At 67.9% G+C, this 115,343-nt stretch carries 78 protein-coding genes, 2 tRNA genes, 1 other RNA gene and 1 pseudogene (2 of these 82 cut by a window edge); 33 read left to right on the top strand and 49 right to left on the bottom strand.

Annotation, left to right across the window (positions count from 1 at the left end; translation table 11 throughout):
* From RPIT_RS01420 to ssd, 10 genes are all read right to left on the bottom strand, one after another.
* Positions 1-834, bottom strand: partial view of a DUF7059 domain-containing protein gene (locus RPIT_RS01420; protein ID WP_077339842.1) — the 5' portion only. Its footprint begins 636 nt before the window's first position; only the first 834 of its 1,470 coding nucleotides appear in the window; the start codon lies at positions 832-834; its stop codon lies off the left edge, out of view.
* Positions 835-973: 139 nt separating this feature from the next.
* Positions 974-2,023 (bottom strand): L-glyceraldehyde 3-phosphate reductase, encoded by a 1,050-nt coding sequence (gene mgrA, locus RPIT_RS01415; RefSeq protein ID WP_077339840.1) that lies wholly within the window; start codon positions 2,021-2,023, stop codon positions 974-976.
* 61 nt (positions 2,024-2,084) lie between these two features.
* On the bottom strand, positions 2,085-2,450 hold the full coding sequence (locus RPIT_RS01410) for a hypothetical protein (protein ID WP_077339838.1): 366 nt from the start codon (positions 2,448-2,450) through the stop codon (positions 2,085-2,087).
* Positions 2,447-2,770, bottom strand: coding sequence for a TadE family type IV pilus minor pilin (locus tag RPIT_RS01405; RefSeq protein ID WP_143028268.1), 324 nt, complete (start codon positions 2,768-2,770; stop codon positions 2,447-2,449). The genes RPIT_RS01410 and RPIT_RS01405 overlap by 4 nt, the downstream gene beginning before the upstream one ends.
* A gap of 29 nt (positions 2,771-2,799) precedes the next feature.
* Complete coding sequence (locus RPIT_RS01400) at positions 2,800-3,024, bottom strand: DUF4244 domain-containing protein (protein ID WP_077339834.1); 225 nt, start codon at positions 3,022-3,024, stop codon at positions 2,800-2,802.
* Positions 3,025-3,497: 473 nt separating this feature from the next.
* Complete coding sequence (locus RPIT_RS01395) at positions 3,498-5,765, bottom strand: DEAD/DEAH box helicase (RefSeq protein ID WP_077339832.1); 2,268 nt, start codon at positions 5,763-5,765, stop codon at positions 3,498-3,500.
* Positions 5,766-5,826: 61 nt separating this feature from the next.
* Entirely contained in the window at positions 5,827-6,414 is a 588-nt protein-coding gene (locus RPIT_RS01390) for a type II secretion system F family protein (protein WP_143028267.1), read from the bottom strand.
* Positions 6,415-6,545: 131 nt separating this feature from the next.
* Positions 6,546-7,193 (bottom strand): type II secretion system F family protein, encoded by a 648-nt coding sequence (locus tag RPIT_RS01385; protein WP_143028266.1) that lies wholly within the window; start codon positions 7,191-7,193, stop codon positions 6,546-6,548.
* A gap of 197 nt (positions 7,194-7,390) precedes the next feature.
* Entirely contained in the window at positions 7,391-8,536 is a 1,146-nt protein-coding gene (locus RPIT_RS01380; protein WP_077339826.1) for a TadA family conjugal transfer-associated ATPase, read from the bottom strand.
* Positions 8,529-9,542 (bottom strand): septum site-determining protein Ssd, encoded by a 1,014-nt coding sequence (ssd, locus tag RPIT_RS01375; RefSeq protein ID WP_162274461.1) that lies wholly within the window; start codon positions 9,540-9,542, stop codon positions 8,529-8,531. Before ssd ends, RPIT_RS01380 begins: the two co-directional genes overlap by 8 nt.
* Positions 9,543-9,681: 139 nt before the next feature.
* On the opposite strand from ssd, the gene RPIT_RS01370 reads away from it, so the two are divergent.
* From RPIT_RS01370 to RPIT_RS01345, 7 genes are read left to right on the top strand one after another with little or no spacing between them, the layout of a single operon-like run.
* The gene (locus RPIT_RS01370; RefSeq protein ID WP_077339822.1) at positions 9,682-10,425 is read left to right on the top strand and encodes a class I SAM-dependent methyltransferase; all 744 of its coding nucleotides are present in this window, start codon (positions 9,682-9,684) and stop codon (positions 10,423-10,425) included.
* Between the two features lie 60 nt (positions 10,426-10,485).
* Positions 10,486-10,980 (top strand): phage holin family protein, encoded by a 495-nt coding sequence (locus tag RPIT_RS01365; protein ID WP_077339820.1) that lies wholly within the window; start codon positions 10,486-10,488, stop codon positions 10,978-10,980.
* A gap of 44 nt (positions 10,981-11,024) precedes the next feature.
* Positions 11,025-11,186, top strand: a complete 162-nt coding sequence (locus RPIT_RS15305; protein WP_093664981.1) for a DUF4177 domain-containing protein — start codon at positions 11,025-11,027, stop codon at positions 11,184-11,186.
* On the top strand, positions 11,186-11,653 hold the full coding sequence (locus RPIT_RS01360) for a RidA family protein (RefSeq protein ID WP_077339818.1): 468 nt from the start codon (positions 11,186-11,188) through the stop codon (positions 11,651-11,653). Before RPIT_RS15305 ends, RPIT_RS01360 begins: the two co-directional genes overlap by 1 nt.
* A complete protein-coding gene (nth, locus tag RPIT_RS01355) occupies positions 11,640-12,311 on the top strand; it encodes an endonuclease III (RefSeq protein WP_077339816.1) in 672 nt (223 codons plus the stop codon). Before RPIT_RS01360 ends, nth begins: the two co-directional genes overlap by 14 nt.
* A gap of 33 nt (positions 12,312-12,344) precedes the next feature.
* Positions 12,345-12,950, top strand: a complete 606-nt coding sequence (locus RPIT_RS01350) for a TlpA family protein disulfide reductase (RefSeq protein WP_077339814.1) — start codon at positions 12,345-12,347, stop codon at positions 12,948-12,950.
* Positions 12,947-13,582 carry an NUDIX hydrolase gene (locus RPIT_RS01345; RefSeq protein WP_226996306.1) on the top strand — a complete coding sequence of 212 codons (636 nt, stop codon included), beginning with the start codon at positions 12,947-12,949 and terminating at the stop codon, positions 13,580-13,582. Before RPIT_RS01350 ends, RPIT_RS01345 begins: the two co-directional genes overlap by 4 nt.
* Positions 13,583-13,947: 365 nt before the next feature.
* Here RPIT_RS01345 and RPIT_RS01340 read toward each other — a convergent pair whose 3' ends face one another.
* Entirely contained in the window at positions 13,948-14,259 is a 312-nt protein-coding gene (locus tag RPIT_RS01340; protein WP_077339812.1) for a WhiB family transcriptional regulator, read from the bottom strand.
* Between the two features lie 145 nt (positions 14,260-14,404).
* Here RPIT_RS01340 and RPIT_RS01335 point away from each other — a divergent pair, with 145 nt between their 5' ends.
* The 3 genes from RPIT_RS01335 (at position 14,405) to RPIT_RS01325 (ending at position 17,879) form a co-directional block, all read left to right on the top strand.
* Positions 14,405-16,837 carry a transglycosylase domain-containing protein gene (locus RPIT_RS01335; protein ID WP_077339810.1) on the top strand — a complete coding sequence of 811 codons (2,433 nt, stop codon included), beginning with the start codon at positions 14,405-14,407 and terminating at the stop codon, positions 16,835-16,837.
* Positions 16,837-17,742 carry a metallophosphoesterase gene (locus RPIT_RS01330; RefSeq protein WP_077339808.1) on the top strand — a complete coding sequence of 302 codons (906 nt, stop codon included), beginning with the start codon at positions 16,837-16,839 and terminating at the stop codon, positions 17,740-17,742. The genes RPIT_RS01335 and RPIT_RS01330 overlap by 1 nt, the downstream gene beginning before the upstream one ends.
* A gap of 63 nt (positions 17,743-17,805) precedes the next feature.
* A tRNA-Pro gene (locus RPIT_RS01325) sits at positions 17,806-17,879 on the top strand.
* A 796-nt stretch (positions 17,880-18,675) separates the two neighbouring features.
* Here the strand turns inward: RPIT_RS01325 and RPIT_RS14830 are convergent.
* Positions 18,676-19,362 (bottom strand): hypothetical protein, encoded by a 687-nt coding sequence (locus RPIT_RS14830; protein ID WP_157633318.1) that lies wholly within the window; start codon positions 19,360-19,362, stop codon positions 18,676-18,678.
* The gene (locus tag RPIT_RS14825; protein WP_143028265.1) at positions 19,362-19,991 is read right to left on the bottom strand and encodes a BAR domain-containing protein; all 630 of its coding nucleotides are present in this window, start codon (positions 19,989-19,991) and stop codon (positions 19,362-19,364) included. Before RPIT_RS14825 ends, RPIT_RS14830 begins: the two co-directional genes overlap by 1 nt.
* A 128-nt stretch (positions 19,992-20,119) precedes the next feature.
* On the opposite strand from RPIT_RS14825, the gene RPIT_RS01305 reads away from it, so the two are divergent.
* Positions 20,120-22,015 carry a phosphoenolpyruvate carboxykinase (GTP) gene (locus tag RPIT_RS01305; protein ID WP_077339800.1) on the top strand — a complete coding sequence of 632 codons (1,896 nt, stop codon included), beginning with the start codon at positions 20,120-20,122 and terminating at the stop codon, positions 22,013-22,015.
* A 53-nt stretch (positions 22,016-22,068) separates the two neighbouring features.
* Here RPIT_RS01305 and RPIT_RS01300 read toward each other — a convergent pair whose 3' ends face one another.
* From RPIT_RS01300 to RPIT_RS01260, 11 genes and pseudogenes are all read right to left on the bottom strand, one after another.
* The gene (locus tag RPIT_RS01300; RefSeq protein WP_162274460.1) at positions 22,069-26,202 is read right to left on the bottom strand and encodes a LamG-like jellyroll fold domain-containing protein; all 4,134 of its coding nucleotides are present in this window, start codon (positions 26,200-26,202) and stop codon (positions 22,069-22,071) included.
* A 107-nt stretch (positions 26,203-26,309) separates the two neighbouring features.
* Positions 26,310-30,233: an alpha-L-arabinofuranosidase C-terminal domain-containing protein gene (locus RPIT_RS01295; protein WP_162274459.1), complete on the bottom strand. Its 3,924-nt coding sequence runs from the start codon at positions 30,231-30,233 to the stop codon at positions 26,310-26,312.
* Positions 30,200-32,185: an immunoglobulin-like domain-containing protein gene (locus RPIT_RS01290; protein WP_077339794.1), complete on the bottom strand. Its 1,986-nt coding sequence runs from the start codon at positions 32,183-32,185 to the stop codon at positions 30,200-30,202. Before RPIT_RS01290 ends, RPIT_RS01295 begins: the two co-directional genes overlap by 34 nt.
* Before the next feature lie 218 nt (positions 32,186-32,403).
* Entirely contained in the window at positions 32,404-32,589 is a 186-nt protein-coding gene (locus RPIT_RS15520) for a hypothetical protein (protein ID WP_226996426.1), read from the bottom strand.
* A gap of 59 nt (positions 32,590-32,648) precedes the next feature.
* Positions 32,649-32,822: pseudogene (locus tag RPIT_RS16070) on the bottom strand (ABC transporter permease subunit); the annotation flags it as partial.
* Between the two features lie 32 nt (positions 32,823-32,854).
* Positions 32,855-33,406, bottom strand: coding sequence for an ABC transporter permease subunit (locus tag RPIT_RS15510; protein WP_226996305.1), 552 nt, complete (start codon positions 33,404-33,406; stop codon positions 32,855-32,857).
* The gene (locus RPIT_RS01280) at positions 33,406-34,530 is read right to left on the bottom strand and encodes an ABC transporter permease (protein WP_226996304.1); all 1,125 of its coding nucleotides are present in this window, start codon (positions 34,528-34,530) and stop codon (positions 33,406-33,408) included. The genes RPIT_RS15510 and RPIT_RS01280 overlap by 1 nt, the downstream gene beginning before the upstream one ends.
* Positions 34,527-36,071 carry a sugar ABC transporter ATP-binding protein gene (locus tag RPIT_RS01275; protein WP_077339792.1) on the bottom strand — a complete coding sequence of 515 codons (1,545 nt, stop codon included), beginning with the start codon at positions 36,069-36,071 and terminating at the stop codon, positions 34,527-34,529. Before RPIT_RS01275 ends, RPIT_RS01280 begins: the two co-directional genes overlap by 4 nt.
* Positions 36,072-36,147: 76 nt before the next feature.
* Complete coding sequence (locus RPIT_RS01270) at positions 36,148-37,173, bottom strand: ABC transporter substrate-binding protein (protein WP_077339790.1); 1,026 nt, start codon at positions 37,171-37,173, stop codon at positions 36,148-36,150.
* Between the two features lie 235 nt (positions 37,174-37,408).
* Positions 37,409-38,686, bottom strand: coding sequence for a thymidine phosphorylase (locus RPIT_RS01265; protein ID WP_077339788.1), 1,278 nt, complete (start codon positions 38,684-38,686; stop codon positions 37,409-37,411).
* Positions 38,687-38,739: 53 nt separating this feature from the next.
* Positions 38,740-39,504, bottom strand: a complete 765-nt coding sequence (locus tag RPIT_RS01260) for a phosphatase PAP2 family protein (protein ID WP_162274458.1) — start codon at positions 39,502-39,504, stop codon at positions 38,740-38,742.
* A gap of 101 nt (positions 39,505-39,605) precedes the next feature.
* Between RPIT_RS01260 and RPIT_RS01255 the strand changes: the two genes are divergently transcribed.
* Positions 39,606-40,025 carry a glutaredoxin domain-containing protein gene (locus RPIT_RS01255; RefSeq protein ID WP_077339784.1) on the top strand — a complete coding sequence of 140 codons (420 nt, stop codon included), beginning with the start codon at positions 39,606-39,608 and terminating at the stop codon, positions 40,023-40,025.
* A gap of 18 nt (positions 40,026-40,043) precedes the next feature.
* Positions 40,044-41,252, top strand: coding sequence for an MFS transporter (locus RPIT_RS01250; protein WP_077339782.1), 1,209 nt, complete (start codon positions 40,044-40,046; stop codon positions 41,250-41,252).
* A 29-nt stretch (positions 41,253-41,281) separates the two neighbouring features.
* Here the strand turns inward: RPIT_RS01250 and RPIT_RS01245 are convergent, their stop codons facing one another.
* A complete protein-coding gene (locus RPIT_RS01245; protein ID WP_077339780.1) occupies positions 41,282-41,551 on the bottom strand; it encodes an HPr family phosphocarrier protein in 270 nt (89 codons plus the stop codon).
* A gap of 213 nt (positions 41,552-41,764) precedes the next feature.
* Between RPIT_RS01245 and RPIT_RS01240 the strand changes: the two genes are divergently transcribed.
* The 3 genes from RPIT_RS01240 (at position 41,765) to RPIT_RS01230 (ending at position 45,506) form a co-directional block, all read left to right on the top strand.
* On the top strand, positions 41,765-42,568 hold the full coding sequence (locus RPIT_RS01240) for an HAD-IIA family hydrolase (RefSeq protein ID WP_077339778.1): 804 nt from the start codon (positions 41,765-41,767) through the stop codon (positions 42,566-42,568).
* Between the two features lie 27 nt (positions 42,569-42,595).
* The gene (locus tag RPIT_RS01235; protein ID WP_077339776.1) at positions 42,596-43,618 is read left to right on the top strand and encodes a Gfo/Idh/MocA family protein; all 1,023 of its coding nucleotides are present in this window, start codon (positions 42,596-42,598) and stop codon (positions 43,616-43,618) included.
* A 610-nt stretch (positions 43,619-44,228) separates the two neighbouring features.
* Positions 44,229-45,506: an IS110 family RNA-guided transposase gene (locus tag RPIT_RS01230; RefSeq protein WP_077339774.1), complete on the top strand. Its 1,278-nt coding sequence runs from the start codon at positions 44,229-44,231 to the stop codon at positions 45,504-45,506.
* 254 nt (positions 45,507-45,760) lie between these two features.
* On the opposite strand, the gene RPIT_RS01225 is transcribed toward RPIT_RS01230, so the two are convergent.
* From RPIT_RS01225 to pdxS, 7 genes are all read right to left on the bottom strand, one after another.
* A complete protein-coding gene (locus RPIT_RS01225) occupies positions 45,761-47,482 on the bottom strand; it encodes an NAD-dependent malic enzyme (RefSeq protein WP_077339772.1) in 1,722 nt (573 codons plus the stop codon).
* A gap of 82 nt (positions 47,483-47,564) precedes the next feature.
* Positions 47,565-47,948: an ABC transporter permease gene (locus RPIT_RS15505; RefSeq protein WP_237267838.1), complete on the bottom strand. Its 384-nt coding sequence runs from the start codon at positions 47,946-47,948 to the stop codon at positions 47,565-47,567.
* Between the two features lie 41 nt (positions 47,949-47,989).
* A complete protein-coding gene (locus tag RPIT_RS15500; protein WP_226996303.1) occupies positions 47,990-48,385 on the bottom strand; it encodes an ABC-2 transporter permease in 396 nt (131 codons plus the stop codon).
* Entirely contained in the window at positions 48,382-49,206 is an 825-nt protein-coding gene (locus RPIT_RS01215) for an ABC transporter permease (protein WP_077339770.1), read from the bottom strand. Before RPIT_RS01215 ends, RPIT_RS15500 begins: the two co-directional genes overlap by 4 nt.
* A complete protein-coding gene (locus tag RPIT_RS01210; RefSeq protein WP_077339768.1) occupies positions 49,203-50,129 on the bottom strand; it encodes an ABC transporter ATP-binding protein in 927 nt (308 codons plus the stop codon). The genes RPIT_RS01215 and RPIT_RS01210 overlap by 4 nt, the downstream gene beginning before the upstream one ends.
* A gap of 31 nt (positions 50,130-50,160) precedes the next feature.
* Positions 50,161-50,742, bottom strand: coding sequence for a pyridoxal 5'-phosphate synthase glutaminase subunit PdxT (pdxT, locus tag RPIT_RS01205; protein ID WP_077339766.1), 582 nt, complete (start codon positions 50,740-50,742; stop codon positions 50,161-50,163).
* Positions 50,736-51,575, bottom strand: coding sequence for a pyridoxal 5'-phosphate synthase lyase subunit PdxS (pdxS, locus tag RPIT_RS01200; RefSeq protein WP_077344153.1), 840 nt, complete (start codon positions 51,573-51,575; stop codon positions 50,736-50,738). Before pdxS ends, pdxT begins: the two co-directional genes overlap by 7 nt.
* 139 nt (positions 51,576-51,714) lie before the next feature.
* Here pdxS and pdxR point away from each other — a divergent pair, with 139 nt between their 5' ends.
* Positions 51,715-53,133, top strand: coding sequence for a MocR-like pyridoxine biosynthesis transcription factor PdxR (gene pdxR, locus RPIT_RS01195; RefSeq protein ID WP_077339764.1), 1,419 nt, complete (start codon positions 51,715-51,717; stop codon positions 53,131-53,133).
* A gap of 273 nt (positions 53,134-53,406) precedes the next feature.
* On the opposite strand, the gene RPIT_RS01190 is transcribed toward pdxR, so the two are convergent.
* From RPIT_RS01190 to ffs, 5 genes are all read right to left on the bottom strand, one after another.
* Complete coding sequence (locus RPIT_RS01190) at positions 53,407-53,829, bottom strand: alkaline phosphatase PhoX (RefSeq protein WP_218121594.1); 423 nt, start codon at positions 53,827-53,829, stop codon at positions 53,407-53,409.
* A gap of 129 nt (positions 53,830-53,958) precedes the next feature.
* Entirely contained in the window at positions 53,959-54,573 is a 615-nt protein-coding gene (recR, locus tag RPIT_RS01185; RefSeq protein ID WP_077339762.1) for a recombination mediator RecR, read from the bottom strand.
* Position 54,574: 1 nt separating this feature from the next.
* Positions 54,575-54,889 (bottom strand): YbaB/EbfC family nucleoid-associated protein, encoded by a 315-nt coding sequence (locus RPIT_RS01180; protein ID WP_077339760.1) that lies wholly within the window; start codon positions 54,887-54,889, stop codon positions 54,575-54,577.
* A gap of 84 nt (positions 54,890-54,973) precedes the next feature.
* Entirely contained in the window at positions 54,974-57,208 is a 2,235-nt protein-coding gene (locus RPIT_RS01175) for a DNA polymerase III subunit gamma and tau (RefSeq protein WP_077344152.1), read from the bottom strand.
* Positions 57,209-57,365: 157 nt separating this feature from the next.
* Positions 57,366-57,462, bottom strand: an RNA gene (gene ffs, locus RPIT_RS01170) — signal recognition particle sRNA small type.
* Between the two features lie 107 nt (positions 57,463-57,569).
* On the opposite strand from ffs, the gene RPIT_RS01165 reads away from it, so the two are divergent.
* Positions 57,570-58,535 (top strand): asparaginase, encoded by a 966-nt coding sequence (locus tag RPIT_RS01165; RefSeq protein ID WP_077344151.1) that lies wholly within the window; start codon positions 57,570-57,572, stop codon positions 58,533-58,535.
* An 18-nt stretch (positions 58,536-58,553) separates the two neighbouring features.
* Here the strand turns inward: RPIT_RS01165 and RPIT_RS01160 are convergent, their stop codons facing one another.
* Together RPIT_RS01160 and RPIT_RS01155 are read right to left on the bottom strand one after the other, a co-directional pair.
* Positions 58,554-58,748, bottom strand: a complete 195-nt coding sequence (locus RPIT_RS01160) for a hypothetical protein (protein ID WP_077344150.1) — start codon at positions 58,746-58,748, stop codon at positions 58,554-58,556.
* 5 nt (positions 58,749-58,753) lie between these two features.
* Positions 58,754-60,211, bottom strand: a complete 1,458-nt coding sequence (locus tag RPIT_RS01155) for an NAD(P)/FAD-dependent oxidoreductase (RefSeq protein WP_077339758.1) — start codon at positions 60,209-60,211, stop codon at positions 58,754-58,756.
* 246 nt (positions 60,212-60,457) lie between these two features.
* Here RPIT_RS01155 and RPIT_RS15495 point away from each other — a divergent pair, with 246 nt between their 5' ends.
* Together RPIT_RS15495 and RPIT_RS01140 are read left to right on the top strand one after the other, a co-directional pair.
* Positions 60,458-61,609, top strand: coding sequence for a L,D-transpeptidase (locus tag RPIT_RS15495; RefSeq protein WP_226996301.1), 1,152 nt, complete (start codon positions 60,458-60,460; stop codon positions 61,607-61,609).
* Positions 61,610-61,696: 87 nt separating this feature from the next.
* Positions 61,697-61,784, top strand: a tRNA-Ser gene (locus RPIT_RS01140).
* Positions 61,785-62,014: 230 nt separating this feature from the next.
* Here the strand turns inward: RPIT_RS01140 and RPIT_RS16065 are convergent.
* Positions 62,015-62,272, bottom strand: coding sequence for a helix-turn-helix domain-containing protein (locus tag RPIT_RS16065; RefSeq protein ID WP_077339756.1), 258 nt, complete (start codon positions 62,270-62,272; stop codon positions 62,015-62,017).
* Positions 62,273-62,339: 67 nt separating this feature from the next.
* Positions 62,340-63,218 carry a M78 family metallopeptidase domain-containing protein gene (locus tag RPIT_RS01130; protein ID WP_077339754.1) on the bottom strand — a complete coding sequence of 293 codons (879 nt, stop codon included), beginning with the start codon at positions 63,216-63,218 and terminating at the stop codon, positions 62,340-62,342.
* 357 nt (positions 63,219-63,575) lie between these two features.
* On the opposite strand from RPIT_RS01130, the gene RPIT_RS01125 reads away from it, so the two are divergent.
* The 6 genes from RPIT_RS01125 to RPIT_RS01105 all read left to right on the top strand — a co-directional run bounded on the left by RPIT_RS01125 (position 63,576) and on the right by RPIT_RS01105 (position 69,846).
* A complete protein-coding gene (locus RPIT_RS01125; RefSeq protein WP_077339752.1) occupies positions 63,576-63,965 on the top strand; it encodes a helix-turn-helix domain-containing protein in 390 nt (129 codons plus the stop codon).
* Between the two features lie 405 nt (positions 63,966-64,370).
* Complete coding sequence (locus RPIT_RS14820) at positions 64,371-64,592, top strand: hypothetical protein (protein WP_143028242.1); 222 nt, start codon at positions 64,371-64,373, stop codon at positions 64,590-64,592.
* 1,229 nt (positions 64,593-65,821) lie between these two features.
* Positions 65,822-66,985 carry a hypothetical protein gene (locus RPIT_RS14815; protein ID WP_143028241.1) on the top strand — a complete coding sequence of 388 codons (1,164 nt, stop codon included), beginning with the start codon at positions 65,822-65,824 and terminating at the stop codon, positions 66,983-66,985.
* A gap of 34 nt (positions 66,986-67,019) precedes the next feature.
* Entirely contained in the window at positions 67,020-67,685 is a 666-nt protein-coding gene (locus tag RPIT_RS01115) for an FRG domain-containing protein (protein WP_077339748.1), read from the top strand.
* The gene (locus RPIT_RS14810) at positions 67,685-69,295 is read left to right on the top strand and encodes a P-loop ATPase, Sll1717 family (RefSeq protein ID WP_143028240.1); all 1,611 of its coding nucleotides are present in this window, start codon (positions 67,685-67,687) and stop codon (positions 69,293-69,295) included. Before RPIT_RS01115 ends, RPIT_RS14810 begins: the two co-directional genes overlap by 1 nt.
* A gap of 224 nt (positions 69,296-69,519) precedes the next feature.
* Complete coding sequence (locus tag RPIT_RS01105; protein ID WP_143028239.1) at positions 69,520-69,846, top strand: hypothetical protein; 327 nt, start codon at positions 69,520-69,522, stop codon at positions 69,844-69,846.
* A 357-nt stretch (positions 69,847-70,203) separates the two neighbouring features.
* Here RPIT_RS01105 and RPIT_RS01100 read toward each other — a convergent pair whose 3' ends face one another.
* Entirely contained in the window at positions 70,204-71,592 is a 1,389-nt protein-coding gene (locus RPIT_RS01100) for a site-specific integrase (RefSeq protein WP_143028238.1), read from the bottom strand.
* Between the two features lie 490 nt (positions 71,593-72,082).
* Here RPIT_RS01100 and glpA point away from each other — a divergent pair, with 490 nt between their 5' ends.
* The 7 genes from glpA to RPIT_RS01065 all read left to right on the top strand — a co-directional run bounded on the left by glpA (position 72,083) and on the right by RPIT_RS01065 (position 79,332).
* Positions 72,083-73,660, top strand: a complete 1,578-nt coding sequence (gene glpA / locus RPIT_RS01095; RefSeq protein ID WP_077339740.1) for an anaerobic glycerol-3-phosphate dehydrogenase subunit GlpA — start codon at positions 72,083-72,085, stop codon at positions 73,658-73,660.
* Positions 73,657-74,901, top strand: coding sequence for a glycerol-3-phosphate dehydrogenase subunit GlpB (gene glpB / locus RPIT_RS01090; protein ID WP_077339738.1), 1,245 nt, complete (start codon positions 73,657-73,659; stop codon positions 74,899-74,901). Before glpA ends, glpB begins: the two co-directional genes overlap by 4 nt.
* On the top strand, positions 74,898-76,157 hold the full coding sequence (locus RPIT_RS01085) for an anaerobic glycerol-3-phosphate dehydrogenase subunit C (protein WP_077339736.1): 1,260 nt from the start codon (positions 74,898-74,900) through the stop codon (positions 76,155-76,157). The genes glpB and RPIT_RS01085 overlap by 4 nt, the downstream gene beginning before the upstream one ends.
* A gap of 4 nt (positions 76,158-76,161) precedes the next feature.
* Entirely contained in the window at positions 76,162-76,953 is a 792-nt protein-coding gene (locus RPIT_RS01080; RefSeq protein ID WP_077339734.1) for an HAD-IIA family hydrolase, read from the top strand.
* Between the two features lie 105 nt (positions 76,954-77,058).
* Positions 77,059-77,466, top strand: a complete 408-nt coding sequence (locus RPIT_RS01075) for a DoxX family protein (RefSeq protein ID WP_218121602.1) — start codon at positions 77,059-77,061, stop codon at positions 77,464-77,466.
* Positions 77,467-77,507: 41 nt separating this feature from the next.
* The gene (locus RPIT_RS01070; RefSeq protein ID WP_077339730.1) at positions 77,508-78,008 is read left to right on the top strand and encodes a DUF427 domain-containing protein; all 501 of its coding nucleotides are present in this window, start codon (positions 77,508-77,510) and stop codon (positions 78,006-78,008) included.
* A 175-nt stretch (positions 78,009-78,183) separates the two neighbouring features.
* Complete coding sequence (locus tag RPIT_RS01065; protein ID WP_077339728.1) at positions 78,184-79,332, top strand: DUF7485 domain-containing protein; 1,149 nt, start codon at positions 78,184-78,186, stop codon at positions 79,330-79,332.
* Between the two features lie 515 nt (positions 79,333-79,847).
* Here the strand turns inward: RPIT_RS01065 and RPIT_RS01060 are convergent.
* The 7 genes from RPIT_RS01060 to RPIT_RS01030 form a co-directional block, all read right to left on the bottom strand.
* A complete protein-coding gene (locus RPIT_RS01060) occupies positions 79,848-81,146 on the bottom strand; it encodes a right-handed parallel beta-helix repeat-containing protein (RefSeq protein ID WP_077339726.1) in 1,299 nt (432 codons plus the stop codon).
* Between the two features lie 39 nt (positions 81,147-81,185).
* Positions 81,186-82,196: a LacI family DNA-binding transcriptional regulator gene (locus RPIT_RS01055; RefSeq protein WP_162274457.1), complete on the bottom strand. Its 1,011-nt coding sequence runs from the start codon at positions 82,194-82,196 to the stop codon at positions 81,186-81,188.
* Positions 82,193-85,177, bottom strand: a complete 2,985-nt coding sequence (locus RPIT_RS01050) for a glycoside hydrolase family 2 TIM barrel-domain containing protein (RefSeq protein ID WP_077339722.1) — start codon at positions 85,175-85,177, stop codon at positions 82,193-82,195. The genes RPIT_RS01055 and RPIT_RS01050 overlap by 4 nt, the downstream gene beginning before the upstream one ends.
* An 18-nt stretch (positions 85,178-85,195) precedes the next feature.
* On the bottom strand, positions 85,196-86,083 hold the full coding sequence (locus RPIT_RS01045; RefSeq protein WP_077339720.1) for a carbohydrate ABC transporter permease: 888 nt from the start codon (positions 86,081-86,083) through the stop codon (positions 85,196-85,198).
* Positions 86,083-86,991: a carbohydrate ABC transporter permease gene (locus RPIT_RS01040; RefSeq protein WP_077339718.1), complete on the bottom strand. Its 909-nt coding sequence runs from the start codon at positions 86,989-86,991 to the stop codon at positions 86,083-86,085. Before RPIT_RS01040 ends, RPIT_RS01045 begins: the two co-directional genes overlap by 1 nt.
* Positions 86,992-86,999: 8 nt before the next feature.
* Positions 87,000-88,274: an ABC transporter substrate-binding protein gene (locus tag RPIT_RS01035; protein ID WP_077339716.1), complete on the bottom strand. Its 1,275-nt coding sequence runs from the start codon at positions 88,272-88,274 to the stop codon at positions 87,000-87,002.
* A gap of 328 nt (positions 88,275-88,602) precedes the next feature.
* Positions 88,603-115,343: the 3' portion of a hypothetical protein gene (locus RPIT_RS01030; protein WP_077339714.1), read on the bottom strand. Its footprint extends 10,342 nt past the window's final position; the window shows 26,741 of its 37,083 coding nt (coding positions 10,343-37,083); its start codon lies off the right edge, out of view; the stop codon is at positions 88,603-88,605.

Raw genomic sequence — 115,343 nt, 5'->3', positions numbered from 1 at the left:
GAGGACAGCCCAGTTCGTGAGGAGCTGCAGGCTTCCGCCGGGGTTGAGGTGATTCCCGGCCCCTCGGACGAGACGTTCGACGAGCGAGTCGCCCTCGAAATTGGCCTCGCGGTACGCCAAGGTCTCGGCCTCGGCCCGAGGTGGGCTCATGACGAAGGGAGGGTTGGACACGATGAGGTCGTAGCGTTCCCCCGCCACCGGTTCATAGAGCGACCCGAGCCGCAGATCGACGTCAACCTGATTGAGGTCGGCCGTCAGCGCGGCGAGGTCGAGCGCACGTCCATTGACATCGGTGGCGACGACGCGTCCGCAGTGGCGCGACAGGTGCAGCGACTGGACGCCGCAGCCGGTGCCCAGATCAAGCGCCGAGGAGACCTCGCTCCGCATGGTGATCTGGGCCAGTGTCGACGACGCCGGGGACACGCCCAGGACATAGTCGGGGCGCGTCGGCTCCATGGAGTGGTCGAGCCCGGGCGTCGGGTCGGCGACCACCCAGCCGGTCGCGCCGTCGTCGGGCGACCCGTAGGGGCGGATATCGACAAGGGCTCGCACCTCGACGCCGACGTCCAGGTATCCGGCCCGTCCGAGCTGCCCGAGGTCGAGGACCTCGCGAAGCTGATCCGCCGGCACCTTCTGCTGCAGGATGAACAGCCGGATCAGGCTGGCGAGCGGATCGGTGGCGCCGTTCAACGCCACGTCGGCCGGCACGGTGCAGTTACGTCGGAGCCCGTCCTGCCCGGCTTCGCCGATGCGCTCCAGCACCCCTTCCACCGTGAATCCTGCGCCGTCCAGGTGGTTGCGTAGCTGGATCGCGTCGACATCTGTGACATGCATGGGGCGAGTCTAGGGAACCACTTCCCTAGGGAACCGCGGATCCAGGCCGGTCGCGGTGAGGCCGTGCCGGGCGCGATGAGTTACTGAAAAGCTGACGACCCCGCCAGGCATGCCTGGCGGGGTCCGAAAGGGGTGGATGTCAGCTGACGGAGTCAGTGGCCCCCTGCCAGAGGTTGACCCCCTCGACGCCGCCGTGCTCGTCGATCCGCGAAAGCTCATCGTCGGTGAAGTCGAGGTTGTCGAGCGCGCCGAGGTTGTCGTCGAGTTGCTTGACGGAGGAGGCTCCGAGGAGGACCGAGGTGACTGAAAGCCCGCCCTGGTCGCGCAGAGCCCATGCGATCGCCATCTGCGCCAAGGACTGGCCCCGCTGCCCGGCGATGTCGTTGAGCGCCCGCAGATGCGCGATGTTCTCATCGCTCAGCAGATCAGCGTCCAGAGACTTCCCCTGGGCGGCCCGCGAGTTCTCCGGGACACCGTCGAGGTACTTGCTTGTCAGCATCCCCTGGGCGAGCGGCGAGAAGGCGATGATGCCCATGCCTGCCTGCTCGCAGGCCTGCAACACGTTGGGCTCGCCGTCCTCGATCCAGCGGTTGAGGACCGAGTAGGAGGGTTGATGGATCACGAGCGGAGTCCCGAGATCGCGGGCGATCTTCTGCGCCTGCAGCGTCAGCGTCGCAGAGTAGGACGAGATGCCGGCGTAGAGCGCCTTCCCCGATCGGACAGCCTGGTCGAGGGCCGCCATGGTCTCTTCGATGGGCGTGTCGGGATCAGGGCGGTGGTGGTAGAAGATGTCGACGTAGTCGAGCCCCATCCTCTGCAGAGAGTCGTCGAGGGAACTCAGCAGGTATTTCCGGGAACCCCCGAACCCGTACGGACCTGGCCACATGTCCCATCCGGCCTTCGACGAGATGACGAGCTCGTTGCGGTACGGCCTGAAGTCGTCGGCGAAGATCCTGCCGAAGTTGGTCTCCGTGGAGCCGTAGGGCGGACCGTAGTTGTTGGCGAGGTCAAAGTGCGTCACTCCCCGGTCGAAGGCGTGGCGCAGGATCTCGCGCTGGTTTTGGATCGAGAAGTCATCTCCGAAGTTGTGCCAGAGCCCCAGTGAGATGGCCGGAAGCTTCAGGCCTGAAGTGCCGAGTCGGCGGTAGGGCATGGATTCGTAGCGATCTTCCGCAGCGATGTAGGTCATAGAGCCAGCCTATTGCGCACCGGAGGGGGTGGCGTCGGGAACGGTATCTTCCACGACGGCGTTACGCGGTCCCCACCGTCCCGGCGGCCGCTACGCGGAGAACTCGCCTCGGCGCGCCGGGAAATGCTCCTTCGAGTTCAGCGGCAACCGTCACCTCGACCACCACGTGCGAGCCACCTCCCCTGACGACGCAGGCGTGAACGGGAAAGCCGTTGCGCCCCGCCGTCGCGGCGGCGGCGCGGCAGGCGTCCTCCCCGGTCACCGCGGCACTCGCGCCGGCCAGTGCCGCCAGTTCGGCCACCTGGTCAGCACTGCGCACCGCGCCGAACCAGCTGATCACCAGGACCCCGGAGAGGAGCACGGTTGCGATCACGGTGAGCATCGCAGCGAGGAGCACCGAACCCGCGCTCCCCCGCTCCCCTCTCATGGGGGACTGATCCCCGGCTCGTACGCCGCCCAGGCGTCGGCGCTGAGCGTCACCGTACCGATGAGGGGGAGCTCCCGGTCCACCGAGACCACGACCCCCACACCCTCCGAGCCCCACTCCCACTCGATCGACGAGCCGGACGGCGCCCTCTCCGTGGCCGCACTGACCTGCGCCTCGTCCCCACGGGCGGCCTGGCGAGCCAGCTGGGCGCTGGACTCCGCGCAGGCCGCCTGGGCGACCCCGAGCAGTGAGATTCCCACCAGGACCACGGTCACCACCATCGCCAACGTGATGCCGACGGCGAGTTCAATGGTGACCATCCCCCGCTCCCGGGGCCGACCTGCCATGGTCAGCCGTTGCCCTTCACCATGCGAGCGAAGATGCTGATGACGTTGTTGAAGAGCGTCTCGAAGAGCCGGTTGTCGTTGAAGATGCGAAGGAGAAGCAGCGCTGCGGTGGCGGCGCCCAGGAGTCCGATGGCGTACTCGACGGTGGTTAGGCCCCGCTGCGCCAGCAGCCTGGTGCTCAGTTGGGCGGCCCGGGCGCGGTGGGCGAGGGGAACGAGGTGGTGCATGACTATTCCTTTCGGCGGGCCGGCTGCCTGTCAGCCGACGCACCGGCATTAATCGCCACGGCAGTGCCGCATTTCCCGGCGCCCGGTTCGGGTGTGGACAACCCCGCATCCCCCTCGCCGGGGTCGCGTCCTGAACCGATCAGCTTGGGAGAAAACGAGCCCCGTCGAGGGGCCAACGCCAACAGGCCGACCTGAACGCCAACGGGGAGCGCCAACGCCAACCGGCATCGGGCGATGCCCGCGAGTCTCAGCTTCGCCCGTGAGATATCGCGGGCGAAGCTGAGGGTCGTCGGCGTTTGGCCTTGTCCGTTGGTGTTTCCACCTCTGGCGTTGGCGTTCCCACCTCTCTGTTGGCGTCCGCGTCCCCTGGGTTGGCGTCTAGGAGGCCCGCGTTGGCGTTCAGTCCTGCCGGTTGGCGTTTTCGGCCCCACGCTGGCGTTCAGGTCAGCCGGCTGGCGACGGTGGCCCCAGCGTCAGCGCAGTCCCAACGGATCGTCGAGCAGCAGCCCCAGCAACTCCGCGGCGGATGTCTTGCTGAGCACCTGGTTGGCGTTGCCGCACTTCGGGGAGACGACGCAGGAGGGGCACCCGTCGCTGCAGGTGCAGGTGGTCAGGCGCTCGAGGGTGGCGTGGAGCCAGTGGTCGGCCACCTCCCAGCCTCGCAACGCGAAGCCCGCTCCCCCGGCCATGCCGTCGTGGACGAAGATTGTGGCCAGCCCCGTGTCGGGGTGGAGCGCCGTCGAAACACCGCCGATGTCCCATCGGTCGCAGGGCGCGAAGGCCGGGAGCAGACCGATGGCCGTGTGCTCGGCCGCGTGCACCGCGGCGCCCATCTCCAATTCCCCCCACCCCAGCCGGCGGGCCAGGTGAGCCGGCACCGTCCACCACACGGCCTGCGTGACCATCCGGTGCCGCGGCATGTCCAGGGACGTCGTGTCCCACACCTCGTGGGTGACCTCGTCTCGCCGTAGATATCCCAGCACCTGGGAGTCCAGACGGACATCGCCGTGGCACACCTCGGTGATGCCCAGCTGCTTTCGGCCGCGTTCCTGCACGATCTCGATGTCGAAGGAGGACTGGGGCTGGGTGTAGAACCGCGGACGGTCCTTCACCACGAACGCCTGTCGTTCCTCCCGGTCCAACTCCGTCACCAGGTACGAGTCGCCCTGGTGCAGGTAGACGGCGCCCGGATGCACGGTACGGTCCACCGCCCCGGCATCGACCACCCCAACCACCCGCCCCGTGTCGCGCTCGATGATGTCGAAGGGGTGCTCCTCCATCGCGCGGAGCGAGATGAAGTCGACGGCGCGGTCCGGGCGGGTCCAGTAGTAACGTCCGCCCCTGTTGCGCAGCACGCCCTGCGCGGCGAGTGCCTCCGCAATCGCGGCGGCCTGCGGGCCGAACCACTGGTCATCGTCCGGCCGCAGGGGAAGTTCCTGGGCTGCCGCTGCGAGGTGCGGACCCAGCACGCGCGGGTTCTCGGGATGGAGGACGGCCCTTTCGACGGGGGCGTCGAACAGCAGTTCCGGGTGGTCGAGAAGATACGCGTCCAGCGGGTTCTCGCGCGCCAGCAGCACCACCAGCGCGTCACGGCCGCGGCGCCCAGCCCTACCCGCCTGTTGCCAGAACGAGGAAAGCTTGCCCGGATATCCCGAGACGAGCACAGCATCCATGCCGGCGACGTCGACGCCGAGTTCGAGGGCGTTGGTGCTGGCCAGACCCCGCAACTCGCCGGAGTGGAGAGCAGCCTCCAACTCCCGGCGGTCGTGAGCGAGGTAGCCGCCTCGGTACGACGCGATCCGGGACGGTTCGGTCGCGATCTCCTGCGCCGCGATCGACACCAGCTCCGCACCCTGCCGCGAGGGAACGAAAGCGATCGTCTGCGCCCGCTGGTCGGCCAACCGCGCCAGCAGCAGCGCGGTGTCAGAGCGGAGGCTGGAACCGGGCCGCCATAGCGCGACCGTCCTCCGCCCCGACGGCGCGGTGTCCCGCGCGATCACCTCGACGTCGGGAGCGCCGATGAGCGAGCCGCCGAACTCTGCTGCGTTGGGAGCGGTCGCCGATGACAACGCGAAGACCGGTTGGGCTCCGTAGTGTGCAGCTACCCGTCTGAGCCTCCGCAGGACCTGGGCGACGTGAGCCCCGAACACGCCCTGGTATCTGTGCGCCTCGTCGACGACGACGTAGCGCAGCGATCCGAGGAAGCCCGCCCATCGCTGATGGTTGGGCAGCACCGAATAGTGGAGCATGTCTGGATTGGTCAGTACGTAGCTCGCGTGCTCCCGCGCGAACCTCCGCTCGGCGTCGTCGGAGTCGCCGTCGAGCGTGGTGATGCGCCAGCCACGGGGACCCAGCGCAGCCGACGCCCGCCCCTGATCGTGAGCGAGTGCCTTGGTGGGGGCGATGTAGAGAGCGGTGTGCCGCGGCGTGGTGAGGCGCGCCCTGAGTGAGTCGGTCGACACGCCCAGAACGCCCTCCGCCGTCGCCGCGATGATGGGCAGCAGATATCCCAAGGTCTTTCCCGACCCGGTCGGGGTACAGATGATCGCGTGGTCTCCGCGGAAGAGCACGTCCGCGAACTCGCGTTGATGGCTCCAGGGGGCGGCGATCCCGGCGTCGGCACAGCGCCCAGCCGCCTCGGCGGACAGCCACGAGGGCCAGTGCGAGGGCTCCCCGGTCGTGGGCTTCCGCACGGACGTCGCGGTCACCTCGTCACTCGACAGGAGCCAATCAAATTGCACCCCTCCACTGTGCCACCCAGCACTGACAGCCCCGCGCCCTAACCCCTGGACGCCTACCCTCCTAGAACAGCTTCGTCATCAAGCCCGCCACGATCGGCACGACGCCGACGAGCACGAACGCCGGCAGGAAACACACCATCAACGGCACCGCCGACCGCACCCCGACCGTCCGAGCCTTCTTCGTCGCTTCGTCGCGCAGCTCCCTCCTCGCATCGTCCGCATGCATCCTCAGGACAGCTACGAGCGCCGTGCCCGATCGCTCCGACCGCACGATGTCTGCGGCCGCCCTGCCCCACACCGGATCATCACGCAGGCTCCCCCATGCCTCGGCCCCGGCACGCCCCAGCGCGAGGTGCGAGGCGACCCCCTGCAAGGTCAGCCGTGTCTCCTCCGGCGATACCGCCGCCACTGTCTCTGTGGCTGCAGTGACCGGTAATCCCGCTTCGAGGCACACGGCCAGGAAGTCAAGCGCATCGGGCAGCTCGCTGTGGCGGCGCCCCGTCGGCCTGGGTGATCGCCACAGCGACACACCACCGAACACGAGGGGCACCGAGAACACTCCGAGCAGCACTCCCACGGCTCCGCCCGCGCCGCCAGCCACTGCGAGCCCAGCGAGAACCGCGAGCGCCATCCGGTCTCGCAGGCGCATCCCGCCCGGTCTGTCGCGGAGCCAGCCAGGCGGGTGCCGCACGGGACGGCTGGCGATTCTTGAGATCCGAGCGCCAGGGTCGGGGATCGTGAGCCACGCCCCGAGTGCGGCGCAGAGAACCACGAGTGCCGTCACGGTGACGTCCGTGCTGTCGCCAACCTGTCAATCCACACCACACCCCCGGCGGTCAGCACCACTCCAGCCAGGATCAGCCACTGGCCCAACTCGTGGTGGAGCAGGAACCCCAGCGGGTCCCCTCCGCCCAGGACGCCGAGCGCGAGAGCGAGGAACGGCAGCGCCGCCATGATCCTCCCGCTGGTCCTTGCAGCAGCGAGCTCCGTTTCGAGAAGCGCCTCCAAATGCCGACGATGCCTGAGGTTCTCCGCCACCGTCGCCAGCACCGCCGCGATGGGCGCCCCACTGCGTTCGCTCACCCGCCAGGCCGCCGCCATCAGCCCCATTCCGTCTCGACCCGGCGACCGGGAGGATCTGGCCAGCTCCGAGGCGACGTCGGAGCCCAGTTTGCTCGCCGCGGCAGCCCGGGCCAGAGACGGGCACTCCGTTGCAGCCTCCGCGAGAGCCACCGTGGGGATCTGTCCTGCCCGCAGCAGAGAGGCAAGGAGCCGCGCGGCGTGAGCGGTCTGCTCGGCCGCCTGCTTGGCCCGGCGTCGGCGCACGGCGCTGATGGCGATCCATCCCATGCTGCCTCCGGCGACCCCAGCGGCGGCCACCCAGCCGAGAGCCTCCACGCCTGCGACAGCCGCTGCAATCACCATCATGAGGGGAATCACCCAGACGGCGCGGTGGGGCTCCGCGAGGAAACTCCGGGTGCTTTCCGCGCCGCCCGCGCCTCCGTCCAACCTGCCGGTACTCGGCGCCGAGTCCGTCAACCCCACGCTACCGAGTCGCCCTTCGGGGCGGCGGGCGCTGGACCATGACAACAGGGCTGCACCTGTCACCGCGGCAACAAGCGTGCTCAACACGACTCCACCAGCCGTCGCAGGGCCTCCGCCGCGGGTCCCCAGGTCGGCTCCGTCCCTTCGAGCACCACGGCCGTCTCGACCTCGACCAGTCCGTCCGCACCCCGGCGGAACACACCGATCTGCTGCACCTTGCGGCGCCCGGCGTGGTCGCGTCGCAGATGGATCACGACCCGGAGCGCGGCCGCAATCTGGGCGTGGCAGGCCTCCCTGCCGAGCCCTCCCAACGAGGCCAACGCCTCGAGCCGGGCGGGCACGTCCACAACCGAGTTGGCATGGATGGTGCCGCAGCCTCCCTCGTGACCAGTGTTGAGCGCCGTGAGAAGGTCAATGACCTCCGCACCTCGCGCCTCTCCCAGAACGACCCTGTCAGGTCTCATCCGAAGCGCCTGCCTCACGAGCGTGGTCAGGGTGATGGCTCCCGCACCCTCCGAGTTCGGTGGTCGTCCCTCCAGTCGGACGCAGTGCGGATGGGCAGGCTCCAGTTCCCGGGCGTCCTCGACCAGCACGATTCGCTCCGCGGCGGGAACGAGCCCGAGCAGTGCGGCCAGCAGGGTCGTCTTCCCGGAACCGGTACCCCCGGAGATGAGGAAGGGCACCCGGCGGGCGACGATCGATGCCAGCAAACCTGCCCCCTCAGTCCCCACCGATCCCGCCGCCACCAGGTCGTCCAATGTGAATCCCCGGGCGGCTGGGACACGCAGCGACACGCAGGTGCCGGGTGACGCCACCGGCGCCAGTACCGCATGGACGCGGACCCCACCCGGCAGTCTGCCGTCGACAAATGGGGAGGCATCGTCCAGCCGTCGCCCCGCGGCCGCAGCCAGCCTGATCGCGAGCCGGCGCACCTGCTCGTCGTCGACGAATCCCACCGAGGTCTTCTCAAGTCCGACGCCGCGGTCGACGAACACGTCGTCGGGCCCGTTGACCACCACGTCCGAGACTCCAGGGTCCCGGAGAAGCGAGTCGAGCGGCCCCGCTCCGGTGCTGTGGCGACGCAGCTCATCGAGGAGTTCCCGGACGCGCGCGTCGGAGACAGCCGCACCCAGAGTCCGCAGCGCCGCCGCCACGTCACGTGGCGTGAAGGGTCGGCCCAGCGCCGCCAGGTTCGCCTGAAGGGCCTCGAGGTCAGGATCAGTCATCGGTGATGCCCTTCAACAGCACGGTCAGCTCCTTCCGGTAGCGCCTCGCCGGGGCACTTGTCGGAGGCAAGCCCAGCTCCGCGAGCTTAGGCAGTGAGTTGTGCTGGCCGACCACACCCTTCACTGGTACGCCCAGAGCGCGGCTCACAACCCCCGGCGCGAGGGCGCGTCCGGGTCCCCGCCGCACGATCAGTCCCGACGGGGACAAGCCGGTCTGGCTGGCGAGCATTCGGGCAGCGGCCACGGACCGGACATCCCCGCCGACCATGAGCAACACGTGATCACACTCAACGGGAGGCGCTTCGTTGCCTGAATCGATCACGACGAGCTGCACCGCCCTGGTCAGCGAGGTCGCCACCGCGGCGACGGCGCCGCTGCTCGGCTGCTGGGGGTCGTCACGGCTGCTGGCCAGGACCCCGACGCCATCGACGGTGGGCAACGAGCCGAGGACGTCGCCCAACTCTCCCTGCGCCCCCGACAGATCCGACCATCTGACCCCCGCCGCCGTCTCAGCACCGAAGACGAGGTCGAGCCCACCACTGCACCGGGCCAGGTCCACCGCTGCGGCGGCCCGACCGCCGGCTGCAGCGATCAGGGCGAGGCCGGCCGTCACGGTGCTGACCCCGAGCCCCCCGGACGCGCCCACCAGGCCGAGCACCAGAGCACCTCGAACCGCCGGGCGCGCCGCTGACACCAGCGCGTCCGCGAGCCGGCCACTCCGGTCGGGGAGCGGAAGGACGGGAAGTGAGAGTTCGGCCGAACAGCGGGCGAGTTCAGCCACGGATGTGCCAACGAGAAATGCCCGCCCGGGGGGCACCGAACTCCATCTGGAGGCGACCTCCACCGAGACGAGGCGCAACGACGAGCTCTTCCACCCGCTACGCACCGTCGAGGAGTCGCCAGCCACGCAGAGGGGGACCTCAAGCGCCGCTGCTATCACCTCGACCGCCTCGATCACCGCTGGATCCCTGGCGCACAAGAGCACCCGCGCGTTGATGTCGTCCATGCCCGCATTAGCGGTCCGCAGACCCCTGATTTGCCGATCCTCTTCGGGGCTGTGGATAACGTCCCTGCGGAGCCGTGCACCTGCGCGAACGCGGTCGCGGCTAGGCTGAGGGCCCACCACGATTTGCAGAGAGGACCTCATGAGCCGCAACGCGCTGCCCGCCGAAGCCCTCGATTGGCTCACAGTGTGGCATGGCGCCCGCATGCTGGCGCTGGTCGGTGACACTGCGCTGCCGAGGCGGCTGAGCGCCGCGGGCCATACCGTCGTGGCGATCACCGACGACGCGGCGACGGCGGCCAAGCTGAGCCACGTGGATCGCGTCACGCCGCTCCTGGCGCGTCCCGAGGCGGTGCCGACGGACCCGATCCAGTTCGAGGTCGTCTACTGCCATCAACGGCTCCATCACTACGATCTCGACGCCGCCCTCCCCCAGCTCGCCCGTGTGCTGCGCCCCGGCGGCTGCCTCAGCGCCTCGTACCTCATTCGGGATGACTCGGTTCCCTGGGTGCGCCGCCTGGCGGCCCTGCTCCGTCGCTTCGACCCGATGGCGATGAAGGGCGACTACGGCCACGAGAGCCTCAAGGCTCTCGACAACTCGAAGTACTTCCCCGAGGTCGACCAGCGCGCGTTCCGGGTCTGGCAGACCGTCACCCGGGACGACCTCGCCGCACTCGTCAGGGCGCAGCCCCTGGCCCGCAACCTCGACGAGAAGCAGCTCGCGCAACTGCTGGGCCAGGTGGGAGAGCTCTACGACGGCGCCGTCCGCCCGGGAGAGAGTCTGCGGTTGCCATTCCAGTTGCTGTGCTGGCGTGCCTGGGTCAGCCACGAGGAGTTGACGGGCCCAGTGCACTTTCCCGACAGCGGGCTCAACATCCCGCTCTGAGCCGAGTCTCGACGCTCGCCGCCGCCAGCGTCTAGGCTGGCACATACCGAAAGGAACACCATGCCAATTGAGCCACGCCACACACTGGTTGACATCAAGGACGCCATCTCCGAGTTCGTCTCGAAGGAGTCGGAGCTCGCAGCGGCCGAAATCAAGCCCGCAGCCAAAGCCGCCGGCATCGGATCGGGCCTGTTCGCCGGGGCTGCGGTCTTCTTGTTCCATGTCGTCTGGATGCTCGTCATCATCATTGCCCTGGCAGTCGGGTTGCTTCTGAACGCCCTGACGTCGCTGCAGCCTTGGACGGCGATCACCCTGGGCTTCGTCGCGAGCATGCTGTTCAGCCTCATCGTCGCCGTCGTCCTGTTCATCATGGGCAAGGGCAAGTTCAAGCAGGTGAAGAAGCCCGACGCGACGATCGCGGAAGCAAAGGCGACGATCGACGCCGTCACGAACGCCGTCGCAGCGCGCAAGCCCCACGCGGAGGTGGTGGTGCGCGCCGACGACCTCCCGCAGTTCCGCGACGCCGATCTGCACAACACCTTCGGGCGCCCGTAGACCTCCCAGTGGCCGATGTTGGCGCCAACTGGCAGGCTTGACCCATGATCAAGTGGGAGTACTTCGTCGCGCCGATCCTGTCGCACGTGGCGCAGCAGATTCTGAACAACTTCGGCTCGGAGGGTTGGGAGCTCGTGCAGCTGGCCCCCGGCCCCAACCCCGACACCCTGGTGGGCTACTTCAAGCGTCCCATCCCCGGAGAGTGATGACGGTCTCCGCACGCCTCGCTGAGTTGGGGCTGCAGCTGCCGCCGGTCGCGAGGCCGGTCGCGGCCTACGTTCCGGCCGCCCGCGTCGGGAGTCAGATCTGGACCTCGGGGCAGTTACCCACCGTCGACGGCGCACTGGTCGCCACCGGCAAGCTCGGCGAGGCACTTTCCGTCGACGACGGCGTCGACGCGGCTCGGACAGCCACGCTCAATGCGCTGGCCGCCGTCTCGGATGTGGCGGGGGGCATCGATCGGATCCGAAGCATCGTCAAGGTGGTCGTCTACGTCGCGAGCGACAGCGGATTCACGCAGCAGCCCGCCGTCGCGAACGGGGCGTCAAACCTCCTGGGCGATCTGTTCGGGCCGAGCGGCGCGCACGTGCGCAGCGCGGTGGGGGTCTCGGTGCTTCCGCTCGACGCGCCCGTCGAGATCGAGCTGATCGTGGAAGCGGATGAGCTCGGCTGAGGCCATCCACGAGGGGCTGGCCGCCGCTTACCCTGACGCACGCTGCGAACTGGACTTCCGCAGCCCGTTCGAACTCCTCGTCGCGACTGTCCTGTCGGCGCAGTCGACCGACCGCCGGGTGAACTCCGTCACGCCCGCACTCTTCGCCCGCTACCCGACACCTCTCGCGCTCGCCGAGGCCGAGCAGGCTGCGGTCGAGGAGCTGATCGGCCCCGTGGGCTTCTACCGCACCAAAGCGACCGCCATCATCGGCCTCAGCCGGCGCATCGTCGACGATTTCGACGGCGAGGTGCCCGCCAACCTGGACGACCTGGTGACGCTCCCAGGGGTTGGCCGCAAGACGGCGAACGTTGTGCTGGGAAACGCGTTCGACGTCCCCGGCTTGACGCCCGACACGCATTTCATCCGACTCGCCAACCGCTTCGGCTGGGTGGACAGCACCAAGCCCGACGACGTCGAGCGCGCCGTCGCTGCCCTTTTCCCACCCGAGGACTGGGTCATGGTGTCACACCGCCTGATCTGGCACGGCCGCAGGTGCTGCCACGCCCGGCGTCCTGCGTGCGGCGCGTGTCCGGTCCGAGACCTGTGTCCGAGCAGCCACCTCGGCGAGCAGGACCCGGCAAAGGCCGCAGCGCTGATCCGCGAGCCGAGAGGCTGAGCCCGAAGATCGGGGCGGGTACGCTGACTCGCGATGATTCGACGAGTTGCCTTGGCCGCTGCCGTCGCCGCGTCCGTCCTGGCCGCGGCGTGTTCGCCGACGCCCGATCCAGGTGCCTCGAGCCCACCCACCTCCAGCGATGCGGCCGACCTCGCGTCGCTCCGAGTTCAGTACGGCCTCCCGGAGTGCCCTGACACCGATCCGGCCGCCGACGCCATTTCCGGAGGCCTCCCGGCCACTGCACTGGCTTGCCTCGGCACCGACCAGGAGGTCAACCTTGCGGGGCTTCCACGGGAACCAACCATCGTCAACCTCTGGGCCCAGTGGTGCGCTCCGTGCCGCGAGGAGGCCCCCTTCCTGCGCGAGGGACTGGCTGAGCTCGACGGGGTGAACTTCGTCGGGGTCAACTACAACGACCCGAAGCTGGACTGGGCGGTCGAGTTCGCCGGGCTGGTGGGCTGGATCTACCCGCACGTCATCGACCAGGACAAGACGCTTCAGTCCCAACTCCGCGTGCCGGGCCTGCCCACCACCTACTTCGTCAGCGAGGACGGCAGCATCGCCGGGGTTCATGCCGGCCCGTTCGAGTCCACGGCGCAGCTGCGCGAGCTCGCCTCCGAGTATCTGGGGGTGGAGTGAGGCATCCCGACACCTTTGCCCGGCTGAGCGCTGCGCTCGTCGCCGGGCCGGTCACGCGGCAGATTGGGATCGATCGCCGGCCCAAGGGAGAGCGGTCCGCGGCGGTCCTGATGCTCTTCACCGACGAGCCCGACCCATCGCTCACGTTCGTGACCCGGGCGGAAACCATGCGTCGGCATGCGGGCCAGATCGCGCTGCCCGGCGGGGCGGCCGACGACACCGATCCCTCGCTGCAGTTCACTGCGCTGCGCGAGGCGAACGAGGAGATCGGCCTGGCCAGCGAACACGTGACGATCCTCGGTGAACTTCCGGCCCTCTGGGTGCCAGCGTCACGCTACGACGTCACCACCGTCGTTGCGGTGTGGCCCGGCGGTCACCCGCTCGAGGCCGTGGATCCGGCCGAGACGGGCGCCGTGCACTCCTACCGGGTGTCCGAGCTCGCCGCCCCGGACGCCCGCGTGATGGGCCGCCACCCCCTCGGGTTCGAGGGCCCCGCGTTCGTGCTGGGAGAGCAGTTCATCTGGGGCCTCACGGGTCACCTCGTCGACTGGGGACTCGATCTCGGCGGCTGGGCCACTGACTGGGACCGGTTCCGGGTCGTAGACGTCCCCGCCCGCTTCCTCCGCGACTGACGGCCTTCGAGCCGTCCCTGCGGCACGCTCTGACGCCAACGCCGCGCACCCCGACGCCAACGGCCAGGGCCTAACGCCAACGAGCAGCCGACGTCGCCCGCGGGACTCAGCGACGCCCCTGATATCTCGCGGGCGTCCCTGGAGGTCGTCGGCGTGTGGGGATGACCGTTGGCGTTTCGGTCTGTCTGTTGGCGTCTGCGCGCCCCTCAGCGTTCTACTGCTGAGTCTCACGGCTCAGCCAGCCACAGACCGTTCGACGGGCTACCTGACTCGACCACTGGTGTCGGGTCAAGTGGGACATTTCATCGAGGGAAAGAAAGAGGCGCGCGGGACTCCGCGCGCCTCGAGCCTCGTCGTCGGTCCGGTCAGTGCCTCCCCGCCGGAAGGACTGCGATGGACGCGTCCCCCTCGTCGTTGTAATTGATGAGTACGTCGTGCCATGACGTGATGTCTGGCCGTGAGCGGAGCAGCGCCCGACGCTCGCGTTCGGTCATGCCTCCCCACACGCCCCACTCGATGCGGTTGTCCAGCGCCTCGGCCAGACATTCGGATCGGACGGGGCACCCGGCGCAGACCGAGCGTGCTCGTTTCTGGTCCTTGCCCTCAGGAAATAATGCGTCCGCCATGTCGCGGCACTTCGCTCGCAGCGTCCATTCGCTCACCTCGGCGAGTGACATTTGCTGCCCTCCTTTGCGCAGTGTTTGTCAGGTGTCCATGACGCTAGCGCATAGGTCGACCATTGCAACAGGGGGTCTGCCCTAAGAAATTCTTCAGATTAACTGAACGGCGGGGTTTTAGGGCTCGTCACGTAGGATTGGCGACATGAAGTCTGTCTCCCTCAGCTCCAAGACTTACTCCCTGTTGATGTTCTTGGCTGTCAGCCTGCTGTCGGGGCTCCTGCTCTCAGGCCTCGCGGTGCCGTTCGCTGCGCTCGCGGGGGGCGGCGCGAAGCTCGCGGCCGACTCGCTCGAGCAACTGCCGACCGAGCTGGAAACCCCACCCCAGTCGGAGCGCTCGCGGATCCTGATGGCCAATGGCGAGGTGCTCGCCACGTTCTACGACGAGAACCGCATCTACGTCCCTTTGTCTGAGATCGCACCCGTCATGCAGGATGCGCAGATCGCCATCGAGGACCACCGCTTCTACGAGCACGGAGCCATCGACTTCAAGGGCTTTGTGAGGGCTTTCTTCAAGACCATCTCGGGGGACACGCAGGGCGCCTCGAGCCTCACTCAGCAGTACGTGAAGCTCGTTCGCCAGGACATCGCGATCGCGGCGGGCGACAAGGAGGCCGCCCGAGCCGCCACCGAGGTCACGATCGAGCGCAAGATCATCGAGGCCCGGTACGCCATGGCGCTGGAAGAGCGCCTGACCAAGGACGAGATCCTCGAGCGCTACCTGAACATCGCGTACTACGGCGACGGCGCCTACGGCGTCGAGGCCGCCGCCCAGCACTACTTCGGCACGTCGGCGAAGGAACTCACCCTCGATCAGGCGGCCATGCTCGCCGGCCTCGTTCAGAACCCGGTCGCCACGAACCCCGTCAAGCGCACGGATCAGGCGATCAACCGTCGCAACGTGGTGATCAACCGGATGGCCGAGCTCGGCATCATCAGCCAAGAGGTCGCGGACGAGACAAAGCAGATCCCGTTCGATCAGTCGAAGGTCGTCAACATGCCCAACGGCTGTATCGCCTCCGAGTATCCGTTCCTGTGCGACTACGTGAGGCTCACCCTCCTGTCGGACAAGATGCCGAGCATGGGGGCGACGGTCGAGGAGCGCGAGAACCTGCTCAACCGGGGCGGCCTGACTATCACCACTCTCATCAACTCGGAGGCACAGGCCGCTGCTGAGGCGGCCGTCGCCAACCAGGTGGCCCCCACCGACCAGGTGCTGGGCGCCGTCACAATGCTGCAGCCGAAGACCGGCCTCATCGTCGCCATGGCGCAGTCCCGCCCGGTCATGGGCACCGACGCCACCGCCGGGGAGACCTGGTACAACTACAACGTCGAGCGCTCGATGGGTGGAGCCGAGGGTTACCAGGCCGGCTCGACCTTCAAGACTTTCGCCCTGGCTGCGGCACTCGATGTGGGGATGACCCCCGACAAGGAGTACGACGCCCCCTCCAGCATCGATCTCACCGGTGAAACCTTCCGCAACTGTGAGGGGACCTTCCCCCTCTACGGCGAGTGGAAACTCGGCAACCAGGGCAACCGCGGCTACGGGCGCATCGACATGCGCGAAGCCACCGAGAATTCGGTAAACACCTACTTCGGTCAGCTGATCCAGGACGCAGGCGTCTGTGCCACGGTGCAGATGGCGGCCAAGGCGGGCGTCAAGATGGCGACGGGCCAGGATCTGGTGGAGACGTACTCCAGCATCCCCTCCTTCGTCATCGGCACCGCCGAGGTGACCCCGCTGTCGCTGGCGGAGGCGTACGCGACGTTCGCCAACCGTGGCATCCATTGCGACCCGATCATCCTTCAGGGCGTTCAGACGAAGGACGGCGCCGAACTCGAGGTCCCCTCGGCCAACTGTCAGCAGGTTATTCGTCCCGAGATTGCCGACGGCGTCAACTACCTCCTCCAGGGTGTGGCCGAGAACGGCACGGGTCGCCCGGCCGCTCTCCGCGATGGTCGTCCCCAGGCGGGCAAGACCGGCACCATCGACAACTACGAGGCGCTCTGGTACGCCGGATACACGCCGGAGATGGCCGGAGTGGCGATGCTCGCCGCGGACAAGACCCACCCGTTCTGGGAAGGAAAGTTCCCCCGCTCCCTGCGTCGACTGACACTGCCGAGCGGTTACCGGATTGAGGGATCGGGTGGCGGCGATGCCGGCTTGATGTGGCGCGGAGCGATGAGCGCCGCCGTGGCGGACCTCCCCAGGACTGAGTTCATCGAGCCCACCGACGAAATCCTGGAAGGCGTCGAGGTCCCCGTGCCGAGCGTGCGGGGGATGGGCTACAACGAGGCCAAGGAGGTTCTCGAGGCAGCCGGCTTCACCACCGAACGGGTGCGTGTTCACTCAAACCGTCGCCGCGGCACCTTCCTCGGCATCACGCCGAGCGACATGGCGGTGAAGTTCTCCACGATCAGGATGCGCGTGTCCCTGGGCCCCGCCCCGAAACCGAAGCCGAAGCCTGAACCCAAGCCTGAGCCGGCACCCGCGCCCCCGCCCGCAGAGCCGGCTCCGCCGGCGCCTCCCGCCGATCCGCCAGCAGACCCGCCCGCTGAGGAAGAGTCCGACGACTGATGCTCGGGACCATCGCTAAGGGAGCGGCGACGGCGGCAGTGGCGGCGTCCGCCGGCTTCGGCTGGGGACTCGTCGAGGCGAACCTCTTCACCGTCCGGCGCTTGGAGGCCCCCCTCCTTCCGCCGGGTGGGCAGCCGCTGAAGGTGCTCCACGTTTCCGACGTGCATCTGATGGCGGACCAGGAGGCGAAGCTCAGCTTCGTCTCGTCCCTGGCGGAGTTGGGCCCGGACCTCGTCATCAACACAGGTGACAACATCTCCGAAGCCCGGTCGGTCGAGGTGCTGGCCGATGCCTGGTCCGACTTGTTGCGGGTGCCGGGCGCGTTCGTGTTCGGCTCCAATGACTACTACTCGCCGATTATGCGCAACCCGCTGTCGTACCTCGTCCACGGCAAGTCAACCGGCGGCGGTAAGCGCGAACCGGATCTTCCCTGGCGGGAACTGAGGGACCGCTTCTCCGAGCACGGGTGGGTGGACCTGACTCATCGTCGCGAGACGTTGAACGTGAACGGGTACCGCATCGCGCTCCGTGGGACTGACGACGCCCATCTCGGCAGGGACCGCTACGAGGATGTCGCTGGACCCGCTGATGATGCTGCGGACCTCAACGTTGGCGTCACGCACGCCCCTTATCTCCGCCTGCTCGACGCGATGACGAGCGACGGCATGGACCTGATCTTCGCCGGCCACACGCACGGCGGTCAGGTCTGTGTCCCCGGCTACGGGGCGCTCATCACGAACTGCGATCTCGACACCCGCCGCGTCAAGGGTCTCTCGACGCACACCGTCGGTAGTCACACCGCGCACCTGCACGTCTCCGCAGGTGTGGGAACCTCGCCCGCGGCTCCCTACCGCTTCGCGTGCCGACCAGAGGTGACGCTGCTGACGCTGGTCCCGTCCAGCTGAGCCGCACCGGTTTCGCGGTTTGCCTCCGCGTCGGCTAACATTTCCGTTGGCCCACAGGGCCATCGGGGTGTGGCGCAGCTTGGTAGCGCGCGTCGTTCGGGACGACGAGGCCGCAGGTTCAAATCCTGTCACCCCGACGAAGTCCGAGAGAAGTGAGCAAGCTCCCTTCCTCGGACTTGTTGTTTTTCTGGGGAATGGGAGCTTGTTCACTTCCGAGGACGAGGAAGGGGTTGGAGGGACGTAGTCCCGGAACACCCCGACGAAGTCCGAGAGAAGTGAGCAAGCTCCCTTCCTCGGACTTGTTGTTTTTCTGGGGACTGGGAGCTTGTTCACTTCCGAGGACGAGGAAGGGGTTGGAGGGACGTAGTCCCGGAACACCCCGACGCAGGTCGAGAGAAATGGGCAAGCGCTCATCGCTCTCGACTTTCTGCTTTCCAGGGACTGGGCGCTTGTCCATTTCCGAGGCCAAGGAAGGGGTTGGAGGGACGTAGTCCCGGAACACCCCGACGCAGACCGAGAGGGTCGACGCCGCGGACCGGCCGGCGCCAACCGACAACACCGAACGCCAATCGAGATTGCACCTCGCCCGCCAGACTCAGCGACGCCAGCGAAATCTCGCGGGCGTCGCTGTGTCTCGGCGGCGTTCGGCCTTGTCTGTCGGCGTTTGCTGCTCGTGGTTGGCGTTTCCCTCCCCCGGTTGGCGTTTCCCTCGCGCGGTTGGCGTTTCCCTCGCGCGGTTGGCGTCTCCCGCTAACCACTGGCGTTGGCTCACAGCGGTTGGCGTCTACCAGCTCAAACCCCAGGAACCACAGGAAGCAGTGAACCGGGCGGCGGATAGGCTGGCGCTGTGCCGGCGGCGGTGGCTGGTTGGGGGGAGCCGCCATTTCGGGATGAGATGAGGCTTGGCTACCGAGCCGCGGGGCGACCGAGGGTTCAGTACTCCCGGTCGCCCGTCTCATGTCCGCACCGGATTCCCAAGCCCTCGGGGATTCCGGCCTCACGCAGGGCGGAGCACTCCGGCATCGCCTGCATCGCGAGTGCCACACCCCACACGCCGCCCACCTCGGCGTAGAGCGTGGCACTGCCCCCACAGCTGCCGTTCTCCGAGCCATAGACGTAGCCCGCGGGATGCACCGACGTGACCGTCATAGCGGACAGCAAGCACCCGGCGGAATCCTCATCCGCGAAGCGGGCGACGACGTAGTCCGCGAACCCCGACGGTGCACCTTCGATCCCGCCGACGTCCCCCGCGGAGAGCAGATCCGCGTCGAAGCTCCGCCAACCCGACGGCACCGCGGGATCAGGTGCTACCGCGGTTGTACTGGGTGCCGGATTGGGGACGGGTGGCGCACTGGGCGAGACGGCCGTCGTAGCCGGCGCGCTGGTCGACGGTCGCGCCGGGCTCTCATCGGTCTCGGTCGGCTCGGGCACTGCGGGCTCCGGCACGGGCGTGGCTGACGCTCGGCCCGGCGTGGGACTCGACGTCGGAGGGACGGACGGCTGGAAGAGAGATGTGCTGGGTGCAGGCTCGGGAGTGACTGGCTCCGCGCTCGGAGCGGGTGCCACCGCACACCCGGTGAGCACCAACCCGGCCAGCACTGCGGCGGTGCCCGGACGCATCAGTAGTCCTTGGCTGCGCCCGAGTCGTCCATGCAGCGCAGACCCTCCGCGCCGGTCGGGATGCCGTTCAACTCAAGGTCGCGGCAGGGCATCACGTCCTGGAAAGCGACGATGTAGTGCCAGGCACCCTCGGTAATGCCCCAGACGGTCTGCGCAGAGCCGCAGGTGCCCGCCTCGGAGCCGAAGACGAATCCGTCGCGATGCACGGTCTTGACCTCCACCTCGGTCATCGTGCAGCCCGCCTCGTCCTCAACGCCGAGCCGCTGACCCAGGAACGCTCTGAACGACTCGGGTAACAGCGATGCCCCAGCGACTGCTGCGGCGTCCGAGTAGGTCTCGCCGACCGTCGTCCACGGCCCGCCCTGGGGGGTGGGCTGCGGCACGGGGCTCAGCGAGCCCGTCGGGGCCAACTCCCCCGAGGGCTCCACGGTGGAGGGGTCCACCGTTTCGCTCGGGGCGGGGACGGCGCTGGTCGACGGTGCCGCGGCGCTCGAGGGAGCGGGTTCCACGGGCGCACTGGACGGCGCGGCGACGCTGGCGGGGGGCGTCGGGGTCACCTCGGGCCCCGGACTGCAGGCAGCCACCAGTGCTAGAACGGGAAGGACAGCGGCGAGGGTCACAGTGCGCACGCTCGGAGAGTATCAGCCGTCCACGGACACGCCCGTGATTAACATCCATGACATTTCTTGGATATGGTGCTAATGGAAACGCTCAACGGAGATGCGTGATTCCAGGCAGTGTCGCAACGAGGAGACCCATGTCAATCGCCACCGAAGTCCGCCGCAAGTCCAGGACGGATATTCCCGCAACCGGTCAAGAACCCAAGCACGCCAAGCTGCTGGCGTGGCTCGACGAAGTAGTTGAGCTGACGCAGCCCGACGCCATCCACTACTGCGACGGCTCCGACGCCGAGTGGGACCAGCTCGTCGACCATCTGGTCGAGAAGGGCACCGTCGTCCGGCTGAACGACGAGAGGAAGCCCAACTCCATCTACACCCGCACGGATCCAGACGACGTCGCGCGCGTCGAGGACCAGACCTTCATCTGCTCGAACGACGAGCGGAACGCCGGGCCCACCAACAACTGGATGAACCCCGACGAGATGAAGCGCATCATGCGCGGGCTCTACGACGGGTGTATGCGCGGGCGCACGATGTACGTGATGCCGTTCTGCATGGGGCATCTCGACGCGGCCGACCCGAAGTTCGGGGTGGAGGTCTCCGATTCCGCCTACGTCGTCTTGTCGATGCGCATCATGACCCGGATGGGTGCCGAGACCATGGCGCGGATGGAGGAGACCGAGGCCGACTTCGTGCCGTGTCTGCACTCCGTCGGCATGCCGCTGGACGAGGGCCAGGAGGACGTGCCGTGGCCCTGCAGCGAGGAGAAGTACATCGTGCACTTCACCGACGAGCGGATGATCTGGTCGTACGGGTCGGGCTACGGCGGCAACTCGCTGCTCGGGAAGAAGTGCTATGCGCTGCGCATCGCGTCGGTGATGGCGCGCGACGAGGGCTGGCTGGCCGAGCACATGCTCATCCTCAAGCTGACCTCCCCCGAGGGCCGCGCCTACCACGTCGCCGCGGCCTTCCCCTCGGCGTGCGGCAAGACCAACCTGGCGATGCTCGACCCAACCGTCGCCGGGTGGACGGTCGAGACGCTGGGCGACGACATCGCCTGGCTGCGCTTCGGGGAGGACGGCCGTCTCTACGCCACGAACCCCGAGACCGGATTCTTCGGAGTTGCGCCCGGCACCGGCCACGACACCAACCCGAACGCGATGAAGTCGCTCGAGGCGGGCAACTCGATCTTCACCAACGTCGGCCTCACCCCAGACGGCGACGTCTGGTGGGAGGGGATGACCAAGGAGAAGCCGGAGACCCTCACCGACTGGAAGGGTCGCGAATGGCACGGGTCGACCGGCCCGGTCGGTGGCCGTCCCGACGAGAAGGCCGCCCACCCCAACAGCCGCTTCTGCACTCCCATCGAGCAGTGCCCGATCCTGAGCGACGAGTACCACAACCCCGAGGGCGTGCCGCTCGACGCGATCATCTTCGGCGGGCGTCGGGAGAACACGATCCCGCTTGTGACCCAGTCCCGCGACTGGCAGCACGGCGTCTTCATGGGCGCCACCTGCTCGTCGGAGACCACGGCCGCGGCGTCGGGAGCCGTCGGCGTGCTGCGCCGCGACCCGATGGCGATGCTGCCGTTCATCGGCTACCACGTGGCCGACTACATCCAACACTGGATCGATCTCGGCAAGAACGCTGACCCCGAGAAGCTGCCGAAGATCTTCTACGTCAACTGGTTCCGCCGCGACGCCGAGCACCGGTTCATGTGGCCCGGCTTCGGCGAGAACTCGCGCGTGCTGAAGTGGATCGCGGAGCGTGTCGACGGGAAGGTGGACGCCGTGGAGACGCCGATCGGCTACCTGCCCACCGACGACGGGCTCGACGTCGAGGGTCTGGACATCGACCCCGACGACCTCCACGATGTGGTCACGTTCCAGCCGCAGGAGTGGGCCGACGAGGCCCCCCGCATCGGCCGCTGGTTCGATCAGTTCGGCTGGCGCCTGCCGCGGGAGATGGTCGACGAGCTGCGCCGCCTGGAGACGGCGGTGGGTCGACGTCCGAGTCAGGATTTCCGACGCTGACGTGAAGAGCGGGCCCGGGGATCTCTCCCCGGGCCCGCTTTCCAAGTCGTTCGCTATCCGGTGGCGCGGAAGCGGACGATGTTGTTGAACACCCAGCCCTCCTTGACGCTGTGGACCCAACGCCCGTCGGAGGCAAGCGTCGAACCCACATAGCTGGTCCAGATGTAGGAGCGGCACCCGTTCTGACCGGTGGCCGGGGTGTCGCACTCCGTCCTCCACGAACGTCCCTGCGAGGTCCACTCCCCCGGCACGCCCAAGGGGTTGGCCGACCACTGTTCGCGGGTCATCCGCGGCAGGTAGGTGAGGTTGTTGAAGTGCCATCCGGTGACTTGGACGAAGCGCCCGTCGACGCGGTGCACGGTCGTCGACCAGATCTCAGTCCGGCAGCGAGTCGTCTGCGAATACGGTTCGCACTCGGTGTACCACATGCGACCGTTGACGTTGTGGAACCCGGGGGTCGAGTAGACGTCCACGTGGAGGGGCGGCTCCGGGGTGGGTGTGGGGGACGGTGTGGGCGTCGGAGTCGGGGTCGGGCTGGCGTCGACGGAGACCATCTCTTCCCACACCTCGGAGACGACTCCGTTGCTGCCGGTGGCACGCCACTGAACGAGGTAGGAGCCCTCCGCCAACTCGACGGGACCCGAGTAGGTTTCCCATTCGCCTCCCGGGAGCCGGTACTCGACCGTCGTCCCGTCGGCCTGACCGCTGAGCGTGAGCGTTGCCGGGTCACTTTCGGTCGCCTGGGTGATCGTGGCGGTCACCGTGCCTCCGATGTAGATCTCCTGCTCCTGCTCCACAAGCGTGGCCACCTCCGGCGCGCTGAGCGCACGGTCATAGACCCGGAAGTCGTCGACGAGCCCCGTGAAGTAGGGGTCGGCGGCGTACATGGAACGACCGATGTAACCACTGATGAGATCGGTGGGGTCGTCGATGTCGGCGGGGGTGGTCTCGGTGGCGACGGAACCGACCAGGGCGCCGTCGACGTAGTAGGACAGCTGTCCGCCGCCCAACGAGACCGCGACGTGGTGCCATTGATTCGACGACAGGTCGGCTGACGCCGTCGCCCGCTCCTCGGCGCGCCACTCGTTGAGCGTCACGCCGGCCGCTGATCCGCCTGACCAGTGGCTGGCAGCGTGGAACAGGTGGCGGAGTTGCCCCGAGCCGAGGGTGAAGGTCCACGGATCGGTGCTGCCACCTGCCCAGTTGAGGTACGTGGTCACGGTGAGGGCATCGGAGCCGAGCAGGCCCGCAGGCAGCGTGACGTAGTTTCTCGTCGTGCCGCTGAGAGACAGCGCCTCACCGTTGACGCCCGGCACGCGGGGTGCACCGGCGGTGACGGCGCCGTCGTTGTCGTGGCCCGAGACGTCGTCGATGACCGATTCGTCGTCACCCTCGAACTCGTAGCGCAGCACGAGCCCATCGGTGATGTCGGTGGCGACGACGACCGTGACGTCGGCCGACACCGGACCGTCAGCGCCTGCAACGCTCGCCGTCACCGTGGTGGTGCCGACAGTCAGTGCCGTGATGGTGCCGTCGGCCGCCACCCGGGCGATCCTGGGGTCGGCCGAGGTCCAGGTCACCGTGGTGTCCGCCGTGGTGGCGGGCAGGATGGAGACGGACACCGTCCGGGTGTTGCCGGGCTTGACGATGACGCTGGCCGGATCGACGGTGAGCGACTCGGCCTTGACCGGTCCCGTCTGCACGGTGATGGCGGCCGTCGCCCGCAGCCCGGGCGCGATGGGCACGCGACCTTCGACGGTGAACGAGCCCGCTGCGGCGTAGCTGGCGGCGGGGACGGGATCCCACGTCACCGCGGCCATCCCGCTGGAGCCGTCGGCGTACTGGACGGACACGACGCCGGGAAGGATCGGAGCCTGCCCGACCTGCACCGTCTGGGCGAAAGGCTCGATTTCCACGACGGCGGCGTCGGGCTGGTGGTGCTCCAGCACCCTGCTCCACTCCTCCTGGGTGATGGGCAGCACCGTGCCGTGGCGTGGCCGAGACGGCATGTCGTAGCTGTCCGGGATGGTCCATTCGGTGCGGTCACCGTCGAGGTTCGTGGTCTCGAAGGGCACGTAGCCGCGTCCGCCGAACTCGTCGATGAACATGTACCACTTGTCGGCCTCGTTGTCCTTGAAGATCGTGGGCCCTTCACCGGCGTTGATCTGCCCCTGGCCGATGCATTCGTCGATGAAGGTCCAGTCGGTGGAGCGGAGCTCGGTGCTCGACTCTCCGACGATGTACTTGCCGCACGGATTCTCGGCGTTCCTGCCGCGCTCGTCCTTGGTGAAGCGGTAGTAGGTGTCACCCTCCTTGATGACGGTGGAATCGATGACGGAGTAGCCGGGATCTATCCACACCTGGGCGGGGGTGAACGTGTGGAAGTCGCGCGTGGTGGCGTACATCATGCGGTTGTAGGTGTTGCCGGTGTGGTCCGGGTCGTCCTCGGCGTAGAGCTTCGACGCCCAGAAGACGACGTACGCGCCGATGGACTCGTCGTAGAAGGCCTCCGGCGCCCAGGTGTTGCCGGCGGTGTCCGGGGACACCTGCACGAGGCGCTGATCGGTCCAGTTCACGAGGTCTGTCGACTCCCACACCATGATCGACTTGGAGCCGCTGCGCTGGGCGGCGTCCCAGCCTCGCCCGTCGTAGATCCTCAGGTCCGTGGCGATCTGGTAAAACTTGTCGCCCTCGGGGCTGCGGATGATGAAGGGGTCGCGCAGGCCCTCTTCACCCAGGGTGGATGTGAGAACCGGCTGGTTGTCGGCCAGGTCCATGTAGTGGAGCGGATCGTTGCCCTCGGACAGACCGAAGTAGATCTGCTCTCCGTTGGCAGTGCCCTCCCCCACGAAGTAGGTGAAAAGGTACCCCTCGTAGTCCAGCGGTGCCGCAGCAGCGGGCACGGAGATCACGAACTCCTTGGTGGCAGTGGCTCCGTTGACGGTCGCCGTGGCGGTCAGGACGACCGACGCGTCGTCGGCGCCTCGGGTGACCTCGCCGGTGTCGCTGACGACGGCGGGCGCGGAGCTGGACCAGCTGATGGGCGTGTCTTCGGCCCCCGCGATCGTGGGGAGCGTCAGGTTACCGCGGGCATCATCGGCGTTGTGGACGACGATGTCGGCCAGCGCGCGTTGGGCCCTCTCCTGCGCCGAGAGTTGCGGCAGGACCGTCACTGCGAACGCCTTCGTGGCTGACACTCCGTCTCGTCCGACGAGGGTGGCGGTCAGGGAAACGCTGGCAGGCACTTCCGCCGGGGGTGTGACCTCGCCGCTTTCGGAGACCACAGCAGGGTCGGACGACGACCAGCTGATGGAGGCACCGAATTGCCCCTTCTGCGGGAGGGTGAGATCAGAATCGATCTGTGAGGTGTCGCCCAGGTTCAGGGCGGCGACGTCGGCGTCGAGCGAATCCCGCGCGTTGAACGCGTTGATCTCCCCGACCTCGGACGCGGTCAGTGCCCGCGTGTAGAGGCGGAAGTCGCGCAGCCGCCCCTTGAACATCACGTCGTTGATGTAGGCCGAGCGGGCCAGGGCGTTGTAGTTCGTCTCGCCCGCCGGATCGAGGCCGATGTCGCTGGGCAGGAGCGTGGCGTCGGACCTCCGGCCCACCTCCTCCCCGTCGAGGTACAGCACGATCGTGGGGCCGTCGAATGTGAACGTCACGTTGTGCCACTCGGCGCGGGGCAGAGACCCGGCCCGCCGTGCGTCCTGCTCCCGTTCCCAGCGCTGGTCGGAGATGCGGGCCTTCAGGAGGTTGGCCGAGTCGGATGCGAACAGGTAGCCGTGCTGATCGCTCTGCGCCGCTCCGGGGTCGATCCGGTTGCCGAGGTTGTAGAAGAAGTAGTTGGAGTTGGCGCTGAGCGTGGGGTCCACGAGCACCTCCACCGACACCGAAACCGCGGAGAGCCCCGTGATGAGGTCGTCGGGCATCGTGACGTAGTTGGTGCCGGTGAACCGCAGCCCAGCGTCGCCTTCAGCCGCGCCTCCGCCGACGAGCGTGCCGTGGCGGTCGTTTCCGGATGCGTCGGTGACGACGGTGCCGGTGTCCGTTTGGAGCGGGTAGTGCAGCGCCAGGCCGTCGGTCGGCGGTGCGGCCGTGGCCTGCTGGCCGGGCGACACGGCCATGGCCAGCCCTAACGCCGCCGACAGCAGCACGGCGGCCGCCCTGCGCGTTCTCGTGATGGTCATCGGTAGTTCTCCTCGTTGAGTGATCGATGGTCTTGTCTGTGGGGGAAGGCCCCGACCGCCGAGACGGCCGGGGCCTCCGTGTCCGCGAAGTCCGCGGGTCTGATCCGTTACTTCCTGAACCGGACGATGTTGTTGAACACCCATTCCAGGCTGCTGGAGTACGACCAGGTGCCGTCCCCGTTGGCCGTGGCGCTCACCACGTTCGTCCGGATGAACGACCGACAGCCGTTCTGGCCCGTCTGCGGGGTGTCGCACTCGGTGCGCCAGGCCCGACCGTTGGAGGTCCACTCCCCCTCGATGGCCAGGGGGTTGGCCCGCCACTGGTAACGGGTCATCATCGGCAGGTAGGTCAGGTTGTTGAAGTGCCAGCCCGTCTTGCGGAGGTACTTCCCGTTCTCCTGGACTACCACGGTCGCCCAGATGGAGGTACGGCACCGGATGGTCTGTGAGTAAGGCTCGCAGGACGTCATCCACTCGCGTCCGTTGACGACGTGGTAGCCGGGCTTCTCGTACGGGATCTGCAGCGACGGCAGCGGCGGTACGGTCGGCGTCGGGGTCGGCGTCGGCGTCGGGGTCGGCGTCGGCGTGGGGGTCGGCGTCGGTGTCGGCGTCGGCGTGGGGGTCGGCGTCGGGGTGACCTCCTCACCCGTTGAGATGCGGATGAACGTGATGGAGTGAGCGGGGAAGTCGTAACCGAAGCTCCGCTCAGATCCCGCCTGTCCCTGCAGTGACGCCAGGACCTCGGCCCCGGACTTCTCGACCGGCACCGTCCCTTCAGGGTTGGCCTTGGTGTTCATCGCATCGCGCGGGCCGGACATCTCAGTGATTGCCACCTGCGTCACCGGGTCGACGTCCGAGAGGTTGATCTCGGTGCGCGCCACGTTGCCGTAGGGATTGACCACCTTGACGATCAGATCACCGGTGTCGGCGTCCCGCGTCACCACCTGGTACAGCGGCTCGGCGGTCGGCTGGGTGTAGGTCATCTGCAGCTCGTCGTCGAGGTAGAGCTTGATGGTGCGTCCCTGCACCTCCACCTTGACCTGGTAGGTCTGCCCCGTGGTCACGGCCATGTCGGGGGCGGCGAGCACCTCGGACGCACCTCCCCCACTGGCCCGCTGGAGCACGGACCGGGAGTTGTTCCAGCCTCCGATGTTCCACCAGTAGTAGTCGTTCGGGCCACCGGCCGCGAAGCCGATGAGGAATCCCTCAGCCCCGCTGTCCTTGACGGCGTCGAGTTCGAGCGTGTAGTTCGACCAGTCCTTCCCGTACGCGTCGGTGATGATCGCACGCGCGTCGGTCGTCGACGTCGAGGTCTGGCTGTACGCGCCGTCGGTGACGGCCCACGTGCCACGCTCGGCCTGCCACTGGGAGTCGTCCTCGAAGGAGTCCTCGAACAGCACAGAGCCGTCGGTGTTGCTGGTGACCGTGACGTTGTCGTAGGTGGCGGCCGTGTTCCACGTGGAGAGGAAGATGCCCCCGTCCACGTTGCCCTGGGCACTCGGCGGGTTGGTCAACGTGCTCGGCACCACGTGGGTGCCGACGTTGTTCATGAACAGCTTCTGCACGTAGTAGTTGACCGAGCCCCAGGACTCGTCGTTGTCGAACCACATCATGTCCGGCGACCACTGGACCGCCGACTCATTGGCGAACATCGGTGCGTAGCTGGCCAGCTTCACAATGTCCGAGTTGCGCTCGAGATGGGTCATGTAGGCGGCCTCGGCCAGCCCGTTGAAGAACGTGTTGCCACGCGAGGCGTACTCGCCGAGGAACACGGACGGGCCGCTGCGGTCGTAGGAGTCGTAGCGCTGAGTGTTCTCCAGGAACCACTGGGGGTCCATGTAGTAGTGCTCGTCGACCATGTCGACGTCCTGGGCCCGGTTGAAGTCCCAGAGCGTGTCGAACCGCGCGCCGGACGCCGCAGGGCCGGAGTTGGAGATGATCTGGATCTCCGGGTACTCGGCGGCGATCGCGTCGCGGAACTTCGGGAAGTTGGCCTCGAACGTCGTCGTGTTCTCCTCGTTGCCCAGGCCGATCCACTTGAGCTCGAACGGCTCCGGGTGGCCGAGTTCGGCGCGGACCGCGCCCCACTCGGTCGTCTCGTCACCGTTGGCGAACTCGATGAGGTCGAGGGTGTCCTGGACCCACCGGTCGATGAGCTCGGGGTCACGCATCTCCGGGATGGTGCTGCCACACCCGTTGGCGCCGACCGAGACCACGGGCAACGGTTCCGCCCCCAGATCCTCGGCCCACAGGAAGTACTCGAGATAGCCCAGACCGTAGGTCTGGTTGTAACCCCAGAAGTTCTTGTTCGTGGGACGCTCCTCGACGGCGCCGATCGTTTCCTTCCACTGGTAGGTGCGCTGACGGTCGACGAAGCCGGACTCCTCGTAGGTGCGGAAGGTGCCGACGTTCGTCACGCAGCCCCCCGGGAAACGGAGGAACTGCGGATCGAGGTCCTCGACCAACTCGGCGAGGTCCTTGCGAAGCACCGATGGCCCGTTGACTGGGCCGACCCAGGTGTCCTGCGGGAAGAGCGAGACCATGTCGACGTTCACGACGCCGGCCTTCCCCGTCGTCAGAGCCAGTCTGGCCGCGTCGGTGGTGGCGTTGGAGGTCAGAGCGACCTCGTACTGGTGCCACGCGTCATCGCCGGTGACCGCGATGGGCGCGGACGCGTACGTCGTCGTCCCAGCGGGGTCGGTGAGCGCAACCCTGAGGTCCTGGGCGACGGCCGTGCGGACCCAGACCGAGAAGTCGTAGCTCTCGCCCGATTCCAGCGCGATGCCGTTGTTCCAGCTGGTGTTTCGGACGCCGGCGCCGGCCGCCGCCGCGTCGATCTCGAGCCAGTACCGGTTGAGCTTGTGGAGCCACCCGGTGGTCCCGGTCTTCACCGTCGACGTTCCGGAGCCGAGGTCCTGCCAGGCGGTCTTGCCGTTGTAGTTGGCGTTGTCGACGTTGTTGAACTCGAACGAGCGGTTGCGGATGAGTTCGGCGTAGATGCCGCCGTCGGCACCGAAGTTGATGTCCTCGTAGAAGATGCCGTAGAGGGTGTCGCTCATCTCCATGCCGGGGTCTCCGGCGTCGATGTCGAGCGTGTGGTCGCTGAAGGTCATGGGCGAGATCTGGAGGCGGGCGGCGTCAGCCTCCGCCCCCAGGGTGAGCTCTCCCTGGGCGCCGATGGTCGCGTAGCGGGGGGTCGCCTCGCTCGTGCGGATCAGCACCTTGCCGCCGCCAGCGTCCACCAGATGGAGGGTCGCCGGGGTGGCGTCCTCGGCTCCGAGTGTCAGGCGGCCGTCGGTGATCACGACGGGGCGCTCAGAAATGCGGTCGAAGAGCTGGATCGGCCGGTCCTGCGGATGCGAGCCCGTGAGTGCCACGGCCTCCAGCGCGATGGTCTCGCCCGTCTGTGCCTCCATGGTCAACGCGGTACCCGCCTTGTGGAGCACCGTCTCGTCCCCGACCAGGGTGAACGTGCCCGTGGGCACGATCTCCTCGGGCGTGGAGCTCTCGAGCGCGAAGTAGTCGAACGTCACCTCGTGGGAAGGTGCCGCCCCGGCCGCGAAGGCGTAGAGCCCCACCTGCGTCGTCGGGAAGGTGACGTCCATCGTGGACGCAGTCACCCATTGGGTGCCGTCCCAGTAGCTGGCAGTCACGGTGTTTCCGGCGCGCTGCAGCCGCAGCCACTCGCCGGTGGAGTCGGGCCGGGAGACGGTGGTGGACGCGTACGAGGCGTTCGTCTCCACGGCGCTCTCGATGACCCGCGGTCCACCCGCTGCGAAGTCGACGTAGGTCTGGCCGGTGCGCACGTAGTTGTCGTGGTCCTGCCAGGCGATGATGCCCGCGGCGTGGTGGTTGGCGGTGATCGTGGCGTTCAGCCGGGTGTAGGCGGTGAAGTCACCGGCAGGCACGTCGACCATGAAGATGTTCTCGTAGTCGTTGACCGTCTGCCAGGTGTCTCCGCCCAGCGTGTGGACGGTGAGCGATCCCGGGTTCTCGGTCAGCTGGTACTGGGCGGGGGTGTCGCGGACCACGGTCCAGCGATCCCGAGCTCGGCGCCCTCGAACGAGTCGAGCCAGGCGCTCTCGGGGATCGTGGGGCCCCCGTCGGAGACGACTGTGACGGTCACGGAGTCGGTGCCGTTGCCGTCGGCGGTGGTGCCGGTGATGGTGGCGGACCCGGGACCAGCGGCGCGGACGAGGCCGGTCGCGTCGACCGCCGCGACGTCGGGATCGGAGCTGGTCCAGACGACGGCACGACCGGTGGCGTTCAGCGGGGTGACCGACGCGCGCAACTGCTGCGTGCGCCCGACGACGAGCTCGACGGAGGCGGGCTCGACCGACAGGTTCTCGACCGGAACCGCATCCTCCTGGACGGTGACGTCGGCCCTGGCGGTCACCGGCCCGCCGGCGGCGAGGACGCCGGAGACCTGGAAGGTACCGAGCGTGTCCAGCTGAGCTGGATCGACGTCGTCCCACGTGACCGCGACCTGCTGCGTGCTGCCGTCGCCCATGACGGCCGCAACTGCGTCGGGCAGTTGCAGCGCGTCGCCCTTCTGCACCGTGAGCGCCACTGGGGCGGACGAGGCGAGCCAGCGGTCGGGCTGGTAGGCCTCGTACAGAGCCTCGAGTTCGGTCTCGGTGATGCCGATGATGCTGCCGTGGCGCGCCGGCGGGAGGTCCGCGTCGAGGACTGCCGTCCACTCGGCGGCGGGCAGATTGTCGGTCTCGAAGAGCATGTAGCCCTGGCCGCCGTGGTAGGACGGCTGGTCGACGAGGAGGTACCAGTGGTCGGGGTCGTCATTGGAGGGGAACAGTGAGGGCCCCTCGCCCTGCGTGAAGGTGCCTCCCCAGGGGTTCGGCTGTCCCTGTCCCAGGCGCTCCTGGGTCGTGGTCCACGAGGTCGAGCGGAGCTCGTCGGACTCGTCCTGGCGCACGCTCATGTAGCCCTCATCCTTGATGATGCGGTAGTACGTGCCGTCGTACTCGCCGACGCTGGCGTCGATCATGCCGAGCCCTGCGCCCTTGCGCTCGTCCACCCAGACCTGCGGCTCGGTGAAGTGTACGAAGTCGCGGGTGGTGGCGTAGAACATCCGCTGGTAGGTGTCGCGGATGTTGCGTCCGTCCACCTCTGTGGTGGGGTAGATGGCCGAGGCCCAGTAGACGACGTACTCGCCGGCGGCCTCGTCGTAGTAGGCCTCGGGGGCCCAGGAGTTACCCGCGAAGTCGCTGGAGACCTTGACGAGCCGGGGTTCGGACCAGTCGACGAGGTTGTCCGATTCCCAGATGACGAGGTGCTTCGACCCCCGCTGCTGCGCCTGGGCGAAGTTGAACTGGTCGTAGTTGTCGTGCATGTTGAGGTCGGTCCCGATCATCCAGAACCGGTCCCCCTCGGCGCTACGGATGATGAACGGGTCGCGCACTCCCTCCTCGCCGACGGTCGATTCGAGGACGGATTCGCCGTCGTTCAGCACTTCCCAGGACTTGACGCTGTCGCCGTGGCTGGCAGCGAAGTAGATCTCCTCGAAGGTGGTGTCGGTCTCTCCCCTGAAGTACGGGAAGAAGTACGCGGTCTTCTCCTCCGCCACCGGCAGTGGCGTCACGGTCACGACGAGGTCCTCAGCCGCCGTCGCGCCGTCGGTGGTGGCGGTGACGGTCAACGTGACCGTTGCGGCGGGAGCCCCGGCCGGAGGTCGGGTGACGACGCCGTCGGTCGAGATGACGTCCGGAGCATCGCTACTCCACGACAGCGTCGAGCCCTGGTCACCGAGGGTCGGGAGGTGGACGTTACCCCGGATGTCGTCTGCGTTCGTGATCGAGACCGCCGCGACGTCTGCGGCCGCGATCTCCGCTGCGGTGGCGGCCGCAGAGAACTGGGTGGGCGTCACGCCGAAGAGGAGTCCGGCGATGACGAGGACTGTGAGGACGAGCCGTTTGGCGTGCGCCGCTCGATCTAACTGGGGTTGCAGGGCTGTTCTGGATGACACGTGATTGCACCTTCGCCTGTGAAGTTGACTGGGACGGGCGGACGCTTGCCGACGGTGGCAGCGGCCAGGAGTAGCTCGCACACGGAACGTTCATGTGAGCGTTCACATTTCTGATAGTGATCCTAACCCGACAAAACCTTGAGCTACAAGGGGTTGTGCAGGATTACCCCCAAAGGGAGATTGGGGAAGGTGGCCCCGGCTTCACCGCCGGGGCCGCGTCATCGCTCTTGTCGGCGGGAAAGCAGCCGCTGAAGGATGACGAAGATAAGGAGGAGTGCGCCGATGACGATCTTGGTCCACCACGACGAGAGCGTGCCTTCGTAGGTGATGATCGTCTGGATGAGGCCGAGCACCAGGACGCCGATGAAGGAGCCGAGCACGTAGCCGGAGCCCCCGAGAAGCAACGTCCCCCGATGACGACGGCGGCGATGGCGTCGAGTTCCATACCGACGCCGGTGAGCGCGTAGCCCGACCTCGAGAACATGGCGAACAGGACACCGCCCAGACCCGCGCACGTGCCACTGATGACGTAGCCCAGCACCTTGGTCCGGGCCACGGGGAGGCCCATCATGAGGGCCGACTGCTCGCCGCCACCGATCGCGTAGACGGTCCGCCCGAGGCGCGTGTAGTGGAGCACGTAGAAGGCCCCCGCCAGAAGCACCAGCGCGATCAGGACCGCGCCCGTGAGGCGGAATCCCCCGACCCGATCGGCACGTTGATGCCGGCCAGAGCCACGAAGCTCGGGTCGTTGATCGGGATGGATTCGGGAGCGATGACGAAGCAGAGCCCGCGCGCGAGGAACATTCCCGCCAGCGTGGCGATGAACGGTTGGATCTTGAAGTAGTGGATGAACAGGCCGTGCAGCAGCCCGATCGCCGTACCCGTGAGGATCGCCAGCGGGAGGACGATCCAGATGGGGAACCCGTCTCGGAGGAGGGACGCCGTGACGATGGCCCCCAGCGCCAGCACGGCCCCGACGGAGAGGTCGATCCCGCCCATGAGGATGACGAAGGTCATGCCCACCGCGAGCGCGATCAGGAACGAGTTGTTGATCAGCAGATTCGCCATCGTGCGCACGGTGAGGAAGTTGTCGTAACGCATCCCCCCGATGATGAGCATGAGGGCCAACACGACGAAGGTTCCGACGACGGGCAGCTGTGCTGCGGTGACGGGGAACCGGCGATGCGTGCGGGTGGCAGCGGGCGTGGTCGTCGTCGACATCACTCGGCCGCCTTTCCCTGCGCGGCGCGTCGACGCCCCATGGATTCGAGTTTCTCGCGGGCGACCGGCGACTGCAGCAGCGTCACGAGGATGACCACCACCGCCTTGAACAGCGGCGTGATGAGGGGCGAGATCCCGAGCATCGTGACGGTGAGCGTCAGCGTCGTGATGATGAACACCCCGACGGCGGTGCCGCTGAGCGAGAACTTGCCGCCGGCCAGCGAGGTGCCGCCGATGACGACGGCGAGGATCGCGTCGAGCTCGATGAAGAGGCCCGCGTTGTTCGCGTCGGCCGCCATGACGTTGGCCGACAGCAGCAGCCCCGCGATGCCGGCGAAGAGGCCGGCGACGATGTAGACGGTCCAGGTGATCACCCGGGCCCGGACGCCGGCGAGCCGGGCGGCTGCGGGGTTGATGCCGACGGCCTCGATCAGCATGCCGAGCGCGCCCTTGCGGCAGAGCAGCATGACGATGGTGAACATGGCCGCCGCGATCCAGAAGGGCACCGGCAGGCCGAGTACCCAGCCGGAGCCGAGCCACTTGTAGGGTCCGCTGTTGACGGTTGTGATGAAGCCGCCCGTGATGAGCATCGCGATTCCCCGGCCGGCCATCATGAGGATCAGCGTGGCGATGATCGGCTGGATACCGAGGACCGCCACCATGAAGCCATTCCAGGCCCCCAACGCCAGGCAGACGCCTAGCGCGACGGCGACTGCCACCAGCACAGTGAACGGGGAGTCCGGGTTGGCCGAGCTCTGGATGTAGCTGAGCGACAGAGCCCCCGAGATCGCCACGACCGCGCCGACCGACAGGTCGATGCCTCTGGTCGCGATGACTAGGGTCATCCCCAGCGCCACCAGCAGGAGGGGCGAGGAGTTGCGCAGGATGTCGATCGGTGAGCCGAACAGATGGCCGTCGCGGATCGTCACCGCGAGGAACGACGGGCGGTAGATCGTGTTGGCGACCAGCAGCGCCACCAGCGCCATGATCGGCCAGAACAGGTTGTGGGAGAGCAGCCGGGAGCCGACGCTCCGGTCCGTGGACGTGTAGGACGACTTCTGCGGCGGCTCACCCGCGCCGGAGGGCTCCGTGGTGGGAGCCGGGGTGGTGCTGACCTGGCTCACCTCTCCCCTCCCGCGATGTGGTTGACGACGTCGTTCAACTGAAGTTCTCCATCATTGTCGAGTTCGGTGATCTTGCGCCGGTCGCGCATGACGGCGATCCGGTTGCTCAGCCGCAGCACCTCTTCCAGCTCCGCGGAGATGAACACGACCGACATGCCGCGCTCAGCGAGGTCCGCGACGAGCTTCTGGATCTCTGCCTTGGCCCCGACGTCGATGCCGCGGGTGGGCTCGTCGAGAAGGAGCAGCTGGGGCTGGGTGGCCAGCCAGCGGGCGAGCAACACCTTCTGCTGGTTGCCGCCGGAGAGGTTGCGGATGAGTGCGTTCGGGTTGGGGGGTCGGATGCCGAGCGCCTTGATGTAGCGGTCGACGATCTCGTTGGCCTGCTTGTCGGGGAGCTTGCGTAGCCAGCCGCGTTCGGCCTGGATGGCCAGGATGATGTTCTCCTTGACCGTCAGATCTCCGACGATCCCCTCGGCCTTGCGGTCCTCGGACGAGTAGGCGATGTGCGAATCGAGGGCCGCGCGGGGCCCGCCGAAGCGGGACGGCCGCCCCTGCACGCGCAGCTCGCCCGCCGTCGCCGCATCCGCGCCGCAGAGGAGGCGGGCCAGCTCCGTGCGCCCGGATCCGAGCAGACCGGCCACCCCGACGACCTCGCCCTCGTACAGCTCGAGGTCGAACGGCTCGATCGTGCCCTTGCGGCTGAGCCCGATCGCGCTGACGAGGGGTTCCTTCCCCGATTCGGGAAGATTGCGGCCGCTGCCGACGCGCAGATCCCCGAGCGCTTCGAGCGAATGCCCGATCATCTTGGACACCAGTTGATGCTGGCTGAGCTCGCTCGTCAGGTATTCGCCGATGAGTTGGCCGTTGCGCAGAACGGTCAGGCGGTCCGAAATGTCGTAGATCTGGTCGAGGAAGTGGGAGACGAAGAGGATCGCCACCCCCTGGTCACGCAGCGTCCGCATGACCCCGAAGAGCTGCTGGACCTCATCGATGTCGAGTGACGACGTCGGCTCGTCCAGGACGAGGACCTTGCAGTCGATCGCCGTGGCGCGGCAGATGGCCACCAGCTGCTGGATGGCGAGCGAGTGGCTCCCCAGACGTGACGACGGGTCGATGTCGAGCCCCATCCGCTTGAGGTGCCCCTCGGCGGCCCTCCGCGTCGAGCGCCAGTTGATGGCGGGTCCGAGACGGGACTCCTGCCCCAGCATCACGTTCTCCGCGACGGTCAGGTTCTCGCACAGGTTGACCTCCTGGTAGACAGTGCTGACGCCTGCCTGGCGGGCCTGCTCCGGGCTGCTGAACTGCACCTGACGTCCATCGACGACGATCGTCCCTCTGTCGATGCCGTAGATACCGGTCAGCGCCTTGATCAGGGTGGACTTTCCGGCGCCGTTCTCCCCCATGAGGGCATGGACCTCGCCCGGCAGGAGTCGGAAGTCGACGTCCTGCAGTGCCTTCACCCCGGGGAACTCGATCGAGATGCCGGTCATCTCGACGATGGGGGTGCTGGCAGGGGGATGGGCGAGGGCCGATGCCGTCATGTGGTGCTCCTGACTACGCGTTGGTCGCTAGCGGGGTGAGTGGCGCCCGGTGGTGAGATCGGACAGGACGAGTGGATCAGTACTGACGGGTGGGCAGGGCTTCCTTGGCTGCTTCCTGGTCGAACGCGAGGTCCTTGACGACGATACGCTTCTCGACCTCTTCGCCGGCCACAACCTTCTTGGCGAGTTCGGCGAGATCGGGGCCCAGCAGCGGGTTGCACTCGACGATGTAGTTGATCTTGCCGTCGGCCAGCGCCTGCATCCCGTCCTTGACGGCGTCGATGGTGACGATCTTGATGTCCTCACCCGGCACGAGGCCGGCGGCCTCGATGGCCTCGATGGCGCCGAGGCCCATGTCGTCGTTGTGGGCGTAGACGAGATCGATCTTGTCGTGTGCCTGCAGGAAGCCTTCCATGACCGTCTTGCCCTCGGTGCGGGTGAAGTTGCCGGTCTGGGAGGCGATGATCTCGAGGTCGGTGCCCTCGATGGCCTCGGCGAAGCCGGTCTGGCGATCGATGGCCGGGGCGGAGCCGGTGGTGCCCTGCAGCTCGACGATCTTGTAGCCCTGGCCGTCGTACTGCTCCTTCACCCAGTCGCCCGCCATCTTGCCCTCGAGGACGAAGTCGGAGCCGATGAAGGATTCGTAGAGGGTGTCGTCTTCGCTGTCGATGGCGCGGTCGGTCAGGATGACGGGGATGCCCGCATCCTTGGCCTCCTGGAGGACGGCGTCCCAGCCGGTCTCCACCACGGGCGAGAAGGCAATAACGTCGACGCCCTGGGCGATGTAGCCGCGAAGCGCCGTGATCTGGTTTTCCTGCTTCTGCTGAGCGTCGGAGAACTTCAGGTCGAAGCCATTCTCCTTCGTCAGGGTGTCCTGGATGGACTTGGTGTTGGCTGCACGCCAGCCGGACTCGGCGCCCACCTGGGAGAAGCCGAGAACGATGAGCTCGCCGCTGGCGGCGCCACCGGTGGTCTCCTGGCCGGCGGCAGTGGTGGTCGAGGTTGCGCTGGGCGTCGTCGACTCGCCGCCACAGGCGGCCAGAGGGATGAGTGCGCTCGCAGCGAGCGCCCCGAGGATCGTGCGACGGTTGAGGTTCTGCATCTTGTGCTCCTTTGCTGCAGGCGGTGACCCGTGCAACGAGTCTCCCCGGACCTCAGCACCTGCGCCTCGGTCTCCTAACCGGAGAGCCCCCTGGATCACCTAATGTGAACGTTCACATCGTTAAAAAGATTGTATGCCTGCCCGAAGCGCGTCGTCAACTGGCGTGCGCCCGGTCGTTACCATTTCGTTAGCAACCGGCCGCTGGTGTGAGCAGTTCCGGGGCTGCGGCCGGCGATCAGCCGACGCGGCCCAGGATGACCGGAGCCACCTGGGGTGCCTGGTCGGAGTAGTCGACGACTCCCTCCAGCGACTCCATCGCCCGGTCGAAGCGCTCCGGCGTGGCCGTGTGCAGCGTGAAGAGCGGCTGCCCTGCCACGACCCGATCACCCGGCTTCGCGTGCATCTCGACGCCCGCGACCGCCTGGACGGCATCTTCCTTCCGAGCCCGTCCGGCACCGAGCCGCCACGCGGCGACACCCACGCCGAAGGCGTCCATGCGGCTGATGAAACCGTCGCGCTCGGCGTTGACGACATGCTGGTGCTCGGCGACAGGGAGAGCCGCGTCCGGGTCGCCGTCCTGGGCTGCGATCATGCGACGCCACACGTCCATCGCGCGACCGTCCTGGAGGGCGGGCGCTGGGTCGACATCCGGCTTACCGGCCGCCGTAAGCATCTCCCGGGCCAGAGCGACGGTCAGCTCCACGACGTCGGCCGGTCCCCCGCCGGCGAGCACTTCGACGGACTCGCGGACCTCCAGCGCATTTCCGGCGGTCAGGCCGAGCGGCGTGTCCATGTTCGTCAGCAGAGCGACGGTGTTGACCCCGGCGTCCTTCCCGAGCTCGACCATGGTCTCGGCCAGCCGACTGGCGTTGTCGAGATCTTTCATGAACGCGCCGGAGCCGACCTTGACGTCGAGGACCAGCGCGCCGGTGCCCTCCGCGATCTTCTTGCTCATGATCGAGCTCGCGATCAGCGGGATCGCCTCCACGGTGCCGGTGGTGTCGCGCAGGGCGTACAGCTTCTTGTCGGCCGGGGCCAGCCCCGAACCGGCCGCGCAGATGACGGCACCGATGGTGTTGAGTTGCTCGAACATCTCCTCGTTGGTGAGGTCGGCGCGCCAGCCGGGGATGGCTTCAAGCTTGTCGAGCGTGCCCCCCGTGTGCCCCAGCCCGCGGCCCGAGAGCTGTGGCACGGCGACGTCGAACACCGCCACCAGCGGCGCCAGGGGCAGGGTGATCTTGTCGCCGACGCCCCCGGTCGAGTGCTTGTCGGCCGTGGGCCAGCGGAGCTGCGAGAAGTCCATCCGCTCGCCGGACGCGATCATCGCCGCCGTCCAGCGGGCGATCTCGTCGCGTTCCATCCCACGGATGAGGATGGCCATCGCGAGGGCCGACATCTGGTAGTCGGCCACGACGCCGCCCGTGTAGGCGTCGATCACCCAGTCGATCTGTTCGCCCGAGAGCTTGCCCCCGTCGCGCTTGATACGGATGAGGTCGACAACGTCCATGTTCATCCCCCCAAGCGTAATGGGACGGCGTGATATTTGCCGCCCCTGGCGGACCCGGCTCAGTCCGCGGCAGGCTCACCGATCTGGGGACGGGCCCGCTCCTCCTCGATCGGGGCATGTTCCTCGCGGCGGCGGACGGTCCGCCACACCCGATGCACCGCAACGATCGCCGAGACCCAGGCCAGGCCAAGGGCCCAGCCGCCCAGCACGTCGGTGAACCAGTGATGCCCGAGGTAGACCCGCGTGAGCCCCATGGTGATGGCGTAGACCAGGGCCACCGCCACGATGAGCGCCACCACCCACCTGCTGCGGTCCCAGAAATGGCGGATCAGCAGGTAGGCGAGGATGCCGACGATCACGGTGGCGTTGAGCGTATGGCCGCTGGGGAAGCTGAAGGACGACTCGTGCGGCGGGACGGCGAGTTCCAGCGGCGGGCGGGCACGCCCGTAGACGTTCTTGCCGACGACCGTCATGAGCACCGAACCGCCGGTGGCGATCGCCGTCAGCACCACCGGGGTGATGTCCTTCCACCGCCAGGCGAGCGTCGCCACGACGGCGACGGTGACGATCGGCTGCCAGATCGGGCCACCGGTGTTCGAGTACCAGGAGATCAGCCCGGTCGGCCAGGTGTCCCGGCTCGCCACCGCCCAATCGAGAATTCCGCGATCCCACGCCGCCACGCCTTCGCTGTCGGCCACGGATTCGGCCACCTCGCCGAACAGTTGCACGAAGAGCAGCGCGGCTCCCAGCGCGATCGCCAACGCGATCCCCAGCACCAGCCAGGCGCTGCGCTTGGTCTTCGGGGTCATCTGTTCGAGGTCCATGGTCGCCCATCCAACCATGTGCCCCTCGTCAAAGGCGACGACGAGCGTCGGGCGTCGGCTGCGGATTCGAAGTTCGGGGGCGAAGGTGTGACGATGAACCCATGCAGCGCTACCTCTGGCTCGTCGTCCTCGTCGCGGGCGGGCTCCTCGCCTGGTCGTTACGCCAGGAGCCTCTCTCCGCGCTGCTCGCAGTCCTGTTGACCGCCGCGGCGGCCTGGTGGCTCAGCCCGCTGGCCCACGGCACCTCGAGAAAGCACCGAGACGTGATCGATCTCCCCGACGGCGAGCGCCGTGTCATCGTGTACTGGCGACCCGGCTGCATCTTCTGCGAGCGCCTACGCGGCGGCCTCGGCGAGGACGCCAAGCGCGTGCACTGGGTCAACATCTGGCAGGATGCCGAAGCCGCCGAGTTCGTCCGCAGCGTCAACGACGGCAACGAGGTGGTGCCGACCGTCGTCATCGACGGCGTCGCGCACACCAACCCCGATCCCCGCGCCGTCCGCGACGCACTGTCCTCCTGACCCCTGACAAGGACCTTCATGGCACCCTCCCGTGAGTACGCGCGCGCCCGCGTGGCCGTCACCCTCATGTTCCTCCTCAACGGCGTCGGGTGGTCGTCGCTCATCCCGCGCTACCCCGAGCTGAAGAACGGGTTGGGGCTGGACGATCTGTCGTGGGGACTCGTCGTCGGCGTCGGACCCCTTGGTGGCTTGCTGGCCGGTCTCTTCACCGCGCGGTTGATGCGGCGCTTCAACTCCTCGTGGGTGTGGCTGGCCTCGACGCTGGTGGGGCTGTCCATGCTCAACGTCTCCGGCAACGCCGTGCACTGGGCGATGTTCGCCGTCGGCCTCATCACGATGGCCGCGATGGACGCGCTCGCGGACATCGCGATGAACGCACACGGGCTTCGGGTGCAGCGGGGCTACGGCCGCTCCATCCTCAACGGCCTCCACGGCTGGTGGTCGGTGGGGGCGGTCATCGGCGGCTTCCTCGGCTCGACGGCGGCGCAGCTTGGAGTGCCCATCTGGGCGCAGGCGCTCGTGGGGTTCGTCGCCTTCGCGGCCGCTGCGTTCTACGCGCGGAGCCTGGCGCTGCCCGGCCCGGATGCCGAGCCGGTGACCGATCCGACCGCCCCCACCCACGGCCGTGGCATCCCCCGCCGTTGGCTGCCCCGCCTCCTGGCGCTCGGGCTCCTCGGCGCCTCAGCCGGTCTCATCGAGGACTCCGGCGCATCGTGGGGAGGCGTGTACCTGGAGAGCCAGTTCACGGTCGCTCCGTTCGTCATCGGCATGGCGTTCGTGGCGCTGCAGGGATCGCAGATGATCGGCCGCTTCACCGGCGACGCGCTCACCAACCGCATCGGCCCGCGCGCCGCCGTCACCCAGGGCATGCTCATCGCCGCCGTCGGCATGGGTCTCGCAGTCGCCTTCCCCACCCCCGTCACGACGCTCATTGGCTTCGCCTGCGCCGGGTGGGGAATCGCCACGGCCATCCCGGGCGCGATGCATGCGGCCGACGAGCTTCCCGGGATGCTGCACGGCAACGGTCTGACGTTCGTGACGTGGCTGATGCGGGTTGGGTTCTTCGTGGGCCCTCCGCTCATCGGACTGGTCGCCCAGTACGTCAACCTCCGCTGGGCGCTTCTCGTCATCCCCGTTACCGCGGCGCTGGGGCTTCTGCTCAGCCCCGCGCTGACGCCGCCGCGCCATGCGGCATCCCCGGCGGCCGACGGCGGCCGGCCACGCTGACGCGGCGTCTCGCCCGGCCCGGGCAATCGTCAGGATGCGTCGTGGTCGATCTCCAGGAAGGCGACCAGCCTGTCGAGGGCCTCCTCGGCACCGTCGCCCTCCGCGGTGAGCGTCACCACGTCGCCGCAGCGCGCGCCGAGCGTCATCACGCCGAGCATGCTCTTGGCGTCGACGGCACGCTTCCCCTCCTTGTGGATCTTGACTGGCACATCGAGGCGGGCCACCTCCTGGACGAACAGGCTGGCCGGGCGGGCGTGGAGGCCGACGGCGGATGCGACTGTGGCTTCTCGGCTGGGCATAGCTGGGATCCCTCTCTGCGCGGTGTACCGGCGGGGCGCGTCCCCGACGGCTCGTCGACGTCAGCCACCAGCTTCCTGCCCCGTGGGGTGAGCGGGCCTCGCAACTGCTCGACGCCACTAGCGTCCCACGCCAACGCCGCGTGCGGTAGGCCGGGGGGTGGCAGGCTTGGGCCAGACGCGGCGCCTGGCCGCCGCGGAGGAGGAGCAGACCCGATGGGAACCCCCACGCGCTGGTACGACGCCTACGTCTTCGACCTCGACGGCACGATCTTCCTCGGCGACGAACTGCTGCCGGGCGCCGTCGACGTGGTCGCGAAGTTGCGCGCGGAGGGCAAGGCGGTGAAGTTCCTGTCGAACAACGCCACCAACGACCCCGCGATGTATTGCGACAAGTTGCAGCGGATGGGGCTGGCCGTCCCCGTCTCTGACATCGTCAACACCATCGTCACCACGGTCCGCTGGTTGAGCGGGCATCACCCTGACGCGGCGCTGTTCGTGATCGGCGAGGAACCTCTCCAACGCGCTCTGCTCGAGGCGGGATTCAGACTCACCGACGATGCCGGCGAGATCGACATCGTCGTCGCCTCGTACGACCGGGCCTTCGACTACCGGAAGCTGCAGATCGCCTTCGACGCGATTTGGTTCCACGAGCGGGCTTTCCTCATCCAGACCAATCCCGACCGCTTCTGCCCGTATCCCGGCGGTCGGGGCGAGCCGGACTGCGCGGCGATGACGGCGGCGATCGAGGCGGCCACCGGCACCCGCTGCCGCGTGAGTCTGGGCAAGCCGTCGCCACTCATGCTGACCGAAGCGCTCCGCGGGCACGACGTCGACCTCTCGCAGTGCCTGATGGTGGGTGACCGACTGGCCACCGACATCCAGATGGCGCTCGACTGCGGCATGCCGTCGGCGCTGGTGCTGACCGGGGATTCCACGCTCGACGACGTCTCCGCCCGGCCCCACGACCAGCGGCCGACCTACGTCGTCGAGGGGCTGAGCCAGCTGCTCCCCCACTAGCCCGGCAGATGGGGCAGGATTGGCCCCATGACAACGCTGCCAACTCCCCGCATCCCCGACCCGATGGACGCTCCCCCACTGCGCTGGGGGATCCTCGGCACGGGTTGGATCGCCGAACGCTTCATCGACACCCTGCACAAGAACACGCGCCAGCGGCTGGTGGCGGTGGGGTCGCGGACCGAGTCCCGCGGCAAGCGGTTCGCCGACCGATTCGAAGCGGAGCGCGCCTATGGGTCGTACGAGGCGCTGGTCGAGGATGCGGACGTCGACATCGTCTACGTGGCAACGCCACACAGCGAGCACCGCGACAACGCCCTGATGGCGATCGAGGCAGGCAAGCCCGTGCTGGTCGAGAAGGCGTTCGCGCGGACGTTCGCCGAAGCCAACGAGATCGTCGAGGCCGCCGGCGCCGCCGGGGTGGCGCTGATGGAGGCGATGTGGACCCGCTTCCTGCCCCACATGGACGTGGTCCGGCAGCTCCTCGAGGTGGGGGCGCTCGGTGAGATCGAGACCGTCTTCGCCGATCACGGTCAGTGGTTCGAGCAGAACGAGTCCAGCCGGTTGTTCGCCCCGGAACTGGCCGGCGGAGCGATGCTGGACCTCGGCGTCTACCCCGTTTCCTTCGTCAACTTCGTGCTGGGGGCACCCGCCCTGGCGGCGGCCCTCGGGAGCCGCGCGTTCACCGGCGTGGACCGGCAGATCTCAGCAGTGTTGGGCGAGTTCCCGGACCATCCCCACGCCCAGGCGCTGATCTCCACGACGCTGGCCGCCCGCACCCCGACGGTGGCGCACATCTCCGGGGACAAGGCGCGCATCGAGATCCCCGGCCCCTTCTACGGTCCCGGGCAGATCAGCTTCATCACGCGCGACGGCGAGGTGGCGGTCTCGGAGCGTCCGCAGATCGAGGACCACGGAGGTCTCTGCTACGAGGCGGCGCACTTCGCGACGATGGTGGCCGAGGGCCGCACGGAATCCGAGCTGATGCCCCACGACGACACGTTGGCGGTCATGGCGACGATGGACGAACTCGTCGAGGAGGGCCTCGCCTAGGTCGGTTGGAGGAAACGCCAACCCCGAGGTGCACCCGCCAACGGTCAGACGGAAACGCCAACCGAAAAGGCCGTACGCCCACCGACTAGACCAAACGCCAACGAAGAGACCGAAACGCCAAGCGGCAAACCCATCCGCCGGCGAGACTCAGCGGTGCCTGTGATACCTCACAGGCATCGCTGAGTCTCGTCGGCCTCACGGTATTTCAGTTGGCGTTTGTGGCGTCGGTGGGCGTTGATCAGGGATAGCGCACGCGGTGGCGGACCGGGACAGCGGTTGTCTCATGAGCCCTTCGATACGCGACCGTTCGTTCCTCACGGTCGCTACTCAGCTTTCTGGCCGTTCCGGCACCGTGGGTGGGGAAAGTCTTGCGTGGGGCCGCGGCCTGGGTGGATGGTTGCGGTGGAGGGGTTCCGGGATCATCCCGTCGTCTCCCTGGTGCGGGCGAGCCCGCTACTCAGCTTGGGATGGGAGCTGTTTCTTCACGGATCGGGAACCGTGGATTGTTGCTTTGAGCACGCGGGTGAGATTGTTCATCTTTTCCCCTTGTAGCTCCCTCTCGGGGCCCTTCTGGACGGTCATTGATCACGGCCTGTGAAGGGAGGCTGTTATGGATGTTGTTCACCAGCGGTGTGCTGGGATGGATGTGTCGAAGTCCGACGCGAAGGTGTGTGTCCGGGTCCAGGGGCGCGGGTCGCGGCGGACGAGCACTGAGATCACGACGTGGCCTGCTCGGGCTTCGTCGATTCTGGAGCTGGGTCAGTACCTGGTACGGGAGAAGGTCAGCTGTGTGGTGATGGAAGCCACCAGTGATTACTGGAAGCCCTTTTTCTACTTGTTGTCCGAGGCGGGGTTGTCGGTGGTGTTGGCCAACCCCCGGCAGGTGCGTCAGATCCCTGGCCGTAAGACCGATGTCGCTGACGCGGCCTGGTTGGCGGATCTCGCGGCTCACGGGCTGGTGCGGGGATCGTTCGTGCCTGGCCAGGCGCAGCGCGAGATCAAGGATCTGGTGCGTCACCGTACCCAGCTGGTCAGGCTCAGTGGTCAGGAGATCCAACGGTTGGAGAAGCTGCTGGAGTCGGCCTCGATCAAACTGTCGTCGGTGATCTCTGACATCAACGGTGTGTCGGGGCGTCGGATGCTGCAGGCACTGATCGAGGGCGAGCGTGACCCGCAGGTCCTGGCCGGGTTGGGGTGTCGTCTCAAGGCCAGCACTGACGAACTCGCCGAGGCTCTGACGGGTCGGTTCACCGAGCATCACGGGTTCCTGGCCCGGCTGCACCTGCACCTCATCGATGACTACGCCGCTCAGATCAGCGAGCTCGACGCCCGGATCGAGGGCTACTTCACCGACAACGACCCCGCTCCAGAGGGCGCCATGACCTGGGGCAAGGCCCGGGCATTATTGAGCACGATCCCGGGTGTCTCCGACACCACAGCCGAGCAGATCCTGGCCGAGATCGGCATCGACATGAGCGTGTTCGACTCTCCCGGCAAGTTGGCCTCATGGGCGGGCGTCGCTCCAGGACTCAATGAGTCCGCCGGGAAACGTCACTCCTCCACGTGCCGCCCGGGCAACAAACACCTCAAGGGTGCACTCGGGATGGCAGCCCTCAGCGCCGCCAACTCCAAACACACCTTCCTCGCTGCCCGGTTCCGACGACTCACGCGACGCGGTTCACAACGTGCCGTGGTCGCCTTGTCCCGCACCCTGATCACGATCTGCTGGCACATCCTCACCACTGGGGAGCCGTACCACGAACTCGGCGCGGACTACTACGACAAACGGCGCCCCGGAGTAGCCATCCGCAACGCGTTGAACCATCTACGACAAGCAGGCCTCACCATCACCCCCACCCCCGAAGGACTCCTACTCACACAAACCTGACAAGCCCCAACACCGCGCGCCACGGCAACGGTGGTCACTTACTTTCAGGTGAGGGAGACGTGATGAGCGCGCTCGTCCCAACGCCCCGAGTGGTGCCATTCAGCGACATGTACGACCACTATGGTCGCGCGTGTCACCAAACTGACCCCTTCAGAGTGGGCAAGGACCGGAAGCCCACCTTCAGGTGGGGGGAAGGTGATGAGCGCCGCGCGTCCCACGGGTCGCTACCCGGGGGACGTGGAGCTGGACGCTAGTCAGTCGTCGAGGATGAACTCCGGGTAGACCGGCTGCCACATGCGGTCGAAGACGTCCTGGACCGGGTCTTTCAGGACCACGTCGGCGACGCCTTCCTCGGCCGCGGCTTGGGCGACGGCGATGGCGACGGTCGCCGACACCCGCCTCAGGTCGTTGATCCGGGGCAGCAACGGCGTGCCGGGCGTGCTCATCTGGACCATCGACGCCACCGCCTCCGCCGCGGCGACGATCATCTTGTCGGTCACGCGACGTGCACGGCAGGCCGCCACACCCAGGCCGATCCCGGGGAACACCAGCGCGTTGTTGGCCTGTGCGATCTCAAACTCGACGTCGCCGCGTGGGACCGGGTCGAAGGGCGATCCAGTGGCGATGAGGGCCCTGCCGTCGGTCCACTCGAGGATGTCGGCCGGCGTCGCCTCGACCAGCGGGGTGGGGTTGGACAGCGGCATGATGATCGGCTGGTCCACGTGCGCGGCCATCTCGCGGACGATCTTCTCGCTGAACGTGCCCGGCTGCCCGCTCGTCCCGATGAGGATCGTCGGTTTGATGTGGGAGACCACCTCGGCCAGCGAGATGCGGCGCTGGTTGTCGACCTCCCAGTCCGCCACCTCGAGCGAGTCCCTCGCGTAGGGCTCCTGGAAGTCGCGGACGTTGGCCGAGGCGTCGGTGATGAGCCCGCGGCTGTTGAGGCACCAGAAACGGTCGGTCGCCTCGTCGGGGTCCAGCCCTTCGCCGGCCATGACCTCCCGCAGGAGGTCCGCGATGCCGATCCCCGCGGTGCCGGCCCCGTAGACGACGACGCGCTGATCGCGCAGCCGTTCACCCTTGGCCCGCACCGCTGCGGTCGCAGCCGCCCCGACGACGGCGGCCGTCCCTTGGACGTCGTCGTTGAAGGTGCACACCTCGTCGCGGTAGCGGTCCAGGATCTTGTGGGCGTTGGCGGCGCCGAAGTCCTCCCAGTGGATCATCGCGTGGGGGAAGACCTTCTGCGCCGCGGTCACGAAAGCGTCGACGAAGTCGTCGTACGCCTTCCCGCGGACCCGGGCATGCCGGACTCCCGGGTACAGGTCGTCGTTGAGGAGGCCGAGGTTGTTGGTGCCGACGTCGAGGCACACGGAGATCATCCGGTTGGGGTCCACCCCGCCCGCGGCCGTGTAAAGGCTCTTCTTCCCGAGGCAGATCTGGATGCCGCCGACGCCCTGGTCGCCGATCCCCAGGATGCCCTCGGAGTCGGTGACGATGATGATGTCGATGTCGTCGGCGTGACGTCCCTTCGCCAGGAGCGCCTCCTCGATGTCCTCAGGTGTGTCGATCGAGAGGAACACCCCCTCGACGCGGGTGAGCTGGCGGCTGAACTGCTCGATGGCGATGCCGATCGTCGGGGTGTAGACGATCGGCATCATCTCCTCGATGTGCTCCGACAGCAGCCGGAAGAACAGGACAGTGTTGCGGTCGCGCAGCGAGGCGAGGCGGCGGAACTTCGCCATCGGCGCGCGCGCCTCGAGGAACTGCTGGTAGGCGCGGTGCACCTGCGCGTCGATGGGCGTGACGCCGCTCGGCAGCAGCCCGACAAGCCCGAGCCGTTTGCGCTCCTCAGTCGTGAACGCGGTGCCTCGGTTGAGTCTGGGTATGTGGAGGATGTCCTCACCACGGATGTTGACCTTGATCCGCGACCCGTGATTGCCGGGCAGCACTTCGTAACGACGGCGTTGTTCTCCCACGCCCCAAACCTACCGCCTGGGGGCCATGCGCCGACGGCGTTGCTCACCGATCATTCGTTGCCGTGGCCGGGCCGTGCGCCCGTCAGCGCAGGAACAGCGCCTTGAGCCGTCGGGTGGCCACCGTGACGCCGACGAGGATCATCGCCGAGAAGTAGGCGATGTGCACCCAGAGGGTGGGCTGGATGAGACCGGTGGTGAACTGGCGGATCATGTCGACGGCGTGCCAGAGCGGCATGGCCATCACGATCCACTGCACCCAGTCGGGGTACACGGAGATGGGGAAGAACGTGGCCGACAGCAGGAACATCGGCAGCATCACGAAGTAGACCATGTCGGCGTGCTGCCAGACCTTCATGTAGCTGGTGGCCGCCAGCCCGATGGAGGCGAACCCGAAGGCGACGAGCAGCGCGGCAGGGATCGCGAGAACGGCGGTCCAGGAGAGGTTCAGCCCGAGCAGCGTCGTCACGACGAGGAAGCCCGATGCGTACAGCAGCCCCCTGAACAGCGCTAGGAGGATCTCCCGAGCGCCACGTCCATGGGGCCCAGCGAGGTGGAGAGCATCTGGTCGTAAAGCTTGGCGTACCTCATCTTGAAGAACACGTTGTACGTCGTGTCGTACATCGCCCCGTTCATCGCGGACACGGCCATGAGGGCGGGCGCGATGTAGGCCGCGTACGGCACCTCCCGGCCGTAGAACTCGACCGTCCCGATGAGGGCGCCTAGCCCCAGCCCCATGGACAGGAGGTAGAAGACCGGCTCGAAGAATCCGGTCAGGACGATGACCCAGTTGTTGCGCGCGATGACCCGGAGCCCCCGGGCGACGACCGAGCGCACGTTGCCGGCGTAGAGGCCGCGCAGGACGGCGGGTACCCGGGGCACCGGCGCGCCGACGGGGGCGGTCACGAGTCCAACCTCCGCCGAAACGTCCGGGTCGACAGGGCCGCCGCCACGAGCGCGACCAGTACGAGGAAGCCGACGTGCACCGCTGCCATTACCGCGCTCAACGGTGCACCGTAGAGCGCGGCGCGGCCCAGCTCCGCAGCGTGCCAGAGCGGTGAGATCCAGCCGATGGGTTGGAGGTAGCCCGGCAGCGTGTCGAGCGGGAAGTAGGTGCCGGAGAACAGCGTGAGCGGCACGATGACGAACCGTTCAACGAAGCTCAGCTGGCCCCTGTCGTCCTTCTGCGTCGCCACCCAGGCCATGACCGCGAACCCGACGGCGATGGACAGCAGGATGCCGATCGGGAAGAGCAGCAGCACCCCGAGCGGCCGCCCGATCCCGAAGATCAGCAGGGCCACCAGGTAGAAGCCCAGCATGATCGAGACGCGCACGAGCACCGAGGCCTGGTAACCGACCGCCATCTGCCCGGGCGTGACGGGGGTCAGCCGCATCGCGGTGAACGTGTTGGACCACTTGAAGCCCCCGAACACCCCGAAGGTGTTCTCCTGCGCGGAGACCTGCATGACCGTCGCCATCACCAACGCGGGAGCGACGAAGGTGAGGTATGGCACGCCCTCGATGCCCCGCCCCTGGTCGACGAGCACGCCCAGGCCGTAGCCGAGCCCGAGCAGGTAGAGGAACGGTGAGCCGATGCCGGTGATGAGCATCGTCGGGTAGTAGTAGCGGATGAGCTTGGCGCGGTGCTCCACCAGCGACCACCAGCCCCAGCGGGCCGAGACGCGGTGGTCCGCACTGAGGCCCGAATCGATGACGCCGGTGCTCATTCCACCAGGCTCCGGCCGGTGAGGCGGAGGAAGACGTCCTCCAGCGACGAGCGGCGCACCAGCGACGTGAGCGGCTCGAAGCCCCGCTCGAGCACCTCCTGCAGCGCGTGTTCGCCGTTGTCGGCGTAGACGAGGATCCGGTCGGGCAACACCTCACGGCGCACGCCCACGCCGTCGAGCCCTCCGGCCGCGGCTGCGTTGCGGGCCGATCCGAACCGCACCTCCAGCACCTCGCGCGTGGAGTACTGACGGATGAGCGACGACGGGCTGCCCTCGGCGACGATGACCCCCTTGTCGATCACCACGAGCCGGTCGCACAGCTGCTCGGCCTCGTCCATGAAGTGGGTGGTGACCACCAGCGTGACGCCCTCCTCCTTGAGGCGGAACAGGCGGTCCCACAGCACGTGCCGGGCCTGCGGGTCGAGGCCGGTGGTGGGTTCGTCGAGCAGCATCACCTTGGGGTTGTTGACGAGGCCGCGGGCGATCGTGAGCCGGCGCTTCATGCCTCCGGAGAGGTCACTGACGCGCGAGAGCCGCTTCTCGCGCAGCTGGGCGAAGTCCAGCAGTTCCTCGCTGCGCTGCTTCACGTAGCTCCGCGGCAGCCCGAAGTACCGGCCGTACACGATGAGGTTGTCGATGACGCGCAGCTCCTCGTCGAGGAGGTCGCCCTGGGGGACGATGCCGAGCTGGGCGCGAATCTCGGGGCCGTGGTCGGCGGTATCGAGCCCGAGCACGGTGAGTTCCCCCGAGGTGCGCGTCGAGGTGGCCGCGATCATGCGCATGGTCGTCGACTTGCCGGCCCCGTTGGGGCCGAGGAAGCCGAACGACTCTCCTGGGGCGATGTCGAAGTCGATGCCGTCGACGGCGGTGAAGTCTCCGTAGCGCTTGGTCAGCGCCCGGGCGGAGATGACGGGATGTGGCACGCCCCCACGATAGGGCCTGGAGCCGACAGCCTCAGACTGGCGCGGTGGACGAGAGCAGCCACTCGTGGAAGCGCCGATCCTCGGCGAGTTCCGGGTGGAAGGCACACGCCGTCACGCTGCCCTGCCGCACGGCCACCGGCTCGCCTGCACGCGTGGCCAGCACCACCACCCCCGGGCCGACGGACTCGATCCGCGGGGCCCTGATGAACACGCCGCTGAAAGTGGTGCGGTTTGCAGCAGTGACCGGAACGACGCCGGAGGCCAGTTGGCTGCCGTAGGCGTTTCGGCGCACCCGCACGTCCAGCCCTCCCACCGTCTCGAGTCCCTCGAGCGCCCCGGGATCGGCGACGTCGTCGGCGAGGAGGATCAGCCCGGCGCAGGTGCCCAGCACAGGCAGCCCCCGGTCGAGCGCCGCCCTGATCGCAGGGAACAGCCCCGTGCCCCGTGCCAGCCGCGCCATGACCGTCGACTCCCCGCCGGGGAGGATCAATCCGTCCAGCCCGGCCAGGTCCCCCGGGGTGCGGACGAAGCGGGCTCGACCCCCCACCTCCTGGACGGCGCGTGCGTGCTCGCGGACGGCGCCCTGGAGCGCGACGACGCCGACCGTCACCATCCGCGCTCGGCGAGCCGGTGCGGCGCGGGGACGTCGGCCACGTTGATGCCGACCATCGCCTCGCCCAGACCGCGGGAGACCTCGGCGATGCGTGCCGCGTCGTCGAAGTGCGTCGTCGCCTGGACGATGGCCCGCGCCCTGGCGGCGGGGTCGCCGGACTTGAAGATGCCCGACCCGACGAACACGCCGTCGGCGCCCAGCTGCATCATCATCGCCGCGTCGGCGGGAGTGGCTACGCCGCCCGCCACGAACAAGACGACCGGCAGCTTCCCGTCGCGCGCCACCCGACGCACCAACTCGTAGGGAGCCTGAAGATCCTTCGCCGCGACGAAGAGCTCGTCGTCAGTCTTGGCTGCCAGCGCCCTGATCTCGCCGCGGATTGTGCGGAGGTGGCGGGTGGCCTCCGAGACGTCGCCGGTGCCGGCCTCGCCCTTGCTGCGGATCATGGACGCGCCCTCGGTGATCCGGCGCAGCGCCTCGCCGAGGTTGGTGGCGCCGCAGACAAACGGGACGCGGAACCTGGTCTTGTCGATGTGGTTGACGTAGTCGGCCGGCGACAGGACCTCGGACTCGTCGATGTAGTCGACGCCGAGGGCTTCGAGCACCTGGGCCTCCACGAAGTGCCCGATGCGCGCCTTCGCCATGACGGGGATGGACACGGCCCCGATGATGCCCGCGATGAGGTCGGGGTCGCTCATGCGGGCCACCCCGCCCTGGGCTCGAATGTCGGCGGGCACTCGCTCCAGCGCCATGACGGCCACGGCACCTGCCTCCTCGGCGATCCTGGCCTGCTCGGGCGTCACCACGTCCATGATGACGCCGCCCTTGAGCATCTCGGCGAGGCCGGTGTTGACGAGGGAACGGTCCTGGGGGGTATCGATGATCTGAGTCACCCGACGATCGTCCCGCGCTCATCTGGATTGGTACAGGTCCAGATGAACTACGCTTCAATAGTCCAGATGGAGGTGTGACGTGACGCTGGAGAGCTTCCGTTCGTTCTCGGCCGATCGGGCTCCGGGTTCCGCCCCGCTCCCCGTCCAGATCGCCGCGGAGGTGCGCCGCCTCATCACGACCGGAGCCCTGCGGCCCGGTGACGCGATACCGTCGAGCCGCGCCGTCGCCGGAGATCTGGGGGTCTCGCGCGGCTCCGTCACCGCCGCGTACGACCAGCTCACCGCCGAGGGGTATCTCGTTGCACGGCCCCGGTCAGCGACGAGGATCAGTTCGGACCTGACGCTGTTGACGCAGCCGCCCAGGCCGGGCCCGCCCCCCTCCAGCCCGCGCACCACCCTCCCCACGATCAGCTTTCTTCCGGGCCACGAGCCGACGGGTCCGCTGGCCGACGATCCGACGTGGCGGGCGTCGTGGCGCGACGCCGTCCGCCGCACCCCGACCCTCGACCCTCTCGGCGAGCCCGCCTTACGGCAGGCGATCGCCCAGCACCTGCGGCTGTCGCGGGCGATGGTCGTCGACCCGGGCTCCATTGCTGTCACGAGCGGGGCGCGGGCGGGTCTCGGGTTGTTGCTGAATGTCGTCGGGAGTTCGGTTCCTGCTGACCCCAGGTCGCGGCTCCCGCGGGTGGCCGTCGAGAGTCCTGGCTTTCCCGGTTTGCGACGGCTTCTCACCCAGGTAGGCGTCGACGTCGTGCCGGTTCCGGTGGGGGCGGATGGATTCCATCGCGCGTCGCTGAACGATGCCCACTCGGCGAGGCCGGTCGATCTCGTGCTGGTCACCCCGAACCACCAGTACCCGCTCGGTGGGGCGTTGCCGGCGCGAGCCCGGCAGGAGCTCATCGCCTGGGCACGCGCCAACGCTTCCCTCCTGGTGGAGGACGACTACGACGCCGAGTACCGGCACCTCGGCCCCCCGCTACCTCCGCTCTGGCAACTCGACCCCGACGTCGTGGCGCACCTCGGCACGTTCTCGTCGGTCCTCAGCCCTGCTGTCGCGACGGGCTACCTCGTCGTCCCGGAGCGCCTGCGCCCGGCGGTGGTGGCCGCGAAGGCGGCGCTCGGTGCCACCGTCTCCCCCCTGGCGCAGCTGGCCTTGGCGCGCTACCTCGACGAAGGCGGCCTCCGGAAACGGTTGGGGCGGGCGCGACGACGGCTGGCTGCCGCCCGTGCCGAGGCCGCAGCTCTGCTTCCGGAGCTCGGCGAGCACGGGCAGGTGCAGGACACGGGACACCTGCTGGTGATCGAGACTCCGCCGCTGGTCGCTGCGCGGTGGCGCGAGGCGGCGGCGGCGAAGGGACTCCTCGTCGGCGACCTCGCCGACGGCTGGGCGGGGGGCTCGCCGCGCGCGGGCATCGTCGTCGACTACGGCGGACACGAGCCGGCCCGCGTCCGTCGCGCCCTGCGTCTCCTCGCGACCGCCGCCCCACGTACCCCCTGAGCACCGGCCCGACGCCAACCGGGAGCACAGAACGCCAACCGAGAGAACCTGACGCCAACCGACAGTGCCGAACGCCAACCGACAGTGCCGAACGCCAACCGATATTCCGTATCGCCCCCGAGACTCAGCGACGCCCGTGAAATATCGAAGGCGTCGCTGAGTCTCGTCGGCGAATGGGCTTGTCGGTTGGCATTTGCCTCTACCGGTTGGCGTTTCCCTCTACCGGTTGGCGTCTTGGCGATTGCGTTGGCGTTCGCGCTTCTCGGTTGGCGTTCAGGAACGACGAGCGTTGGCGCCGGTCGGTCGGTACACCTGCACGACGGTCGGGCGGGGGGCCGCGACCTTGTCGCCCACCTGGACGGGACCGTCGGCGGGGAGGAAGTCCGGGAAGTACGACGTGTGCGCACCCCAGCGTCCGTCCTCACCGGGATGCTGCACCGCCACGAAGACCGAGTTGTCACGGTCATGGATGACCGGACCACACGTCTCAGCGTCCCGCGGGACGGCGAGGAACTGCTGCACGCGTCCCCGGTCCGGGCCGTCCAACGTCACCTTGTGGGGCGCGTCCGCCAGACCGATGGTGCCGGGCTGACCGTCGGTGGAGATCCAGAGGTTGCCCTCCGAGTCAAAGGCCGCGACGAGGACGTCCTCCTGGCCGAGCGGCTGATCGGGGCGGGCGTCGTCACCGAGTTCCATCTCTGGCCGGGTGCCTACCACGGTTCGGAGTGGATGGCCCCCGAGGCGGAACTGTCCCAGCGGATCATCGGGACAAGGCTGGCGGCGCTTCGTCGCGCGCTGTCGGTCTAATCAGGCGCTGGTCGACGCTCAGGCGCTGGGCTCGGGCTCGAACATCGAGCGCCGTCCCTCGAACGCCCGGCCGAGCGTGACCTGATCGGCGTACTCGAGGTCGCCGCCGACCGGCAGGCCGCTTGCCGGGCGGGTGACCCGGACTCCGAAATCGCGCAACATGCGGCTGAGGTAGGAGGCCGTCGCCTCACCCTGGGTGTCGGGGTCGGTCGCGAGGATGACCTCGACGATCTCCCCGTCCGCGAGCCGCTGGAACAGCTCCCGCGTGTGCAGGTCGGACGGACCGCGGCCGTCGATCGGGGAGATGGACCCGCCGAGCACATGGTAGAGGCCGCGGAACTCGTTGGTCCGCTCGATCGCGACGACGTCCTTGGACTCCTCCACCACACACAGCTGGGTGCGGTCGCGGCGGGGGTCACGGCAGACCCGGCAGCGCGCCTCCTGCGAAATGTTGAAGCACACCTCGCAGAAACGAGAGGTCTCCTTTACCCGCCGGAGGGTGTCCGCCAGCGTGTAGACGTCCTCCTCCGGCGCGTCGAGGAGGTAGAACGCGATGCGTTGGGCCCCACGCGGGCCGATGCCGGGGAGCCGGCTCAGCTCGTCGATGAGGTCCTGGATCGGGCCTTCGTACAACTCAGGAACCGAGCCCGGGCATCGGCGGCATCGCGGGCATGGCTTCGGCCGCGGCGGAGTCGACCTGGGACTTGGCCGAGCGGTAGGCGGCGATGATGAGCGCCGCGAGCGTCTCGGGATCGTCCGGATCCATCGCGTCCGGCTGGATCGTGAGGGACTCGATGTCTCCCTTGCCGTTGAGTTCGACCGATACCAGCTCCCCGCCCGCGGTGGCCGTGAACGTCTTGGACGCCAACTCCTCCTGCGCGCGCTCCAGGTCGGCCTGCAACTGTTGGGCCTGCTGCATCAGCGAGTTGATATCGAAGTCACCAAACATACTTTTCGCTCCTGGGATGGGTGGTATCGCAAGCATAGGCGCTCGCGCCGACAACGCCCGTCGCTCCGCCGGGCCGACGGGTTTCTACTGACCGCTCTGGGCCCCGAGGTCGCGCACGGAGATCACCTCGGCGCCGAACGCGCTGGTCAGCAGTTCCTCGGCGTTGTGCGTGGGGTCCAGCACCTGGTCGTCGGCCGAGATGGCGGTGTCCTCCGGCGGTTCCTCTCTCGCGGGAGGTTCCGGCTGACGGGCGGGCTCGGGACGCTGCCGGGGCGCCTCCTGGGGCTCGCGGCGCTCGGGTGGCTCGGGGGCCTCGACCGGCGGTCGTTCGGCGCTCGGTGCCGCGGGGCGGCGCTCAGGGTGGTCCGCGTCGCTCACGACTGCCTGGATGCGCAGCTCGACGCCGATCGTCTCGATGATCGCGTCGGCCAGGACGTCCTGGCTGCCGCCGCTGGTGAAGTTGTCGCGCGGACCGACGGCGCTGAACCCGAGCATGAGCGCGCCGTCGCTGACGTCGAGCACCTGCGCGTGCTGGCTGAGCAGCATGTAGGTGAACCGGCGACGGGTCTTGACCTCTTCGAGCACGTTCGGCCAGACGCGGCGAAGCTCCGCGGCCGTGAGCTCCACGCGGCCGGTGGCGGCGGGCTTGGCGGGGGCAGGCGGTGACGCGGGGGCCGGCTCCTCGACGGGGGCGGGCCGTCGCGGATCCTTGGCGGGAGCGGGTTGCCTGACGGAGGGCGGCGACGACGGCTGCCCTGGGCTGGCGGGCCCGTCCTCGGCCGATCGCTGGGTGGAGACGGTCTCGGGCTCCTGAGCGGGGGCGGCGGCCGCGTCCCGCTGGCGGGGCGGCTCCCCTGCCGGACGTCGGCCCTGGGGCGCCGCCGCCTGCTGGGCAGCGGGTCGCTCCCGGACCGGACGGGTGGGTTCGGCCACGTCCTCCCAGTCCGCGACCGGGTCGGCCTCCCCCTTGCCGATCATGCCGACCCGGCGCTCGAGTCGGTCCATGCGGGCATGCAGGCCGCGCTCGTCGGTATCCGCGCCGGGGAGCAGCACCCGGGCGCACATCAACTCGAGGTGGAGCCGCGGCGCGGTGGTGCCTCGCATCTCGGTGAGGCCGGTGGCGATGACCTCGGCTGCGCGCGTGAGCTCGCCCGCCCCCATTCCTGCGGCCTGGGTCTGCAGGCGCTGGGCCTGGTCCCCCGACACCTCGAGGAGGCCGTTGGTGGCCGCCTCGGGCACTGCGGCGAGGATGATGAGGTCGCGCAGCCGACGCAGCAGGTCCTCCGCGAAGCGCCTGGGGTCCTGGCCGACCTCGATCACCTTGTCGATGGTGTGGAACACGCCCGCGGAGTCCCCGGCCGCGAAGGCGTCCATGATCTCGTCGAGCAGGGCGTCCGGGGTGTAGCCGAGCAGGGCGGCGGCCTGGGCGTAGCTGACGCCGTCCTCGCTGGCGCCGCCGAGCAACTGGTCGAGCACCGAGAGGGAGTCACGAACCGAGCCCGCCCCGGCCCGGACAACGAGCGGTAGCGCGGCGTGGTCCACCTCGACGCCCTCGGACTCGCAGATCTCGGCCAGGTAGTCTCCGAGCACGCGGGGCGGGACCAGCCGGAACGGGTAGTGGTGGGTACGCGAGCGGATGGTGCCGATGACCTTCTCCGGCTCGGTCGTGGCGAAGATGAACTTCGCGTGCGGCGGCGGCTCCTCGACGAGCTTGAGCAGCGCGTTGAAACCGGCGGGCGTCACCATGTGCGCCTCGTCGACGATGTAGATCTTGTAGCGGCTGGCCACCGGCGCGAAGTAGGCGCGCTCGCGCAGGTCGCGGGCGTCGTCGACACCGCCGTGGGAGGCGGCGTCGATCTCGATCACGTCGATGGAGCCGGGCCCGCCGCGGGCGAGGTCCTGGCACGACCGGCACTGGCCACAGGGGGTGTCGGTGGGTCCCTGCTCGCAGTTGAGGCAGCGCGCGAGGATGCGGGCCGACGTCGTCTTGCCACAGCCGCGCGGCCCGGAGAAGAGGTATGCGTGGTTGACGCGGTTGTTGGCCAGGGCGCGCTGCAGCGGCACCGTCACGTGCTCCTGGCCGATGACGTCGGCGAAGGTGTCGGGGCGGTAGCGCCGGTAGAGCGCGAGCGGAGCGTCCTGCTGCACTTTGCGGGGCGAGTTGTCGATGCGCGACGGCGGGACGAACGAGACCTCGTCGGCCGCTTCCGGCACAACCTCCGCCTCCTCCGCGTCTGCGAAGAGACTGGGCCCATCCTGGACGGGCACCGGGTCGGGCTCGGGCACGTCGAGATCGTCAAAGAGCCCGGGCCCCTCCATCGGCTCGAACCCCGGCTGATCGGCGGCGTAGCCCTCATCGGGGATCGGGCCGTAGTCGTCCTCGTCGTACTCGTCGTCCACGGCCCCACCCTATTCCAGCGTCCAGACAATCCGGTAAGCCCACCAGAGATCCTCGCCCCCGGCGGGTCCGGGCAAGAAAAAGGGCCCCTCGCGCACCCGGAAGAGCTCACTTACCCTTGCTGCCTTCCGACCCTGGGGGAGTTGGGCGAGATACCGCCGCGCGAGGAACCGACGCCAACTCTACCCCATTCCCGGAGCGCCCCTATTCGTGGCTCAGTGCCCCCGGGGGCTCGGGGGTGGGAGTGGAGCGTCAGCTCGGGTTAGGCTCTGCGCCGTGGTCATGAGTTCCGATCCAGTGCTCGCCGAGGTGTGGCGCGGCGAATTCCTCGAAGGTCTGCATCACGGCGCGCTCGCCGTCACCGGCCCGTCCGGCGAGACTCGCTTCTCCTTCGGCGACGTCGGGAGCCCCATGCTTCCCCGCTCCGCCGTCAAGCCGTTCCAGGCGATCGCCATGCTCCGCCACGGCCTCGACCTCGAGGGCGCAGAGCTGGCGCTGGCCGCCGCGTCCCACTCCGGCGAACCGTTCCACCTCGAGGCGGTGCTCCGCATCCTCGATGGCGCAGGTCTGGATGTGCGGGCCCTGGGCAACACCGCCGGCCTCCCCATCGACGGCCGCGCCGAGTCGGACTGGCTCGCCGCCGGGCGGCATGAGGAGAGGCTCGCGCACAACTGCTCCGGCAAGCACGCCGCGATGCTGCTCACCTGCGTCCGTGCGGGGTGGCCGACCGAGGGCTACCTCGACCCCGACCACCCACTCCAGCGTGCCGCCCGCGAGGCGATCGCCGAGTTCACCGGGGAGGCGCCGGCCGCGCCCCTCGTCGACGGCTGCGGAGCGCCCGCGTTCGTGGCCAGCCTGGCTGGGCTCGCCCGAGCCTTCGGGACCTTGGCGAGCGCGTCCGATGGACCTGCCCGCCTTGTGGCCGACGCCTACCGCGCCCACCCCGAGTACGCCTCGGGCTCGCGCCGCTACGAGGCGGTGCTCCACCGGGAGGTGCCGGGCCTGGTGTGCAAGCAGGGCGCCGAGGGTGTGCTGGCGATCGGGCTGGCCGACGGCACGGGCATCGCGATCAAGGTGAACGACGGCCACGACCGCGCCGCGGTCGCCGCCGCCGTCGCGGCCCTGGGTAGCCTCGGCCGCGCGACACAGAACGTCTGCGCGCTCGACCCGTACCCGGTCCTCGGGCACGGGCGGGCGGTTGGCCGCGTCGTCGCCTCGGCCCACCTCGTCGGGTCTCTGACTCCCTAGCCGGGCGTCGGTGACGGGTCAGTGGTCCTGGCTGTGACCCTTCAGCACCATCCGCATGATGCGCGCGTTGAAGACGAAGAAGCGCACCACTTGAAGCGGGAGGCTCATCCTCTTCCGCAACGTGGCAGGCGTCGGCAGCGGCGCCTTCGACAGGTCGGCAACCGTGGAGCCCGCCGGGGCGGTCAACTGCTGCTCATGGACTCTCTCACTCATCGCACTCACTCCGGAATCAGCTGCCAGCCGGGCAGCCCCTTGGCCTTGTACAGGAACAGGTGGTGGAGCATGAGCTTCACCCAGTGGCCCGCGAGCCCGACCTCGCCGCGGGTGTCGGCCAGGTCACGGCCGGTGTCGTAGCGCTGGTAGTCGGGCACCACAGGCATCATCGTCATCGCCGCGGCCGAGCCGGTCCTCAGCCCCTCGCCGACCGACGCGACGCACGCCGCGCCCATGGCGGCCATCGACGCCTCGTGGTTCGGCGCCGTCGGGCCCTTGCGGATGCGGTCGGCGATCGACATGGCCGCGACCTTGCCCATCACCCCCGACGGCATCCCGGTGCGCGGAGGCGACGGGGCAATCACGGTGCCGTTGGCGCTCTTGCGGGGCCGCGAGATCTGGTGCGGCGGCGCGAACGCGATCCCGACCGCCCAGATGTTGTCGTAGCCGACGGCCTGATAGGTCTTCGGCCAGTCGTCCGCCCGCCACTCCTCGTACGGCTTGGCCGTGTAGTCGGCGTCGACCTTCATGAAGCCCGACGGCGCGAACAGCGACGCGGTGATGTCTCCGCCGTCCCGGTCGAACGCCTGGAGCGGCACTCCACCGAACGGCGGCAGCAGCATGCCGAAATCGAAGTCGAGCGTGTGCGTTGCGCCGTCGAGCGTCTCGTAGTGGACGACGCCGGGCTCGACCCGCGTGACGTGCGCCCCGAGGATCGCCTCCACCCCGCGCTCGCGGAACAGCGATCCGGCCCAGAGCTCCGACGTCGTCTGGAATCCGCGCTCTTCGAACACCATGCCGTCGACCCCGAAGTCGCCGAGCTCGGCCTCGTTGGTGAGGTAGACGAGCCGTGCCCGGTCCCGCACCCCCGCCTCGCGGAGCTCATGATCGACGTTGAAGACGTACTCGAAGGCCGCGCCCTCGCAGGTGCACGTGCCGTGGCCCATGCCGACCACCAACGTCAGCGACTCCCCCGCCTTCAGCCGCTCGATCGTCGCTCGGAGCGCTTGAGCGGCCTCGACGGCGTGGTCCGCCGTGCAGACGCTGACGGTGTGGCCGCCGTCGGGTCCCAAGCCCGGCGTGGCGTGGAATCTCAGCTGCGGGCCGGTCGCGTTGACCAGATAGTCGTAGCGGAGACGCTGGGTCTGGCCCGTCCTGCCGGGAGCGGTGAACTCGACGTCCACGGCCGGCTGCTCGGCACTCTCGTCACCGCGCGGCCAGATCGCGGTGGCCTTGGCCTGGATGAACCGGATGCCCTTTCTCCGGTAGACGGGCACAAGCGGGAACACCACCTGCCTCTTCTTCATCTTGCCGACCCCGACCCAGATGTTGCTGGGGATCCAGTTCCACTGTGAGTTCGGTGACACCACCGTGACGGTGTTGCCGTCGGGCAACAGGCGGGACAGGTGCAGGGCGGCGGTGTGGCCGGACACGCCGGCTCCGAGAACCAGGACGTCAGCCATGTCAACTCCTTTGTTGTGCTGCCCCTCCAGCCTACGCCTCGCCGATGCGTGACGCGGCGCCCGTGCGAAGACGGCCGGCCCCGGACGCTGGTGCCCGACGGCTTTTCACAAGCACTAACGCCATTCCTCGACGAACCTCGGGCGTGGGTTGACAATTGGTCCTGACCAGGGCGCTTCGGATTGCGCGAAACGGGGTGCAGAAGCTTACGATGAACTCTGATTCTGCTCACGAAGGGGACCCCTTATATGCGTAAAACTCTGCTCTCGGCTGCGGTGGCCGCGCTCAGCCTGGTGCTCGTAGCGCCGTTGGCGGGCGCAGAGACCGCGTCTCCGGCCCCCACCGAGCCGGTGCTCACCTCGCCGGCGCCCGAGGTTGAGCCGGTGGATCCGACCCCGACGCCGACCCCGGACCCCACCGAAACGCCGACGCCGACGCCCACCCCCACGCCGACGCCGACGCCGACCCCCACGCCCACGCCGACGCCCACTCCTGCACCGCTCACCCCCGCGCAGGCGCTGTACGTGACGCCGGGCTATCACTACGTGAACGGGCGCTACTGGTTCACGGAGTGCAGCGAATACTCCTCCACCGTCGTGCGGTGTCAGACGGAGATCTTCGCGTCGACGATCGTGCTGAAGTCAGGCCAGTGGTACAAGCAGAACAACTGGGTCTTCAACAACCTCGCGTACCTGCCCTCCCCCGAGTCCAACTGGACCAACAACGATTTGGGCCGCAACGGCGAGTGGACGGCCGCGGACGGCCGCCAGTGGCGCACCGAGTGCCACACCCCGGCCACCGGTCGCGGCGCCTGCCGCAACTACGCCGTCGCCACCGTCGCCTCGCTCAAGGACGGCAAGGTGATCCAGCGCAACGTTGAACTGCTGAATTCAATCGTCAACTTCTCGACCCCCACCCGCCCGTGGGTGCGGTCGATCCCCGCCACCAACCCCAACCCGCCGGCCAACGTGCCCACCCCGTCGACCCCCCAGCCGATCATCGCGAACCCGCTCGTGCAGCAGGGCTTCCGGCTCGACTCGCGCTGCCTCACCGGTCGCGGTTTCTGCGTCTCGAAGAGCCAGCGCAAGATGGCCTGGGTCGTCAACGGGAAGGTCGACGTCGTGCTCGACGTCCGCTTCGGCGGCGAACTGACGCCCACGCGTAACGGCGCCTGGTCGATCGGCTGGAAGTCCCGCAACCACGTGTCCAGCATCTACGGCAGCGCGATGCCCTACGCCATGTTCTTCAGCGGCGGCCAGGCCATCCACTACTCCGAAGACTTCGCGACCCGCGGCTACAACGGCAGCTCGGCCGGCTGCGTCAACGTCCGCGACAAGGCGGCCATCGCCCGTCTCTTCGACATCGCCCGTGTCGGTGACAAGGTGATCGTCTACAACTGATCCGATCGATCTCCGACGGCGCGCTCCCCCGGGGGCGCGCCGTCGCTGATTTTGGGGCGGGTCACCTGCTCCGGTAAGGTCTCCCCCGGAGGATTCGCCTAGAGGCCTATGGCGCTCGCTTGGAAAGCGGGTTGGGTTCACGCCCTCACGAGTTCGAATCTCGTATCCTCCGCCACCACGATTCCCGCTCTGACTAGGGCGGGAATCCTCATTTTCGGGACTGATGGCGCCTTGCAGCCCGATTCGTGCCCCGAGTTTTCGCGGCATCTTCCTCGGGCACTTGAGCGCGCTCTGGCAGGGCCGCCCTGGATCCGGGCGACATGGGGTCGCACGGGCTCGCAGACTCAGGCATGAGCGCCGCGCAACATGAGGTGCGCGGCGCCGGTGTGGACGATCGGTGGCTTCTTACCAGGGGCGCTGATTGCGCGCACGTGCCCGTCGTTGAGTGAGGTCATCGCCCGTGGGGATGGGCCGGAACAGCCTGTCGAGATCCTCGACGCGGACTCGGGTGAGCCTCACGCCGAACCTTGACGCCCGAAGCTTCCCTGAGGCGACGCGTCGCCGCAGCGTGTCGACACTCACGCCGTACACGGCGGCCGCTTGCTGCAATGACAGCCATTCGGGCACGGGTTGACCCCAAGTGTGCGAGATGGGGAGCGACATGGCCAGTTTCCTCTCGGTGTCGGGATGGAAGGTCGGGTTGGTGCGTGACCGCCGGATTGGCGACTCGTCAGAGAGACAAGGCGGGCGCTGGGACGGCGCGACTTGGAGGTGACACCTGCGGGGGTGGCTCGGCGACGGCAGGCGCGACTTCCCATCTGGTCGGATCGACCTGGGTTCGAACCTCCGACTCCAGGGCGTCGAGCGCTCCGTCGGTGATAGTAGGCGCCGGCTGCGTGGCTTGGAGGATGAGGGCGGCCGCGCCAATGACTCGCTGGCCTGTGCTGCGGAGGATCTCGGCGAGGTCGCGCTGCTCGGTCACCGCGTTGAGGGCCCAGCCGGCGACGTAGTTGAAGGTGTACTGGCTGGAGTCGAGGCCGTGTGCGCTCGTGACCATGTACGCGACGGACTCGGCTTCGACTTCGACTATCCCGCGGCAGTCGCGGCTGCCCTGGTCCTGGTGAAGGAGCACGTGCCCGGCTTCGTGGGCGGGGGTCTTGACGGCCTGGGCGTCGTCGACGTCGTCGCGGATCGTCACCAGCCGCTGGGTAAAGTCGGTGACGCCGTTCGCGCCACCGAGGTCCGCTCCGCGACGGACGTCGAAGCCTCTCTCCTCAAGGAGACCTTGGAGTCGGTCCCACAGTCCTGCAGGTGCTTCTCCGGTGAGGAGGGCGCCGTCGCCGATCTTGGGGTCGGGCAACGTGGGTCCGTCGGTTTGCCGGATGTCGAACACCGTGACGGGTTTGGTCGTAACCACGTGGGTCCGGTGCAGGAGGCGGCCCTGGTCGTCGCGCAACGGTTGGCCGGCGTCGTCAAGGCCGGGGTCGCGGCGCGTGATGGGCGCGAGGACCGGGGTCGGGCTGTTGGTGGGCGCGGCAGTGCAGCCACCGATCAGTGCAGCGGCCATGATGGCTCCCACTGCTTTGGTGGCCAGTCCTTGGTGGGTCATCCCATCCTCCTTCGCCTAAGGGCCATAACGGGGCAAAGAGGCGCCTCGTGGACATGCGCTATCTGTTGTTGTCTCCCAGACTGCGGCAGCACCGAAGCTCCCGGGTGCGTCTGGCGCTCGTGGCGCCGGTTCCGCGTAGTCGCGGGTGCGGCCATTGTCAGAAGCGGCCATCTCTGGCTCCAAGCTCTCCAGGGGGTGGACCTTGTTCGGGAAGGGTAAACACGGTTCTCCGTGATCTTGGGGATATCGAGCTTGGTCCCTTCGCGTGTCACGCTAGCACATCTACACCGTTTAGCGGCATAGATTGCTCATCGTGTCTCGTCTCCCCTTGCCGCGGACCACTGAAACAATGGGCGCGTGCCCGCCTACTCCGACGCCCCGCTCCCCGTCGGGTTGGACGCGTTGGTCGGCATGGGCATGAACCGCGTCAAGCTCGCGATCGCCGTCGCGTTGGCCGAGCATGGGTGCCGTCTCAGCACTCCAGAGCTCGTCGCCGCACTCGGTGAGCGCGTGGCGGGTACCACGATCGCGCGCAACCTCAACGAGCTCGAAGACCACGGCTACGTCACCGGCGACGTTCCCCGCGACGACCGCCGCCGCCGGCGCACGCACTGGACGCTCAACCATGCGAAGCTACACGCTGACCTACAGGCGCTGATCCAGGCCACCACACCATCCGTCGAGACCCCGACCACGTCGGACCGAGCCGGCGGCGTGCACTCGGGTCCTGAACGCGAACCCATGTGACGTGCACGACTTGGGCTACGGAGGACGCGACCTCCTTTGGCGCAACCGCCTAACTCCCAGCCCACAAGCAGTGACGTGCACGTGAGGGCCTACTTGGCGACGCTGCGAATGTTTGGAGCATGGTCACCGGGCCGTCCGTTCGGAACGAGACCGACCCCATCTTTGCCTTGATCTCGTGGCGGCCTCGTAGACCGCGCAACCCCGCTCCCACAAGTGATAACTGTTCGCCGATCGCCCAGGAGCAACTTGGGAGTCACAGGGCGACCGGTCCGGGGGCTGCGGCGTGGACTACGTCGAACTGGTCCTGTGTTCTTGAGGGCTCGCCAGGGCCCGGGAAAGGGACAGCGCCATGACCATTCGGACCTACGAGTCGTTGCCCACGGCCGCCGCCCGGATCGGGTCAGCGTGAAGACCATCCGCCGCCGGATCGCCGAGGGCGCTCTTCCGGTCGTCCGGTCCGGCCGCAGCCTCCACCTGGATCCGAAGGACGTCGACGCCCTGCTCCGTCGCTACCCGCAGCGCACGCCGTCCGAGTTCAGCTCAGTGGCACTTCGTCCGGCCCGACGCGCGTCCTCTCCCCTCCAACAGGAACAGTCCGCGCATGAAGTCGCGGGCCGCCCTCGGTAGGTCCCGAACACCCGGGGGGGGTACTTCCATGAGGCGTGGGAACCGGCGCAGGGTCTTGAGGTCATTCATCAGGAAGCGGTCTTCGAGCGCTGCGCGGTAGCTGGCCAGTCCGGCAGCGGAGGTGTCTGCCGCATCGCACTGGACCAGCCGGTGCCCCACCCGACCACATTGATGAAGCCGACCACCCGGTGCGGATCGGCGCTGTCAACGGGTAAACCAGGCGCTGCTCGCGGCAACCTACGAGGTGCTGCGCTGCAGCCGGATCCGGGTCGACACCACCGTTGTCGGTGCGAACGTGGCCTCATCCCACCGATTCCGGGCTGTTGGCGAAACGGATCCGGCGTTTGCGACCAAAACGACGGATTCAGGACGCCAGTGGCGCGGTCCGCACCAAGCTCCGGGACCGATCGCCGGCTGCCGGCAAACGGGCAGGCGACCTGAACGCCCAACACCGGGACCCGCAACGCCGCCGGCCAAGACGTAGCACTGGCCGTGGTCATCGCAAGAACCTCGAGCTGGCAGACCTGGCCTTCACCGCCGCGAACGAAGCCGATCACCTCCTCCGCAAAGCCCAACGTGCGCTACAACAAGCCCAGAAGAGCCGCAGACAAGCCCTGGAACACCCGTCCAGCAGTGCCTTCACCTGCAAGGGCGACACCATCTGCAGCTGAATCGGCGAACGAATGGCCCTCCCCAGGCCCACCAAAATCCGCTGTAGGGAGCGGGGCGAACCCGGGATAGGCCCAAGGCACCCTGCACCCTGGTGACTGCCAGTCGGCAGGTAACCACTTCAGACCAGAACGCTTCCTCCGCACCAGCGCCAGCATCCGAACTTACCCCTGTGAAGCAGGCACCGGTCCGTCGGCAGGAAGCCAGGGCCAACCGCCTGGCGTCAATCGCGAACCAATCCACCTGCTTCCCGCGAAGCAGCTATCATGGGAAGTACTGACGGGGGAGACAACTGCATGCACGTGCGACAACAATGGGTTGAGCCAAACGCCGCTGCCGAAGGTGTCGTCGAACAAGCCCTCGAGCAACCCGTCCTGGTCATCTCTGGCGCAATCGGGTCCGGCAAGACCCGGCTCCTCCAAGAGGTGCTAGATCGCCTCTTGGAAGAGACTCCCTTCTCAGTCCCGCCGGCTCCGATGCCGCCCACGACCCCCGTGTGGCGCCGGCTGAGTACGCCACTCGTAGACATCACGCATTGGGCCAGCGTGTGGCGCGTTGTCTTGGTCACATCGATCTTCACGCACCTCTACGAACACCGGACCGAACTGCCACCTGACTACGCGGCACGGATCGAATGGGGCGCAGCGCGGCATCTCCCCAAAGCACTCTTCGGACTCGCGACGACGAAGCATCCAAACACCGTCGTGACGATCCTTGCCGACTCCCCGGCAACACAGAAGCCGGCCGCACGGTTTAATGAGGCGCGTTGGACTGAGATCGAAGAGATAGTCCGAGCCTGTCCCGCCGCACGGTTTCCGCCTCTTCTGCTGGAGATAGACCATCTGGATGAATACTTCGACAACGATCCGTCAATAATGGCGGAAACGCAAGCTGGCCTTGCTCTACATTTGTCACAACTGGCACGGGCGCCAATCGCCCAGCCCGACCGTTTGCGTATCCATGCAGCAGTGCGTCCGTCCACGAATCACTATCTATGGCGTATGACCGGTCATAACCTCACGAATGATCGCTGTTTCATTGATCTCAAATGGACCAAATCCGCCATTCGTCAGCTCCTGGAGAAGGAAATCACGAGACATGGTGGTTGCTCGCTCCCCGAATTAGCAGACAATCCCACAGTACACGTCGCAGAGAGAGGGGTGGACGAGGACGTTGCCGAATATCTCCTACGACATACCACACTGACGCCGCGAGCGATTGAGTCCATTGTCCGTGTCGTCATCGCGCGCCTAACTGCTGCTCACCGCGTACCCGAGGATCAACTCAAGGCTGCGGTGGCCGATTACGCAGAGAGGCTTGCCGACCTCACTTTGCAACAGCTAGTGAGCGACATGCGCGCACTAGGCGCTAGAAGCTTGACGGGCAGCCGACTGTCAGCGGGCGGTGAGCCCTCCGGTATCTCCCTGAAGGAGCGTTTGATCATTGAGTTTGAACGGATTAGCAACGAGCGGTTCGATTGGACTCAACTGCAAGCTCTTGTCACGAACTGGGAAGAAGCAACGGCACCACACTTAACCGATTGCCTATGGCTGCACCGAATATTGGCACAGTTTGACGATCACAATTCGCGTTTCTCCGTCTCCAGGAGAGTCGACAGTCGTCTAGGCACGCACGTTAAGGATTTGATGCTTCACCCAATCTTGTTAGACAGGTGCAATCTTGCTCCTAGCCCGAGAGGTGTAACAATTGAGTTCAGCAGCTGATTGTGACGGCACGCACTTTGAAACGTGGCCGGAGATGCGCGACTTCCTCTTCGAGAGCCACGATGACCAATTTGTCTGGCGCGGAGTTGGTAATGCCGCATGGTGCATGGTAGCCAGTTTGGATCGCTTTGCGGATGAGAACTTTGTCCGTGACCGGACCGCGCTCGCAACACGTCTTCAAAGCCTCTACCGCGAGTACTCGGTTGAGCTAGGAGACGACGCCGCAGAGCTGACCGACGCAGACCTATGGGCATTGGGGCAGCATTGGGGCCTGCCGACTGCCCTCCTCGACTGGACTCGGAGTCCGATGGTGGCGATGTACTTTGCACTCACAGCACTCTCGCCAGGCGCTGATTACGAGGACCGCAACTGCGTGGTTTATCGACTCGACGCCTCTCGTCCATTCCTGAATCGTGGAGGGGATGTCTCCGTGGTTGCACCGCCGGCCGGTCCGTGGAACCAGAGACTCGGCGCTCAGCGGGGTGTCTTTGTTGTGGGGCGTCTTGGAACTTGCTTCATACAACAACTTCGCGACATGGGGGAGAGTGATGCGCTCAGGGCATACACAATATCTCCTACGGTTCGTCCAGCTGCCCTGCGCGATCTTCATACAATGATGATATCTGACCGCAAACTGTTCCCCGATCGGGCGGGCATTTTACGCGAGGTGCGCAGCCAAGCGATTCACGGATTGATATAGTGTCCGCCATAGATGACTTTCGCGCATGGGATCCGCGCGAGCGTGAGCGCAACGCCCGTGCTTTCATCGCACGACATCAGGGGGAGCCCGGAGCCTTCGGGGATCCGGACGGCGGTCGGGCTGATTTGCGAGACTTCGTCGACGTTGAGGAGTTGCGAGCATCGGCGTTCTTTGGTCGAGATGCGCAACGCGTGCGTGTGGTTGTCGGCCGCAAAGGGTCGGGGAAGACGATATATCTTCGGCGCTTCCAGGCTGATCTTGAGGCGAATCAGTCCGTAGTGGTCGCTGAGGCACCAACCACGACTCTGATAACCACCGATCACGTTCTAAGAGTCGCGCACTGGTTTCCCGAAGGGCTACTTACAGAGACTTGGCAGCTTTGCTGGGGCCGCGCAATCCTGGTAGCGGCAGCAACTTATCTTCTGTTTTCCAAGAAGTACCGTCCCTATCTCACTACCGAGGAGCGCGAAAGCCTCAACACTGATTTCGGTCATTTGATTCGGAGGGCCAAAGCCGAGCGAAGCCCCTTCACGACACTGAAACAACTAATCGACGGCGCACACTCGCCCCAGTCGTTGTTGGCAATGGTCAACAATCCACTGTGGGACGATCTCGAGACAAGGGTCGCGCAGCACCTGCGGGATGCACCTCCACTTTACTTTATCATCGACGCGATCGATGAGGAGTACGCGCGGGCGCCAGCATACTGGCTTCGGTGCCAAAAGGGGCTCTTTTACGAAACGATGCGCATGTTGAGGCACCCCTCACTGGGATCGAGACTTCACGTAGTGATCTCCATTCGGGATTCAGTATTCCATTCGATTTTTCAAAGCGAGCACGCATCGAGATACGTCGGTGATCCGCATGTATCCATTCTCGAGTGGGGCTACACCGCCGCCAAAGCGCTCCTAGACGCAAAGACACGTCGACTGCCTGCTGAACTCTGGGGCGGGACGACTCGACCCGAATCGCTGAGTGACTGGGTCGGCTTCTCTACCGTCAAGAACTCGTACGATACACGCGAACCTCTCTATGAATACATTCTGCGCCACGCACAATGCCTTCCACGCGATGTGGTTTCGTTCGGAAACTTGCTTGCTCAAAGGCTTCTCGAGTTGTGGGCGCAGGGTGAAACGCTCGACAACGAGCACCTTCGTCAAGTTGTGTCGGACGTCGCGCTCATCAGCGGCAAGACGCAGTTGACTGTTGTGGCAAACCATGTGGTTGCTGATGAGGTCCCCACGGAGGCGAGTAAGTATCATTTCGTAGATAGCTACTTGGGCGTCGCCGAGTATAAGGACAGCCGGCTTGAGCAAGTCACGCAGTTGATCCAACGTTGTGTCTATCTTCGAGTGGGATGGCCCCAGATACTTGAACTCCAAGCGGAGGCGCGGGCACTATTCGGCGCTCCGGACCTCGCGTCTGTCCTATGGCAGGCAGGACTACTGGGTGTCGAAGAGGAGGACGATGGCTTAGCCCATTTCTTCACAATGGATCGACTCGGCCGCCTCCGGTTGCCCAGAGGACTTGATAGATACGTATTTCATCCTTCTCTGCGTGAGGTATGTGGGCTCCTTCCCAGTGGCGGGCCGATCTACTGGAGGATCTGACGGGTGAGCGATACCCAAGCCGTCACGCCGCTGCTATCGATGCCGCCTGAATACTGACTGTTCATCGCCATCCCCGGTGGCGGCCGAGTTCGATTCGACGCCCACCTGGCGGGCATCGGGGAGCTGTCCCGCGCGCTGGTGGAGGTGTGAGCGCGTCCCGTCGGGATCGTTGGTCGAACAGCTTCGAACCGGAGCTCCGCGGGTTGCTTTCGGAGTTCCCTACGATGTCGGCGTCGGTAATCGCCGAGCGGATCGGCTGGCAGCATTTGGCGTCGCTGCTGCGGACACGCGACGCGGCTTTTCGGCCGTTGTATGCTCCCCCCGACCCGAGTGACCGGACCGAGTACCGGCCCGGGGAGATCGTGCAGTGCGACTTGTGGTTCCCGGCGAAGGTGGTGCCGGTCGGGCCGGGTGTTCTTGTGGCACCGCCGGTGTTGACGACGACGGCCGCATGGTCGGGGTTCATCGCCGCATTGCTGTTGCCGACCCGGCAGAGCTCGGCTCTGCTGGCCGGGATGTGGCAGCTCAGGTACGAAGCCGGTTTGATTTGACCGCAGGGTTCTCCTCCTTCTGCATTGCCTCTTGTCCAGCGGTTTGGAACGAGGGCTCATCGGGACCCGTATCCACCACACGAGCTCGACCGTAGCGGACGAGCGGAACGTGCATCTGCCAGCTCATTGCGCTGATCGTGCGCCAGCTTCAGCGCCTCAACCGAACAGCGGGCTCTGCATGCCCGGGCAGTTGTCGGCACGCCTGTCAACGCTGACTGAAAATTGACCCACTTCTGCCGGGCGCCACGGGGTCAATTTTCAGTCGGCATCGACAACGCCATCGTCACCCGTCGAGAACGCCCTTTCGATCAACCCAGCGGACCTGGAATCCGCCTCCTCGAGCGAGCGTGGGTCGGATCAAGGCTTGCGCGTGCTGGCCTCGATCATCGAGGAGACGTTGCCCGCCACTGCGGCAAGGTAGTCCATCTCCGCGCGCTGGTAGCGCAACGCCATCTTCGGCGAGGTGTGGCCGGCGATCGCTTGGACGGCCCGGAGATTGCCCCCGGACAGCCGGTAGGCCCACGTGAGGCCAGTCACGCGCGTCCCGTGGAAGACGTAGCCCCCTTGACCGGTCAGCAGTTCCCGGATGCGCTGCGACTCCTCGCTCTCCTGCTCCCCCGACTGCTCGAGACGACGAGCAGCGTCCTCCTCCAGGTGATCGGCGACGGTCTTGCATGCCTTCTTGAACGCCCTTAGCCAGTCCGCGGACTTCACGGGCCCGCCGTCCCTGGTGCGCCAGAAGAGCAACCCCGTCCGGCCCAGTTGGGTGTGCTCACGAAGATGCGTCCTCACGTCACCCACGAGAGCAGCCGGGATGGGAAGGGTGCGGAAGGCGATGCCCTTGCGGGCGGTCTTGAGCGGTCCGATCTCGACCTTTCCCTCCGCCTCCTTCACCGACTGATGGACCTTCACCGTCGGCACCTCGACGTTAAGACTGAAGTCGCGGCGCTGCAGGGCCCGGACCTCACCGGAACGAAGACCCAACACGCCCCCCAGGAGTACGCCCAGCCGCCACGGGTCGGGCATCTGCTCCGCGACGGCGTACAACACGTCGATCGGGAGGGGGTCCAGATTTCGTTCCCGCGAGGCCTGGGCTTGGGTGGCCGCCTTGACCTGGACAGGGTTCACCTCGATGAGCTCAGCCTCGACGGCGGCGTTCATGATCGCTCGCAGCAAGTCGTACGCCTGCCGGCACGAGGACTCGCGCGTGCTGACCGGGAGACCCTGCCACCACAGGCGCACGTCGGCACGGGTCAACTCGGTGACGCGCACACCGCCAATGCCGTGCTTCGCAACAGGCTTGTCCTTCACCATCCCTCGCCGCGTGATCGTCGCGGGCTCGGCAAGGATGTAGAACCTGAACAGTTGCCGGTACCGGTCCCGCGACGTCGCAGCGAGGTCAGCCCGCTCTAGATAGCGTGAGCCGTAGGCGGCGATGGTGGGCACCGCCGCCGCTGCCTGCCGGGCGACCTCCTTGCGCTGGCGCTCCTCCTCGGCCTCGCGGAATCGCTCGATCGGTGGAGTCCAGTCGCCGCGATCGATCAGCCGGTGCTCACGGTCGAGCCAGCCCCAGGCATCGCCCTTCGCATCAAACGTCTGGAGCGCTGTGTAGCGGGTGCCTTGATCGCCGCCGCGAACGCTGCGGAGGACGTAGGACGCCTGGTAGCGCCCGGAGGGAAGCTGACGAACCTTGCCCCACGCTCGGCGACCCTCCGCCATGTCCCACCCCCCTCCTGCGTCCGCCACCGCCGCATCTCGTATCAGATTGGAGCACGAATCGTGCCCCCAGTGTGCCCCGAGATCCGCTTGCCATGCCTACGCGTGTCCACGCAAGTGACGGGCGGCACTGTCTCCTAGCCTAGTCAGACGCCACATCGACCTGTTGACAAGGACTTCGATGTTGCGAGTTTGCGAGTTCGAATCTCGTATCCTCCGCCACTCGAATCCCGTCCTGCACAGGGCGGGGATTCTTTCTTTCGGGGGCCTGATCGTGATGCCCCCGAGTGTGGCTGGCATGTTCTCGTCCGAGAGCTCGAGTGCCAAGGACACAGTCGCCCTGAGCCACCCCGGACGCAGTCGTGCGGACCGACGCCGCAGCGTCGCGCCAACTCATGCCGCGTCGAGCCGCCACCGACTCCAACTCGCACAAGCAATGCCCGTCGGATCCGTCTCTTCTCCGGCCCCGCACGGTGCGCTGTGCTGGAATGGGCACATCAAGGCCCAAGGAGGGGACTCAATGAAGCGTCTCGACACTGATGTCGTCGTCATCGGAGGTGGGTCGACGGGACTGGGTGTTGTCCGCGACGCCGCGATGCGCGGGTACCGCGCGGTACTCGTCGAGCGTGTCGATCTGGGCCAGGGAACCACCGGCAGGTTCCATGGTCTGCTGCACTCCGGCGGGCGGTACGTGGTGAGCGATCCCGGGTCCGCCACAGAGTGCGCCGAGGAGAACGCGATCCTGCGCCGCATCCAGGCCAGCGCGGTCGAGGACACGGGCGGATTCTTCGTCACTCTCGCTGGCGACGACCCGGCCTACGCCGACAAGTTCCTGGCCGGGGCCAAGGCCACGGGTGTCCCCGCCTCCGAGATCTCGGTCAAGGAGGCGCTGCGCCGCGAGCCCCGCCTCGACCCCCACATCCAGCGCGCCATCGAGGTGGCCGACGGCTCCGTCGACGGCTGGCAGCTCGTCTGGGGCGCCGCCCGCTCGGCGGAGGCGCACGGAGCGAAGGTGCTCACCTATCACCGCGTGACGAAGATCGAGCGCGACGGCGACCGCGTGGCCGCCGTCATCTGCCGCGACGAGAAGGGCGGCGAGGACGTCCGGATCAACTGCACCTTCGTGCTCAACTGCGCCGGCCCCTGGGCAGGCCAGATCTCGGAGATGGCCGGGGCCCACCCCGTCGAGGTGGTGCCCGGGCGCGGGATCATGATCGCGATGAACCACCGCCTGGTGAACACGGTCATCAACCGCTGCGTCTACCCCACCGACGGCGACATCCTCGTCCCGGTGCACACCGTCTCCATCATCGGCACCACCGACATCCACGAGACGGACCCCGACCACCTGCCCATCCCCCACAACGAGGTGCAGCAGATGCTCGACGCGGGCGAGGCGATGATCCCCGGCTTCCGCAAGGCCCGGGCGCTGCACGCCTGGTCCGGCTCACGGCCGCTGATCAAGGACAAGCGCGTCTCGGTGGAGGACACGCGCCACATGAGCCGCGGCATGGCGGTCATCGACCACTCGACGCGCGACGGCCTGATGGGCATGCTCACCATCGGCGGCGGGAAGCTGACCACCTACCGGCTGATGGCCGAGCACATCGTCGACGCGATGAACGATCAGCTCGGCGAGAACCGGCCCTGCACCACCGCTGACGAGGTCATCCCCGGCAGCGAGGACCGCAAGCTCTACACCGTCACCCACCGCCTCGAGGACCGGGAGGAGGACCGCCTGGACGACCAGATCATCTGCGAGTGCGAGCTGATGAACCGGTCCATGTTCGTGCGCCTGCTCGAGGAGCAGCCCAACGCCACCCTCGACGACCTGCGCCGCCAGCTCCGCCTCGGCATGGGCCCGTGCCAGGGCGGGTTCTGCGCCGCCCGCGCCGCCGGGCTGGCCTGCTCCGAGAAGGCGATCGACGCGGAGCGCGCCTCCGGGCTGCTCCGCCTGTTCCTCAAACACCGGTGGATCGGCATCTGGCCCATCCTGTACGGCCAACAGGTGCGCCAGACCGCCCTGGACCACTGGATCTTCGCCGGGACGCTCGACGTCGAGCACCTGCCCCAGCCTGAAGAGGAGATCGTGCGATGAGCGACGTCGTCGTCATCGGGGCCGGACTCGCCGGTCTCGTCGCAGCGCTGCGGCTGGCCCGCGCCGGGAAGTCGGTCACCCTGACCACCAAGGGGCCCGGCGGGCTCCACCTGTCTCAGGGCACCGTCGACATCCTCGGGTACACGCCGGAGAGGGTGTCAGCGCCCCTCGATGCAGTGGCGTCCGTCCCCGCAGGTCACCCGTACGCCTCAATCGGTGCCGAGGCAGTGGGATCGGCCGTGTCCTGGCTGGCCGAGGAGTTCGGCCCCGAGCTGCTCACCGGTGATCCTGCCCGCAACTTCCAATTTCCCACGGCCGTGGGCGCCCTCCGACCCACCGCGCTGGCCCAGCCCTCGATGGTTGCGGGGGACGCGGTGGGCGGCAAGAGCTACGCCGTCGTCGGCGTGCGGCAGCTCAAGGACTTCCCGGCCGACCTCATCGCCGGGAACCTCGCGCGCTCGAAGGCCCCCGACGGCGGCGCGTTGAGCGCGCACTCGGCCTGGATCGACCTTCCCGCGCGGAAGGGCGAGGCCGACCCCACCCCTCTCACCTACGCCCGAGCCATGGACGATCAGTCCTTCGCCGCCACGTTCGCGAAGGCCGTCGGCGCGGTGGCGGGGAAGGCCGACGTGGTGGCGCTGCCCGCGGTGCTCGGCAGCAAGCGCCGCGACGTGTGGCGGCAGGTCGCCGACCAGCTCGGCCGCGACATCTGCGAGATCCCGCTGCCCCCGCCGTCGGTCCCGGGGATCCGGCTCTACGACGCGCTGCTGGCCATGGTGCGCGCCGCCGGTGTGCGCTTCATCCAGGGCAGCCGGATCGTCAGCTTCACCCCCGGCGGCGACGGCGTGGCCTCGGTCACGCTGGCCGCGGCCGGCGGGCCCCGCCACCTGAAGGCCGCGTCGTTCGTCTTTGCCCCGGGCGGGTTCGAGAGCGGCGCCCTCGACGTCGACTCGTTCGGCACCATCACCGAGCCCGTGTTCGGGCTCCCGCTGACGGCCACCGACGCCGGCCCGCTGATCCCCTCGGACTACTGGGGGCCACACGCCCTCTTCGAGGTGGGCGTCCGCACCGACGACGCCGGGCGGCCGATCGACGCCGCCGGCGCCGTCGTCCATACCAACCTGTTCGTGGCCGGTGGAATCATCGCCGGATGCGAACGCTGGCGCGAGAAGTCCGGCGACGGGATCGCCGTCGCCACGGCTGTCCGGGCCGCCGACCACATCACCGGAGGTGCACGATGAGCGACAAGCGCGACGAGCGGGCCAAGGCGCTGAGGGAGCGGCTCAACAACGAGCTGCAGCGGATGAGCCTGGACATGTGCGTCAAGTGCACCATCTGCGAGACGGCCTGCCCCGTGGCCGCGGTCACCCCGCTGTTCTCCGGCCCGAAGTTCGTCGGCCCCCAGGCCGAACGGTTCCGCGACGACGAGCCGGTGGACCACTCCGTCGACTACTGCTCCAGCTGCGGGACCTGCAGCGTGGTGTGCCCGCAGGGAGTCAACGTGGCGGAGCTCAACTCGATTGCGCGCGCCGTGATGAAGGCGGAGCAGGGCGTGCCGGTGCGCGACCAGACGATCACGCAGACCGTCCTCATGGGCAAGGCGATGACCCCGGTGGCGCCCATCGCCAACGCCGTGCTGGACAACAAGCTGGCCCGCTACGCCATGGAGAAGGTCGTCGGCGTTCACCGCAACGCCCCCATGCCCACCGCGCGCGGCGAGTCGCTGCACAAGTGGCTGAAAAAGCGACCGTCGCCGACGAAGCCCGCCACCCGCGGCGCGCTGGTGTACTTCCACGGCTGCGCCGGCGGCTACTTCGAGGTCGACGCGGCGAAGAAAGCCATCGAGGTGCTGGAGTACCTGGGGTACGAGGTGATCGTGCCGGAGCAGGGCTGCTGTGGCCTAGCGGAGCAGAGCAACGGCCTGTTCGAGAAGGCAAGCGCCTCCGTGCGTAGGCTCGTTGACCAACTGCGCAGCCCGGGTACGGACCTGACCATCATCAGCACCGCGGGAAGCTGCACGGGCATGCTCAAGCACGAGGCTCACCAGATCCTCGGCATCCACGACCCCGAACTGCTCGATGTGGGCACCCGCATCCGGGAGATCTCCGAGTTCCTCATGGAGCTGTATGAGGCCGGGGAACTGCCGACGGACTTCCAGCCGGTCAACATGCGGCTGCCCTACCACGCGCCGTGCCAGCTGAAGAGCCAGGGCATGGGGACCCCGGCGTCGGACCTGCTGCGGCTCATCCCAGGGCTCGAGGTCATCGACAGCAACGTCACCTGCTGCGGGATCGCCGGCACGTACGGGCTGAAGAAGGAAAAGTACGAGATCGCCCAAGCCGTCGGGCAGCCTTTGTTCGACATCGTGCAGGCCAACAACGACGGCCTCGCCGCCTGCGACACCGAGACGTGCCGCTGGCAGATCGAGAAGTCCAGCGGCGTTGAGACCGTCCACCCGATCGTGCTGGTGCACCGGGCCTACGGATTGGGGCGGTGAAGCCATGACCGACATCACGCGGAGCCCCCACGACATCGAGTGCTGGCTCACCGACATGGACGGGGTGCTGGTCCACGAGGATCACGCCCTACCCGGAGCCGTCGAACTCATCGACAGCTGGCTGGCGACGTCCCGGCGATTCCTGGTGCTCACCAACAACTCCACCTGGACCCCGCGCGACCTGGCTGCACGTCTCGAACGCGCGGGATTGCACGTCCCGGAGGAGAACCTGTGGACCTCCGCGATGGCGACCGCTGCCTTCCTGGGCGGTCAGCCCGGGAAGAAAACCGCCTTCGTGATCGGGGAGGCCGGGCTCACCAGCGCCCTCCACGACGCCGGCTTCATCCTCACCGACGTCGACCCCGACTACGTCGTGCTCGGAGAGACACGCAACTACTCATTCGAGGCGATTACCAGAGCCATCCGCCTGGTGCTGGCGGGAGCGCGCTACATCGTCACCAACCCCGACGCCACGGGTCCATCTGTCGACGGCGTCCTCCCCGCCACCGGAGCGGTGGCGGCAATGATCACCGCGGCCACGAAGCGCAAGCCATACGTGGTCGGCAAGCCCAACCCGATGATGTTCAGGTCCGCGATGAACCGCATCGCTGCCCACTCCGAATCCACCGCGATGATCGGGGACCGGATGGACACCGACATCGTGGCCGGCATGGAGGCCGGGCTGCACACGGTGCTGGTGCTCAGCGGCCTGACGACAATCGCCGACGTCGAGACCTACCCCTTCCGCCCGGACCAGGTCATCTCGTCAGTGGCGGAGCTTCTCGACCAACTCTGACTCCTGAGACATACTCAAGGCATGGCCGATCACACCGCCCCAGCGTCCCATTCTCGTGACACGAGCGACGGAGACCGGACGAGGCTCGGCCGGCTGGCTCGCGGCGTGGGGCGGTGGGCGCTCGGATTCGCGCTACTGGGTGCAGGGACCGGACACCTCACCACCCTGCGGCAGGAGTTCCAGGCTCAGGTGCCGCCGTGGATCCCGCTGGACCCCGACGTCGTCGTGGTCGCCTCAGGTGTGGTCGAGTTGGGACTGGGGGCTGCCCTGATTTTCGCCCCTCGGCGCTGGTGGCCGTGGGTGGGTTGGACGACGGCCGCGTTCTTCGTGGCGATCTTCCCAGGCAACATCTCCCAGTACGTCACCGGAACCGACGGGTTCGGTCTCGACACCGACAGGGCACGCTTCATCCGGTTGTTCTTCCAGCCCGTGCTCGTGGCCTGGGCCCTCTGGTCCACCGGCGCCTGGCGCGACCGGCGTTCGCTGGGGCTGGGGCGGCGCAAGGACCGCTGAACCCGGGGCAGCCCGCTTCCGCGGGGCAGTACCGTTGGTCCATGGTGCACCGCCCGAAACCTGACCCCGTCGGCCCCGGTCAGGAGTCCGTGTGGGACTACCCCCGGCCGCCCACCCTGCGCCGCTGCTCGCTGCCGATCGAGGTGATCCTCGGCGGAGAGATCGTGTTCCGCGGGAACGAGTCACTCCAGGTGCTGGAGACCAGCCATCCCCCGACGTACTATCTGCCGCGCTCCGGCTTCGTGCCGGGCGCCCTGACGCCGGCACCCGGGGGCTCGTTCTGCGAGTGGAAGGGCGCGGCCAAGTACCTCGACGTCCACGGTGGAGAGGCGACCGCGTCGGCGGCCGCCTGGTACTACCCGACGCCCACCGCTGGATTCGCGGACCTCGTCGACCATGTCGCGCTCTATCCCGGAGCGATGGACGCCTGCTTCGTCGACGGGGAGCGCGTCATCCCGCAGCCCGGCGGCTTCTACGGTGGCTGGATCACCTCGTCGGTGGCCGGACCCTTCAAGGGCACCCCCGGCTCGATGGGCTGGTGAGTCTGGGCCTCGTCGACCGGCGGAGGTGGTGGCGACTACGCCGTCAGATCCGCCACTCGAAGCCGCCGACAGGAACGCCCGGTCCGGGACGCCTGACCAACTGTTCCCCATTGCCGCCCCTCTCCCTCTCGACGGCCGCGGGGCGCCGGAGTACCGTGGTTGCGAAGGGGCTGCCATGTTCAAGCCGATCCTCGTCCTCATCGGTGTCACCGGGCTCCTGGTCGCCTGCGCGACGCCCGGAATCGAAGCACCCTCTGTCTCCCCCAGCGCCACATCCTCGTCCGACGTCGCAACGACCAGCCCGACGGTGCCGTCAGCCGCGTCCACCGCGACGAGCGCCGCCCCGACCACGCCGACAATCCCCGGCCACGCCACCGTCGACTTCACGGCGGGCGAGCCGGTCGCCCTGACCGCACCCTCCGAGATGACGGGCTGGGGCGAGACGCTCGCCCTGCCGTACGGAGAGTTCCCCGGCCAGGTCGGGGTCTCCCCCGGCGGCGACGGCCTCGAGTGGGGCCCCAGCTACGGCACGCAGCTGCCCGACGGCACCTGGTGGATCCTCGACACCGCACACCTGCGGCTCGCCCACTACGCCGAGGACGGCCGGTACCTCGACGACGCCCTGATCCCCGAGGAGCACCTCGCGCTGGGCAGCTACGTCCAGTACCAGTCGCCCCAGGCCCTGGCCGACGGCAGCGTCGTGCTGCAGAGCACCACCATCGACAACCCCGGACTGCTGCGCTTCTCCGCCGACGCCGGGTTCACGCGGCTCGACCTGCCGGTCCACGTCGGCGTCAGGGCGACGGACGGTCGCCGTCTGTTCGGCTTCAACGAGGCGGGCGCGCAGGTTCGCGTCGACCCGCTCAACGGGGACGTCGCGCCTGTCGAAACCTTCGCCGGGCAGGCTGGCGCCCCCTACCGGCTCGACGTACAGCCCGGGCTGCTCCACGTGCAGCGTGGCGATTTGAAGCTCCGGATCCCCCTCCAGTCCGCCGACGAGCCGGCCGCGACGGTGCACCCGGCCGTCGAGGCGGTCACCGGCTCCGACGGTGTGCTGCACATCCTCGTCACGGGGATCATCGAGCACGCGGACGGGGAGGCCAGCGACGTGTCGGGTTTGCTGAGTATCGACGAAGAGGGCAGGGGGACGGTGCAGTCGGTGCGACCTCTCACGAGTTCGGCCGATCCCGGCGACGGCGCCCACCTGGGTATCCGCCTCGGCAACGACCGGCCCTGGCTGATGACGGTCGACGACGACGCGCTGCGCGTCTACGGGCCGCTCCCTGAGCTTGTCGAATCGCTCCCTGAGCTTGTCGAAGGGTAACGCCCGCAACATCTCCCGCCGCCCCGGGTCACAGCGATGGCGTCAGGCCAGGCCACGCGGACCCGTCACGAGCCCTTCGATACACGGCTGCTCGTACCTCGCGGCCGCTACTCAGGGATACGACAACACCCCGCTCCCTGAGCCTGTCCGCCTCGATCCCTGAGCCTGTCGAAGGGCAACGCCCGCAACATCTCCCGCCGCCCCGGGTCACAGCGATGGCGTCAGGCCAGGCCACGCGGACCCGTCACGAGCCCTTCGATACACGGCTGCTCGTACCTCGCGGCCGCTACTCAGGGAAACGGCAACACACCGCTTCCTGAGCTTGTCGCATTCGATCCCTGAGCCTGTCGAAGGGTAACGGCCGCAACCTCTCCCGCCCCCGCCCCAGTGCGACGGCGTCAGGCCAGGCCACGCGGACCCGTCACCAGCCCTTCGATACACGGCCACTCGTACCTCGCGGCCGCTACTCAGGGAAACGGCAAGGCCCCCGCTACTTAGGGGAACGGCTTGAGAGCTCAGGGCGACGGGGAGGGGGAGGCGGATTCGGTCTGACCGCGGGCCAGTGCGCACTCGTTGTGGGTCAGCGTCGGGGCGGCCGTGTCGGTGACGACTATGCCGAACTCGACGTCGGCGCAGACGTTCTCCGCGAAGGCACCCGCGGCCTTGCCGCTCACGATGACGGCGGCCCGTTCCGGATTGGTGATGATGTTCTTCTCGGCGATGGGCGCGGCGTCGTCCTGCACCTGGAGGCCCACCTCGCCGCCGGTGATCGCGTTGCCGATCAGCGTGGGGGTGGACTGCTCCGCCATTGCCACGCCAACGGGGTTTGCGTCCATCCAAGAGTCCGCGACCGAGCCGTCGGACTCCCCCAGGAAGCACACGCCACATTCGCCGTTGTCCGCGAAGGTCGACGACTTGACGCTCACCCGGTGCGTCCCGCTGACGGCGAGCCCCGCCCAATCGTTGCCGCTCAGGGTCGAGTCGGTGATCTCCGCCGTCGTCTTTCTCTCGGCGCCCTCCTGCGTGCCCATCAGCATCACAGCAGCGCCTCCCCCGGTATCACCTGCCACGGCGCCCGACACCGTCACCGCCTCCAACACGAGAGAGGCCGCGCCTCCTGCGACGATCCCCGATCCGGTCACCGTGTCGTCGCGCTCGATCGTGAGCCCCTCGAGCGACACCGTCTCAGATGTCGCGATGAGCACCGCCGTGTCTTCCGCAGAGGACCGGAGCACCGTCTCATCCTGACCTGCTCCGGCGATCGTGATGCCGCCGAGCAGCACCAGCGGCTCGGCCAGGTCGAACGTGCCGGCCGCCAACTGAAGCGTCGCTCCCGACGGCGCCTCCGACACCGCGGTGGCCAGGTCCTCGCCCGGCGCCACCGGCACGTGCACCAGCTCGGTGGGGATCCTGCCGTCTAGCCCGGCGACCAGCCTGGCACGGACGGCCTCGGCGATGGTTCCCTCGGCCTTCACCGCGTCGACGCTTGCCTCCACCCAGCCCTGCATGGTCTGTGGCGCGCAGTGGCCCTCCTCCACCGCCTCCTGAACCGTGGCGAGCGACCCCTCCAGGTCGTCGCCGTCGGACCCCGGAGCCGGGCTCGGCGCTGGCTGCTCGTAAGAGTCGACGACCGCCTGCAGGGCCGCCCCGACGCCGTCGGCGAGCTCGCGGCAGCGGTCCGTCGCCCACGGGGTTGGACCGGCGGCAGTGGTCTCAGTCGTCGCAGGGGCCGGGGTGGAGGGCGCCTCAGTAGGCGTGGAGCAGGCCGCCAGTACCGCACACATCAGCGCGGCGGCAACGCTCCCGGCTCTCATGCAGACAAGCTACACCGCGGTCCCCGGAACCCGGAGACGTCAGTCTGGATTCCTCGTCGAACCGCGCACCACCAGCTCGGTCGGGAATACTCGGTGCCCGGGATCGCCGCCGGTGATCATCTCGTTCAGCATCTCCACCGTCTGGCGGCCGATGTACTCGATCGGCTGCGCAACCGTCGTCAACGTGGGCACCAGCTGCTCGCCCAGGGGGTGGCCGTCGAAGCCAACCACCTGAAGGTCACCGGGGATGGACAGGCCCCTCTCCTGTGCCACCTGGTACACGCCCGCCGCCATCCGGTCGGAGGCGCAGAAGACGGCATCGAACTCGACGCTAGAGTCCAGCAGGCTGCGCATCGCATCGCGACCCGACGGGAGGGTGTAGTCGCCGTGGACCACCAGAGCCGGATCGTAGGCATCGTCGAGAGCGTCGCGGTACCCCATCAATCGCTCGCTGCTGCCGGGCGCGTCCTTGGGTCCGGTGATGGCTGCTATCCGCTTCGCACCGCATTCGCGCAGGTAACGCACCGCGCTGGCCGCGCCCTCCCTGTCAGTGATGGTCACGGTGCGGATCTGCGGTCCCAGGTTGACGCCCGGGAGCGTGCCGCACACGACCATCGGCAGTTTCGCCGCCATCACCACAGGAAGGATGGGGTCCGCGTGGTGCGGCGTGAGGTGGACGACGCCGTCGATCCGCTGCTTGTCGAGGAAGCGGACCGCCCGGCGCTGTTCGCGGGGGCTGCCGGCGAGTAGCACCAGGAGCGCTTCCTCACGGTCGCCGAGCCCCTCGTTGACTCCGCGGGACAAACCTCGGATCGTCGGGTCATCGAACAGCTCCTCGGTCGGCTGGGTCAGCAGCACCGCGATGGCGTCGCTGCGCCCCGACGCCAAGGATCGCGCGTGGGCGTTCAAGCGAAAGCCGGTCTCGGCGATCGCGCGCTCGACGGCCTGCCGAGCCGCGGGCGACACCTTCGGTGAGCCCGTCAGCACGCGGCTGACGGTGCTCTTCGAGACCCCCGCCAGCTTCGCGACGTCTTCGATCGTGCAGCTCACGGGGCCAATTCTAGGGTGAATCCGAAGCTCACCGCTCTCGGCCACAGCTGGTACTGCGGCAGCACATCGGGGCCGCAGGACCGGCTGCCGAGACCGTGCTGGAACGCGTCGAGGTAGAGATGCACCCCGCGGCTCTCGGGTAGCTCGTGCTGGTGCCGCGCCGCAGTCAGCTCGCTGGCGTCGTGGCGCAGTAGAGAGAACCCGGGCACGTCGGGGCCGAATGCCCGGAGGCGGATCGAGGTCGCCTGCCCGCTGATGTCGAGTCGCCGGAGCGACTCGCGGTGGCCGGTTTCCTGCGGGACGGCGTACGGGAAGGCGAGCTCGTCGATCGCCGACGCGTGGCGCCCCACCATCGACGCCGACCGCGAATCGGGGTACGCCTCCCCCGGGCCACCGCCAAACCACTCCGCGCGCTCGAACTCGCCGGGGAGCAGCAGATGGAACCCCACCCGGGGCCAGGTGACGTCGGTCCTCGGTCTGATCGGAGAGACCAGCACCTGGCAGCCCGCCGCGTCACCGATCCGACGCCAGCGGTAGGTCACCTCGGCACCGTGACGACCCTGCGCGGGCAGGAGTCGTTCGACGACTACGAACTCGTCACCCTCCGCCCCGGCGCTCACCGTCTGGCTCATCAGTCGGTCGAGGCCCTGGGCGCGCCAGCGCGCCGCGGAGCTGGGTCCGGGCAGGCCGTAGCCCCGGGTCGCGGTGTAGTCGCCGATCTCGTAGGAGCCGAAGTCTCCCAGCGAGTCGTTCTCGGTGGGGGCGCGCCAGAGCTCGACGCCGGACTCCCCCACCTCGACGCCCCCGATCGACAGGACGCGGCCGGACGCCGAGAGCGTGACCGGCCCCACCTCCATGATCCGGCCAGCGCTGACGCTGCCCGTCGGTGCTGGGAGAAGCGGCGCGGCGTTCCGATCGAGCCGGGCCTGCGCCACGACGACTTCGTGACCCTCGCTGCACCAAGGCCGATCGGCGCTCTCGCGGACGGTGACCGTGAGCCAGGAGTCGCGCACGGTCTCCGCTTCGGCGGGAAGCTGCGGCAGCGGGATCGTCACCTCGCCTCCGGCGTCGATGGTGGGGACGTCGAGGTCCCCGTCGGAGCGGCGCTCGCCGTCAACCTCCCAGACCCATGAGAACCGGTAATCCGACGTGTCCGTATCGTGCCGCCTGTTGCGCAGGACGATGCCGTCGCGCATCGCGGTGACGGTCACGGGCGAGAACACCTGCTTGACCTCGGCCAGGGCGGGCGACGGGCGCCCGTCGGAGTGGACGAGCCCGTCCATGACGAAGCTGCCGTCGTGGGCCACCTCGCCGAAGTCGCCGCCGTAGGCGAAGAACTCGGTCCCGTCGGGGGTGGTGGTGCGGATTCCGTGGTCGCGCCACTCCCAGATGAACCCGCCGTGCCAGTCCTCGAAGCGGTCGAACTCCGCGGCGTAGTCGGCCAGGGCGCCCGGGCCGTTGCCCATGGCATGGGCGTACTCGCACAGCACCTTCGGCTTGTCGCGGAACCGCGACGACTGCGCCGGGCGCGGCGACAGCGCGGACGAGATTCCGGCCGACATATCGCCGAGCTCGGGTATCGGGGCGTACATCCGCGAGACGAGGTCGGAGTAGGACGCCTCGTAGTCGCCCTCGTAGTGCACCGGGCGTGACGGATCGAGCGTCCGCGCCTCCTCCGCCATCGCGGCGAGGTTCGCACCGGTGCCGGATTCGTTGCCGAGGCTCCAGCAGATGACCGACGGGTGGTTCTTGTCGCGCTCGATGGTGCGGCGCATCCGGTCGACCAGCGAAGTCCGCCAGGCCGAGTCGTCGGACGGGTTGTTCTCCCAGCCGTGTAGCTCGAAGGCGTGGGTCTCGAGGTCGCACTCGTCCATCACCCAGAAGCCCAGCTCGTCGGTGAGCTCGAGCAGCCGTGGGTGCGGAGGGTAGTGGCTGGTGCGGATGGCGTTGATGTTGTGACGCTTCATGAGCAGCAGGCCCTCGCGCGCGGCGTCCTCATCGAAGACGCGGCCGCGGTCAGGGTCGTACTCGTGTCGGTTGACGCCCGCGATGCGCACCTGGCGGCCATTGACCAACCATCGGTGTCCGTCGATCCGGACCGTTCGGAACCCGATGCGCGACTCGATCGACTCGGCGTCGTTGCTCAGGCGCACCTGGTAGAGCCGGGGCCGCTCTGGGCTCCACGGTGTCACGGCGTCGAGCGGGATGGGTGCGACATCGTCGGCCGCTCCCCAGCTCTGCTTGATGCCCAGTTCCGGGATCTCCACGGTGACGGGGAACGTGGCATCCCGGAGCTGGACGGTCAGCGTTCCCCGCCCGGTGGTGTGGTGGAAGTCGGCGAGCAGGTGGTAGTCCTCGATTCCCTCGGCCGGGCGGCCGACGAGGGTGACCTCGCGGAAGATCCCCGGGAGCCACCACTGGTCCTGATCCTCCACGTAGGTCTGGGCGGACCACTGCGCCACGCGGACGTGCACGACGTTTCGCCCCGGCCGCACGACGTCGGTGACGTCGAGCTCCGTCGCCAGCCGAGAGCCGCGCACCACCCCGACGTGCCGACCGTTCACTGCGACGATGCCGATCGATTCGACTCCGTCGAAGCGGAGCCGGATGGCACCGAGGCTCGACCATTCGGACGGGAGCTCGAAGTCCCTGCGGTAGTCGCCGATGCCGTTGGCGTCAGGCACCGTCGGGGGTGACATGGGGATGGGCAGCTGGATGTTGGTGTAGATCGGCCGCCCGTAGCGGCCGTCGCCCCCCAGCACCCAGTGCCCGGGGACCTCCTGCGTGTCCCACCCGTCGTCGTCGAAGTCCGCGGCATCGCACGCATCAGGAGCCTCGGCGAGACCCGTGGCGTAATGGAAGCGCCAAGTGCCGGTGAGGTCGAGCCGCCACTGCTCCCGACGGCGCCAGGCGCGCGGCCTGACGCCGTCGCCGGGTGCGACGTCGACGAGTGACTGGACTGTGAGGTCATGGAGAGACATTGCAGGAGTTCCTATCCGTCAGCCCTTGGTGGCACCGAGGGTGAGGCCGGCGATGAATTGCTTCTGGAGGACGAAGAAGACCACCAGCACGGGCAGAGCCGCGATGATCGAGCCCGCCGAGAGCAGGTTGTAGTCAGTGAAGAAGGATCCCTTGAGGTTGTTGAGCGAACTCGTCACCGGGAACTTGTCGCCGCTTTGCATCAGCACCGTGGCCCAGAAGAACTCGTTGTAGATCCAGGCGGTCTGGAGGGTGCCGAGCGCTGCCATCGGCGGGCGCAGCAGCGGAAGGGTCAGGCCGTAGAACTGGCGCCAGGCCGTGGCCCCGTCCAGCGACGCCGACTCGTAGATCTCCTTCGGGAACGTCTTCATGTAGTTGCTGAGCACGAAGGTGGTGAAGCCGGTCTGGAAGGCCACGTTGATGAGGATGACGCCCAGGTGCGAGTCGAGGAGGCTCCCGGACTCCGACAGCCACAGCGGCACCTCGATCGTCCGGAACATCCGGTAGACGGGGATGAGCAGCGACTGTGGTGGCAGAAGGTTCGCCGAGACGAACACCGCGAGCATCGCGAGGTTGAACTTGAAGCTGTACCGGGCCAGGACGAACGCCGCGCAGGAGGAGAGCGCCAGCGTAAGGACGACCGCGGTGATCGTGATGATCGCCGAGTTCAGGAAGCTGTTGGTGAAGCCGCCCCGGTTCCAGGCGTTGATGTAGTTGTCGAACGTGAAGCCGCCGAACGAGAGGTAGCCGTTCTGCACCGTGTAGCTGTAGTCACGGAACGAGTTGAACAGTGCCCACAACAGCGGGAACAGCCACACGAGCGAGATGATGACGAGGCCAATCTGTAGCGCGATCCGGGCCGGTGGCGTCGAACGTTTGCGGGTGGAAGCCTCAGTGGTGGCGCTCATCAGTGGTCTCCCTTCATGACGACCCTGAGTTGGATGACGATGAAGACCGAGCTGATCAGCAGCATGATGGTGGCCAGCGCGGAGCCGAAGCCTATTCGGCTCGCCTCTCCGATGACGTTGGTGGTGACCAACGTGGAGATGAGCTCGAGGCCGTTCCTGCCGCGGTTGATGATCCACGCCAGGTCGAACGCCCGCAGGCCTTCGATGACGGTGATCGTCAGCACGATGATGTTGATCGGTCTCATGACGGGGAAGATGATGCGGAGATACGTCTGCCGCTGGTTGGCGCCGTCGATCTGGGCCGCTTCGCGCAGCGCCGGGTCGACGCCCTTGAGGCCCGATAGGTAGAGCAGCATGATGTAGCCGGTGTGCCGCCAGCCGTTGGCGACCATGGCCGCCCAGAGGTTGATCGACGGATCGCCGTACCAGTCGATGGTCGTGCCCAGCATGGCGTTGATCAGGCCCTGATCCCGGCTGTACATGAGCTGCCAGATGAAGCCGACCAGCGCAGCCGACAGCACCACGGGTAGGTAGAGGGCCGTCTGATAGAACTTGGTGCCGCGCAGTTCCTTGTCGAGCAGGATCGCCAGGAACATGCCGAGCGGGGTGAACACTGCGAACAGCACGATCAGCCACAACACGTTGTGCCACAGCGCCGGCCAGAAGGGCGGGTAGATGGTGGCCAGATCGACGTAGTTCTGGACTCCGACGAACTTGATGGTGTCGAGCGAACCGATCCCGTCCCAGGTGGTGAACGACAGCGCTACCGTGATCAGTGCCGGGCCCCAGATGAGGCCCAGCACGATCAGCAGTGGCACCGCGAGCATCAGGGTCAAGACGATCCGGTCAGAACGCGAGGTGCGGACGCCGCTGCGCCGCTTCGGTGGGGTGACCGTCGTGGTGCTCATATGTCAGCTCACTCGCTCGCGAAGATCGACTTCTTCTGTTCCTCGACGTTGCTGAGGATCGAATCGATCTGGCTCGGGTCCTGGATGAAGGACTGCAACGCGGGGCCGACGACGGTGTTGGCGAAGTCGGGGCGGGAGTCACGGTCGAGGAACTGCGAGATGGCCTCCGCCTCCTCGATGACCTTGACGGCCTTCTTCTGCAGCGCGTTGTAGCTCGACTGGTCGGCCTTGGAGTTGGCCGCGATGACCGACGGATCGGCCTTGACGGTGTGGGCGACCGCCTCGGGCGTGGCGAGGTAGGCCAACAGCTCCTTGGCGAGCTCCGGGTTCTTCGGGTCCGCGGCCATCATGAAGCCATCGACGGGGGCCTCGACCACCTTCGCACCGATCGCGGGATCCGCCTCGGGGAAGATGAAGAAGTCGAGGTCATCCTCGAGGCCAGCGGCTGCGAACTGCTGCTGGACGAACATGCCCATGACGTAGACGCCGGTGCGGTTCTGGATGAGTCCCTGAGCGGCTTCCTGCCAGGTGCGGCCGAGCGAGTCGGCCTCGTGGTAAGGCATGAGGTCGCTCCACAGCTTGAAGACGTTCTTGACCTTGTCACCGTCCCAGGCCTCCTCGCCCGCCATGAGCGAGACGTGGTAGTCGTAGCCGTTGACGCGCAGGTTCAGCATGTCGAAGGTGCCCATCGCCTCCCAGCCGTCCTTGTCGGCGAAGCCGATGGGGGTGAGGCCGTCGGCCAGCATCCGCTCGTTGAGCGTGATCCACTCGTCGATCGTCGTGGGCTCGGTGTAGCCGCGCTCCTGGAAGAGGCTGGGGCGGTAGAACACGGCCCACGGGTAGTAGGTGCTGGGGATGAAGACCTGCTTGCCGTCGCCGCTGGTGGAGGCCACCTTCATCGACTCGGGCATCCCGTCGATGTTGGCCCAGACGTCGCTGAGGTCGCCCACCAGGCCACGCTCCGCGAAGTAGCGCGCGCGGTAGCCAGCGAACCAGGTGAACACGTCGTCCGGGTTGCCCTGGAGGTAGTTGTTGATGCCTTCCTTGAAGGTCTCGTGCTGGATGGTGTTGATCTCGACGTCGCCGCCCTCGAAGGCGGCCATCATGTCGGCGAACGCCTGCTTGGGGATTTCGTCGGACTGGTAGGAGCCGACCTTGACGATCGACGAGGTCTCCCCCGTCGAGGAGGATCCACCGCCGCATGCGGCGAGGGCGCTGGTGCCGAGGGTAAGTCCGCCTGCGACGAGGAGCTGCCTGCGGGAGAGCCTGAATGGTGACGACATTGTCCGTTCCTTTGCTGGAGACGAGTATGGGACCGCTCCTACGCTGACTCCCCAGAATCTTCGCCTATCAGGGTATCGACAGACTCAACATTCGGGCTTCACTGCGTGGGAGCGGTCCCACAGTAACCCACTGCAGTGCCCGGCGTCAAGCCTTTTGTGCTCGGCCCCAGGGATTTGAGCAAATGAGATGGGTCGACGAAACAAAACACTGTTACACCGGCGTGTCGTGGCGTTGACCCATCTCACTTGCTCAACTCATCCACCCCACCCGACGAGGCTGCCGGAGGGTGGGGATACGGACGGGCGGGGTGCGCCCTGAGGCGCGTCGCTACTTCTTCTTGTTGCGACCCGGGGGCACCCAGGGTGCCGGTGTCGGCTCGGGCTCGGGCTCGGGCGCAGGCTCAGGAGCGGGCTCGGGCTCCGGCTCCGGCTCCGGCTCCGGCTCCGGCTCCGGCTCCGGCTCCGGCTCCGGCTCAGGAGCGGGCTCCGGCGCGGGCTCGGGGGGCGGGGGGTCCGTCGGTTCCGGTTCGCTCGGCGGCGGCGGATCCGGCAGAGGATCGTCGGCGGGTGGCTCCACCGGTTCCGCAGGGGCCGGCGCAGCGACCGCTACGGAGACCGCCTCCGGGTCGTAGCCGTCGGTACGAACCTGGTAGGAGTCAAAGGACGCCGAGCCTGCCGCGACGAGGACGCCGGTGCGGCCGTCGGCCAGCGCCGCGTTGTAGGCGCGGGAGCGGATGAACTGGCCGTTCAGCACCAGGGAGACGGACGCGCCCTTGATCGTCACCATCATCGTGTAGCTGACACCCGCCGTCAGCGCCTGCGAGACGACCTCGTCAACCTTCCACGTGCCGTGGGTCACGTGACCGAACACCACGCGCTGCGTGACGACGTCGAGCACGATGAACTTGTACTCGTCGACGCTGTAGTAGTCGTAGACGATGCCTGCCATCGACCCGGCAGCGAGGCGAACCTCAGTGGTCAGTTCGAGGAACGAGTTCGCGTCCAGGGACTGTCCCAGGTCGGTCAGCCCGACAGTGGGAGCAGCGGCCGGCGCGGTGCCGACGAGCGATCCGTCGGCGGTGGTCCACGTCTCGTCGGCCGGGAGCCCGGACACGAGGCCGGGGCCGTCGTCGAACTCCTCGGTCACATCGAGTGTGATCTGAGGCGGGAGCACCCGCACGGAGATGTTGTCGAACTTGCCGCGGGACCGCAGCGACCCGACGCCGACGAAGCCCTTGTTGAGGCCGACCGTGACGCCGTCGATCACCCGCGGGACGAACGTGTGCGTGAACGCCACCGCCCCGCCCAGCAGCACGGTGACCGTGGTGCCGTTGACGGCCACCAGCATCTCGTACCACTTGTTGTACTTCACGCCACCCTGCACCGAGCCCTGCACGTCGATCAGCCAGCCCGCGGCGGTGCGGCGACCCATGACGAGCTTGTTCGTCGACTGGTCGACGCCGGCAAACTTGAAGTCGTCGGGCGCGAAGTAGTCGAAGATCACGTACGCATTGGCCTTCCAGCCGCCCGTCGGCTTCGTCAGGTACACCTGCGCGTGGATCTCGTAGTAGATCGGCAGGTACTGGTCGATGTAGTACACCGCCACGGCGTCGCCGCTGGTCGACGCCGCGGTCACGCTCAGCGTGCCGCCCTGCGCCGCGAAGACACCGGAGTCGGCGAAGAAGTCCTGGCCGGTGGCGTCGTTGAAGTCAGCGCTGCGCAGCACGTCGCGCTTGCCGCCGGGCACGTTGCCGGGCTGCGGGTCACGCGGGCCACCGGTCTGGTCCTGCCAGAAGTCGTCCTTCTGCGTGATGAGACCGATCTCGCCGTACGGTTCGCCGTTACGCGGGGCCGACATCTGGCCGGCCAGCTGCGCCACGGTCGCGTCTGCGCCTTGCGCCGCCGAGAGCCTGTACAGGAAGTCGAACAGGCCCGGCGGCACCTGGCGGCTGACGGTCCCAAGGCCGAACGGGGCAAACGGCACCAGGAAGCTGTTGAACTCCCCCACCCAGTCGATGAGGCGATCGCCGCCGGTGTTGGCGATGAGGACGTCCAGGCCAGCACCGCCGACCGCACGATCCTCGTAGGACGTGTGGGTCTCCGGCTGGGTGTTGAGCCCGCCGACGCCGCTGAGGTCGTCGTCCGCGTTGAGCAGGTCGTTGCCCCAGCCGCCCCACATGGTGTCGCGTCCCGAGCCGCCCACGAGCCAGTCGTTGCCGTGGTCGCCGAAGATGACGTCGTCGCCGTCAGTGAAGAAGTCACCGCCGAGCGGCCGACCGTCCGCTGCGGAGAAGTTGAGGAACCACTCGCCGCCACCGACGGTGATGCGGGTCATCGGTGCGTATTCGTCGTACAGCTCGAACATGCCGGTGGTCGGGTTGAAGCCGAGCAGAGTGCCGTCGTTGAACGGGCGGGCGAAGTCGCTGCGCACGCCGCCGACGCCGTAGCCAATGGTGAGCGCCTCGGCACCCGAGATGGCGTCGTCGCCGGAGCCGCCGTGGATGAAGTCGTCGTCCCAGCCGCCGAAGATGACGTCGTTGGCGTGGCCGATCGGGTTGAGCGGGTTCACCCAGTCGCCATCGGCGGCGAACGGGGTGAGGTCGACGCTCTTGTTGAGCTTGCCGACCGGGAACAGGATGGCGATCTGGACGCGACCCGGGGTCGTGATCTCGCTCTGCACGTTGGCCGTCGTCACGCCGTTGAGAGGCTCGGTGGTGCCGTTGCGGCTGGTGAAGATCCGGCCGTCGTCGCCGAGGATGCCGTCGATGCCGGTGCCGCCGGAGATCCAGTCGTGGCCCCAGCCGCCGATGAGGTCGTCGTCGCCCGCGTCGCCGAAGATGACGTCGTTGCCGCCGCCGGTGTAGACGGTGTCGTCGCCGGACTCGCCGTGGACCTCGTCGTTGCCGTAGATGTCGCCCACGTAGGTCGGCCAGTCGGGACCGCCGGGCGTGTAGTCGAGGAGGTCGACGGCACGCGGGATGAGCCGCTCGTTGGCCGGGCCGCCGTAGTTGTCGTACGTGAAGGTGCGGTACGTGGTCGCGCCGCTCATGACCTGGACGATCCGGTAGATGTTGCCGTTGTCGCCGACGATGGTGTCGGAGTCGCGGCCGTGACCGGCGGTGTCGTCGTTGCGATCAATGCTCGATCCCGCGCCACCGAAGATGAGGTCGCCGGCATCCGGCCGCGCGACGGCCGTCTCCAACGAGAACAGGCCGGAGCTGCCGCCGATGATCTCGTCGCGGCCGAGGTTGCCGAAGATGACGTCGGCTCCGCCGCCGCCCTCGACGTAGTCGTCGCCGTCGGTGGCCGCCTCGACCGACGGGTTGACGGTCAGGTCACCCGCGGCGTCGCGCTCGGCGCCGACAGCCAGGTCGATGGAGCCGTCGCCCTGGATGACGTCGCTGCCGAGCTGCCCGAAGATGACGTCGTCGGCTGCGCCGCCCGCGATGTAGTCGCTGCCGTAGCGATCGGCCGGAGTGTCATCGGCATGGTCGAGCAGCCTGATGCGGAAGTCGCTCCACGCGGTCGCGCCGGCGGGATCGTTCTGCCACGCGCCGGTCACCTGCGCGGCGCCAGCCGCGTCTCCGCCCGCAGTCGAGTAGATCTGCGTGCCGTCAAGGACGCGGAAGCGCGGGTTGGTGTGGTTGCCGAGCGTGGTGCGGCGGTCGAGCTCGACGTTGTCGCCGAAGATGAGGTCACGGCCGAGGCCGCCGTCGATGCGGTCGTTGCCGGTGCCGCCGATGAGGATGTCCTCGCCGCCGAGGCCGCGGATCGTGTCGTGACCGCCGAGGCTGTTGTCGCGGATGGTGATGAACGTGGCCGGGCGGACCACGCCGTCGGTGAAATCGTCCATGCCACCGTTGCCGGACTGGGCCACAACCACGCCGCCGGAATGCCACTGCACGACTCCGCGGTCGCCGACGATCACGTCGTGGCCCTGGCCGCCGCTCAGGTCGTCGTCGCCGATGCCGCCGAAGATGATGAGCGGCAGCGTCGAGCCGGAGCCGTCGACGGTGTCGTCGTCGGGTCCGCCGAGGGCGGGGAGGGTGAAGGTCTGGGTGGCGGAGCGGGTGACGTCGACCACGACGTGGGCGGCCGACCCGTCGCGCTGCGCGGGCGCGTCGAAGGTGAGGACGGTGCCGGTCAGGGCGACCTCGCTGGCGCCGAGCAGGCGTCCGTTGACCCAGACGCGGTAGCTGACGAGATCCGTCAGCGAGCCTAGGTTGAAGGTGCCGCTGGTCTGCACGGTGTAGTCGCGCAGCTCGAGGGCCACGACGACGCTGGAACCGGGCGCGAACGAGTCGAACAGCCCGACGAGGTCGAGCCTTGTGCTGGCGGAGTAGCGGCTCGGGTCGACGAGCTGGCCGCCCACGGTGACGCTGACCACGCGGTCGGCGGCGAGCGGTTCGTCGCCGTCGTCGAGGTCGGCCACGAGGTCGAGCACGTTGTCGTACTGACCCTGCGTGTTGAGGACGAAGAAGCCGTCCTCGCCGGCAGTGAGGTTCACCGTCACGTGGTCGTTGCCGAGGCCGGTGTTGAGCCAGGTGGTGGTGCGGACGCCGGAGCGCTCATGGGTGCCGTCGATGACGATGCGGTCGGCGAAGCCCGAGGTCCACATGCGGATGCCGTCGGCGAAGGTGCCGTCCGCGGCAGCGCGATACGAGATGCCGGCCGGGGCCAGCCCGACGACGAAGATCTCGCCGGTCGCGGCCAGGTCGGCGTCGCGGTCCAGGGTGGCGGACGGGACGTCGGTGATCAGCACGTCGGCGTCGCCGGAGCCCGCATCCGCGTCGCTCAGCAGCAGCGTGTGGCGGCCGGAGCCGAGGTCGAGGTTGAGGGTGCCCTCGATGTCGTCGAGGTGGCCGTCCAGGAACTGGGGCCGTTCAGCCAGACCGACGTCGGCGCGCGACGAGATGTAGACGCGGTCGTCGCCGCTGCCGAAGGTGACGTTGGTGACCGGCAGGGTGCCGCGGATGTTGAGGACGTCGTGCCCGGAGCCCAGCGCGAGGTTGAGCGTCTCAATGCCCGCGTAGCGGATGCCGGCGCGGGAGTCGGCGTCGACGGCCTGGGCGCCGTCACCGATCGCGCTGAGGAGGATCGTGATGGGCTGGGCGGGGTTCTCGTTGACCTCGCCGCGGAACCCGACGAGGTAGCTGCCGGCGACCTGCCAGACGTAGACGCTGACGACGCACTGGCTGTCGTCAGCCTGTCCGCAACCCATGAGTACGGGCAGCAGCAGCGACTGGAGGGCGTCGCGGATCTCGTCGGCGGAGGCGCCGACGGCGAAGGTCACGGCGCCGATGCCGGAGGCGAGGCCGCCGGCGATCTGCGACAGCATCAGGGTGAAGTGCGTGGCACCGGGTGCCGGGGTGACCGAGTAGAGGCGATCCAGCGGGCGTCCGAGCTCGTCGAGCCCGGTGCGCGGGGTCATGTCGAGCCCGGTCAGCGTGTCCTGGGTCAGCCAGCCGAGGTTGTTGTTGGCATCGCCGTCGTCGTAGAGGTGCGCGGTGTCGTTGCCGACGCCGCCGTCGAGGACGAGGAGCGCGGCGAGCAGGTCGAGCAGCCCGGAGGCGGTGCCGACGCGGATCTCGTCGTCGTCGGACCGGCCGAGGGCGAGCGCGTCCGGGCCGCCGATGATGCGGGTGTGGCCGTCGACGGTGCGGACGGTGAGGTCGTCGTCACCGAGCCCGCCGTGGACGGTGGTGGTGCCGGCGTGGGTGCTCTCGACCGTGAACGTGTCGTTGCCGTAGCCGAGCAGCACGGTGAGGTCCTCGAAGTCGGCGTAGCGGATGCCGCCGGGGACGGGGCGTCCGGCAAGGGCGTAGTCGTCGGCCATGCCGAGGCCCGTGATGCGGTCGCGCGTCAGCACGCCGGTGTCGTTGGCGGGCGAGTCCTCGTTGTGGATGATGAGGACGTCGACCTGGGCTGTCTCGATGGCGCGCCCGGTGCTGGCCGTGACGGGCTTGGGCTCGGTGGAGGTCTCGCCCGGCATCAGGACCGGCAGGTAGCCGTCGAGGGAGAGCTGCACCGGCGGGTTGGGGTCGTCGCCGCCGGAGACGAACAGCGGGCCCTGGATGAGGTGCACGCGGCGCGCCGCGTCGGCGAACTCCTGCACGAGGCTGCCGTCGATGGTGGTGTCGTCGATCGCGCGCACGATGACCGTCTGGCCCAGGTGCCAGGTGCTGGCGGAGAAGGTCAGCACCAACTCGGCTACCCAGTTCGCGCCGTCGAAGAATTCCAGCTGGCGGGCGGTGCAACCCAGGTTGGTGGAGCAGGTACCGGCGGCGCTGAGCGTCTTCGACTCGATGGCGCTCAGGCGCACCTGCACGGTGCCCGCGGGCGCCGCGGCGAGGCGGACGGCGTAGGTGGCCTCGGCACCGAATTCGCCGGTCTGGGCGCCCTCGACGAGGCGGATGTCGCCGCCGACAGGGGTGATGACGACGCCGGGGGTGTCGCCGTCATGGGCGAGCACGGTGACCCGCGGCACGATCGCGCCGACGAGCTCGGCGACGTAGACGCGGGTGTTGGGAGCCGCGAACGTGTCGGAGGCCCACGCGTCGATGACGGTGATGGTCGTGGCGGTGTTGGAGGCGATCGTCCGGTAGGTGCCGACGCCGTTGGTGCCGACGAGCCGCAGCAGCGCACCGGAAAGCCCGGCCCCGTTGGTCGGGAGCGCGGCGCCGCTGAGCGTGACGGTTCGGAAGTCCGCGGAGACGCCGGTGACGGTGCCGGTGACCTCGACCTCAGTGGCGGGCGGGGTGTAGCCGAGGATCGCGAAGGCATCTCCGGCGGCGGGAGCGATGTCCCAGTCGCCCTCGATCTCGATCGCGCTGGCGGTGTTCGTCCAGATGCGGGCCGCCTGGCCGGCGCCGTCGCCGCTCAGCAGGACCACCTGGTAGCCCTTGAGCGCGTCCACGGCCAGTCCTGCGGAGAAGAGGAACTCGTTGGGGACTCCCCCGGCGCCGCTCACGGTGCCGGTGATGGCGTCGCTGCTGGTGACACGGGCGGTGATGGCCGCGACGTGCTGACCTTCGACGACCGCGTCGTCGAGCGCGCGGACGTGGATCGTGCGCGAGGTGTCGCCGGGGGCGAACGCCAGCGTCAACGACTGCTGCCAGGTGGTGCCGTTCAGCGACACCTGGAAGCCCGACGGGGCCGCCACCGCGACGGTGACGGTGGAGAGAGGCTGCCGGGTCAGGCGCACCTCGTACGTGGCGTTCTGGCCGCCGACGCCGGAGGTGGGCTCGATGACGACGACGCCGCCGACCGGCTCGATGACCGCGACCTCCGGGGCCTCGTCGTCGAGTACCCGCACGAACGTCGTAGCCACGAGCACCTTGTCGTAGGTGCCGCCGGAGACGACTGCGTCGATCGGGTGGAGCTTCTCGCCCTCGGCCGCCAGATCCTGGACGGCGCGGACGCGAACCTCGCGCTGGGCGAGGTCGCCCGGCGCGAAGGTGAGGGTGACAGAGGTCTCCCACTCGACACCGTTGAAGAACTCGATGGCCCCGGCCCGGGTCGACAGCGCGGCGGGCGCCGTGAGGGTCACCGTGACATCGGTGGCGGCGGCGAAGGTCAGCCTGACCGTGACCGCACCCTCGTCGCCCTCGGTGAGGACGAGGGGTCCGCCCACGGGGGCCACGACGACGGTGGGCTCGTCGTTGTCCATGATCTCGGCGGCGAGGCCGTCGACCGGCACGCCGTCCCAGGCGCCGATGGCGCTCTCGACGGAGTGGCGCACCAGACCGGTGTGACCGAGCAGGTCGTTGGCCTGCGCGGCAGGGGCCTGGGAACCGACCTCGATGCGGTCGGAGCCGAGCCCGCCGTAGATGGCCATCTCGACGGCCGGGTTGGTCGACAGGACGTGGAAGACGTCGTCGCCCTCCATGCCGTAGATCGCGACGCGCTCGACGTTGGTGTAGCGCACCACGCGGCCGGCCCCGAAGACGCCGTCGGCGGTGATGACGAAGGTGTCGTGGGCCTCGGTACCGATGAGCACGACGAGGTCGAAGCCGGAGCCACCGTCGATGTTGACCGGCGCGTTCGCGGAGTACTGGATGAAGTTGCGGCCCTCGCCGGCGTCCACTTCGGCCTGCACCGATTCGTGGATGAAGGTGCGGATGATGAACGTGTCGTCCCCGGCCTCGCCGTAGAGGTTGAGGGTCGCGACGTTGCGGAAGACCTCGAAGACGTCGTCGCCGGAGCCGCCGTACACGTGCGCGGTCTCGGAGACGCCGTTGGTGATCCAGCCGCGGGTCGAGTCGAAGAACACGTCGCCGAAGTCGGCGTCCGACTCCTCGTCAGGGAGCGAGAAGTCGCCGAAGCCGAGGCGGTCCTGGACGCTGCCGGGCAGCGGGTCCTCGATGGCGTAGCCGGTGTACAGCTGGCCGAAGCGGAAGACGTCGTTGCCGGAGCCGCCGAGGACGGTGAGCACCGAGGAGGTGTCGTCAAAGGCGAACGCGTCGTCGCCCGCCAGGCCGTCGACGACCACGCCGCCGGTCATGGCCTCGTCGTACGTGACGATCTCGGCGTCGCGGAACCAGTTGGCCGGCGTGCGGTGGGAGAGCTGCGCGATCATGCCGCGGCGGAACAGGAACGTGTCGTCCAGGCTGGAGCCGTTGACGGCCAACGTGTTGGTGTCTGCGATCGTGTCGACGACGTCGATCCGGCTGTTGCCGACACCGAACAGGTCGATCAGGTAGGTGTCGGAACCGGCGCCACCGGCCAGGGTCAGGCGCTGCCCGTCCATCGGGTTGGTGCCGACGGGGCCGGGCGCTGCATTGACCAGAAGCCAGTCGTTGCCGTCCTCGCCGTGGATGGCGGTGGTGCCGGCCAGCGACTCGACGGCCACGACATCGTCGCCGGAGCCGGTGAACACGTTCGTGGCGCCGGTGTGGGTGGACTCGATCACGACGACGTCGCGGAGCGCGCCGAGGTTGACGTCGAGGCGCTCGAACAGCGCGTAGTCGACCAGTCCGTCGGTCATCTGCTCAACGCCGGTGGACACGCTCGGTCCAACCAGGGCATGCCCAGCCACGGGCACGACGGTGAGGGTGTGGGGACGTCCGTCCAACCCGGCGAGGTCTCCGGTCCAGGCGACGGTCCAGCGCTCGCCGGCCTTGGTGACGACGACGTTGCCGACGCCGACGAGCGCCTCAAGCACCTGCTGCATCCGGGCGGCGCTCGCGTCGAAGGCGAGCTGGCCACTGGTGCCGAACCCGGCCACCTCGAGGGCGAAGCGTCCGTTGTTGGCGCCCTCAACCGTGACGACCTGCACGAGGCTGGGCGTCGGGGCGCCGCCGGTCATGCCGAGCCCGGAGACCGTGGTGCCGGTGATGACGCCGATGCGGTCGAGGAACGATGCGGCGTCGTTGAAGTACAGCTCGTCCGCACCGTCGCCACCGTCGACGCTCAGCGGTGCCTGGACGCCGGTGAGATCGCCCGCGCCGGTGAGCGTCGAGGAGATCCGCACGGTGTCATTGCCGTTGCCGGTGGAGACCGTCGTGATGCCCGAGACGCTGTGCACGGTCACGAGGTCGCTGCCGTTGTTGGTGGTGAGCGCGGTGGAGCCGAGGTGCGTCGAGGTGACGGTGAACTCGTCGCTGCCGGAGCCGAGGTCGATCGTCAGGAACTCGAAGCCGGTGTAGTGGATGCCGGTGCCCATGTCGAGCCCGGTCAGCCACAGGCTGGTCAGGTCGCCGGTGTTGTCGGCCGTGTCGCCGGTGTCGTCGACGGCCAGCAGGTCGCGGCCGGTGATGGCGCCGGGACCGGTACCCCCGTCGACCCGCAGCAGCGCGTTGATGGCGTTGACGGTGCCGCCGGTGTTGGTCCAGGAGGTGTCCGTGGTGCCAGCGTCCGCGGCGTTGGAGCCGACCGCGATGACGTCTGTGTGCTCGCCGGTGTAGATCTCGTGGGTCACGTTGATGGCGCGGACGGCCACGCGGTCGCCGCCGGTCAGGGTGCGGATGACGACGGTCTCGACGTCGTCGTGGGTGATGACGCCGATGTCATCGCGGACGCCCGCACTACTGAACGTGACCCGACGGATCCTGTCGGTGTACGTGCCCGCAGGCGGCGCGGCAACGACGTCGACGATGAGGTCGTCGGGAGCCGTGGTGCCCCACACCTCGAGGCGGTCGTTACCTGCGGAGCCGGTGACGTGCACGGCCATGTTCGTGGAGCGGGTGAGCTCGACGCGCACGAGGTCGTTGCCGTCGCCGGGATCGAGGAAGGCGGTGCCGGTCCACGGGTTCGCGGTGAGGCGGAGGCCCGCCACCCTGACGGCTCCGTCGGCGTCGCCGACGAGGATCGTCGTGGCGCGGTTACCCGTGGAGTTGAGGCGCGCGGTGCGGAAGATGTTCTTCAGGTCTTCGGCGATCGAGCCGACGCCGAAGTCCAGACCGACGACGATGCCGACGACGAAGAGGTTGTCGTAGAGGCCGAAGTCGACGCCCTCGAAGGACTCCTCGAGCGTGTTGCTGCCGATGTTGTCGTAGAACGTATCGCGGCCGAGGCCACCGGTCACCGTGTCGTCGCCGGCGCCGAGGTAGAAGATGTCGTCGAAGTTGGAGCCGATGAGTCTGTCGTTGCCGTCGCCGCCGCGGATCGTCAGCGCGAGCTGGTCGGCGGACATGTCGGCGGCGTCGATGGTGTCGTCGCCCCCGCGGCCGTCAATGACCAGCGAGTCGCCCTGGGCGCGCACGCCGCCGGCGATCCGGACTTCATAACCCTCGACGCCTGCACGCGTAACACTGGTGCGGGCGCCGTCGGTGCCGACGGTGAAGCTGTCGTCATCGCCGTCCGAGCCAAGCACAGTGACGATGTCCGTGCTGCCCGTGCCCAGATCGATCTCGACGCTGGTCAGCCGGGAGTCGTTGCCGTTGATGTGGTCGAGGGTGATCTGGTCGGAGCCGCCACCCGCCTCGAGGACGAACGCCTCGATGCCGGTGGACTGGATCAGCTTGGTGCCGAGCAGGTGGTCGAGCGTCCACTGGGACGGGTTGCTGAGCCGGTAGGTCTCCGCGTCCCCGGTGAGGGTGAGGCGCAGCGTGTCGTTGCCCGCTCCACCCCGGATGGGGGCGGAGATGGTGCTGCCGAAGACCGCGGCGGTGGCGATGATGATGTCGTCGTCGGCGCCGCCGTCGTAGAGCGCGGCGGGACCACTGAGCGTGTCGTTGCCGTCGTCGCCGAACAGCTGCGCGGTCGGTGCGTTGCCGACGAGGACGTCGTTGCCGCTGCCGCCGTGGAAGGTGACGACGCCGGTGCCCGTGTGGGTGAGCCGGTCGTTGCCCTGGCCGCCGTGGACGGTGGCGCCGACCGTACCGCCGACACGGATGTCGTCGTTACCGCTACCGGCAGACGGCTCGTCGCCGTAGACGACGCTGTCCTGGCCGGCGCCCTCGAGGATGATGGTGTCGCTATCGGCACCGCCCCAGATGAGCACCGGGATCTGGACGCTCGGGTCGATCGTCACGTGATCGGCGCCGTCAGCGAAGCGGCCAGTGATCCGCTCGACGTTGGCGTAGGTGCGGGAGTAACCGAAGCCGGTTACCCGGATGACGGCCAGACCGTTCTTGACACCGATCTGCTCGATGAGCACGCGTTCGTCGCGTGTCTGCGTGGAGACGTCGCGGGCGGCGCGGTGGCGGTCGTTTCCGACGTTAAGGATGAGCTCACGGTCCTCCTCGCGCCACATCCGCAGGCTGCGCGGATCACTGGCGCCGAAGTCGACGCCGTTGCCGGCCAGGTACGGCACCACGGGGAACGCGACTCGACCGATGGTGAACGTGTCGCTGCGCGAGTACCACTTGCCGAGCACCTTGAAGCGCACGGTGATGCGGAACTTGAGCGGCACCTTCCCGTCGGCGTCCTTCGGGTCGGTGGACTTGGCGGTCACCGCCAGTTCCAAGCCGACGCCGAGGCTGATCTCGAACAGCTTGAAGTCGAAGTACACCTCGACGCTCGCGGAGCCGCCGATGTAGAGCTCGTAGACGACGATCCCGTCGGTGGTGGTCTTCGTGAACGCCACCTTGAGGGTGAACTGGCCACGGATGCCCATGAAGCTGCCGCCGAGCTGCATCCTGCCGGAGAGTTCCAGGCTGAAGGTGCCCTCGGAGCTCAGTTCCACCTTGCCGCTCAGGCCGAAGCCGAAGAAGTCGAAGCTGGCCTGCGCCATGAGGTACCAGTCGCCCTCGAGCGGCTGTTGGTCCGTGGGCGAGTCCTTGCCGACCAGGATGATGAGGTCCGCCTTGAAGCTGAAGATCTTGAGCAGCGTGACAGAGCCGTGCAAGGACAGCTCGAATCCCTTGTCCACGCCTTCTCGCTGGATGCCTGTCGTGTTGAGGGACAGAGTCCCGGACGCGCTGAGGCTGAAGACCAGGGCATCGGCCGATGCGCTCACCTGGACGCGCATCACGATGCCGGGGTTGTCGTCGGTGTAGATGCCCGCGACGCCGTTGGCCGAGAACTTCAGCCCGGCAAGGTCGAAGTTGACGCCGAAGCTCATCACGAAGTTGCCGCCGCCGATGCTGATCTCGGCGAAGCCGGAGCCCTTGGCGAAGCCGAGGAACGTGATGCTGCCCTCGATGCGCAGCTTGAAGCCGGGCTTGACCACGGTCGAGCCGAGGGTCGCGTCGGCACCGGTGGTGTTCAGTTCGAGCAGCGCGGAGGCGTTGAAGTTGAGCCCGACGTTGCCGCCGAAGCCGGCGTCGAGGCCGATGTCGACACGCGCCACCAGGCCCTTGTTGGTGATCGAGAATCCGGAATCGACGATTCGCACCTCGCCCAGGCCGGTCAGGGTGGCCGAGCCGTTGACCACCAGCGTGATGCCGCTCGCGCCGAGCGAGAAGACCACGTGCCCGTTGATGTCGAGGACGTTGCTGATGACGAGCGAGCCGTACATCTCGAGGCGGAATCCCGCCACCACACCGATGGTCTGGTCGTCGATGATGAGGCGGTTCTGGGCGTCGCGGGCGAAGCCGCCGAAGACCTTTCGGCCGCCTGGGAGCGTTTCCTGCTCGACGACGAAGGCGCGGACGGTCTGCTCGCTGGCGAACGTGTTGATCTCCAGCAGGAACTGGCCGTTGAGAGAGACTCCGGGGATGATGTTGGAGCCGAGCGTCAGCTGGACGCGACCCACGACACCGGTACGTTCGCCCATATAGACGTTGAGGTTGAGGCTGCCTGTCATCGCGCCCAGGAGCGGGATCGTGGTGCCGACCATGCCGGTCACTTCGAGGTACGCCCCCGACGGGCCGACGGCGGCGGTGATGCCGAGCATGCCGGTGAGGGTGAACAGCCCGCCGATGGTGAGCTCGGCCTCGATGACCGCGGTGATGTAGATCGCAGGCAGCGCGCCGGGGACGGGGTTGCCGTCGATGCCAGGGGCGGCCGCTGGAATGATGAAGGTGGGTGACTGTCCGGGCAGCAGCAGTGGCAGGAAGGCGTCCGGGACGGTGAACGACTGCTCGGCCATCGTGGTGTTGAAGATCACGGAGACGGATCCGGAGGCGGAGAACAGCGAGCCGATGTTCGGCAGGCCGATGCCGACGCCGCTGGAGACGCGGATGCTGCCGGCGACGCCAGCCAGGGGTCCGTCGGTGCGGATCATCATGACGCCGGTGACCGATCCGTACTCGAGGCGCGCGGAGCCCGAGCCGAAGGAGAGCGTGCCGGTGAGGAACAGGTCCATCGAGGGGTTCTCGGAGATCGAGATGTTGAGGTAAAGGCCGCCCTGCACCCGCATGAGTTCGGTGCCTCCGGGTGCGACGACTACCTGGCCGAGGATCTGGAAGCCGAAGCTGAACGGCTGCAGTACGAAGGTCTCGGTGAGGTCGGTGCCGCCGGGGCCCACTCCCTTGAGGGTCAGCGTCTCGGTCTTGACCTCGTTGGTGAGGTTGATCCGCAGCTGGGCCGAGCCGGAGATGAGGAGGCCGATGTCCTCAAGCTTCTCGAAGTTGGTCTCGACGGTGGCGACACCCCAGATCTGCGGCCACTTGTAGAACACGCCGGATTCCGGATCGGCCGTTGCCAGGATGAACCGACCGGACGTCGCGCCGATGGTGCCGAGTCCCCACACCTCGATCTGGCCCGCGAAGGTCAGGATGAGCGTGAACGGGTCGGTATCGATCTCAAGGATGACCTCGGCGGAGATGTGCAGCAGCGGGTCTTCGAGCAGTTCGCCGGCCTGGAGCAGGATGCCGCCGGAGAGCTCGATGAAGAACGAGGTGCCCTGTTCGATGACGCGGAAGCTCTCGCTGCTGCCTGCCGCCGTGTTGCCGCCGGTGTCCGTCCACTGGCCCGCGTTGAACGTCACGGTCAGCGTGCCTGGCCCCATGGTGGCGCGCAGGTCGGTCGCCTGGTAGCTGTAGAACGCGATGCCGCTGCCGTCGGCGCGGTCGCGGAGGAAGTTGACGCCGGAGAAGGTGAGGCCCTCGGAGCCGGCGCCGGTGAGCACTACGTTCGGGTTCGCGATGTCGAGGTCGCCGCCGTCGAGCGTGCGGACGTCCACCTCGGTGCCCCACGTCGGGGTGAGCCGTACGCCGACCCAGGTGCGGTTGAGGATCTGCGACTCAGTGGGGGCGGTGTACGTGGGTGCGGCGTGGGTGCCCGCTGTGAACGGGGTGCCGTCGGTGGCCAGCCAGCTGCCGTCGATGAAGGCGACGGTGAGCGGGCCGGAGGTGTAGCCGGTGAAGAAGAAGCGGTACGTGGTGCCGGTGGTGCGGACGGCGGCGATGACGGTGAGCTCGCCCTTGGCGTCGCGCAGCGTGATCTCGGGGGCGGCGTCAGTGATGGACGCGGGGTCCACGGCGACCGAGCCGATGGTGCCGAACGTGATGTCGATCCAGCCCCGACCGGCGAGGTCGTCGACGCTGACGACCGAGCCGGGGCCTGGGGTTTCGAGCTGCGAGGTGGGCACTGCGAGGGCGAAGATTTCGGTCTCGGCGGCGTTGAGGTTGCCGCCCAAGTCGGCGAAGGTGCCCGCGACGAAGGTGAGGGTGTAGGTGCCGGCCACGAGGGTGCCCGCGAATCCGTAGCGGTAGATGTCGCTGGAGCCGACCCGCACTGGAGCGCTCAGGGTGATGAGGGTGCCGCCGGGGCCGCGCAACTGGATCTCGTCGCCGTTGATCGTCGCGTGGTCGATGCCGAGGCCCGAGGCTCCGCGGAAGCGGATCTCGAAGTAGTGCTGCTGGTTGATGGAGTCGAGCCCGATCGTGCCGCCGGCCAGTGCGTCGGTGCGGACTTCGGTCTCGTCTTCAGGGGTGTTCGTGTCGTCGTCGACGATTACGGTGGTGACAGTGTCGGCGGTGGCGCCCACGACGAGGAAGGTGCGAAGAAGCGGCGCGGAGGTCGGTGGGCTGTGCCCGGAGGTGTCCATGATGTTCTTCATGTCGAACGTCACCGTGACCTCGCCCGCCGCGAACGTGCCGTGCAGGAAGTAGCGCCAGGTGTTGTCCTCGCTCAGCTTGACGAAGCTGATGATCTGGAAGCCGCCGCCGGCTCCGGCGCCGCTGATCGTGAACTCGTCGCCGTCGATGGAACCGTCGACGATCGTGAACGGTGTGTTGGGGTCGAGGCTGACCGGCGGCGTGAACGTGACGTCGAGGTAGGTCTGGGTGCGGCTGGAGACGTGGGCGCCCTGGGGCGTGGCGGTGCCGAAGGTGACCTGGGCCGTGTCGCCGCCCTGGGTGCCGGGCTGCGGGAGTGGGGCGGTGTAGTTGGACCCGTTGCGGTCGAACGTCCAACCGCCCGCGTAGGTGACCTCCACCACGGCGTCGGGAGCGATGGCATTGGCGAGGATGAAGCGCACCCAGGTGACGCCGTCGATGGTGGCGAGCACCACATGGTCGACCACGGCAACCGTCTGACCGTCGACGCTCACCGTGACGGACCCGTTGCCAATGCTCAGCTCGTCGATGATGAGATCGGTCGGGGCGGTGATGGGCACATCGACGTAGTCGGTGTCGACGGTGGTGAAGGTGTTGCCACCGACCGCGTTGAACAGCGGCGTGGGGTCGTCGGCCAGCAGCGGCACGAACACCGAGTCCAGCATGATCGCGGACGTCGCGGGGTCGGCGAGATCGTCGCGGAACACATGCACCGGGACGACGAACTGCGTGTCGGTGGCCCCTTCGACGATGGCGCGGGCGGTGTCGACGACGACGGTCCAGCCTGCGGCCGTCGCGGTGAAGCTCAGGGTGCGCAGGAACGCGTCGCTCAGCACGCGGTCGGCGTCGAGCGTGAATCCGGTCGGGACGCCGGTGAAGGTAATCGTCACCGTGGCCGTCTCGTAGAGGGAAGCAGTGCCGAAGCTGACCGAGTTGACGGCATTGATCGCGGGTGCGGACCAGCGGTAGTTCCAACTGCCCTCGATCGGGGTCAGCGTGACCTCGAGCCCGGTCTGGTACTGGCCGGTCAGCCAGTAGCGCACGCGGGTGGTGGCCCCGCTGCTGAGGATCACCGGTGCGCGGGTGCCGTCGAGGACGATGGTGCCGAGGCCCTCGCCGTAGAGCTCGAACTCGGGCGCGAGGTCGGTCACGGAGTCGTGCTCGAGGTCGGCGCCGGTGGGCACCGTGATGTCGACGTCGAGGTAGGTGCGTGGCGTCACGGTGAGCACGTCGCCTTGCACCGTCCCGCCAGTGACGGTGCCGGTGTACGAGACCTGCTCGTTGGTCAGGCTTGCGGTGAGGGTGCTACCGACGGAGGTGACGAAGACGGGGACCCAGAACTCGAAGGGGTCGTCGGTGGCGGAGATGGCGCCAAGGGTGTCGAGGTCGATGTCCCAGTCGCCGCCCAGTGCGAGCGTCTGGAGCCCGTCGATCACGCTGCGCGGATCGACGACGAAGCCCGCGGGGATACCGGCGCTGCCGCCGGCGGGGAACCGGACGCCGATGCTGCCGTTCCCGGGTTCGGTCGGGACATCGGTGATCTCGAGCTGGCCGTTCACGGTGAAGAGGTAGGACCAGGAGCCGGGCAGGAAGGTGAGCGTGACGTCGCCGGTGGCGGTGAAGCGACCGGTCAGCAGGTAGCGGTAGGTGGAGGTGGTGGCGGTGCTCGAGACGAGTGACGGTGCCTGGGTGGCGTCGAGCTGGATGGTGCCCAGGCCGGGGCCGGACAGCGCGAACTCGGGGCTGAGATCGGTGATCGAAGCAGGGTCGATCGCGAACAACGTCGGCTTGGTGAACGTGACGTCGATCCAGCCGCGCCCGTTGATCGCGTTGATGTCGATGGACGCGCCGGGCGTCGGGTTGTTGACGGTGGCGGTGGCCCCGACGACGGTGAAGTCGAGCGTCGTCAACGCATTCGCGGCGCCCGCGACGGTACCCGAGTCGGTGGTGGCGTCGGCGTTTCGCACGGCTCCCGGATCGAACTTCAGGCTCCACTTGCCGAGCGTGAGCGCATCGCCGCCGAACGTGTAGCGGAAGCGGGTGATGCCGAGCGTGCGCAGGGCTGCGTCGAGGAGGGTCTGCCCCTCGGGCACGCGGTCGGCGGTGTAGACGTAGGTCTTGGTGCCGGTGCTGAGGTTGTTGTCGGTGTAGTAGGCGCCGCCGGCGTCGGTGAAGAGGACCTTCAGTTCAACGCCCGACGGGGTCGTCAGCGTCAGGATCGGAACGGGGGTGCCGCTGGTGATGGTGCGCGAGCCGCCCGCAGTGGTGGTGAAGGTGAACTCGTGAGTGGTGTCGAGCACGCTGGTGATGTTGAGACTCGCCCCTGGGGCCGGGGTGTAGATGACGTCGAGCTGCTTGCTGGCGTTGATGACGTTGCGGTCGACGGTGCCGCCGGAATTGGTGGGGGAACCCAGCGTGATGGTGGGCGCAGTCGCGGTGGCGGCCGGATCGGGCAGGTCGATGGTGTCGAACGTCACTTCTTGGCCGCTCGAGTTCTTGAAGCCCATCTTGAGCTTGCCGTACAGGGTGAGCAGGCGCACCTGGTCGGTGATGTCGGCGAGGAACAGAATCGTGACGTTGCCCGAGGCCACCTTGGAGAGATCAGCGTAGAGACTCCCGCTGAGCGAGATGTTGTTGTCGACGAAGTTGAGCTTGCCGATCACCAGCAGCTTGCCGTCGGTGGAGATCTTGACGATGACCTCGCCGTTGAACAGAGCCTGGGAGGTGTAGATCGAGAAGATCTTCGCCGAACCGGTGATGACCATCGGGGAGGTGAAGGCCGCGAGGAACCCGCCTGTGCCGGGGTTGGCGGCGATGGCCTTGGCCTGGTTGGCCACCTGGGTCTGGAGCTGGAGCAGCCACTGGTCCGCACTGATCGACGTGGTGGCCTTGAGCGCCGGCGACCGCAGCGCGAACGGGTCGTCCAGGGACGGCAGAGTGGTGAAGAACTCGACGCCGCCGAAGAAGTCGTTGATCGCGAGGCCGGAGTTCGGCTCCAGCAGGATACCGCCGGGCACCTGGGCGCTGATGAAGACCTGCAGCGGCCCGAGCTCGGAGAGGCCGAGCCTCAGCCCGAAGCCTGCCAGACCGGCGATGGAGATGGAGCCCTCGAGACCGAAGTACAGCACGCGCTGGGCGACGGGGGTTTCCGTGTCGAAGACGCCGATGATCTGGTGGTCGGACGTGAGCTTGAGGATGCCGCCGACGAGGCTGGCCGAGACCTCTCCCCCGAACATCTTGCCCTTGACGCTGACGCCGATGGCGTCGATGCCGATGACCGGGAACTTGCCCTCGAGGAGCAGCGACGGCTGGATGCGGATGCCCTGGATGGCGCCGGTGATCTGCAGACCCTGGAGGCCCTGAATGCCGGTCACGCTGGCGGACAGGATGAGCGTGAAGTCCTCGGGCCTGCGCTCGACGTCCTCCCACTGGATGCCGATCGCGTCGATCCGCACTGGCAGGAACGACGGCCACTTGAAGCTGTCGCCCGTGGCGGAGCCGACGGAGAGGAACACACCGAAGCCGGAGAGGGCCTTGAACGACCCGTCGCCCGTGATGGCGAACCGGCGCCCCTCGCCGGCGAGGACGAGCGAGCCGATGGTGACCTTGGCCCCGACCGACTGGAACTCGACCAGGTGCTGGTCGCCGGTGGCCCCCGTGTTGAGGTTGAACCCGGTGGCGGTCAGCGTGACGTACGTGCCGAGGCGCACCTCGAGGGTGTCGACGGCGAGCTGCAGCGCCTGCACCTTGCCGTCGTCGAAGGTCAGCGTGGCGCGGAACGCCTCGTCGTCGGGGGAACCGTCGGGGCGGACGTCGTCGGCCGTCTTACGGTCGCTGAGAGTGGCGCCGAACGACTTGCCCGGGAAGAGGCGAGCGCCGCCGGTGGCGATGTAGATCTCGCCGGTGAAGCCGGGAGCATCGGTGCCCGCGAAGCGGACCTCAAGGCCGGAGACGCCGATGCGGATGTCGTCGAGCTCCAGGATCCCGCCCAGCGTGATCTTCTTGTCCGGCGCGCTCGGGGTGAGCGCGTTGCCCGGCGCAGCGCTGCCGGAGGTCATCGGCAGGCCGTAGGCGAGTTCAGCGGTGCCCAAGCGGAAGCCGTCGCCGAAGATCGTCAGGCCGGGCACGGTGCCGGGCTGAAGCGGTTCGTCGTTGGTGGCGTCGATGTTCGTCTTGGTCGACGGCTGGTAGGGCCGCAGGCTGCCGGTCACGCCGAGCGTCGGGAAGGAGATGGTGGCCGAGTTGATACGCACCAGTTCCTGGTTGGCAGCGCCCTTCGGGTCGTAGCCGATCCGCACGCCGCTGGCCTGCAGGGTGGCCACGTTGGGGATCTCCGCGAGCAGCGACGCCACCTGGAGGCTCCACTTCCCGGTCAGGTCGACGTCCACGTTGCCGCTGAACAGTCCGAAGACGTCGACGGAGAGCTCGAACGAGCCGATGACGCCGATGAGGTCAACCGTGATGCCGGACCTCGTCTGCGCCTCAGACTGCGCACCGGTCTGCGGATCGCCGCCGAAGGCCAGCGAGGCGCGCTGCACGCCGACGTTGACCGAGACCAGCAGCCGTCCGTCGGCGAAGCCGAAGCCGCCGAGACCGACGGTCGGGTTCTGCAAGGTCAGTGGGCCGAGCGCGATCGGGCTGTTTGTCGGGGTCTCCCCCACCGCGCCAGCCTGCAGCTGCAGGGTGAGGGTCTGCTGCACGCTGGTGCCGCCGCCCGTGTCCCGCGCCGCGTTGGCGTCGAACGTGATCCGCACCGGGCCGGTGCCGGTGAACAGGCCGAGCGTGTTGCCGGTGTTCTTGTCGATGAAGAAGTAGCGGTAGGTCATGGACGTCGAGCCGTCGGCGCCCGAGATCCGCATCATGCCGCGAAGCGCCGGCTTGGTGCCGTTCAGCTTGAGGTCGGCCACTTGGCCGCTGATGGTGAACGGCGCGGTGGTGGCGAACGCCTCGATGCTGTCGCGATCCAGCGGGCGCACCACGCCGCCGGCATCGGGCAGCGAGGTGTAGGTGATGTCGAGGTAGCCCTGCGCGTTGAGCTGCTGCTGGCTGATGGTCGCCACCGGAAGCGAGGCGACCGGTCCGGGCCGCTGCGGCACGCCGTTGACGACGACGGGGATGTAGACGAAGAACTGCTCCACCGAGCCCATGAGCGCTCCGAGTGCCACCGTCGAGGCCTGCGTTTCCGTCGCGACGACGCTGCCGGGGACGAACCGCACCGACACGATGGAGGTCTGAGCCGGGATGGCGACGGCGTAGCGCCAGGTGTTTCCGTTCACGTGCGTCACGCTGGTGGGGGACACGACCGAGGTACCGACGGTGACTTGGAGGTCGTCGATGCCGACGGAGCTGGTCTTGATCAGCCCGTCGCTCGTGCTGAACGTGACGTCGATGTAGGTGAGAGCGCCTGGGACGACGGCTCCGCGCAGCGGGTTGGCGAGGCTCGCCGTGACGTACGCCTGCTGGGCGGCGGGGGTCGGGGCGGGGAGCGCCTTCGGGTAGGCGGCGAAGTCCGTGACAGAGAACGTGCCGAGCTGGAAGCCGGTGGCCGGCGAGATGGTGAAGGTGGCAAACCCCGCGAGCCCGACGATGTCGCTGCCGTCGATGGTTACGACGACGCGGGCCCCGAGGAGCGCGAGGTCGAGCGTGCCGCTCGGCTGCCGTGTGAGCCGCAGCGAGCCGCTGAGCGTCACGACGTCGCCCACCTTGATGAGTACGTCGCTGACCTTGAACGAGAAGGCGTTGGGCAGGACGGAGCCGGTGGGGCCGCCCTGGAAATCGGGCAGGGACACGGTTTCCGTGGACGTATTCATCTGGAACTCGACCGTGCCGGAGACCGTCAGTCCGTCCAGCCCGATGAACGCGAGGTCGCCCTTGACCCGTAGCGCCCAGCCGCTCGCATTCGTCTGCAGGGATACCTGCGCATCGCGGATCAGCACGCCGACCGCGTCGGGATTGATCGTGCCGTCCGGGCGGAGCGACGGGCCCGAGCCGATGAAGAGCTCGATGCCGGAGCCATTGAAGGTGCCACCGCTGACGCGAATCTCGCCGGCGCGCACCTCGACGACATCGCCGAAGTTGAACGAGACGTCGCGGGCGATGAAGCCGAACCGCGGGGCGTCGAGCAGGTCGAGGGTGATCGTCTCCCCTGCCACCTCGATGGTTTGGACGACCGGCTGGCCGGTGGTGTTGAAGGTGAAGCCGACGGTGGCCTCCGCGTCGAAGCCGACAGTGCTGACGGCGGCCTTACCGGTGACGATGCCTGCGATGCCGCCCGTCGACGTGATCACGTTGGGGCTTCCGGGCTTGGTGGTGGCGCCGGCACCGAAGATCACGATGAAGCCGGAGCCGGACACCAGCCCAGGGTTCTCGGACCCGCCGATGTCCTCGCCGGAATCCAGCTCTACGTTGGTCAGCGCGATGCGCGAGATGGCGTTGGCGCCGGAGCCGAGGCGCTCGAAGACGAAGTTGCCGCTGATCGTGAACGTCTCGTCCAGCGCTGGATCGCCGTTGTCGGTGACGACGAACGTGATGTTGATGTCCGTGGCGGCCACGCGCAGCATCGGGCCCTTGGGTAGGGACAGCACTCGGACGTTGGCGAGCAGCTCGGGCCGTGCCCCGTTCACCTTCCACGTCACCACGTAGACGCCGGCGACCGTGCTGGTGACGTCGACGACGTCGCCGCCGAAGAGACCCTCGATGGCCGCCTCAACCTGGGCGGTCGTGGCGTCGAAGGCGAGCGCGGCGGAGATCTCTGCGGCTTCGATGCGGCCGTTGAGGTTGACATCGGCGGCCAGCGTGAAGGTGCCCGAGGTGGCCTGCACGGAGATGATCTGCTTCTCCTTCGTGCTGGCGTTGCCATCGACCTCAGTGGTGACCGAGACGCCGGTGAACTGGAAGATCTCGTTGACGACCGTCCCCTGGCCCGCCACCACGAGTGTGTTGAGTTGGATGGCCAGTTCAGCACTGATCCGGATCGGCAGGCCGACGAGGCTGACCTTGCCCAGCACCTCGCCGGCGATGCCGTTGGAGGTGATGAGGAAGGCGCCGCTGCCCCCGGTCATCTTCAGGCCGACATCGTCGGAGCCGTCGCCGATCGGTCCTGGGTCGCCGAGGAACAGGCTGACGTCGGTCAACGCGAGGCGCACCACCTTGGCGCCCGCGGCTGTGGTGCGCTGCTCGAACAGCGCGACGCCGGAGAGTTCCTGTCCGAGGATGCTGAGCACGGCCGGATCGCCTGGGAGACCAACCTGGACGCTGAGCAGGTTGGCGCCCACGAGCACCGACGCCATCGGCCCATCTGGATCGACTGAGAGTGCGGTGGTGGTCGTGTTGATGAGGACGAGGATGTCGCCGTCGAGCTCAGTGTCGGGCAGCACGGCGTCGTTGAGTTCGATGCTCGCGGCCAGCGCACCCACGATGCCGGTGCGCTTGACGATAAGCGTCCCGCTGGCTGTGGCGGTCACGTAGGTGGTGGTGCCGTCGCCCAGGGCCAGCGTGACGGCGTCGAGCCCGATCGTGGTCTCCTGGGTGACGGTGTTCATACCGAACGAGAAGCCGCCGGTCAGGCGCTGGCCCGCGACGACCAGCTCGACGCCGCTGCCGATGACCTTGACGCCCGGCTGGTAGGTGCGAAGGTCGATGGTGTGCGCGACGGCGCGGGTGTTGACTTCCACCTCGAACGTGCCACGGAAGGTCACGCCCGGGATGAACAGCTCGACGGTGGCGCGGAGATGCCCTGCGATACCGCCCTTCACGGCGCCCGACGTGGCGATGATGTCGAACGCGCCGGAGCCGTCGCGGATCACGACCACGTCGCGGTCGGGCGAGCCGAGGCGCAGCCCCACGTTGGCGAAGCGGATCTTGGTGACCGGGGATCCCGTCAGTGCGCCGTCGACCGGGTTGACCGGGGTCGAGCGCTCGAAGGCGATGTCGGCGGTGAGACGCTGACCGGCGACATCGAGCACGAGGTCGGTGGCACCGACGCGGAAGTAGTTGCCGGCCGCCAGCACGAGCGTCGACGGCACGCCGGCGAGCACGAACGTCTCGTTGACGGCGAGCGGGATCTGCTTGGTGCCGTCGACGCGGAGTAGCGAGTTGATCTCGACGAGGACGTCGGCCTTGGCCTGCAGGTTCGGCCCGAGCTTGATCTCGGCGGTGGCCGTGATCCGCCCCGCGATACCGGCCGGGGTGATGAGCAACAGGATGGTCCCGCCGCTGACCGCCATGCCGATGTCGTCGCTGCCATCCGCTGCGGCGCCCTTTGCGCCCACGAAGAGCGTCACTCCGGTGGCGGCCACGCGCACGATCGAGACGTCGTCGCTGGAGCCGGTGCGCCCGTCAGGGCCTGCCGCAGTGGCTTGCTCGAACTGGAAGGTGCCGCCGAGCTTCTGGCCGAAGACATCGATCTCGCCGGAGACGGTGACTCTGAGGAAGCGTCCGGCCGGCAGCACGACCGGCGTACCGTCATGCAGGACGGTGACGGCCGTCGGCGCCGTGTTGATCTGCAGCGCCAGCGTTACACCGGCGCCGAGCGAGATCGGCAGCGGGTCCGGGCTCACGATGTTGACGCTCACCTCGAGACTCAGCGCCAGCCCCGCGGTTGTGAGCTGGAAGACGCCGGAGCCGTTGGTGAGCCTGAGGCCGGTGTCGTCGGCCTCGTCGGTGGTGCCGTTGTCGTCGCCCAGGAAGAGCTTGACGTTGGACGCCGTCACCTTGACGACGCGGGCGGTGGCCGCCCCGCTCTGTTCGAAGGCGAAGTTGCCGCTGAGGCTCTGGCCCGCCACGACCACCTTGAGGTTGTTGGCCGAGATCGCGAACTTCGGGCTGCCAGGATCGGTGTCGACGGTGAGGGACATGTCGCTCGAGAGCTCCACGCCTGGCACGTCGAGGACGACCGAACCGGTGAGCGAGCCGTACATCCGTCCGGTGGTGACGGTGAACGTACCGTGCCCGTCACTGAGGGTGACGATGCCGCCGCCCAGGCTGAGGCCGACGTTGGCGAGCACCAGCGTGGTGGTGGCACCGTTCTGTTCGAAGCTCATGTCCCCGGTCAGCGTCTGGCCGAACATGGTCAGCGTGATGCCGGTGCCGCCGACGCGGACGTAATTGCCGGCCTTGAGGTCGAGCACGACGGTGCGTGCGCCGAGCGTCGCACTCTGCTTGACCTCGGCACCGGTCTTGTTGAGCTGCAGGAAGAACGAGCCGGCGACGGTGACGCTGCTGGGCAGGAGCGAGCTGAGGTTGACGGTGCCGGCCAGCTGCATGGCCATGCCGGTGGGCGTCAGCAGGATGAGCCCTTCGACCCCGGTGAGGAGCGCGTTGGAGCCGATCTTCACCTGGCCGCCGGCGACGGCGATGATCGTGCGGGTGGCGCCGCCGGAGGTGCCCTGCTCGAAGTAGATGGAGGCCGTCAGCGACATGCCGCCCAGATCCAGCGTGATCCCCGTGCCGACGATCCGCACGTAGGGGCCGGCCACCAGGCGCTCGCCGTTGATGAGCGTCACGGCGGTGGCGGCCCGGTTGATCTCGAGGCGCAGGTTCTCGGTGCTGACGGACAGCCCGCCGCCCAGATCGATCTCATCCGCCCCGATCTCGAGGTAGCCAGCTAGGCCCGCGGGGCCGATCTGGAGCGTGCCGCCGAACGTGAGCTCGTCGATGGGCGCGCCGAAGTTGGCGGTCGCGGCGATCTCCATGTCGATGGTCTGCACGCCACCCACGGTGCGCTGGCGGAACGTGACGAGGCCCTGGGTGAGCGTGAACGCGCCGATGACGACGGTGATGTTGGTGCCGGCCACGGAGATCGTGGACTGCTGGGGATCAGCGGTGTTGAGGGCCACCTTGAAGTCGCCGGTCACCAGGATGCCGGGCAGGGACACGGTCACCTTGCCCTGGACCTCGCCGACGATGCCGAGCGAACTGAGGGTGAAGCTGCCCGAGCCGTTGGTGAGGCTGACGTAGGTGGTGGTGCCGTCGCCGAACGCGACGGAGGCGTTGGCGATGGTGATTGCGGTGTCGGAGCCCGCCTGGGTGAACGTGAAGTCGCCCGCGAGCCGCTGGCCGGCCACTTCGATGGCGACACCGGTGCCGGTGACCTCAAGGTACTCGCCGGCTGGCAGTTCCAGCGTCACGGCGGTGCGGTCGAGCTGGAAGGTCTCGCTGACCTGGGCGCCGGAGTTGAAGGCGACGGTGAACGTTCCGGTGAAGCGCGCGGCGTCGCCAGGGACGAGGAACGTGATGGTCCCGCCGACGCGTCCGGCGATCCCCTCGGGCTTGACGACGAAGAAGCCGTTGCCGTCGGTGAGCTTCACGCCGGCTGTCTCGGTGCCGAAGGAGGCGCTGAGATGGGAGGCGACGATGACCGCTGTGCTGGGCGCGACGGTACCGGCCGGGGCGTTCGGGGCCACCGTGCCGCGGACCTGCGAGAAGGCGAAGACGCCGCTGATGCTCTGGCCGCCGACGCTGAGCGCGGCGGGGTCGGCGAGCGAGCCGACCTGGACTCTCAGCGAGTTGGCGGGGAGCAGCACGCCCTGGATGGTGCGCGGTGCCGCGCCGGTGTTGAGCTGGAGGAACACATCACCGTCGAGCGTGAAGGCCGTGCCGGCGTTGACGGTCAGCTCGGCCACCAGCACCGTGGCGAACCCGGCGCTCGTGAGCTCCAGCGTGCCACTCGGCACGCTGGCCACGACGACGCCGTCGCCCAGGCTGAGGGTGAGCGGGGATCCGCCGTCGCGGGCGTCCGCGCCGAAGCGAAGCAGCAGCCCGCCACCCGGCAGCGTCTCGACGGCGAAGGTGCCGGTGAGTTCCTGGCCGGCCACGCCGAGCGTCAGGTCGCCGATGACGAGCACGTGCGGTGCGCCGGGGGCGCCTTCCGCGACGGTGACCGCGAGATCGCCGGAGCCGAGGACCTGCTCCAGCGAGGTCTCGTTGTAGTTGATGAACGCGGTGCCGCTGAGCGTCACGCCGGGGATGCCGACGAGTTCGACGGCGCCGGACAGCGACATGACGCGCGTGCCGGGGGCGTTGCCCTTGACCTGGCCGCTGACGTTGGTGAGGAAGAGGCCGCGTGCGACGGGATTGACAGTGCCGTCGTCGAGGAAGCCCGGGCCTTGGCCGACGAAGACCATGAGGTTGTTGACCGTGATCTGCCCGCCCTGGCTGTCGAACTCGATCTCGCCGGAGACCTCGACGAAGTCGCCCAGCTTGAGGGATCCGGAGACCTTCACGAGGATGAACGGATCTGGGTTGGCCACCTCTGCCACGGTGAAGACGACGGGGATCTCGAGGCCGTCGACGGTGACGGACTCGTTGATGGGAGCGGTGGTGGCGTTGTAGCGCACCGAGACCTGTGCCCCGGCACCGAAGCCGCCCGCCGCGAGGGCGACGGCGCCACTGAAGATGCCGGCCAGCCCGCCCGGCTGGATGAGGAACACGCCCCGACCCTCGGTGATGCTCAGCGGGGTGCTGTCGGAGTCGGTCAGCGAGATGCTGACGCCCGCGAACGCGATCATCGTCGTGGTGCTGGCCTGGCTGACGACGAAGCTGCCGCGAAGCGTCGGGCCGCCCGCGATCGACAGGGTGCCACCGGAGACCGCGACGCGCAGGAAGCTTCCGGCTGGGAGGTCGAGACCGAGGTCCGGGCGGCGGACCGCAACGGGCATCGTGTTGATGGCCAACGCCACAGAAC

The sequence above is a fragment of the Tessaracoccus flavus genome (genome assembly GCF_001997295.1).
Taxonomy (GTDB): domain Bacteria; phylum Actinomycetota; class Actinomycetes; order Propionibacteriales; family Propionibacteriaceae; genus Arachnia; species Arachnia flava.
The sequence above is the reverse complement of the archived record's forward strand: the minus strand, read 5'-3'. Positions and strand labels throughout refer to the sequence as shown.

Coding starts and splice junctions, on each gene's coding strand:
- mgrA (WP_077339840.1), bottom strand. CDS start 2,023: ATGACCTACATCGCTGCGGAAGATCGCTACGAATCCATGCCCTACCGC.
- RPIT_RS01410 (WP_077339838.1), bottom strand. CDS start 2,450: ATGAGAGGGGAGCGGGGGAGCGCGGGTTCGGTGCTCCTCGCTGCGATG.
- RPIT_RS01405 (WP_143028268.1), bottom strand. CDS start 2,770: ATGGTCACCATTGAACTCGCCGTCGGCATCACGTTGGCGATGGTGGTG.
- RPIT_RS01400 (WP_077339834.1), bottom strand. CDS start 3,024: ATGCACCACCTCGTTCCCCTCGCCCACCGCGCCCGGGCCGCCCAACTG.
- RPIT_RS01390 (WP_143028267.1), bottom strand. CDS start 6,414: ATGCGCCTGCGAGACCGGATGGCGCTCGCGGTTCTCGCTGGGCTCGCA.
- RPIT_RS01385 (WP_143028266.1), bottom strand. CDS start 7,193: ATGATGGTGATTGCAGCGGCTGTCGCAGGCGTGGAGGCTCTCGGCTGG.
- RPIT_RS01380 (WP_077339826.1), bottom strand. CDS start 8,536: ATGACTGATCCTGACCTCGAGGCCCTTCAGGCGAACCTGGCGGCGCTG.
- ssd (WP_162274461.1), bottom strand. CDS start 9,542: ATGGACGACATCAACGCGCGGGTGCTCTTGTGCGCCAGGGATCCAGCG.
- RPIT_RS01370 (WP_077339822.1), top strand. CDS start 9,682: ATGAGCCGCAACGCGCTGCCCGCCGAAGCCCTCGATTGGCTCACAGTG.
- RPIT_RS01365 (WP_077339820.1), top strand. CDS start 10,486: ATGCCAATTGAGCCACGCCACACACTGGTTGACATCAAGGACGCCATC.
- RPIT_RS15305 (WP_093664981.1), top strand. CDS start 11,025: ATGATCAAGTGGGAGTACTTCGTCGCGCCGATCCTGTCGCACGTGGCG.
- RPIT_RS01360 (WP_077339818.1), top strand. CDS start 11,186: ATGACGGTCTCCGCACGCCTCGCTGAGTTGGGGCTGCAGCTGCCGCCG.
- nth (WP_077339816.1), top strand. CDS start 11,640: ATGAGCTCGGCTGAGGCCATCCACGAGGGGCTGGCCGCCGCTTACCCT.
- RPIT_RS01350 (WP_077339814.1), top strand. CDS start 12,345: ATGATTCGACGAGTTGCCTTGGCCGCTGCCGTCGCCGCGTCCGTCCTG.
- RPIT_RS01340 (WP_077339812.1), bottom strand. CDS start 14,259: ATGTCACTCGCCGAGGTGAGCGAATGGACGCTGCGAGCGAAGTGCCGC.
- RPIT_RS01335 (WP_077339810.1), top strand. CDS start 14,405: ATGAAGTCTGTCTCCCTCAGCTCCAAGACTTACTCCCTGTTGATGTTC.
- RPIT_RS01330 (WP_077339808.1), top strand. CDS start 16,837: ATGCTCGGGACCATCGCTAAGGGAGCGGCGACGGCGGCAGTGGCGGCG.
- RPIT_RS14830 (WP_157633318.1), bottom strand. CDS start 19,362: ATGCGTCCGGGCACCGCCGCAGTGCTGGCCGGGTTGGTGCTCACCGGG.
- RPIT_RS01305 (WP_077339800.1), top strand. CDS start 20,120: ATGTCAATCGCCACCGAAGTCCGCCGCAAGTCCAGGACGGATATTCCC.
- RPIT_RS01300 (WP_162274460.1), bottom strand. CDS start 26,202: ATGACCATCACGAGAACGCGCAGGGCGGCCGCCGTGCTGCTGTCGGCG.
- RPIT_RS15510 (WP_226996305.1), bottom strand. CDS start 33,406: ATGTCGACGACGACCACGCCCGCTGCCACCCGCACGCATCGCCGGTTC.
- RPIT_RS01275 (WP_077339792.1), bottom strand. CDS start 36,071: ATGACGGCATCGGCCCTCGCCCATCCCCCTGCCAGCACCCCCATCGTC.
- RPIT_RS01270 (WP_077339790.1), bottom strand. CDS start 37,173: ATGCAGAACCTCAACCGTCGCACGATCCTCGGGGCGCTCGCTGCGAGC.
- RPIT_RS01265 (WP_077339788.1), bottom strand. CDS start 38,686: ATGAACATGGACGTTGTCGACCTCATCCGTATCAAGCGCGACGGGGGC.
- RPIT_RS01260 (WP_162274458.1), bottom strand. CDS start 39,504: ATGGACCTCGAACAGATGACCCCGAAGACCAAGCGCAGCGCCTGGCTG.
- RPIT_RS01255 (WP_077339784.1), top strand. CDS start 39,606: ATGCAGCGCTACCTCTGGCTCGTCGTCCTCGTCGCGGGCGGGCTCCTC.
- RPIT_RS01250 (WP_077339782.1), top strand. CDS start 40,044: ATGGCACCCTCCCGTGAGTACGCGCGCGCCCGCGTGGCCGTCACCCTC.
- RPIT_RS01245 (WP_077339780.1), bottom strand. CDS start 41,551: ATGCCCAGCCGAGAAGCCACAGTCGCATCCGCCGTCGGCCTCCACGCC.
- RPIT_RS01240 (WP_077339778.1), top strand. CDS start 41,765: ATGGGAACCCCCACGCGCTGGTACGACGCCTACGTCTTCGACCTCGAC.
- RPIT_RS01235 (WP_077339776.1), top strand. CDS start 42,596: ATGACAACGCTGCCAACTCCCCGCATCCCCGACCCGATGGACGCTCCC.
- RPIT_RS01230 (WP_077339774.1), top strand. CDS start 44,229: ATGGATGTTGTTCACCAGCGGTGTGCTGGGATGGATGTGTCGAAGTCC.
- RPIT_RS01215 (WP_077339770.1), bottom strand. CDS start 49,206: ATGAGCACCGGCGTCATCGATTCGGGCCTCAGTGCGGACCACCGCGTC.
- pdxT (WP_077339766.1), bottom strand. CDS start 50,742: ATGGTGACGGTCGGCGTCGTCGCGCTCCAGGGCGCCGTCCGCGAGCAC.
- pdxS (WP_077344153.1), bottom strand. CDS start 51,575: ATGCTCAAGGGCGGCGTCATCATGGACGTGGTGACGCCCGAGCAGGCC.
- RPIT_RS01190 (WP_218121594.1), bottom strand. CDS start 53,829: ATGGAACTCGGTGACGACGCCCGCCCCGATCAGCCGCTCGGCCAGGAG.
- RPIT_RS01180 (WP_077339760.1), bottom strand. CDS start 54,889: ATGTTTGGTGACTTCGATATCAACTCGCTGATGCAGCAGGCCCAACAG.
- RPIT_RS01175 (WP_077344152.1), bottom strand. CDS start 57,208: ATGGAGGGGCCCGGGCTCTTTGACGATCTCGACGTGCCCGAGCCCGAC.
- RPIT_RS01165 (WP_077344151.1), top strand. CDS start 57,570: ATGAGTTCCGATCCAGTGCTCGCCGAGGTGTGGCGCGGCGAATTCCTC.
- RPIT_RS01160 (WP_077344150.1), bottom strand. CDS start 58,748: ATGAGTGAGAGAGTCCATGAGCAGCAGTTGACCGCCCCGGCGGGCTCC.
- RPIT_RS01155 (WP_077339758.1), bottom strand. CDS start 60,211: ATGGCTGACGTCCTGGTTCTCGGAGCCGGCGTGTCCGGCCACACCGCC.
- RPIT_RS15495 (WP_226996301.1), top strand. CDS start 60,458: ATGCGTAAAACTCTGCTCTCGGCTGCGGTGGCCGCGCTCAGCCTGGTG.
- RPIT_RS16065 (WP_077339756.1), bottom strand. CDS start 62,272: ATGTCGCTCCCCATCTCGCACACTTGGGGTCAACCCGTGCCCGAATGG.
- RPIT_RS01130 (WP_077339754.1), bottom strand. CDS start 63,218: ATGACCCACCAAGGACTGGCCACCAAAGCAGTGGGAGCCATCATGGCC.
- RPIT_RS01115 (WP_077339748.1), top strand. CDS start 67,020: ATGCGCGACTTCCTCTTCGAGAGCCACGATGACCAATTTGTCTGGCGC.
- RPIT_RS01105 (WP_143028239.1), top strand. CDS start 69,520: ATGTCGGCGTCGGTAATCGCCGAGCGGATCGGCTGGCAGCATTTGGCG.
- glpA (WP_077339740.1), top strand. CDS start 72,083: ATGAAGCGTCTCGACACTGATGTCGTCGTCATCGGAGGTGGGTCGACG.
- glpB (WP_077339738.1), top strand. CDS start 73,657: ATGAGCGACGTCGTCGTCATCGGGGCCGGACTCGCCGGTCTCGTCGCA.
- RPIT_RS01085 (WP_077339736.1), top strand. CDS start 74,898: ATGAGCGACAAGCGCGACGAGCGGGCCAAGGCGCTGAGGGAGCGGCTC.
- RPIT_RS01080 (WP_077339734.1), top strand. CDS start 76,162: ATGACCGACATCACGCGGAGCCCCCACGACATCGAGTGCTGGCTCACC.
- RPIT_RS01070 (WP_077339730.1), top strand. CDS start 77,508: ATGGTGCACCGCCCGAAACCTGACCCCGTCGGCCCCGGTCAGGAGTCC.
- RPIT_RS01065 (WP_077339728.1), top strand. CDS start 78,184: ATGTTCAAGCCGATCCTCGTCCTCATCGGTGTCACCGGGCTCCTGGTC.
- RPIT_RS01060 (WP_077339726.1), bottom strand. CDS start 81,146: ATGAGAGCCGGGAGCGTTGCCGCCGCGCTGATGTGTGCGGTACTGGCG.
- RPIT_RS01050 (WP_077339722.1), bottom strand. CDS start 85,177: ATGTCTCTCCATGACCTCACAGTCCAGTCACTCGTCGACGTCGCACCC.
- RPIT_RS01045 (WP_077339720.1), bottom strand. CDS start 86,083: ATGAGCGCCACCACTGAGGCTTCCACCCGCAAACGTTCGACGCCACCG.
- RPIT_RS01040 (WP_077339718.1), bottom strand. CDS start 86,991: ATGAGCACCACGACGGTCACCCCACCGAAGCGGCGCAGCGGCGTCCGC.
- RPIT_RS01035 (WP_077339716.1), bottom strand. CDS start 88,274: ATGTCGTCACCATTCAGGCTCTCCCGCAGGCAGCTCCTCGTCGCAGGC.